This window comes from Aliarcobacter vitoriensis (assembly GCF_003316695.1).
GTDB classification, from domain to species: Bacteria; Campylobacterota; Campylobacteria; order Campylobacterales; family Arcobacteraceae; genus Aliarcobacter; species Aliarcobacter vitoriensis.
Map to the genome: position 1 here is coordinate 1 of NZ_PDKB01000013.1, position 85,993 is coordinate 85,993.

At 27.4% G+C, this 85,993-nt stretch carries 85 protein-coding genes and 4 pseudogenes; 64 read left to right on the forward strand and 25 right to left on the reverse strand.

Annotation, left to right across the window (positions count from 1 at the left end):
• A pseudogene (locus tag CRU91_RS07935) lies at positions 1-1,060 on the reverse strand (hypothetical protein); the annotation flags it as partial.
• A 92-nt stretch (positions 1,061-1,152) separates the two neighbouring features.
• Positions 1,153-2,334, reverse strand: coding sequence for a YbfB/YjiJ family MFS transporter (locus CRU91_RS07940; protein WP_113894693.1), 1,182 nt, complete (start codon positions 2,332-2,334; stop codon positions 1,153-1,155).
• A 94-nt stretch (positions 2,335-2,428) separates the two neighbouring features.
• On the opposite strand from CRU91_RS07940, the gene CRU91_RS07945 reads away from it, so the two are divergent.
• A complete protein-coding gene (locus tag CRU91_RS07945; RefSeq protein ID WP_113894694.1) occupies positions 2,429-3,256 on the forward strand; it encodes a LysR family transcriptional regulator in 828 nt (275 codons plus the stop codon).
• Here CRU91_RS07945 and CRU91_RS07950 read toward each other — a convergent pair.
• Positions 3,237-3,593: a winged helix-turn-helix transcriptional regulator gene (locus tag CRU91_RS07950; RefSeq protein WP_113894695.1), complete on the reverse strand. Its 357-nt coding sequence runs from the start codon at positions 3,591-3,593 to the stop codon at positions 3,237-3,239. The two genes, CRU91_RS07945 and CRU91_RS07950, sit on opposite strands and share 20 nt — an antisense overlap.
• 100 nt (positions 3,594-3,693) lie before the next feature.
• Between CRU91_RS07950 and CRU91_RS07955 the strand changes: the two genes are divergently transcribed.
• Positions 3,694-4,224 (forward strand): NAD(P)H-dependent oxidoreductase, encoded by a 531-nt coding sequence (locus tag CRU91_RS07955; protein ID WP_113894696.1) that lies wholly within the window; start codon positions 3,694-3,696, stop codon positions 4,222-4,224.
• Between the two features lie 170 nt (positions 4,225-4,394).
• Here the strand turns inward: CRU91_RS07955 and CRU91_RS07960 are convergent, their stop codons facing one another.
• Positions 4,395-5,645 (reverse strand): MgtC/SapB family protein, encoded by a 1,251-nt coding sequence (locus tag CRU91_RS07960; protein ID WP_113894697.1) that lies wholly within the window; start codon positions 5,643-5,645, stop codon positions 4,395-4,397.
• A gap of 128 nt (positions 5,646-5,773) precedes the next feature.
• Here CRU91_RS07960 and CRU91_RS07965 point away from each other — a divergent pair, with 128 nt between their 5' ends.
• The 12 genes from CRU91_RS07965 to CRU91_RS08020 are packed head-to-tail and all read left to right on the forward strand — an operon-like array spanning position 5,774 to position 16,357.
• Positions 5,774-6,556: a TOBE domain-containing protein gene (locus CRU91_RS07965; protein ID WP_113894698.1), complete on the forward strand. Its 783-nt coding sequence runs from the start codon at positions 5,774-5,776 to the stop codon at positions 6,554-6,556.
• A gap of 8 nt (positions 6,557-6,564) precedes the next feature.
• On the forward strand, positions 6,565-7,311 hold the full coding sequence (gene modA / locus CRU91_RS07970) for a molybdate ABC transporter substrate-binding protein (RefSeq protein WP_113894699.1): 747 nt from the start codon (positions 6,565-6,567) through the stop codon (positions 7,309-7,311).
• Positions 7,312-7,313: 2 nt separating this feature from the next.
• Positions 7,314-7,706 carry a TOBE domain-containing protein gene (locus tag CRU91_RS07975; protein WP_113894700.1) on the forward strand — a complete coding sequence of 131 codons (393 nt, stop codon included), beginning with the start codon at positions 7,314-7,316 and terminating at the stop codon, positions 7,704-7,706.
• Positions 7,699-8,391: a molybdate ABC transporter permease subunit gene (gene modB, locus CRU91_RS07980; protein ID WP_113894701.1), complete on the forward strand. Its 693-nt coding sequence runs from the start codon at positions 7,699-7,701 to the stop codon at positions 8,389-8,391. The genes CRU91_RS07975 and modB overlap by 8 nt, the downstream gene beginning before the upstream one ends.
• Positions 8,392-9,246 (forward strand): ABC transporter ATP-binding protein, encoded by an 855-nt coding sequence (locus tag CRU91_RS07985; protein WP_113894702.1) that lies wholly within the window; start codon positions 8,392-8,394, stop codon positions 9,244-9,246. It begins immediately after the preceding gene.
• Between the two features lie 48 nt (positions 9,247-9,294).
• Complete coding sequence (locus CRU91_RS07990; RefSeq protein WP_113894703.1) at positions 9,295-11,277, forward strand: TonB-dependent receptor plug domain-containing protein; 1,983 nt, start codon at positions 9,295-9,297, stop codon at positions 11,275-11,277.
• Positions 11,277-12,275, forward strand: a complete 999-nt coding sequence (locus CRU91_RS07995) for an LLM class flavin-dependent oxidoreductase (protein WP_113894704.1) — start codon at positions 11,277-11,279, stop codon at positions 12,273-12,275. The genes CRU91_RS07990 and CRU91_RS07995 overlap by 1 nt, the downstream gene beginning before the upstream one ends.
• Positions 12,268-13,281 carry an ABC transporter substrate-binding protein gene (locus CRU91_RS08000; RefSeq protein ID WP_113894705.1) on the forward strand — a complete coding sequence of 338 codons (1,014 nt, stop codon included), beginning with the start codon at positions 12,268-12,270 and terminating at the stop codon, positions 13,279-13,281. The genes CRU91_RS07995 and CRU91_RS08000 overlap by 8 nt, the downstream gene beginning before the upstream one ends.
• The gene (locus tag CRU91_RS08005) at positions 13,274-14,278 is read left to right on the forward strand and encodes a FecCD family ABC transporter permease (RefSeq protein ID WP_113894706.1); all 1,005 of its coding nucleotides are present in this window, start codon (positions 13,274-13,276) and stop codon (positions 14,276-14,278) included. Before CRU91_RS08000 ends, CRU91_RS08005 begins: the two co-directional genes overlap by 8 nt.
• Positions 14,278-15,042: an ABC transporter ATP-binding protein gene (locus tag CRU91_RS08010; RefSeq protein ID WP_113894707.1), complete on the forward strand. Its 765-nt coding sequence runs from the start codon at positions 14,278-14,280 to the stop codon at positions 15,040-15,042. Before CRU91_RS08005 ends, CRU91_RS08010 begins: the two co-directional genes overlap by 1 nt.
• A gap of 8 nt (positions 15,043-15,050) precedes the next feature.
• Entirely contained in the window at positions 15,051-15,857 is an 807-nt protein-coding gene (locus tag CRU91_RS08015) for a class I SAM-dependent methyltransferase (RefSeq protein ID WP_113894708.1), read from the forward strand.
• Entirely contained in the window at positions 15,854-16,357 is a 504-nt protein-coding gene (locus tag CRU91_RS08020) for a molybdopterin-dependent oxidoreductase (protein WP_113894709.1), read from the forward strand. The genes CRU91_RS08015 and CRU91_RS08020 overlap by 4 nt, the downstream gene beginning before the upstream one ends.
• Positions 16,358-16,464: 107 nt before the next feature.
• Here CRU91_RS08020 and CRU91_RS08025 read toward each other — a convergent pair whose 3' ends face one another.
• The 4 genes and pseudogenes from CRU91_RS08025 to CRU91_RS08035 all read right to left on the reverse strand — a co-directional run.
• A complete protein-coding gene (locus tag CRU91_RS08025; protein ID WP_113894710.1) occupies positions 16,465-18,480 on the reverse strand; it encodes a TonB-dependent siderophore receptor in 2,016 nt (671 codons plus the stop codon).
• A gap of 178 nt (positions 18,481-18,658) precedes the next feature.
• Positions 18,659-18,865, reverse strand: a complete 207-nt coding sequence (locus CRU91_RS08030; RefSeq protein WP_113894711.1) for a hypothetical protein — start codon at positions 18,863-18,865, stop codon at positions 18,659-18,661.
• Positions 18,866-19,031: 166 nt separating this feature from the next.
• A complete protein-coding gene (locus CRU91_RS12255; RefSeq protein WP_222718432.1) occupies positions 19,032-19,190 on the reverse strand; it encodes a hypothetical protein in 159 nt (52 codons plus the stop codon).
• Positions 19,191-19,349, reverse strand: a pseudogene (locus CRU91_RS08035) (addiction module protein); the annotation flags it as partial. It lies immediately after the preceding gene.
• Between the two features lie 178 nt (positions 19,350-19,527).
• Between CRU91_RS08035 and CRU91_RS08040 the strand changes: the two are divergent.
• Entirely contained in the window at positions 19,528-20,742 is a 1,215-nt protein-coding gene (locus CRU91_RS08040; RefSeq protein WP_113894713.1) for an ATP-binding protein, read from the forward strand.
• A gap of 13 nt (positions 20,743-20,755) precedes the next feature.
• Here CRU91_RS08040 and CRU91_RS08045 read toward each other — a convergent pair whose 3' ends face one another.
• The 3 genes from CRU91_RS08045 to queF form a co-directional block, all read right to left on the reverse strand.
• Complete coding sequence (locus CRU91_RS08045; protein ID WP_113894714.1) at positions 20,756-21,163, reverse strand: YqaA family protein; 408 nt, start codon at positions 21,161-21,163, stop codon at positions 20,756-20,758.
• A gap of 203 nt (positions 21,164-21,366) precedes the next feature.
• A complete protein-coding gene (locus tag CRU91_RS08050) occupies positions 21,367-21,954 on the reverse strand; it encodes a DNA-binding protein (protein ID WP_113894715.1) in 588 nt (195 codons plus the stop codon).
• A 10-nt stretch (positions 21,955-21,964) separates the two neighbouring features.
• Positions 21,965-22,342, reverse strand: a complete 378-nt coding sequence (gene queF / locus CRU91_RS08055; protein ID WP_222718434.1) for a preQ(1) synthase — start codon at positions 22,340-22,342, stop codon at positions 21,965-21,967.
• A gap of 117 nt (positions 22,343-22,459) precedes the next feature.
• Between queF and CRU91_RS08060 the strand changes: the two genes are divergently transcribed.
• The gene (locus tag CRU91_RS08060) at positions 22,460-23,419 is read left to right on the forward strand and encodes an NAD(P)-binding domain-containing protein (RefSeq protein WP_113894717.1); all 960 of its coding nucleotides are present in this window, start codon (positions 22,460-22,462) and stop codon (positions 23,417-23,419) included.
• Between the two features lie 26 nt (positions 23,420-23,445).
• Here CRU91_RS08060 and gyrB read toward each other — a convergent pair whose 3' ends face one another.
• The 3 genes from gyrB to dnaA form a co-directional block, all read right to left on the reverse strand.
• Entirely contained in the window at positions 23,446-25,761 is a 2,316-nt protein-coding gene (gene gyrB / locus CRU91_RS08065; RefSeq protein ID WP_113894718.1) for a DNA topoisomerase (ATP-hydrolyzing) subunit B, read from the reverse strand.
• 12 nt (positions 25,762-25,773) lie between these two features.
• Positions 25,774-26,844, reverse strand: a complete 1,071-nt coding sequence (dnaN, locus tag CRU91_RS08070) for a DNA polymerase III subunit beta (protein WP_113894719.1) — start codon at positions 26,842-26,844, stop codon at positions 25,774-25,776.
• Positions 26,845-26,995: 151 nt separating this feature from the next.
• Complete coding sequence (gene dnaA / locus CRU91_RS08075) at positions 26,996-28,309, reverse strand: chromosomal replication initiator protein DnaA (RefSeq protein WP_113894720.1); 1,314 nt, start codon at positions 28,307-28,309, stop codon at positions 26,996-26,998.
• Positions 28,310-28,533: 224 nt separating this feature from the next.
• On the opposite strand from dnaA, the gene ruvC reads away from it, so the two are divergent.
• Both ruvC and purN read left to right on the forward strand, forming a co-directional pair.
• Positions 28,534-29,004, forward strand: coding sequence for a crossover junction endodeoxyribonuclease RuvC (gene ruvC, locus CRU91_RS08080; RefSeq protein ID WP_113894721.1), 471 nt, complete (start codon positions 28,534-28,536; stop codon positions 29,002-29,004).
• 3 nt (positions 29,005-29,007) lie between these two features.
• A complete protein-coding gene (gene purN / locus CRU91_RS08085) occupies positions 29,008-29,586 on the forward strand; it encodes a phosphoribosylglycinamide formyltransferase (protein WP_113894722.1) in 579 nt (192 codons plus the stop codon).
• 12 nt (positions 29,587-29,598) lie between these two features.
• On the opposite strand, the gene CRU91_RS08090 is transcribed toward purN, so the two are convergent.
• The 7 genes from CRU91_RS08090 to CRU91_RS08120 all read right to left on the reverse strand — a co-directional run bounded on the left by CRU91_RS08090 (position 29,599) and on the right by CRU91_RS08120 (position 37,997).
• Positions 29,599-30,060, reverse strand: a complete 462-nt coding sequence (locus CRU91_RS08090) for a hypothetical protein (protein WP_113894723.1) — start codon at positions 30,058-30,060, stop codon at positions 29,599-29,601.
• 71 nt (positions 30,061-30,131) lie between these two features.
• On the reverse strand, positions 30,132-31,262 hold the full coding sequence (locus tag CRU91_RS08095; RefSeq protein WP_113894724.1) for a hypothetical protein: 1,131 nt from the start codon (positions 31,260-31,262) through the stop codon (positions 30,132-30,134).
• Between the two features lie 75 nt (positions 31,263-31,337).
• Positions 31,338-32,459 (reverse strand): hypothetical protein, encoded by a 1,122-nt coding sequence (locus tag CRU91_RS08100; protein ID WP_113894725.1) that lies wholly within the window; start codon positions 32,457-32,459, stop codon positions 31,338-31,340.
• A 5-nt stretch (positions 32,460-32,464) separates the two neighbouring features.
• Complete coding sequence (locus tag CRU91_RS08105) at positions 32,465-33,505, reverse strand: hypothetical protein (RefSeq protein WP_113894726.1); 1,041 nt, start codon at positions 33,503-33,505, stop codon at positions 32,465-32,467.
• 11 nt (positions 33,506-33,516) lie between these two features.
• Entirely contained in the window at positions 33,517-34,128 is a 612-nt protein-coding gene (locus CRU91_RS08110; protein WP_113894727.1) for a trimeric intracellular cation channel family protein, read from the reverse strand.
• Entirely contained in the window at positions 34,125-34,946 is an 822-nt protein-coding gene (locus tag CRU91_RS08115) for an FAD-dependent thymidylate synthase (RefSeq protein ID WP_113894728.1), read from the reverse strand. The genes CRU91_RS08110 and CRU91_RS08115 overlap by 4 nt, the downstream gene beginning before the upstream one ends.
• A gap of 42 nt (positions 34,947-34,988) precedes the next feature.
• Positions 34,989-37,997 carry a diguanylate cyclase gene (locus CRU91_RS08120; RefSeq protein ID WP_113894729.1) on the reverse strand — a complete coding sequence of 1,003 codons (3,009 nt, stop codon included), beginning with the start codon at positions 37,995-37,997 and terminating at the stop codon, positions 34,989-34,991.
• A 205-nt stretch (positions 37,998-38,202) separates the two neighbouring features.
• Between CRU91_RS08120 and CRU91_RS08125 the strand changes: the two genes are divergently transcribed.
• The 6 genes from CRU91_RS08125 to CRU91_RS08150 all read left to right on the forward strand — a co-directional run bounded on the left by CRU91_RS08125 (position 38,203) and on the right by CRU91_RS08150 (position 44,043).
• Positions 38,203-38,676: an RNA polymerase sigma factor gene (locus CRU91_RS08125; protein WP_113894730.1), complete on the forward strand. Its 474-nt coding sequence runs from the start codon at positions 38,203-38,205 to the stop codon at positions 38,674-38,676.
• Positions 38,676-39,623, forward strand: a complete 948-nt coding sequence (locus CRU91_RS08130) for a FecR family protein (protein WP_113894731.1) — start codon at positions 38,676-38,678, stop codon at positions 39,621-39,623. Before CRU91_RS08125 ends, CRU91_RS08130 begins: the two co-directional genes overlap by 1 nt.
• Before the next feature lie 279 nt (positions 39,624-39,902).
• The gene (locus CRU91_RS08135) at positions 39,903-42,287 is read left to right on the forward strand and encodes a TonB-dependent siderophore receptor (protein ID WP_113894732.1); all 2,385 of its coding nucleotides are present in this window, start codon (positions 39,903-39,905) and stop codon (positions 42,285-42,287) included.
• A 223-nt stretch (positions 42,288-42,510) separates the two neighbouring features.
• Positions 42,511-43,377, forward strand: a complete 867-nt coding sequence (gene rhuM / locus CRU91_RS08140) for a RhuM family protein (RefSeq protein ID WP_113894733.1) — start codon at positions 42,511-42,513, stop codon at positions 43,375-43,377.
• A 61-nt stretch (positions 43,378-43,438) separates the two neighbouring features.
• Positions 43,439-43,681 carry a hypothetical protein gene (locus CRU91_RS08145; RefSeq protein ID WP_113894734.1) on the forward strand — a complete coding sequence of 81 codons (243 nt, stop codon included), beginning with the start codon at positions 43,439-43,441 and terminating at the stop codon, positions 43,679-43,681.
• A complete protein-coding gene (locus CRU91_RS08150) occupies positions 43,678-44,043 on the forward strand; it encodes a type II toxin-antitoxin system PemK/MazF family toxin (RefSeq protein WP_113894735.1) in 366 nt (121 codons plus the stop codon). The genes CRU91_RS08145 and CRU91_RS08150 overlap by 4 nt, the downstream gene beginning before the upstream one ends.
• A gap of 136 nt (positions 44,044-44,179) precedes the next feature.
• Here CRU91_RS08150 and yedF read toward each other — a convergent pair whose 3' ends face one another.
• The 4 genes from yedF to CRU91_RS08170 all read right to left on the reverse strand — a co-directional run bounded on the left by yedF (position 44,180) and on the right by CRU91_RS08170 (position 47,973).
• Complete coding sequence (yedF, locus tag CRU91_RS08155; RefSeq protein ID WP_113894736.1) at positions 44,180-44,419, reverse strand: sulfurtransferase-like selenium metabolism protein YedF; 240 nt, start codon at positions 44,417-44,419, stop codon at positions 44,180-44,182.
• Positions 44,420-44,429: 10 nt separating this feature from the next.
• Positions 44,430-45,623: a selenium metabolism membrane protein YedE/FdhT gene (yedE, locus tag CRU91_RS08160; protein ID WP_113894737.1), complete on the reverse strand. Its 1,194-nt coding sequence runs from the start codon at positions 45,621-45,623 to the stop codon at positions 44,430-44,432.
• Positions 45,624-45,802: 179 nt separating this feature from the next.
• Positions 45,803-46,198 (reverse strand): heme utilization cystosolic carrier protein HutX, encoded by a 396-nt coding sequence (hutX, locus tag CRU91_RS08165; RefSeq protein WP_113894738.1) that lies wholly within the window; start codon positions 46,196-46,198, stop codon positions 45,803-45,805.
• A gap of 11 nt (positions 46,199-46,209) precedes the next feature.
• Positions 46,210-47,973 (reverse strand): ABC transporter ATP-binding protein, encoded by a 1,764-nt coding sequence (locus CRU91_RS08170; RefSeq protein WP_113894739.1) that lies wholly within the window; start codon positions 47,971-47,973, stop codon positions 46,210-46,212.
• A gap of 226 nt (positions 47,974-48,199) precedes the next feature.
• Between CRU91_RS08170 and CRU91_RS08175 the strand changes: the two genes are divergently transcribed.
• From CRU91_RS08175 to CRU91_RS12395, 40 genes and pseudogenes are all read left to right on the forward strand, one after another.
• Entirely contained in the window at positions 48,200-49,141 is a 942-nt protein-coding gene (locus CRU91_RS08175; RefSeq protein WP_113894740.1) for a helix-turn-helix domain-containing protein, read from the forward strand.
• A gap of 96 nt (positions 49,142-49,237) precedes the next feature.
• On the forward strand, positions 49,238-49,795 hold the full coding sequence (locus CRU91_RS08180) for a HugZ family pyridoxamine 5'-phosphate oxidase (protein WP_113894741.1): 558 nt from the start codon (positions 49,238-49,240) through the stop codon (positions 49,793-49,795).
• Positions 49,788-50,618, forward strand: coding sequence for a heme/hemin ABC transporter substrate-binding protein (locus CRU91_RS08185; RefSeq protein ID WP_113894742.1), 831 nt, complete (start codon positions 49,788-49,790; stop codon positions 50,616-50,618). Before CRU91_RS08180 ends, CRU91_RS08185 begins: the two co-directional genes overlap by 8 nt.
• Before the next feature lie 2 nt (positions 50,619-50,620).
• The gene (locus tag CRU91_RS08190; protein WP_113894743.1) at positions 50,621-51,649 is read left to right on the forward strand and encodes a FecCD family ABC transporter permease; all 1,029 of its coding nucleotides are present in this window, start codon (positions 50,621-50,623) and stop codon (positions 51,647-51,649) included.
• Positions 51,650-51,657: 8 nt separating this feature from the next.
• Complete coding sequence (locus CRU91_RS08195) at positions 51,658-52,434, forward strand: ABC transporter ATP-binding protein (RefSeq protein WP_113894744.1); 777 nt, start codon at positions 51,658-51,660, stop codon at positions 52,432-52,434.
• A 147-nt stretch (positions 52,435-52,581) separates the two neighbouring features.
• Entirely contained in the window at positions 52,582-54,525 is a 1,944-nt protein-coding gene (locus CRU91_RS08200) for a TonB-dependent receptor plug domain-containing protein (RefSeq protein ID WP_113894745.1), read from the forward strand.
• Between the two features lie 192 nt (positions 54,526-54,717).
• Entirely contained in the window at positions 54,718-56,637 is a 1,920-nt protein-coding gene (locus CRU91_RS08205; RefSeq protein WP_113894746.1) for a TonB-dependent receptor plug domain-containing protein, read from the forward strand.
• Between the two features lie 25 nt (positions 56,638-56,662).
• The gene (locus CRU91_RS08210) at positions 56,663-56,959 is read left to right on the forward strand and encodes a hypothetical protein (RefSeq protein ID WP_146951607.1); all 297 of its coding nucleotides are present in this window, start codon (positions 56,663-56,665) and stop codon (positions 56,957-56,959) included.
• A 9-nt stretch (positions 56,960-56,968) separates the two neighbouring features.
• On the forward strand, positions 56,969-57,889 hold the full coding sequence (locus tag CRU91_RS08215; RefSeq protein WP_113894748.1) for a ChaN family lipoprotein: 921 nt from the start codon (positions 56,969-56,971) through the stop codon (positions 57,887-57,889).
• Positions 57,890-58,028: 139 nt separating this feature from the next.
• On the forward strand, positions 58,029-59,843 hold the full coding sequence (gene typA / locus CRU91_RS08220) for a translational GTPase TypA (RefSeq protein WP_113894749.1): 1,815 nt from the start codon (positions 58,029-58,031) through the stop codon (positions 59,841-59,843).
• 105 nt (positions 59,844-59,948) lie between these two features.
• Positions 59,949-60,407, forward strand: a complete 459-nt coding sequence (locus CRU91_RS08225; RefSeq protein WP_113894750.1) for an RrF2 family transcriptional regulator — start codon at positions 59,949-59,951, stop codon at positions 60,405-60,407.
• Between the two features lie 126 nt (positions 60,408-60,533).
• Complete coding sequence (locus CRU91_RS08230; RefSeq protein ID WP_113894751.1) at positions 60,534-61,367, forward strand: cysteine ABC transporter substrate-binding protein; 834 nt, start codon at positions 60,534-60,536, stop codon at positions 61,365-61,367.
• Positions 61,368-61,372: 5 nt separating this feature from the next.
• Complete coding sequence (locus CRU91_RS08235; protein WP_113894752.1) at positions 61,373-62,032, forward strand: amino acid ABC transporter permease; 660 nt, start codon at positions 61,373-61,375, stop codon at positions 62,030-62,032.
• On the forward strand, positions 62,013-62,690 hold the full coding sequence (locus tag CRU91_RS08240) for an amino acid ABC transporter permease (RefSeq protein WP_113894753.1): 678 nt from the start codon (positions 62,013-62,015) through the stop codon (positions 62,688-62,690). Before CRU91_RS08235 ends, CRU91_RS08240 begins: the two co-directional genes overlap by 20 nt.
• A gap of 6 nt (positions 62,691-62,696) precedes the next feature.
• Positions 62,697-63,437 carry an amino acid ABC transporter ATP-binding protein gene (locus CRU91_RS08245; protein WP_113894754.1) on the forward strand — a complete coding sequence of 247 codons (741 nt, stop codon included), beginning with the start codon at positions 62,697-62,699 and terminating at the stop codon, positions 63,435-63,437.
• 320 nt (positions 63,438-63,757) lie between these two features.
• The gene (locus tag CRU91_RS08250) at positions 63,758-64,702 is read left to right on the forward strand and encodes a sulfonate ABC transporter substrate-binding protein (RefSeq protein ID WP_113894755.1); all 945 of its coding nucleotides are present in this window, start codon (positions 63,758-63,760) and stop codon (positions 64,700-64,702) included.
• A 12-nt stretch (positions 64,703-64,714) separates the two neighbouring features.
• Positions 64,715-65,868, forward strand: a pseudogene (gene ssuD, locus CRU91_RS08255) (FMNH2-dependent alkanesulfonate monooxygenase).
• A complete protein-coding gene (locus tag CRU91_RS08260) occupies positions 65,852-66,637 on the forward strand; it encodes an ABC transporter permease subunit (RefSeq protein ID WP_113894756.1) in 786 nt (261 codons plus the stop codon). The pseudogene ssuD (CRU91_RS08255) and the gene CRU91_RS08260 overlap by 17 nt, the downstream one beginning before the upstream one ends.
• A complete protein-coding gene (locus CRU91_RS08265) occupies positions 66,634-67,371 on the forward strand; it encodes an ATP-binding cassette domain-containing protein (protein ID WP_113894757.1) in 738 nt (245 codons plus the stop codon). Before CRU91_RS08260 ends, CRU91_RS08265 begins: the two co-directional genes overlap by 4 nt.
• 16 nt (positions 67,372-67,387) lie before the next feature.
• A complete protein-coding gene (locus tag CRU91_RS08270) occupies positions 67,388-68,245 on the forward strand; it encodes an amidohydrolase family protein (protein ID WP_235826979.1) in 858 nt (285 codons plus the stop codon).
• Positions 68,246-68,288: 43 nt separating this feature from the next.
• Complete coding sequence (locus CRU91_RS08275; RefSeq protein WP_113894759.1) at positions 68,289-69,239, forward strand: sulfonate ABC transporter substrate-binding protein; 951 nt, start codon at positions 68,289-68,291, stop codon at positions 69,237-69,239.
• A gap of 2 nt (positions 69,240-69,241) precedes the next feature.
• Positions 69,242-70,402, forward strand: coding sequence for an FMNH2-dependent alkanesulfonate monooxygenase (gene ssuD / locus CRU91_RS08280; RefSeq protein WP_113894760.1), 1,161 nt, complete (start codon positions 69,242-69,244; stop codon positions 70,400-70,402).
• A 24-nt stretch (positions 70,403-70,426) separates the two neighbouring features.
• On the forward strand, positions 70,427-71,401 hold the full coding sequence (locus CRU91_RS08285) for an ABC transporter substrate-binding protein (protein ID WP_113894761.1): 975 nt from the start codon (positions 70,427-70,429) through the stop codon (positions 71,399-71,401).
• A complete protein-coding gene (locus tag CRU91_RS08290) occupies positions 71,385-72,146 on the forward strand; it encodes an ABC transporter ATP-binding protein (RefSeq protein ID WP_113894762.1) in 762 nt (253 codons plus the stop codon). Before CRU91_RS08285 ends, CRU91_RS08290 begins: the two co-directional genes overlap by 17 nt.
• Positions 72,147-72,155: 9 nt before the next feature.
• A complete protein-coding gene (locus CRU91_RS08295; RefSeq protein WP_113894763.1) occupies positions 72,156-72,938 on the forward strand; it encodes an ABC transporter permease in 783 nt (260 codons plus the stop codon).
• A 12-nt stretch (positions 72,939-72,950) separates the two neighbouring features.
• Positions 72,951-74,168: a threonine synthase gene (locus tag CRU91_RS08300; protein WP_113894764.1), complete on the forward strand. Its 1,218-nt coding sequence runs from the start codon at positions 72,951-72,953 to the stop codon at positions 74,166-74,168.
• Positions 74,169-74,352: 184 nt separating this feature from the next.
• Positions 74,353-75,516 (forward strand): ABC transporter substrate-binding protein, encoded by a 1,164-nt coding sequence (locus CRU91_RS08305; protein WP_113894765.1) that lies wholly within the window; start codon positions 74,353-74,355, stop codon positions 75,514-75,516.
• A 1-nt stretch (position 75,517) separates the two neighbouring features.
• A complete protein-coding gene (locus CRU91_RS08310; protein ID WP_113894766.1) occupies positions 75,518-76,270 on the forward strand; it encodes an ABC transporter permease in 753 nt (250 codons plus the stop codon).
• 16 nt (positions 76,271-76,286) lie between these two features.
• On the forward strand, positions 76,287-76,958 hold the full coding sequence (locus CRU91_RS08315) for an ABC transporter ATP-binding protein (protein WP_113894767.1): 672 nt from the start codon (positions 76,287-76,289) through the stop codon (positions 76,956-76,958).
• A 21-nt stretch (positions 76,959-76,979) separates the two neighbouring features.
• On the forward strand, positions 76,980-77,489 hold the full coding sequence (locus tag CRU91_RS08320) for an OsmC family protein (protein WP_113894768.1): 510 nt from the start codon (positions 76,980-76,982) through the stop codon (positions 77,487-77,489).
• Complete coding sequence (locus tag CRU91_RS08325; RefSeq protein ID WP_113894769.1) at positions 77,476-78,540, forward strand: acyl-CoA dehydrogenase family protein; 1,065 nt, start codon at positions 77,476-77,478, stop codon at positions 78,538-78,540. The genes CRU91_RS08320 and CRU91_RS08325 overlap by 14 nt, the downstream gene beginning before the upstream one ends.
• A 322-nt stretch (positions 78,541-78,862) precedes the next feature.
• A complete protein-coding gene (locus tag CRU91_RS08330; protein ID WP_113894770.1) occupies positions 78,863-79,945 on the forward strand; it encodes a sulfate ABC transporter substrate-binding protein in 1,083 nt (360 codons plus the stop codon).
• Positions 79,946-79,960: 15 nt separating this feature from the next.
• Positions 79,961-80,872, forward strand: coding sequence for a PLP-dependent cysteine synthase family protein (locus CRU91_RS08335; RefSeq protein ID WP_113894771.1), 912 nt, complete (start codon positions 79,961-79,963; stop codon positions 80,870-80,872).
• Positions 80,869-81,291 (forward strand): Mov34/MPN/PAD-1 family protein, encoded by a 423-nt coding sequence (locus CRU91_RS08340; protein WP_222718433.1) that lies wholly within the window; start codon positions 80,869-80,871, stop codon positions 81,289-81,291. Before CRU91_RS08335 ends, CRU91_RS08340 begins: the two co-directional genes overlap by 4 nt.
• Before the next feature lie 2 nt (positions 81,292-81,293).
• Positions 81,294-81,569, forward strand: coding sequence for a MoaD/ThiS family protein (locus tag CRU91_RS08345; RefSeq protein WP_113894773.1), 276 nt, complete (start codon positions 81,294-81,296; stop codon positions 81,567-81,569).
• A 1-nt stretch (position 81,570) separates the two neighbouring features.
• Complete coding sequence (gene moeB, locus CRU91_RS08350) at positions 81,571-82,731, forward strand: molybdopterin-synthase adenylyltransferase MoeB (RefSeq protein WP_113894774.1); 1,161 nt, start codon at positions 81,571-81,573, stop codon at positions 82,729-82,731.
• Positions 82,732-82,746: 15 nt separating this feature from the next.
• Positions 82,747-83,691, forward strand: coding sequence for a family 2A encapsulin nanocompartment shell protein (locus tag CRU91_RS08355; protein ID WP_113894775.1), 945 nt, complete (start codon positions 82,747-82,749; stop codon positions 83,689-83,691).
• A complete protein-coding gene (locus CRU91_RS08360) occupies positions 83,675-85,111 on the forward strand; it encodes a family 2A encapsulin nanocompartment cargo protein cysteine desulfurase (protein WP_113894776.1) in 1,437 nt (478 codons plus the stop codon). Before CRU91_RS08355 ends, CRU91_RS08360 begins: the two co-directional genes overlap by 17 nt.
• 9 nt (positions 85,112-85,120) lie before the next feature.
• The gene (gene cysE / locus CRU91_RS08365; protein WP_113894777.1) at positions 85,121-85,864 is read left to right on the forward strand and encodes a serine O-acetyltransferase; all 744 of its coding nucleotides are present in this window, start codon (positions 85,121-85,123) and stop codon (positions 85,862-85,864) included.
• A 15-nt stretch (positions 85,865-85,879) separates the two neighbouring features.
• Positions 85,880-85,993, forward strand: a pseudogene (locus tag CRU91_RS12395) (cysteine synthase A); the annotation flags it as partial.

Sequence of the window (85,993 nt, forward strand, 5' to 3'; positions counted from 1 at the left end):
CTTTTGTTGGTACTACTACATTACCATCTTTATCTACTAATTTTACTACATACTCACCTGTCTGACTCTCCCACAACTCTTTTGTTCCATCGATTACAACATACACTGTATCTTCTGGTCCATATCCCCCATCTTCACCACCTGGATTTAAAGGGTTTGAGTTATCTAAAATCTCAGTATCAACATTTGTTTTTTGTCCGTTCACATCTCCAGTTCTCATATCAAAATGAGTTGAGTTATTTCCTGTGATTTCTAAATTGTAAATTTCACCATTATCTGCTAAATAGTCATCTATTGTTTTTATATTAAATGTAGTTTCGCTTGTTCCTGCTTTGATTACTACTTCTATAACATTGTTGTGATTATATTCTGTGTCGCCATCTTGAGTTGTTTTATTTGTATATCTTACATAGATTATTGTATCTTGAGTTGCTATTACTGGATTTCCTGCAGCATCTACTAGTTTTACTACATATTGAGCTTCATCACCTTCATTTACAACTTGTAAACCTTCAATTATAGTATAAACAGGAGGTAAGATAAAAATATTATCTGGTGCATCTTCGATTTGATTATCAGTTCCACCAGTCCATGAAGCTTGTCTTAAATCACTAATAACATCTGTTGCATCTCCATCTCTAGCATTAAATTTAGATCTTAATGCTCCACCATCTTGACTCTCTTCATTTCCAGCATTTGTAGCTTGTTCAGTTACATCACCAGCTGCTGTTTCCATATTGTCTATATTTTCTTGTGCTTGATTCCATGCACTTAAAGTTTCATCAACAGCTTTTTTATCAAAAGCTACCTCTTCATTTCCAAAAGATATAGTAGTTAAAGATGAATCAAATAATTGATTATTATCTTGATTTACAACTACTACATCATTTCCTGATAGTTCAATAGCGATATTTGCCAAAGATGAGTTTGTTTTATCTCCAAAAACTACATCATTTTTTGCTATTGTATCGCCGATTTTAAGTTCTCTTACAGCTCCTGAAGAATCTTTTACATAAAATTTACCTTCAGTGATTGATTTTACTGTTCCTAATACTTCCATTAGTATCTCCTTAAAAATAATATACTAGATTATATCAAATTATTTAAGGAGTATGTATCACCCGCTGGGGTGATATTTGGCATAAATTTAGCTTAAATTTTATCTTTTTCAAACTTTTTAGCTATAAAAAGTAAAAATACTCCACCTAAAACTATCAAAGCTGTTAAATATAGAGCATAATCATAGTTGCCATATTTTTCAATAAAATATATACTATAAAGAGGTGCAATAACTTGTCCTATACCATAAGAAGTTGTTAAAGCACCCATCAAAACAACTGGATTTCCATTTGAAAGTTGCCCACCCAAATTCATAAAAAGTGCAACAAGCCCTATAAAAGTTCCACCATACAAAACTCCACTTAATAAATTTAAATAAATATTTGTTGTAAAAGCAGGGATTAAAATCCCTATAGCTTGTAAAAGTAGGGCTATGATGATGATATTTACACTTCCGTATTTATGAGCCAATCTCATCCAAATAATACAAGATGGTATTCCAGCAATACCAACTAAAGTCCAAGTTAAACTTCCATATCCTTCAAGTCCAGCAAGATTGTTTATAATATCTGGTAAAAATGTAGCTTGAACAACAAATCCTACACCTTCAGCAAAATATGCCATAATCAAAAGGATAACAAATGGAGTAAAAATAGTAAAATCAAATTTCTGTTTTATTTGAGCTTGTTTTACTTCTTTATCAAAAGATAAAATATACATTGCATAAAAAGATAAAACAATAGCATATATACAAAGTACACTCCAAGCATCTTCCCAAGTATAACCCAAACTTAAAACATATCTTGCTATTAAATCCGTAGTCAAAATAGAAAATCCTATTCCACTAAAATGTATTCCCATCGCTTTTGTTTTACTCTCAATTTTGAGTTTTTGCATAACAATTGCAGATCCTACAACCAAACACATAGCTCCTGCAAATCCACCTAAAACTCTTCCTATCATCCAAAGTGTATCATCTTTGCTATAGGCTAAAATAAAAGTTGTAACAATAGCTAAAACTATTCCAAATCTATAAAAATATACTTTGATATTTATGTTTTTTATAAATACCGAAAATATAGAACCAGCTAAATATCCAGCAAAATTTAGTGAAGCTAAAATCCCTACAAATTTAATAGTTAAATAATCATCTATCATAGGAGGAATAAGCCCAGTAAAAGCAAATCGTGCAACGCCTATACCTATGATAATTGAAAATATACCAGCAATTAAAATCGCTAAATTATCATTTCTATCGAATAATCTTCTTAACATAAAACTCTCTTCCTTAGTTTTTTTGCTATCATATCACTAAAGATTATTCTGTGTCAAATAATCAATAATGATAGGTGATATAAGGAAAAATGATATGGATTTAAATTTATTAAAAGTTTTTGTAAGTGTTGCAAATAATAAAAGTATATCGATAGCTTCAAATGAGTTAAAATGTAGCCAATCAAATGTAACTTCAAGAATAAAACAGCTTGAAAAAATATTGAATTTAGAGCTTTTTCATAGAGTTCCAAAGGGTGTTATATTAACTTCAAGTGGAGAGAAGTTTTATCCACAAGCTTTAGAAATAATACATAAAATGGAAAGTTCTATTGCTAGTTTAACTGAAGATAAGAATATAAGTTCTCTAAAAATTGGTTCAACTGATTGCAATGCAGTTGTACGAATTTCACCATTTTTAATACAACTTCACAAAGATTTTCCAAAAATGCAACTAGAACTTTTTACAGGGACTACAAAAGATATTATACAATTAATCTTAGATTATAAAGTTGATATAGCTTTTATAAGTGGTGAGCCAAGAAATGATAGTTTAATGATATTAAAAAAATTTGAAGAAGAGATAGCGATTTTAGAACCTTATGAAGAAAATACTCCAAATGTAGCTTTGAGTTTTAAAGATGGTTGCGTTTATGATGAATTTTTAAAAGATTATTACAAACAAAAAAATATATATGTTGAAAAAACTTTACCTTTTGGAAACTTAGAAACTATTCTTTCGTGTATAAAAGTGGGTATGGGTAAATCTTTACTTCCAACAAGCATAGTTAAAAAAATGGGTTATGATAAAGATATCAAAATCACAGTTTTACCAAAAGATGAAGCTAATATTCCAACTTGCTTGATTTGTAGAAAAGATAATATTCCAAAAATTAGTGATTATCTTAAGAAGATGGAGTTATAAAACAATTTAATTCTGGTCTCTCTTTTGAACCCCAACTACACATAGCATCTAAAATCGGAATAAGAGATTTTCCCGTACTTGTTAAACTATATTCAACTTTTGGTGGAATCATTGCATACTCTTTTCTTGTAATTAGCTTGTCAGCTTCCAACTCTTTTAATTGAGAACTTAACATTTTATAAGTAATACTTCCTATTTTTCTTTGTAATTCATTGTATCTTATAACTTTATGTTCAGATAATAAGTACAAAATCATCATTTTCCATTTTCCAGAAATCAAAGATAAAGTATAACCAAATGGTGTTTCAGCTATATTTTTTAGTTCATCTTTCTTCATTTACACTTTCCTTTTTGATAGTATATTACATAAAAGTACATATTTACATTTTTTTATATTTACATATAATAACATCAAATTTTATAAAAAAGGTTTTAATATGAAAAAAATATTAATCAATTTGGTACATCCAAATTTCGAAAAATCGCTTGTAAACAAAAGACTAATTAATGCTATTAGTAGTTTTGAAAATGTAACTATAAATAATTTATATGATAAATATAAAGAGTTTAAAATAGATGCTAAAGAGGAGCAAAAACTACTATTAGACAACGATGTTATAGTTTTTCAATTTCCAATGTATTGGTTTAGTTCACCTTCTATTTTAAAAGAATGGTTTGATATTGTACTTGAAAACAATTTTGCTTATGGAGGTCAATATAAATTACAAAATAAACCTTTTGCTGTTGCTGTTAGTTGTGGAGGATATGAAGAAGCATTTTGTGAAACAGGAAAAGACAAAAAAACAGTTGAAGAGTTTCTTTCTCCATTGTATGGTACTGCAAATTATATAAAAATGGATTACAAAAAACCTTTTATAACTTACGGAACAGAATTTGAATTGAGTGAAGATACATTAAATAAATTTGAACAAGATTATATAAAATATATTAAAGAGTTATCTAAATAAAATAAATAAGCGATGAGTATAGTGTTTTAGTTAAACTTCTGCTGTAAGTTTTATACTCATCGGTTATCAATCTTTTTGTTTTTGGATTATATCAGAAATTTTTTTTATTTGTATATATTTTAAAATCTTATAATTAAAAATTTGCAAAAGTGTAACCATATGTAGGAAAATTATAAAATTAATCCTACAAATATTGTTAAAATACCTAAAACCATCAAACAAATTGAACTTGAAATTGCTTTTTTCTTTCCAAACCAAACTGTATATAAAGCTTTTAGTATATTATTACTTCCAGCTGCAATAATAATCGCTCCTGCAATTGATAAACTATCAATATTATAATTTCCAGCTAATAAAGATAAGATAAACGGGTCAATATCTGTAAATCCAATTATTACAGAAAGGATATTAAGCCCTGTTGTGCCAAAACTATTAACTACTAAATTTGTAATAAGCATAGTTACAACAAACAAAAAGGCAAACACGAATGCTGTTCCTAATTCTAATGGGTTTGAATCTTCTAATTCAACATTATTATTTACTATATGAGAACCTTTTTTATAATAAATACCAACTATTATCAAACAAATGACTGCAAATGCTAAAAATGGATAAACAATGATTTTAAAAACTTCCATATTAAAAATAGCTGCAATTACACTAAGTCTAAGATACATCATTAAAGTTGCACTTACAATAGAAGCTGTAAACATATCACTATTCTCTAAGCATTGGGATTTTTTTGATAAAACAACTGTTGTTGCTGTTGAAGAGTAAAGTCCTCCTAAAACTCCTGTTAAAAGTAAACCTTTTGAAGGAAAGATATATTTTTGAACTATATAACTTAAATAAGAAATAGTTGATATAACTACAACTGTAAGCCAAATTTTATATAAAGAAATTCCAAGATAAGGTATAGTTGTATCTTTTGGTAGAAGTGGCAAAACAACTGCTGAAAGAAGAATAATCTTTCCTAAAGTCTCTAATTCATAGATATTTATTTTTAGTTTGAAATTGAACAATTTATTTTTTGCATTTAGTAAAAATATTATTACAACAAAAATTAAAGAGGCCAACCAAAATGGAAAAATATCTATTAATGCACCAAAACTATACACAATCATAGCAACTAGAAAAAGTACTATACTATTTTTCTTATTTTCAAGAAGTTTATTAAAAAGCATAGTATAAAGAACTGTTATTGATATAAATCCTGCTATAAAGATAAAGAAATTATTTGGTTCTAATATATAAAATATAAATCCTACAATACCTATAAAAGTGTAAGTTCTGGTTGTTCCAAAAAATGTTTTTATATCATTTTCATGAAATTTTAATCCATAAGCTTTAACTTCTAACCCTATTAAGAAACTAAAAACTGTTGTTGCAATAAAATCTATTAAAAGTTCATTGATTTCCATTTGTGTATCCTTAGTAAAACTTTGTAATAATATCATATTAATATTGATTTAAATCAATATCTATTAAGATATATAACGATACTATTTGATTACGTTATATATCTAAAAATATAACAAAAGGATTATATATGCCAATATCATCTAATTTGACTTTAGAAATTTTGAATCAACCTTTTTTGCTTGAGAAAAGAATTGAACTACTTATGGCTATAAAAAAAACTGGTTCGATAAACAAAGCAGCAAAAGAAGTCCCAATGAGCTATAAAGGTGCATGGGAAGCTATTGAAGCTATGAATAATTTATCAACAACTCCAATAGTTTTAAGAGAAACTGGTGGAGCAGGTGGCGGTGGAACAACTCTTACAAAGTATGGAGAAAATCTTTTAGAAACATATTTTTTACTAAAAGAAGAGCAAAAAAAGTTTATTGAAAATCTAAATCGAATTACTGATTTGAATACTGGAACTTTAAAAACTATAAGGAGGTTATCTATGCAAATTAGTGCAAGAAATCAAATAATCGGTGTAGTTGATAATATCTCACTAGGAGCTGTAAACGCTGAAATAGAGATAAAACTAAAAAGTGGAAATTCAATAGTTTCTATTATAACTAATAGTTCTGTTGAGAATTTAGGGCTTAAAATTGGAGATGAAGTTGTTGCTGTTATAAAATCTAGCAATGTTTTATTATCAACTCAAAGTGATTTAAAACTTAGTGCAAGAAACTCTTTAAAAGGTACTATTGAAGATATAAGTTTAGGTGCAGTAAATGCAGAAGTTGTAATAAATATTGGAGATAAAGATAAAATCGTTGCAGTTGTAACTGCAAATTCTATTTCTAATATGAAATTAGAAGTTGGAACAAAAGTTGATGCTATTATAAAAGCATCTGATATTATGATAGGAAGATAGGAGATAGTATGAAAAAAATTATTTTAGGTTTAGCACTATTATGTTCATCTGTTTTTGCTGGAACAGTTAATATCGCAGTTGCTGCAAATGTTAGCTATGCAATAAATGACTTAATCGCAGAATTTAATAAAACAAATCCAAACACAAAAATAGAAGTAGTTCTTGGAGCTAGTGGAAAATTTACAGCACAAATTCAAAATGGTGCACCATTTGATATTTTTATGAGTGCGGATATGAAATTCCCTGAAACTTTATATAAAGAGAATTTAACTGCAACGCAACCTGTTGTTTATGCGCAAGGAAGTTTAGCAATATTAAGTGCAAAACCACTAGATTTCTCAAAAGGAATAGAAATAGTTTCAAATGACACTATCAAAAGAGTTGCGATTGCAAATCCGAAAACTGCTCCTTATGGAACTGCTGCTATTGAAGCACTAAAAAATGCAAATATTTTAGAGAAAAATGAAAGTAAATTTGTTTATGCTGAATCAATTTCTCAAGCTGTAACATATGCTTTAACTGCTGCTGATGTTGGATTTATCGCTAAATCTTTATTGTATGAAGATAAGATGGCTCAATATAAAGAAAATATAAATTGGATAAGTGTTGATCCAAAACTATATACTCCAATTGACCAAGGAATAGTAGTTTTAAATAAAGCAAAAGATAATGCTGAAGCTAAAGCTTTTTATGATTTTATCTTAAGTTCTAAAGCAAAAGAGATATTTAAAAACTTTGGTTATTTGGTAAAATAAATATGATTGCAAGAGTAAAAAATATTCAAAACAAAGACAATTTGAATATAGTAGAATTTGATTTTCATAATAACACTTTTAAAATGATGAGTTTGGATTTAAGTAGCAATTTACAAATAGGCTCAAAAGTTGAACTTCTTGTAAAACCTACAAATATTGTAATATCTAAAAATCATATAGAAGATATTAGTCTATCAAATCAAGCTCTTGCAAAAATTACTGATATACAAAATGGTGAACTTCTAAGTAGTATCAAACTAAAAATAGAAAATACTATTTTAGAAAGCATTATCACAAAAGAGTCTTCAATAAGACTAAACTTAAAAAAAGATGATGAGATAAATATCTTGATAAAAGCTAGTGATTTATCTATAAATAGGGTTTTAAATGATTGATTACTTACTAAATGTTGATTATGCACCTTTTATGCTATCTTTCAAATTAGCATTTATTACGACTTTGATTTTGTTTGTGTTATGTATGCCACTTGCTTGGTATTTATCTCAAACAAAGTCAAAATTTAAACCAATTTTGGAATCTCTTTGTACAATGCCATTGGTTGTTCCCCCAACTGTTTTAGGTTTTTATCTTCTTTGGGGGTTATCTCATAACTCTCCAATAGGACAATTTTTTGAGAACTATTTTGGGATAAAACTTGTTTTTAATTTTTATGGAATTATCATCGCAAGTTGTATTTATAGTCTTCCTTTTATGGTTCAACCTCTTCAAAGTGGATTTGAAAGTTTAAATAAAAATATGCTTGAAGCTAGTTATATAAGTGGAAAAAGCAAATTTACAACTGTTTTAAGAGTTGCATTACCAAATATCAAACCATCGCTTTTAACAGCACTTATTATAACTTTTGCACATACCGTTGGTGAGTTTGGAGTGGTTTTGATGATTGGTGGAAGTATTCCAAATGAAACAAGAGTTGCAGCTATTGCAATATATGAATTTGTTGAAGTATTGGACTACAAAGATGCTCATATTTATAGTTTGATTATGATTGTAATGAGTTTTTTAACTCTTCTTGCAGTTTATGTTTTCAATGGTAATCAAAAAAAAGATAGGTTTTTTTAGATGATAAAGCTAGATATAAAAAAAGAGCTTCATGGGAGTTCTGGAAAAATGCTTTTAGCAGTAGATTTAAATATAAATAGCGGTGAATTTATAGCTTTAAGTGGAGTAAGTGGAAGTGGGAAAACAACTATTTTAAGAACTTTAGCTGGACTTGAAGAAGCAAATGGAGAAATAATTGTAGATAATGAAATTTGGTTAAATGATAAAATCTCAAAACCTATTCAAAAAAGAGATATAGGATTTGTTTTTCAAGATTACGCACTTTTTCCAAATCTTTGTGTTATTGATAATTTACTTTATGTTACAAAAGATAAAGAGTTAGCAAAACATCTTTTAAATCTTACAGATATGTATGAACTAAAAAATAGATATCCAAATAGCTTAAGTGGTGGACAAAAACAAAGAGTGAGTTTATGTAGAGCTTTGATGAAAAGACCAAAATTGCTACTTTTAGATGAGCCGCTTTCAGCTTTAGACCCATCAATGAGAGTAAAACTTCAAAATGATATTTTAACTTTACATAAAGAGTTTAATACAACTTCTATTATGGTAAGCCATGACCCAAGTGAAATGTATAAATTAGCATCAAGAGTTTTGGTTATGAGTAATGGAAAAATAGTTGAAGATGGCTTACCAAAAGATATTTTATTAAAAACAAAAGGTAGTCAAAAATTTAGCTTTGAAGGTGAACTTTTGGATATAAAAAAAGTAGATGTTATAAATGTAGCAATCATAGCTATTGGACAACAAATTGTAGAAGTTGTAATAAGCGAAAATGAAGCACAAAATTTAGAAATTGGACAAATAGTAAATGTAAGCACAAAAGCATTTACTCCAAATTTACAAGGAGTATAATTTTTTTTAATAGTCGTTATATATAAAAATAAATAAAGGAAGAAGAAAATGACAAAAAAATTGAGTTTTGCAGTTGCAACTGCAGTTATGACATGTTCATTGGTTGCCAATGAAACAACTCACTTAGGTGAAGTAAATATAATAGCTGGAAATAATTCTGATAGCAAATTTAAAAGCAATCAAATTTCAAGTGAAGATATGAAACTACAAGAAAAAAATACGGTTGTAGAGGCATTAAATACAATTAGTGGTATTACAGTAAATAATCATGGAATAAGAGGAGAACAATCTGTTTCTATTAGAGGATTTAGTGCAAAACACGCTCCAGTTTTTATAGATGGTATTGCTGTAAATGTACCTTATGATGGTTACCTAGATTTTGCAAACTTTACAACTTTTGATTTAGAGAAGATTCAAATAAGTAAAGGTTTAACTTCTACTCTTTTGGGAGTAAATACTTTTGCAGGTGCAATTAACTTAGTTACAAAAAAACCAACAAAAGAGTTTGAAGGTACAATATCTGCTGGGGCATTTAGTGGAGAAGGAAGAAAAGCTTATTTAAATTTAGGAACAAATCAAGGTAAATACTATATCCAAGCTAGTGGTTCTTATTTAGATAGAGATTATGTTCCTATGTCGAGTAATTTTAACTCAACTTCTGTTCAAGATGATGGGCATAGAGTAAACTCATACAAAGAAGATAGAAAAGTAAATCTTAAAGTTGGTTATACTCCAAATGATACAGATGAATATGCTATCAACTATATAAATCAAAAAACAAAAAAAGGTATGCCTTATCCAGTTTATCAAAGTGAGTTAGGTCAAAATTCATACAGACAATGGCCTTATTCAGATAAAGAGAGTTTTTATTTTCTTTCAAATACAAACTTTGATTTAGGGTATTTAAAAAGTAGAATTTTCTATGATAAATTTGAAAACAATATGTACTTTTTTAAAGATAATACATTTAAAGAATTAAGAAGTAATCCAACACCTTATGATGCAAATACAAAAGGTATTTCACTTGAACTTGGGCAATACGACACACAAAGAAATAGTTTAAAATTAGCACTTCATGCAAAACAAGATACTCAAAAAGACCTTGATAAAGATGGTAATACTTCAAGTGTTATGAAAATTAACTATTTATCTATTGGTTTAGAAGATACTTTTAAAGTAACTGATGATTTTAGAGTTATTACAGGAATTAGCTGGGACAAAGATGATGTAAAAAAAGCTAATAATGGAAGTTTTAAAGCAAATGGAACTCGTCCTTATGAAAATGTAAAAGAGTTTGAACATACAAGTGAATCAGCTTTTAATCCTATGATTAAAGTTGAATATGATATAGATGAAACTTTTGGACTTTATGCTGGAATTGCTAAAAAAACAAGATTTGCTAGTCTAAAAGAAAGATACTCATTTAGATTAGGAAGCGCTATTCCAAATCCAGATTTAAAACCTGAAAAAGCTATAAACTATGAAATTGGAGCAAATAAAATATTTGATAATCAAGGTATCAAATCAGCATTTTTTTACTCTGACGTAAAAGATTATATTCAAACTGATAGAGTGACTAATCCTTTTGGTGGAGGAATGACTAATCAAAATAAAAATATTGGAAAAGTAAAACATATGGGTTATGAATTAGAATATTTCTATTCATTTGATGAAACTTTAGATTTTGATGCAAGTTATACAAGACTTTTAGCAGAAGATAAAGATAAAAAAGTTGATATAACAGATGCTCCAAAACATAAAATTGCTTTAGGTGTAACATATAGACCAATCAAGGCTTTAACAACAAATGTAAATATGCAATACTCTTCAAACAGACATACAACTTCAAATGATAGAAGTAAAGATACAAGCGGTGCAGCTATTTGGAATGCAAAAATTGCTTATGAACTTGTAAAAGGATTGACTATTGATGTAGGTGCTTCAAATATATTTGACAAAAACTACGAATATAACTATGGCTATCCAGAAGCTGGAAGAGTTATATACTCAAATTTAACATATAAATTCTAATGAAAACTGCACTTTTTGCACTTTTTGAGAATTGGGAAAATGATTACCAAAAAGCAATAACAGACCAAATTGATTTGGTTTGTTATGCTGAAAATCTGGGTTTTGATGAAGCTTGGATAACAGAACACCATTTTAACAACTTTAGTGTAATTCCATCTCCTTTAACTCTAGTAAACTATCTTTTAGGAAAAACAAAAAATATCAAAATAGGAACAGCTGGAATTTTACTTCCATATTATAATCCTATAAAACTAGCAGAAGAGATAGCCACTATAAAAGCTTTTGATGATAATAGGTTTTTATATGGTATTGCAAAAGGTGCATTTGCTATTTATGATAAAACTTTTCATACAAATGCTTTAACAAATAGAGAAGTTATGTTTGAAGCAAATGAACTTATACATAAGCTTTTACTTGAAGAACAAGTAAACTTTAAGGGTAAATTTTTTTCTTGTGAAGATATATCAATTCGCCCAAAAATAAAAGATAATTTTACAACTTTTTTAGCTTCAGAATCTCTTGAAGCAATAGAAAAATGTGCAAAAGATGATTTTGGACTTATTGGAAGTTTAGCTTTAAGCAAAGAAAAAATGAAAGAAATATTCACGAATTTCCAAAATTTTAGCCCAAATAAAAAGCTGTCATTTAGAGTAGCAAGAGGTATAAATATAGGCTTTGACAAAAAAGAAATAGAAGAAGAAACAAAAAAAAGTGCCGATATATTTATCAACTCAATGCGACTTTCAAAACAGACAAATCCAACTTTAGCAAAACTTCTAACATCTGAGTATATTGATATCAGAAATACCATATTTGATAAAAATAGAATTTTAGAAAACTCTATTTATGGAACTCAAAAAGAGTGTATTGAACAAATAAAAGCTTTAAAAAATGAGTTTGATATTGAAGCAATACTTCTAAAACCACTCACAACTTCTACAAAAAGAGCAAAAGAAGTTTTAAATTTATATATAAAAGAGGTAAAACCTTATGTTTAAAATAGTTTTTTTAATTTTATCTTTATGTTTTTATGCAAATGCAAACAGTTACAAAGATATGTTTGATGAAAATATAGAGATAAAAAAAGTAGATAAAATTTATGCCTCAACTCCTACAATTTTATACTCACTTTATGCTGTTGATAAAAGTAAAATTGCAGGATTGAATTTCCCTTTTAATGAAATAGAAGCAAAATATATAGATGAAAATATAAAAAATCTTCCTATTATTGGTGGTTGGTTTGGAAAAGGAAATACTCCAAATAGTGAGATGATTTTAAAAATAAATCCAGATGTGATACTACTAAGTGAAACTTCAAAAGAGCAAAGTGAAAAAAAAATAAAAGATAGTTTGGGAAATATAAATATTCCATTTTTCTATATAAAATCTTCAACTTTAGAAGATATTATAAACTCATTTTCATATTTAGGTAAATTAACTTCAAATGAAAAAAGAGCAAAAGAGTTAGAAGATTATGCAAACAAAGTTTTAAATGAAGCAAAAGAAGTATCAAAAAAAGTTACAAAAAAACCAAAAGTATATTATGCTCAAGGAAATAATGGACTTGAAACTGAATGTGATAGTTCTGTAAGATCTGAACTTATAACTTTTGCAGGTGGAGAGAATTTACACAAATGCCAAAATTCAAATACTTATGGAAAACAAGCTATAAATTTTGAAAAAGTTTTATCATACAATCCAGAAGTTATATTGGTTTATGAAAAAGAGTTTTATAAAAAAATTTACAATGACCCAAAATGGCAATTTATAGATGCAGTAAAAAACAAAAGAGTATATTTTTTACCTAAAGGACCTTTTTCTTGGTTTGATAGACCACCATCTTTTATGAAAATATTAGGGCTTAAGTGGTTACTTAATATCTTACACAATGATATTTATCAAATTGATATAAATAAAGATGCAAAAGAGTTTTATTCACTATTTTTAGGCTTAGAAATAAGCGATGAACAATTAAATCATATTATGGGAAAAGATATTGAATAAATATCTATTTTTGATTATTGCTTTAGTGGTTTTGATAAATAGTTCACTATTTATTGGAAATTATGATATTTCATTTGATAATTATATAAATTTTATAAAAGCATTATTTGGTTTTAAATCAAATCTAACACAAGAGCAATATGACTTATTAAAAAGTATCATCTTTGATATTAGATTACCGCGAATTATAGCTGCAGCAATGATTGGTGCTTCACTAGCAATTTCAGGAGCAGCTTTTCAAGCTATGTTTGTAAATCCACTTGTTTCTCCTGGAATTTTGGGAGTTTTAAGTGGTGCTTCTTTTGGAGCAGCTTTAGGAATGGTTTTAGGTTGGTCTTGGTTTTTTATAAATCTTAGTACATTTATCTTTGGTTTTTTAGCAGTAGTTTTTGCACTTTTTATCTCTTATATTTATTCAAATGCAAAAAATATGATTATCCTAGTTCTTGGTGGGATTATTAGTAGTTCACTTTTTGGAGCATTACTTTCTATTTTAAAATATAGTGCTGATCCTTATGATACTCTTCCAGCAATTACTTATTGGCTTATGGGAAGCTTGTCTTTTAGTACTTCAAGCATAGTTTGGAATTTAACTATTCCTATGCTTTTAGGCGTATTTATTTTGATTTTTTTATCAAAATACCTAAATGCCTTAAGTTTAGGAGATGAAGAAGCAAAAGCTTTAGGAGTTGATACAAAAAAGATTAAAATTGTTGTTATTTTAGTGGCTACTTTTATAAGTGCTTTAAGTGTTATTTTAGCTGGGATTATAGGTTGGATTGGGCTTATTATTCCACATATTGTAAGATTTTTATTTGGAGCAGATAACAAAATAGTTCTTCCAATAAGTGCTATTATAGGAGCTATTTTCTTGCTTATTGTTGATAATACCTCAAGAATGATATTTAGCTTTGAAATTCCAATAGGTATTGTTACATCAATTATTGGAATACCAATATTTATTTTAGTTTTAAAAAATGCGAAAAAAGGTTTTTAATGCTTTTAATTGATGCAAAAAATATCTCTTTTTCTTACCAAAAAAAAGAGGTTTTAAATGATATAAATTTTGAACTTCATCAAGGAGATATATTATCTTTGATTGGGAAAAATGGTTGTGGAAAAACCACTTTATTAAAAATACTTTTGGGAATTTATAAAAGCTCTGGAGATATAAAAATATTATCAAAGAATATCAATGATTATAAAAATAAAGAGTTAGCAAAACTTATATCTTATGTTCCTCAAACTCATCAAATACCTTTTGATTATACAGTTTTTGATGTAGTTTTGATGGGAAGATTGGCACATATAAATCTATTTTCAAACTATTCACAAAAAGATATTGAGATAACTATAAAAAACTTAGAAAAAGTTGGCATTTTACATTTAAAAGATAAAATATACTCACAAATTAGTGGAGGAGAACGACAACTAGCCTTTATTGCTCGTGCTTTAACACAAAATGCAAAAATCATATTTATGGACGAGCCTGTAACTGGACTAGATTATGGAAACCAATTAAAACTTTTGAAGTTTTTAAAAGAGTTAGCAAATGAGGGATATACTTTTGTAAAAACTACTCACTATCCAGATCATGCGTTATATGCTTCAAATAAAGTTATGATGTTAAAAGATGGAAAAGTTTTGGATTATGGGACAGTTGATGATAAACTAACAGTTGAAAATATAAACCAACTTTATGATGTAAATGTTGAGATAATATCAAAAGAAAATTATAAATTCTGCATACCAAAAATTTAGGAGAAAAAATGGCACTGGTAAAAACAAATTTAGATGAGTTAAATTTTTCAAAACTCTATAAAAAACAGATGAAAAACTCTACTTTTAAAAGTAAAAGTAGCAAAGATTGGGATAATAAAGCAAAATATTTTAGTCAAAATGTTGTAAATAGTCCTTACACAAAAGAGTTTATAAGCAAAGTGGATACAAGTGATTGTGAAACGCTACTTGATGTTGGAAGTGGACCAGCAACCATCTCTTTGGCTCTTGCAAAAAAACTAAAAAATGTTTATGCTCTTGATTACTCACAAGAGATGCTAAATTATGCAAATGAAAATGCAAAAGAGAAAAATATAGATAATCTTACAACAATTCATAAATCTTGGTATGACTCTTGGGAAGATGTACCAAATACTGATATGGTAGTTGCTAGTCGTTCTATGGAAGTAAAAGATATAAAAAAAGCTTTACAAAAACTAAATGAAAAAGCAAATAAAAGAGTTTATATCACTACAAAAGTTGGTGGAAGCTTTATTGATAAAGAGATACTAGAGCAAATCAAAAGAGATATTATTCCAAGACCTGATTATATATATTTAGTAAATTGTTTACATAGTATGGGAATATTTGCAAAAGTTGATTTTATCAAAACAAACTCTTCAAAATTTGATACACCAAATGAAGATGATTTTATACAAAGTTTAAAATGGAGTTTAGGTGATATGTCAAAAAAAGAGGAAAAAATCCTAAGAGAGTATTTTAATACAACATATAAAAATAAGAAATCAAAAGAGACTATAACTTGGGCATTTATTTCGTGGGAGAAAGAAGTATGAAAAAAATATTTTTAGTTTTAATATTTTCATTATCGCTATTTGCAAATGAAAATTACAAAGTATCAACAAAAGTTGAAGTTTATGGTTTAGTTTTAAATAAACTATCATTAAATGTAGAAGAGCTTGAAAAAATGAGTTATTTTAAAAGTGGTTCAACTCCTGTTATTTGTATGAGTGGAGAAACAAAAGATAATGTAGAAAGCTATGAAGGTGTCTTGCTAAAAGATATTTTAGATAAAGCTGTTGTTGATATAACTAGCAAAAAAGATTTTAATAAAATATATATTCAAGTTATTGCAAGTGATGGCTACGATGCAATTTTTTCATACAATGAGGTTTTTAATACCAAACTAGGAGATAATATAATAGTTTTTTATAAGAAAAATGGCGAATATCTTAAAGATTATCAAGGTAAAATCGCACTAATAAGTATAGATGATATAAGAAATGGACCAAGACATATAAAATGGCTTGAGAAAATTGTTGTGGGTAAAATATAAATTTTAATCTCAAAATTAAATAAATACTTAAAGTTATTGAGAACTGGGACTTTTCTCAACATTTGCTAAAGCAAAGTTTCGCTCTAAGTTGTCCCAGTTTCAAAAGTCTAAAACCTATATTTCAAAGTAGCCATCCAATTTCTCTCTTCTCCATAATTGTAATTATTAAAGCTAGTTTTGTACTCTTTATCTAAAGCATTTTTGATATTTACCAATAAACTTAAGTTTTTATTAAATTCATAATTTGCCATCAAATCAACTACAAAATAATCTTTTTGTGTAGCTTCGCTAACCATTTCAGGATAACCAGCTTGTATATAATAACCTTTTACTGTATTATCAAAAATTTCACTTTGCCATCTTACACCACCACCTAAAGTTAATTTAGATATAGGTTTATAAGTAGTAAATAGATTTGCTGTTCTAATAGGTATAGCATCACTTGTTAATCTTTTTCCATTTTTATCTTTAAGAATTGATGAAGAGAAACCAGCTTGCACTTGCCAATAAGGAGTAATTTCTCCTGCAATTTCAAACTCCCAACCTTTGTTTTTTGTATCATCTTCTGCTTTCATTGCACAACCATTAGTACCTGGAACTTTATAACAAAGCCCTGTGTCTGGATTTATATCAGTTACTGCAAGATCATCTTTACCTGATTGGAAAAGTGCAATACTAGAGTTTAATCTTCCATCAAACCATTCACCTTTTAAACCAACTTCATAGTTAAATCCAGTTTCTGGGTCAAGAAACTTATCACCTTTATCTTTATGATTTTGTGGATTAAATATCTCTGTATAACTTACATAAGTTGTAAGATTTTCTGTAAGATCATATGTTAAAGCTAAATATGGTAAAAAATTATCAAATTTTCTATCATCTACAATAGTAGTACCTTTCCAAATATGTTTAGTTTCCCATTTACTATATCTTCCACCTAAAATTGCAGAGAAATCATCTGTAAAGTTTAATTTTGTTGAAATAAATATTCCATATTGTTTTGTTGAATAATTACTTCTAGTAGAACTATATTTAGACCAATCAGGTTCAATATGCACTAACTTATTATTACTAATACTAAAACCTGTTCCATCCCAACTTTGCTTTCCTGTATGTTCAGCCTTTGTTTTTATTACATTTGCTCCAATAACTAAATCATGAGATTTCCCCCATAAATCAAAAGCTCCATTTAACTTTATATCTGCTGAATGATTTTCTTCCCAAACATCATATTTTCCAAGTCCAGCTTCACGTACAGTGTAATTATTTACCCAAGCATTTGCTCCACTATATTTGACTGCTCTATCTTGTTTAATATAGTTATATTTAGCGTCTATTTTCCAAGAATCATTAATATGATGATTTAAAGCTAAAGTGTAATTATCTATTGTTGATTCTTTTTTCGTCCAATCTGAAGTATACCAAGTATATTTATCAAAGTTTGTTAAGCCAACTCTCTTATATGGTCCTGTCGCATTAAATAAAAATCTTTCTCCACCAGCTTCCTGATAAGCATTATTTTCAGCTTTTGACATTTCCCAAGAACCAGATATTGTAGTTGAATCACCTAAATCAGCTTCTACAACACCATATAAAGTATTATTTTGTCTATCAAGTAAAGGGTTAAAATATCCACCTTGATTATGAACAGCTATAAATCTTCCTCTTATACTTCCATCTTCATTAAATCCACCACCAATATCTACAACACCCCTATATTTGTCCCATCTTCCAGTTTGTACTTCAAGTAAAGCTTGAAACTCTTTTGTTGGTTTTTTTCGTACTAGATTTATACTTCCACTTGGATCTCCAGCACCAGTTAAAAGTCCATTTGCTCCTCTTACTATAGAAACAGAGTCGTAAATGCCTGACTCGAAACCTCCATCTTGATTAAATTCAAATTGTGTAGTAAAGTTCGATGATCCATCTATTTGAAAATTTTTAATTTTATAACCACGAGACCAAAAAGTAGCACGCTGTGGATCATTTGTTGGAGTTGATTCTACATAAACTCCAGTTACATTTTTCATCACATCGTTTAAATTGTTTAATTGTTGATCTTCCATTCTTTTTGAAGTTATAACTGAAACTGATTGTGGTGTTTCTTTAAGTGATAAGTTCATACCAGTTGCTGAATTGTCTTGGCTACGAGTGTAGCTATTTTCTTTATTATCTTTTACAGAAATTTCATCTAAAACAGTAGTATTACCAAAGTTTTGATATTTTGGTTTTTCTATTATGTATATTATGCTATCTTCTTCGATAGCTTTGAGATTATGTTCTTCTAATATAATATTTAGATTACTTAATACCGTACCCCCCCCCGAAACTCACTTTTTCTGAGTCTATACTTTTATCTTTCAAGTTATTAGCTTTTGAAATATATGTTACATTATATCTCTTTACTATATTCTCTACTGCTTCTTGCAAACTTATCTCTTTTGCATTTAACATTGTTCCACTTAACATCATTGATGCTAAAACTGAAATGAAAACTCTATTTTTCATCTTAAATCCTTTGTATTAATTTTGAGAATTTGTTTCTCTATATAGTAAGACGATTTAAATGAAAAAAATGGACAATTTTACAGAAAGAATTTTCAAATTTGTTAACTGGAGTTACCTTTGGTAACAAAAGAGAATATTATATTTAAATAAGGTTTAGATATTCATCTCATACTTCTAAAGCTTTTTTATGATTTTGATTTAATAAAGCTTTTTGAAACTCTAAATTTTTTGATTTATTTTTTCTATTAAGTTGTTTTTCATACCAAAGATATGCTCCTTTAATATCCTCTGCAACATCAGAATGAAAAACAATTTGCTTAAACATTTAGCTTAATACTCTTGGTTTTATTTCATTCCAATTTTGAGTTTGAACTTGTCTAAATTGTATTTCTTCATATCTTTTTTTAGAAAGTTCTAGCCATTCATTTTCTGAATTTTCATCGTGTTTTTCATCCATTGAAGCAATCAAAAATTTTATAAGATTACTTTTCTCATCTTATGAAAGTTTTTGTATGTCATCTATAACTCTATTCATAACTTTAGTCATAGTAACTCCTTTTGTGATATTTTTTATTATATCAACTTATTTTAATCTTTATAGTAATAAGTATAAAATTATGTAAATTTATGTAATATACAACAAGATATTTAAGGATTATAAAATGTATATAAAAAGATTAATTATAAATGATATAAGAGAATATCAAAAGTTTTTCCCAGTTTTACTTATAAGTGGAGCTAGACAAGTTGGAAAATCTACTTTGGCATTACATTTAAATATTGACAATTATATAACTTTAGATGATATAAATATGTATGAAATGGCAAAAAACAATCCAAAAGGATTTATAGAGAGTTTATCTAAACCTGTTATCATAGATGAAATACAAAGATTACCACAATTATTAATTTCTATAAAAGAGTATGTAGATAAAGATAGAATTAATGGAGAGTTTATTTTAACTGGTTCTGCATCACTTCAAGGATTTAAAGAGATATCAGATTCACTAGCAGGAAGAATTGGAATAGCTGAACTTTATCCTTTTTCATTAAAAGAAAAAAATCAAAGTAGTGAAAATATCATTGATATTTTTTCAGATGATTTAAATAAATATCTTTTAAAAAAATATGAAGATATAAGTATCGAAAAAGATATTATAGATGGTGGTTATCCTGAAATTAGTAAAATTGATAGTACTAAGGGAAAATATCTATGGTTTAGTTCATATATAAGAACTTATATAGAATCAGATGCAAAAGAATTAGCAAATATTAGGAATATGGATAAATTTATCAATATGTATAAACTTTGTATGTTTAGAAGTGGAAGTATATTTAATAAAAATGATATTCAAACACAAGTAGGACTTGATGGAAGAACTTTTGATAGTTATTTTAGTGTTTTAGAACATACTTATCAAATACAAAAATTGCAACCATATTTCAATAATCAATTAAAAAGATTAGTAAAAACTCCAAAAATCTTTTCTATTGATACAGGAGTTCTTTGTCATTTACTTCAAATTAGTACAGAAAATGAATTTAATAAATCTCCATTAAAAGGAGAAATACTTGAAACTTTTATTTTTAGTGAATTATTAAAAGCAAATTCTTATGCTCAAAGTAGAACTAATTTGTATTATTATAGAACAATAGATAAAAAAGAGATAGATTTTATTTTGGAGTATTCAAACAAAATTATAGCTCTTGAGATAAAAGCTTCAAAAACAGTTAAAAAAGATGATTTTAAACATATATATAATCTTAAAAATGAGATAAACAAAGAGTTTGATAAAGGAATTGTTTTATACATGGGAGATACATTTTTACAAATTGATGAAGATATGTATGCTATTCCTATTGGATTTTTAAAGTAAATTATAGATTTTATTAGACTATCAAAGCTATAAAAAGGTACCTTCCTAACTTTGATATTATTACTAAAACTAAAAATAGTTTAAAATTATATTTCAAAACTCCAGCTACAAAAGTAATAGGATCACCTATGATTGGTAACCATGCAAAAAGAATGCAGATAGCTCCATATTTATCAAAATATTTTTTGCTAAGATTTATATATTTCTCATTTACAAAATTCTTATTTACTAAATATTCTTCTCCCTTTAAACCCAAATAGTAGTTTAAAACTGATCCCAAACTATTTCCTAAAGTAGCGAAAAACAGAAGTAAAAAAAGATTATAACCCTCTAAAATATTGTAAATAAGTATTGCTTCACTTCCAAGAGGAAGCAGGGTTGCAGACAAAAATGCTGAAAAGAATAGTATTAGATATGTCATTTTTCCCTTTTATTATATATTAAAGATATATTAGCTAGAATCACAATCTTTAAAAGTAGCATTGAGAACATAAAAGTGTTTTGAATGCTCCTTTTTAGACCCTTTCAAGCATTACTAAAGACAACGCCCCAGGATGGGAACATAGCAAGGCACCTTTTTTAGTGTTGTGTTTGGGTATCTGGAAAGGAGTACTTTTTGTACTTCTAAATCAAATCTTCAAAATCATCATTTAAAATCAAAAGTTTTTTATCAGTTTTGTTATAAATAAATCTTTTATCATCATTTTTTATAGCTTTAAATATGATATTTTTTATTTCAGCTTCTGTTTTATTTGCTCTTTTTAGTATCATAAAAAACTCTTTTATAGTTATAAATTCACTTTTTTTCTCTTCTTTTTCTACACTTTTTTCAATTTGAGGCTTATATATAGCTCTCATTTCATTAAAAGCACTTTGTAAAAGTTTTATTTCACTATTAAAAACTTCTATTATTCTTTTTTGATTTTTTTCCAATCTTTCTATTTCAGAAACATATTGGTTTCTCATCCACTTTATAGATTTTTTTAAGATGATTATTTGTTCATCTTTAGCTTCTATTAATTTATCAAAATTAGTAGTTTCTTGAACATTTTGTGTATTACTATGTTGTATTAAATTATCATTTATATATACAAAAGTTTTTCCATCTTGTTTTAGTGATTTTAGTTGATTTTTTTTTATACGGTAGTGGATACCTTGTAAAGATAAGCCTAAAATTTCTGCTGCTTCAGCAGTAGTAACTAATCTTTCCAAGACATTTCTCTTATACTTTTGAACTATCTATTTCAATAACTGTATGAACATTTCCTCTTGGTTTAAAATCTGCTATAACTTTAAGCCATCGTGGTTCTAGTTTAGAAGAAAGTGTATCAAATATCTCATTTGCTGAATTTTCATGAGAAATATATCTATTCATAAAAGAGTTTATATATATTTTTAATGCTTTTAATTCTATAACCTTTTTATTTGGGATATATTGTATTTTTATTGTTGCAAAATCAGGGTAACCACTTCTTGGACATTTTGCCATAAATTCTGGTAACTCAATATCTATTGTATAGTTTTTATTATGCTCATTTGGCCAGAAATTTTCAGGATTATTTATATCAAAATCTAAAATTTCTTTTTCACCATATTTTATTTCCATTAGTAACCTTTTTTCAAATAATTAAGAAATATTTTATCCAAATATCTCTTATAAAGCTACTTTATATAAATCAAGTATAAAATATAGATATATTTATCATAGGATTTAATTATGAACAAAGAAATTTTTGATATTTTGATAATTGGAGCTGGTGTATCTGGTATTAGTTGTGCGATTGAAGCAAAAATAAAAAATATTGATAATATTTTAGTTTTAGAAAAAAGTGATAATTTCTTTGACACTATAAGAAAATTTTACAAAGATGGAAAAAGAGTAGATAGAAACTGGAAAAATCATATTGTTGATATTATTGGAAATATAGATTTTTTCGATTCTACAAAAGATGACACTCTAAAATATTTTGAAAATCTTTTAGCAAAACATAATATAAATCCTTTGTACAATAGTGAAGTAGAGAAAGTGATAAAAAATAGCGAAAATATATTTGAAGTTTACTCAAAAACTCAAAAATTTTTAGCAAAAAATGTCATCATCACTATTGGAAAAATGGGAAAACCAAATAAACCTGATTATAAAATACCTTTAGAAATTCAAAAAATAGTAAATTTCAATCTTGATTCCTGTACAAAAAATGAAAATATTTTAGTTATTGGAGGTGGAAATAGTGCAGCTGAATATGCTTATAGCCTTATTGATGATAAAAATAGTGTAACTTTAGCTTATAGACAAAAAAGTTTCTCAAGAATCAATGAAACAAATGAAAATATATTAAAAGAATATGAAAGAACAAAAGGTTTAAATATAAAATTAGGATGTGATATTCTAAGTTTAGAAGCTTGCGAAACAAAAGTAAATGTACATTTTAGCAACAAAGAGAGTAGTATTTTTGATAGACTAATTTATGCTATCGGAGGTACAACTCCAACTGATTTTTTAAAAAATTGTGGAATACAAATCGATGAATATCATAAAGCTATTTTTGATGAAAATTTTGAAACAAATGTAAAAGGACTATTTTTAGCTGGTGATTTAGCCGCACACAATGAAGGTTCTATTGCTATTGCTTTAAATCATGGTTTCAAAATAATAGATTATATTTCAAAAAGATAATTTGTAAGGTTTTTATACCTTACAAATTATACATCAAGATGCTCAACATCTTTTGCGTGAGATTCTATATAGTTTCTTCTAGGTTCTACTTCATCACCCATAAATAGAGTAAATGTATCACTAGCAGCTTCTGCATCTTCGATTTTTACTCTTAAAAGTCTTCTATTTTCAGGTGTCATAGTTGTTTCCCAAAGTTGCTCTGGATTCATCTCACCAAGACCTTTATATCTTTGAATATATGCACCTTTTTTAGCAAGACTTTCTATCTCTTCAAGAAGTTCTATCAAATCTTTTCCATCAAATAGTGTTAAATCTCTATCTTTTAGTTTATTATAAATAAATGTAGATTCACTAAAATATGATGATGCAAAAAGTTCATCATTTATTATAAGTTCCTCTAGTCCTTCATTTGTTTGTACAAAAAGTTGAATTCTATCATCTAAAACCGTTTTAGAAAGTATGTTATAACCTCTTACTTCTAAAAACTCTTTTACTTTTTCATACAATACACTATATTCTAAATTTACTAAATCACTATTTTCAATTAAGTGTTTTAAAACTTCAAGTAAAGAGTATCTTTTTGCTAACTGCTCAAGCATAGCTCTATATCGTGCTACTTGTTTAAATAAATCTAGTAAATCATTATATCCCATACCTTCAAACTCAAAATTTTCAAGTCCATTTTCGATTAAATATGAAGATAGTGCTCCATTATCTTTTAAATATATCTCATTTTTACCTTTTTTGTATCTATAAAGAGGTGGTTGAGCAATATATAAATAACCTTTTTCAATCACTGGTCTTAAAAATCTAAAGAAGAATGTTAAAAGTAGAGTTTGAATATGGCTACCATCAACATCGGCATCCGTCATAATGATGATTTTATGATATCTGATTTTATCTTCATCAAAATCCTCACCAATACCACAACCAAGTGCAGTGATAATATTTCTAATCTCATCTGATTTTAAAATCTTATCAAGTCTTGATTTTTCAACATTAAGAATTTTTCCTTTTAGTGGTAAAATAGCCTGATAAACTCTATCTCTTCCTTGTTTTGCAGAACCTCCTGCACTATCTCCCTCAACTAAATAAAGTTCTTTTATAGCTGGGTCTTTACTTTGGCAATCTGCAAGTTTTCCAGGAAGTGTTCCAACACTCATAGAGTCTTTTTTTCTAGTCAATTCTCTTGCTTTTTTAGCAGCTTCTCTTCCTCGTGCTGCCATCAAAGCTTTTTCCATTATTGCTTTTGCATGAGTTGGATTTTCTTCAAAATATTTATCTAAATTATCACCAGTTAATTTTTGTGCAATTGGTCTTACATAAGAACTTCCTAGTTTTCCTTTTGTTTGACCTTCAAATTGTGGTTCTGGAACTTTTACAGAAACAACTGCTATAAGTCCTTCTCTTACATCATCACCAGTTATTTTTGTATCTTTTTCTCTTGCACTTGCATTTTCACTTAAATATTTAGAAATACTTCTTGTAAGTCCAGCTTTAAATCCTGCTTCGTGTGTTCCACCATCTATTGTTCGTATATTATTTACAAATGATAGAGTTTTTTCTATATAAGTGTCGTTATACATTAAAGCAATATCTACTTCAACACCATCAACTTTATCACTAAAAGATACAACTTCACAAAGTGCTGTTTCTTTATTCATATCTTCAACAAATTGTTTTATACCACCTTCAAAATGGTAAACCTCTTTTAATTTTGCAGCTTCATCTTCTAAAGTTATAGATATAATTGGATTTAAATAAGCAACTTCTTTAAATCTCTTTTTTAATATATTAAATTCATATTTTGTAACTTCAAAAATAGTATCATCAACTAAAAATTCAATAACTGTTCCAGTTTTTCTAGGACTATCCCCAATAACTTCTAAAGTTCCTTGAGGAATTCCTTCTTTGAACTCTTGATAATGAACTTTCCCTTCTCTGTAAATTGTCATTTTTAGATGTTTTGATAGAGCATTTACAACTGAAACCCCAACTCCATGAAGTCCACCTGAAACTTTATATGTATCTTTATCAAATTTTCCACCAGCATGAAGTACAGTTAAAGCAACAGTTGCAGCACTTATACCTTCTGTTGGGTGAATTGCAGTTGGAATACCTCTTCCATCATCTTCTATTCTTGCCCAACCATCTTTTGTAAGAGTTATTTTTATATTTCTACAAAATCCTGCCATAGCTTCATCAATAGAGTTATCAACTACTTCATAAATTAAGTGATGAAGTCCATTTATATTTGTATCTCCAATATACATACCAGGTCTTTTTCTAACAGCTTCAAGACCCTTTAAAACTTTAATATTACTAGCACCATATTCTGACATTATATTTCCTTTTTATTTTTCTAAAACTATTGGCATTACTACTGTAATGAATTTATTATCTTCTAAGTAAAATGGTAAATTTGATTCATTAAATCCAATTTTTATTTTTTCACTATTTGTCATACTTAAGAAATCAAGTAAATATTTTGCATTTACAGCTAAATAAAAATCATTTGGAATATTTAGTTCCATATCAACTTGAGTATTTGCAACACTATCTTCATCTAAAGACTCGAAGATAATAGAATTTTGTTTAAATGTGATTTTAATATTTGAAAACAATGAAGTTACAAGTTTAATAGACTCTACAAATATATTTTTTGGAATATATAAAGTATTTTTTAAAGTTTGTGGAATAATTCTTTCATAATCAGGGAATTTTCCATTTATTAACTTTGTAAAGAATTTTGTATTTTCATTTGCAATTACTAAATTTGTATTATCATAAGATATTTTTGCATTATCTAAAAACAATTTTTGAATTTCAATAATTGCTTTTTTAGGAATAATTAATTGAGCTTCTTCATTTGCCATATTTTCTAAATGTGATAAAGCAAGTCTTCTAGTATCTGTTGATACAAAATTTATTTTTTGGCTTTTTATGTCTAATAATGCTCCATTTAGTTCAAATTTAGGATTGTTATTGTCTATTGCTGGAGATATTTTTTTAATAGCATTTATAAAATTTATAGTAGTAATAGATAAATCTTTTAGATTTTCATATTTATTTATATTTGGAAATTCATTTGCATCATAAGTTGGAAGTTTAAAAGTTGATCTGCCTTGTTTTATAACTAAATTATTTGAAGTAGATTCTAAAATAATATCTTCATTTTTTAATCTTTTAATTATTCCTAATAGGTTTGAACCATTTACAGTTGTTTTTCCATCTATTGTTTCATTTATATTATCCAATATAGTTTCTAAACCAATTTCATAGTCAGTAGCTTTTATAATTAGATTGTTGTTTATAGTTTCTAAATATATGTGAGATGTTATTGCACTTGAATCTTTTTTCTCTAAAAATGGTTGCATTGAACTTACAACATTTTCAAAAGTAGATTTGTTTATTACCAACTTCATTTTTTCTCCTATTTTTTTATTTAATTTAGTAAAAGTAGTAGTGTATGTGAAAAGATGAAAATATCCATTTAAACACTATAAAATCGATATTTTAAATAGTGATTAAATATTAAAATATATTCACATCTTTTCACACTTTACTTTAAAACTTTTACTCCTTATTGATTAATTTATTCTTTAAATTCTTAATTGTTAAATTAAAATTTTCATCTTTTTTCATTAGTTCATTTGTTTTTTTAATATTATGAGAAATAGAACTATGATCTTTCATTTCCAAAAATTTTGCAATATCAGGCATAGAGTTATGAGTTAGTTCTCTTGCTAGATATATTACAACTCTTCTTGCATTTGCAACTGATGTTGTTCTTTTTTTTGATTTAATATCGCTTGGTTTTATATTTAATTCATTTGCAACTGTATTTATAATATCTGGAAGTTTGATGTTTTCTTTGTTTTCTTTTATTTGGTCTTTTAAAAGATTTTGTACCATTGCAAGATTTATTTCTTGATTAAGTAGTGAAGCACTTGCATTTATTCGTATTAAAACACCTTCAATTTCTCGTATAGAACTATCCAAAGTTGTAGCTATAAATGTTATTATTTCACGGCTTAAATTGATTCCATTTAGTTCAGATTTTTTTTCAATAATAGCAATTTTTGTTTCTAATCTTGGAATTTGAATATCAGTTGTTAATCCCCATTCGAATCTTGATTTTAATCTATCTACAAGACCTGCAATTTGTGATGGAAGTCTATCACTTGTCATTACTATTTGTTTTTTTGCATTGTGTAGTTCATTGAAAGTATGAAAAAACTCCTCTTGAGTTTGTTCTTTTCCACTTAAAAATTGAATATCATCTATAAGTAAAACATCACAATTTCTATATTTTGCTCTAAAATGTTCCATATTTTTATTTTTTATAGAGAATGTAAAATCATTCATAAATTGCTCTATTGTTACATAGATTACTGTTTTATCATTTTCTAAAGCATGATTTCCAATAGCTTGTAAAATATGTGTTTTTCCCAAACCTGTTCCACCATAAATAAAAAGTGGATTGTACTGAATACCTGGTTTTGTAGAAACGGCTAATGAAGCATTATAAGCCATTTGATTTGATGGACCAACTACAAAAGAATCGAATGTATAAGATGGATTTAGTATAGTACTTTCGGGAGTTTGATTTTGAATTTGTATATTTTGAATATCTTTTTTTGTCTTTTTTTCGCCAATTATTTTTATATCAATTTCTGGTTTTGAACCATCAAACATTTCAAAACACTGTTGAATAAGATTTGTATATTTGCTTTTTATCCAAGAAGCTATATATTTATTTGCTACTTCAAATGTAGCTAGATTTTCTTCAATTGATACTTTTTTTAGTATCAACTGTTTTAAATATCTATCAAAATCAGTTTTACTTGCTTCTTTTTGAATAATTGTTAAAAACTCTTTGTTTGTCATATAAACCTAAAAATTAATTGTAATAAGTGTTTATTATATCGAAAATTTTTATAAAATAGCTTCAAGAAAGGAAAAAGAGATTAAAATTAGAAAATATTTTATTTTTACACATAGTGAATAAGTTGTGAATAAATTTTTTCTTTTGTATAAAAATATATGTTAAAATTACGATATAATGGCATTTTGTAATAAGTGAATAATTATTTGATGAAAAGAGTGAAATATTGAAAATATTAGGGATTGACCCAGGGACTAGAAATTGTGGATATGCAGTTATCGAAAAAAATGGAAGAGATATAAAACTTATAGAAGCAGGGCTTATCAAGATAAAAACTACTATTTTACAAGAACAAATTGTTGAGATGACAGAAGGTATTGATTTGATATTTAAAACTCATAAAATAGATGAGGTTTCTATTGAAGATATGTTTTATGCTTTTAACCCAAAAACAGTTATAAAGCTTGCACAATTTCGTGGAGCTATTTCATTAAAAATACTTCAAAATTTTGGAAATTTTAGTGAATATACACCCCTTCAAGTAAAACAAGCAGTAACAGGAAATGGAAAAGCTACAAAAGAACAAGTAGCATTTATGGTAAAAAGATTGCTTGGAATAAAAAAAGAGATAAAACCACTAGATATTACAGATGCTATAGCAATAGCATTAACTCACTCTCAAAGAATAAAAGGATAAAGATTGAAAAAAATAGGAATTTTAGCTTCGTATAATGGAAGTGGATTTGAAACAATCCAAAAAGCGATAGAAGATGGTATTTTAGATGCAAAAGTTGAAGTAATCATCACAAATAATAGTGATGCTGGAGTTTTAGAAAAAGCTAAAAAATATGGTATAAAAAGTTTTGTTATAAACTCAAAACTGTTTCCAAATGAAAACTTGGATTTAAAAATAGTTCAAACATTAAAAGAGTTTGCTTGTGATTATATATTTTTATCTGGATATATGAAAAAAATAGAGGACAATTTACTTAAAACTTTTCCAAATAAAATTATAAATACTCATCCAGCAATTTTACCATCAATTTATGGTGGAAAAGGTATGTATGGACATTTTGTTCATGAAGCAGTTGTAAAAAATGGTGAGAAAAAATCAGGTGTTACGATACACTATGTAAATGAGAATTACGATGAAGGTGAAAAAATACTAATAAAAGAGTTAGAATTAAGTGAAAATGAAACAGCTGAAACTTTAGAGACTAAAATAAAAGATTTAGAAAAGATTGCAATAGTTGAGGCATTTAAAAAAGTTTTAGCATAGAGCTAAAACTTCTTATTTTATAATTTCTGATAACTCTTCAGTAGTAGAAATTTTTCTTATTTCAGTAACTTTTCCATCTTCTAAATTATAAACGATTATTTTTCCATCTTCTTTAGTAAAATTATCTTTATTTGTATCATCTAAAAGTAAAACTGAAAAAGGGTATTTTTTCATTTTAGGAAGAGCTATAAATTTTGAAATTAGACTTGGCATTCCTGAAATATCAGCAACATAAACAGCAGAATTTTTTTCTAAAATATTCTCTTTTTCACTTAATGGTAAAAGATAATCTCTTAATAAATCACTTGTTCCTTTATCACTTGCAAAAAGTATAGTTTTTACATTTGCATCAATAGTTTTTTCAACTTCATGTTGGTCTTTGATTTTTAAATCAGTAATTGTACTCTCAACTGCCAATGGAGCAGCATTTAATCCAAGAGCTAAAAATGTAGCTAAAAGTAGTTTTTTTATCATATTTTTTCCTTAAAAAATTTTGTTGGATTGTATCTTTTAAAGGTAAATGAAAAGTTAAAAATGAGTTTTGTCTATTGTAAACTCATCTTTAATTTATTTAGATAAATAGAGATATTTTTTTGAATAGTTTGAAGATTTATCAATTTTTGCTCTACTTGATAGTTCTCTTTTTCATTACTATTTTTTAGATAATTTTCTATTTCATTTATTTGATTATCGACTTTTGATTTATAATCACTCATAAGCTTTATAACATCAGTTAAAGGCTTATTAAATTGTGTTTTGATATAAAAAGCTAGATATTCAAAATCTATAAAATCTTTATAAATTGACTGTTCAATAATCTTTGTTAGTAAATTCTTTTGAGTTAAAACAGTATTTATATTTTCATAAAATTTATTCATATTTTTATCTATTTTTTTTGATAGGTTTGATATTTCCCCATCTTTAAAAGTAGATATTTGATTATTTAATAAATGATATATCTCATCTAATTTCTTTATTTTATTATCAATAATTGTCATATTATCTTTTATTTTTAATTCTACTGATTTATTTATTTTAAAATATAAACTGATAAAAAAGAAGAATATAAAAAAGAAGAAAAAACCTAAAATGATTCCTAAATAGTAGAATATAAATATTAAACCATACGAAAAATAATCTTTTTTGCCTTCTGAATCTTTTGTAATATTATCTGAAATATTTTTTTTGAAAATATTAATATTTTCAGAGAGTTTTGATGGTTTCGATAAGTATTCATCAAATAGTTTTTCATAATCCAAAAGCAAATTTTTTAGTTTACTATCTTCTTCATAATGAAAGATTTTATTATCAATTATCAAACCTTTTTTTGTATAAAGAATATTTGTAATTTTTGAAAATTTATAAGTTCTAAATAAAAGTTTATATATCAAATATACATAAATTAAACTATAAATAAAAACAGCATATACGAGTATAGATATTAATATGGTGAAAGGATTTTTTATTTGAAGCATAACTACAAAAGATAAAGGGAACATAATTGTCATCATAAGTAATAAATATATAATTGTAAAATATTGATGATTAACAATTGATAAGAAGTCTTTATTTACAGTAAAAAGTAGCTCTTTTAAAGAGATATAGTTATAGATACTAAATCCCTTTTTTTCTATCTCTTCTTTTATTTCTTGGTTTAGATAATATTTTGTGTGCATAGAATTATTTATTCCAAATATGCTTTAATACAAAACTTTGTTTTTTTATCATATTTTCCCCTTAAAATATTTTTGTTACTGTAAACTTAACTCTAATTTATCCAAATATAGATTGATATTCTTTTGTATAGCTTGAAGATTTACTAATTTTTGTTCAACTTGATATTTTTCTGAAGAGTTATTTGTTTTAATAAAAGTTTCTATTTCAGATATTTGTGAATTTACTTTGAACAAATAATTTTCCATAAGATTTATAACATCTTTTAGTGGTTTATTAAATTGTGTTTTAATATAAAAAGCTAAATATTCAAAATCTATAAAATCTTTATATATTGATTGTTCTATAATATTTTTTAGTGTATCTTGTTGAGTTAAAATATTGTTGATATTTTCATAAAAAATATTCATATCTTTATCTATTTTATTGCTTAAATTAGAGATTTCTCCATCTTGAAAAGTTCCTATTTCTTTATTTAATAAAAGATAAATTTCATCTAATTTTTTTAGTTTATCATCAATAATTGTCATATTATCTTTGATTCTTAACTCTACTGATTTATTGATTTTAAAATATAAATTTATAAAGAATGAGAAAACAAAGAATAGAAAAAAGCCTAAAATAAAACCTAAATAATATAAAATAAAAGTTGTTACAGCATAAAAAATAACCAAAACAACAATTATTCCAGCATTTTTACCTCTTATTTGAGATACTTTAGAGAATTTTTCTGAGAAATTTTCTACTAAACCTTTTTGTAAGAATTTAATACTTTCACCCAATTTCGACGGTTTTGATAAATATTCATCAAATAATTTTTCATAATCTAAAAGTAAAACTCTTAACTCTTCATCTTTTTTATAGTGAAAAATTCTATTACCAATTACTAAACCTTTACGAGTATATATAATATTTGTAATTTGTGAAAATTTGTAAGTTCTAAATAAAAGTTTAGCTATTAAATATATAAAAATAAATCCATAAATAATAAAAACCATAGAAACTAAAAGAAGTTGATTAATAAGTCCAACAACTATAAAAAGAACAAATAAAGGAGTATTTAAAGCAGTAATAACTGATAAATAATCCTTATTTACTGTAAGAAGTAACTCTTTTAAAGAGATATAGTTATATATACTAAATCCCTTTTTTTCTATCTCTTCTCTTATTTCTTTATTTAAATAATCTTTTTGGTACATTAATATTATTTACTTAAAATATGTTCTAATTCATCACTTTGTTGTTTATTAAGTAGTTTTATACTTGCCAAACTTTTTCTTGCATTATCAAAGTTTTCTTGCTCTTTTTTAGCTTCGATAGCAACTTGAGCTCTATAATCTTCAATCTCTTCAAAATGAGTTTTTAATTTACTTACATTTTCTACAAAAACATTTAAAGATAATACAGGTTTTGAAGATAACTCTTCAGCCTTTTTATTGCTTTTTATAGCTTCATCAGTTAAAGTTGAAGACATTTTATCTATTGTTTTACTCATAGCTTCAATAGTTGCCATTGAAGCATCTATTGCTTTTTGTCCTGAAATTTCAATAATTGCTGTTGATAAAAGTGTTTTAAATATTGGTTTTGAAGCATTCATTGATAAAGATAATTTTCTAGCCGAATCAAGTCTTACAAGAAGTCTTTTTTTTGCCATCTCTAAATTACCTATTAAAACTACTAGATTTGTTTGAAAAAACTCAATACTTTTTACAAAAAGTTTAGTTTTATCATCATCTTGATTTGTTTGTAAATTTTGTTTAAACTCTTCAAGTTTTAGATCTAAATACTCTTTATAGTCGATAACTTTTCCTAAATTTTGTTCAATTCCTTCTAAAAAATTGTTTTGCATATCAATAGAAATATTTAAAGAAGTGTAAGCTTGGTCAAAACCACTAAATATTGTCGAAATTTTTCCATTAATTGATTGGATATTAAAACTTTGCTCATCCCATTTATCATCAAGATATTTTGCAACATTTCCAATAACTGGAATTGCTTTAAAAAACTTCATCACCCCACTATCGTTATCTATAATCTCATCATAAACAACATTCATCTCTTTATTCATAGATTCTAAAACTTTTGATACATCCATTATTGGGTCATTTTCTATGATTTTTGCTGTTTCATCTATGATTGAATCTATTGGAGCAGTTATTTGTTCACCTAATTGTCTAAAATCTTTTACTTCTTTAAATGATTTTTCAACTAATTCTTTTTCTACCACTGTTAAACTATTTGCCATAATAACTCCTTTTATTTTGATAAAGTTGGTAAATTCCACTTTTTATAATATGCAAAAACTCTTAAAAGTACACCAAATACAAAAACTATGATGAGTGTCATAAGGTTTCTCATTTCAAATATTTCTAAAATATATACCATAGAACCAATAATCAAAGCAACTGTTGCATAAAACTCCGAAACCAATATAAAAGGCATACGATTTATCAATACATCTCTTATTGTTCCTCCACCAACAGCAGTTATAAATGCCAGCATTATTACACTTAAAAAGTTAAAACCACTCTCTATTGCTATAATTGCACCAGTTATTGCAAAAGATGATAGTCCAATGGCATCTGATATTACAAATGCCCATTTCCCTTCTAAATTTGTGATTTTGTGTAGTTTAAAAAGCATTGCTATTAAAACAGTTGCAATTACAAGACTAAGTGGAAGATTTGAAGTAAAAACATAAGGAGTTCTATCTACTAAAACATCTCTTGTCATCCCTCCACCAAAAGCAGTTAAAAATGCAGAGATAAAAACTCCTAAAATATCAAGTTTGCAGTGGACTCCTATCAAAAAGCCGCTTAATGCAAAAGATATTATTCCTATAATATCAGCAATTTCTAATGCACTCATCCTAAAAGCTCTTGCATAGCAAGTGCAGTTTGTCTTATCTCCCATTGTGCGTGATTATCAAGTCTTAATTTGAAATAATTATCCAATTGTTTTGGTTGAAATGCTCCCCAAATTTGAGTATATCCCATTTGAGGAATTACTCTTCTTGCTTCTTGTGGTTTTACACCATTTTCCAATAATTCAAAATATAACTCTTCACTCTCTTTTATAAAGTTTTGCACTTTTTCGTTATCTTTTAATTTTTCACTTACATAAAACTCAAAAGGTACTTTTTTACCACTTACATAACGTCTTGAAAGTTCTTGCCAACAAACTCTATGTCTTACCATCTGACTTCTTGTTGGAAAATCTACTTTAAATAAAAATACTTTGAAATGCTCTTTTATAATTTCACACTCTTCTTTTGTATTAAAAATAGTTCGTATATCAAAGCTAAATTTATCTTTGTCATTTTCAAAATCATAAACTAAAGCTCTATAATTTGTAAGTAAATATTTATCATCTAAAATTTCACCAAATTTTTTAGAGTTTGAATATTCTAACTCTAAAATCTCTTTATGTTTAGGATTTTCATAATCTAGTAATACTGGTACAAATTCAAAACTAGAACTTGGTAATCCCATACTTTCAGCCATAAGTCTATTATAAAGGCTTTCGCTTCCTAATGCTTTTGGATTTTGATAACAAATCGAAGCTACTTGAGTTATTGCTCTTATTCGATTTTCTTCATTCAAATTTGCATGTGAAAAATCCCAATTTTCTACAAAAGCAATATCATCTCCAAAAACATTATCTTTTTTATTTATCAAATTTATCATCTTATTCCTTTTGTAAAAAATTAAGTGTGATTATACAAAAAACTATATAATTATTACTTTATTTCTTCCAGCAGCTTTTGCTTCATATACAGCTTCATCTGCTCTTTTAATGGTTTTAAGGATATCTTCATCATTTTGATATATTGTTCCTCCAAATGAACAAGTTTTTTGACCAACTTTTGGGAAATTATATTGTTCAATTGTTTTTCTCAAATTTTCAAGTATTTTTGGAAGATCATTTGGAGATTTTAATTGTAAAATTAAAATAAATTCTTCTCCACCCCAACGAATTAAAATATCATTTTGCCTAGAAGATTTATTTATAATTTCTACAAATCTTATTAAAACATCATCTCCAATATCATGTCCATAAGTATCATTTACTGCTTTAAAATGGTCAATATCAAGCATAGCAATTGCAAGATTAGAATCATTTGTGTGATACTTATTAATTAAATTTTTATAGTTTTTATCAAAAAATTCTCTGTTATAGGCATTTGTAAGTTTATCATGCATAATTTTTTTCTCAAGATATATATTTTTTGAAATAGTTTGAGAAATATCAGTAAAGCTTACTATCATTGTTTCATCATCAAAATTGTTCATTTTTACAGAAAAAGCATGTTCTTGAAAATCTTTTCCTGCTATTGCAACAATTCTTTTTGATTCTTCAAGTATTTTAATCTCTTTTAACCAAGTATCATTTTTAATAGAAAAGAAATTATCTTTTTCTATAAATAATTCACAAATACATTTATGCTTTTTATTAAAATCGTTAAGATTTCTAAATCCTAAAAAATCAAATAATTTTTGATTTGCAAATTTTATTTGTTCACCATCAGTTAGTATTACAATATTATCTTGTGATTCAATCAATCTTTCAAGATTTTTGTAAGATTCTTGAAGTTTCTTTTGTATAAGTTTTTCATTTGTTATATCTCTTGCTGAAGAGTATATAAAATCTTCTCCATCTAGTGTTATTTTTACAAGACTAATCGCAGCATCATAATACGAACCATTTCTTCGTTTATGTACTCTTTCTATAAAAGTTGTATCATATCCGATCATAGAAACAATATTATTTCTATATTCTTCAATATTTTTTATATCTTTATCCCAGTCTAAGATCGTAAGATTTTTCATTTCTTCATCACTATAACCTAAATATTTTTTGGTTTGTCTACTATATTCTAAAAGTTTTCCTGTATTTATGTCTAATATTGCAATTGCATCTGAAGATAGATTTATAAATGTTTGAAATTTTATTTTTTCTTTTAAAATCTCATTTTTAAGTTCTTGCTCTTTTGTAATATCTTTTATAATTGAAAATAATATAACACCACTATTTGTTTCTATTGGAGAAGAGTGAACTTCAACAGTTCTAATATCTCCATTTTTTAATTTATGAAAAAATATAAATAGATTTTTTATTGAACCTTTCGCTTCTTGTTGTTTTTCTTCTATACTTTTTGCTTCTAATAGATTTATTTTAGAAATATCCATTCCCTTTAATTCATCGATAGTATAACCATAAAAATCAATAGCACTTTGATTTGCATCGATTATTTTTCTATTATTAGGATCAGTCAAAAGCATTATTGATGAATGTGTTTTAAACATATTCTCAAATCTATTTTTTACAAGTTCCATTTCCTGGATTAATATTTTTTCTTTAGTTACATCAATATGTGTTCCCATCATTATGATAGGCTTATCTTTTTCATTCCAAGATATTACTTTTCCTCTTGCTTTTATCCAGATCCATGAACCATTTTTATGCTTCATTCTCATTTCTGATTCATAATAATCTAGTTCCTTGTTAAAATGCTTTCTTAATAGCTGTTTACTTTTTTCTAAATCATCTGGTTGTACAAATTTCATCCATGTATTTATATCTGTTGGTTCAATTTCGTCCAATGTATAACCTATCATATTTGCCCATTTTTCATTAAATATAACTTCATTTGTTTGTACATTCCATTCCCAAGTACCTGCATTTGTTCCAGTTATGATATTTGCTAAACGGTTCTTTTCAGTAATTAAAAAATCTCTAGTTTTCATTAGTTCAATAATAGCTGTTTGTTCTTTTTTATAACTTTTTTTAATGGCTATAAATACTAAAAAAGCTATCAAAATAAATAAAATTATTAAAATAGCAACTATCAATAAATTTCGTTTCCAGTGTTCTAAATACTCTTGTTCTGATATTGCAACTTGTACATAAAATGGATATTTATCCATTACTATAAAACTACCAACTCTTTTATGCTTATCTGTTGAAGCTATATATTCAAGACCTCCTGCTTTTTCACCATTTTTTATTTTTATAAATATTGGGTTACTTGGTGGTAATGGTTTATAAACTTCAAGATTATCGGTCATTGGGTATCTTGATATTAATTCAGAATTATCTGAACTTCTTATTAGTGATACGCCACCTTCCCCTATATTTATTGAGCTTAAAGTATTATTTATAGTATGCATATTTATAAATGCTATTAGAACACCTAATAAGTTACCATTTTCATCTTTTATTGCATGAAGTCTAGCAAGGAACTGTTCTTTATTTTGAGAAACTATGATATTAGAAAAAGTTTTTGTCAAACTTGTATTAGTTTTTAGGTCTTGAAAATATGGTTTATTGGCTAAATCCATATTAAAATTTAACTGGCTAGAAGAATAAATAATCTCTCCATTTGGATTTGCATAGCTTATATTATCAATATCTTCAAAATTATTTATCAAATAATTAAATTTTTCAGAAACTATTTTTGTTTTTTGTTCAAAAGAGTTTTCTAAAAAGAGTTTATTCTCTTTTGGTAGAGTTAATATTATATCTTCTGCAAATTTTAATATATTATCAATCTCTTCAAAATCATTTTCTAATTTTTTTGTAAGTAGTATTGTAAGATTATTTGTTTTGATTGTTGCATTTCCAACAGCATTTTTATATTCAAAATAACCTTGAATTAAAGCAATAGTTATAACTATACAAATAGAGAATATAAACCAGCTATAAGTAAAGGTTTTTCGATTAATATCTTTTTTCAAATTATAAATTCCTATTTTTGAATCTCAAATATAAATATTTTAGTGAAAATATATAAGTAGAGTAATAGTTAATTATATCTTCTAAAGATTTAGCTTTATATAAAGTAAATTTTTTTGAATAATTTAATAAGAGTATAGTTCAAATTTAGCTACAATTTGCATCTTACAATTATAATAATTGTTATTTTAAGGGATAAAGTAAACAATGACAGCACACTATGATGAAATTTTTCAATATGTTAGGAAAAATGTTATAGATAAAGATATAGCAGAAGATATAACTCAAGAAACTTTTACAAGAGCATATAAAAGTGCTAAAAAAGTAGATGTTGAAAATGAGAGAGCTTGGTTATTTAGGATTGCCAAAAATGTTATGTATGATGTATACAAAGAAAAATATAAAATGGATAAAATAAGTTTTGAAGAAGATTATCACATAGAAGAAAGTGATGATATACAAACAATAATGATACAAAATGAAGAAACAGCACTTTTATTGCAAGAAATAGAAAAGCTACCTAAAAAAAGAAGACAAGCTTTTACTTTGCATTTTATTGATTGTTACTCAAGAGAAGAAGTTGCTACAATGATGAATATAACTGTAAATGCAGTAGATAAACATATAAGTATGGCAAGTAACCAAATAAAAGAGAATTTGGAAAATGGAAGTATAAAGTAATGGAAAATAAAAATATAATTTTAGAAAAAGCTAGATATTACTTGAGTTGTGAACAAGAAAAAAAAGATATATACTCTGATGAAGAATTCTTAAAGTGGATAAGTATAGAAGAAAATAAAGCAGTATTTGAAAAAGAGAAAGCATTTAGACAGATGTTTTCAAAAATACCAAAACAAGATAAACAAAGATTATCGCAGCAAGTACAAAAAGAGTTAAGACAAGAAAGATTTTTAAGTAAAATAAAAAAAATATCAACTCTTGCAGCCTGTATTTTGGTAGTTGGTTTTGTATATATCTCTTATTTCAAGGACAACTACTCGCAAAAAATATATTCACAAAATATCATAATGAAAGATATTTTAATGCCAGATGATTCAAAAATAACTCTTGATGTAAAAACAAATATTGAAGTTGAATATTCAAAAGATAAAAGAGAGGTTTTTTTAAAATCTGGAAAAGCTATCTTTGAAGTAAGTCCAAATAAAGAACGACCATTTTATGTACAAAGCAATGGTATTTTAGTAAAAGTTGTTGGTACAAAATTTGAAGTAAATCAAAAAAGGAATAGTGTAAATATAGCTGTTTTAGATGGAATTGTAGATATAAATCATAATGATTTAAAAGTTTCAGAGCTAAAAAAAGGTGATATTTTGGAAATATCAAATGATGGAGAAATTGCAAAGCTAGAACAAGTAGTAATTGAAAAAATGGCTTCTTGGGAAAATGGAAAATTTATTTTTAATCAAACTCCATTGATTGATGTATTAAATGAATTTCAAAGATATTTTGATAAAAAAATTGAATTTATAGTAACAAAAAATGATAAATTTCCAATAACTGGAGAGTTTGATATATATGATTTTGATAAATTCACAAAGCTTTTACCTATGATTTATCCTATAAAAGTTCAATATGTAGATGATAAAAAGATTGTTCTTAGAAACTAATTTGTATTTACATTTGTAGTAATTCTTTTTGATTTAATGCGATCATAATATATCCTTTAATGATAAGTTATGATTGTTATATCAAATATATTTTATATTTATAAACAATATATTCTAAAAGATATTTTTTATTAAAGCCCTATAAAATTGCTGTCTTCCAATAAATTTTAACAAATTTAAAAATTTGTTCCGAAATTCTTTCAGGTTTTTTCAATTTTTTAGACTACACTTATAGAGATTAATTCTCATATTGATAATTTTAAAATAAAGGGAGAAAATATGAAATTTTCAAAAAAGCTTGTATTATCTACAAGTTTGTCTATCGTTTTGAGTAGTCAGCTATTGTCTCAAAGTTTTTCTGTTGGTGGTGGTTCACTAGAGGAAGCAATAAAAGATATAAGTAAACAATCAAATATGACATATATGGTTGATACTAGAATCTTAGATGGTAAAAAAGCACCAAATATCAAAGATATTGAAGGTGTACAAAATGCTTTAAATGAGCTATTAAAAGATACAGACCTTGAAGCAATTATAAATGACAATACTATTGTTATAAGAAAAGTATCTTCTGTAAAAGTGATAAATGGAACATATATTTTAGATGATGTTTCTGTAAATACTGGTAGAAGTGGAAGTGCTGAAAATGGATATGTAGTAAAAGAACTCAAACAAGTTGGACCTTGGGGAGAAAAATCACTACAAGATACACCTTACTCAATGACAGTTATGCCTCAAGAACTTATTGAAAATTCTATTGCAGGCGATATGGATCAAATCTATAAAATGAATCCAATTATTCAAAATTCGACTCCCACTTCAGTTTATGGAACTCCTTATGCTGCATTTAGAGGTTTCCATAGTCAAGTTGGAATTATGGATGGATTAAGGCTTTCTTCTATTTCAACTGGTATTGCCATGGAAGAACTTGAAAGAGTTGAAATTATAAATGGACTTACTGGATTTATGTATGGAGTTTCAGGAGGTGAAGGAATAGGTGGAACAACAAACTATGTACTTAAAAGACCGACATATAAAAGACTTACAAATTTAACTTTAGGAAATTATGGAAAAGAACAATGGTTTGGACATCTTGATTTAGGCAATAAAATAGATGAAAAAGGTAAATTTGCATATAGATTAAATGTTGCTCATCAAGATGGAGAAACAGCTAAAAAGAATCAAAATGTGGAAAGAACTTTAGTTAGTGGAGCATTAGATTGGAATGTAACAGATGATTTCCAACTTCAATTAGAAGCTGCACATACTTATTATAAAATTGAGGGTTTAGATTCTTTATTTTATACTAATGGAGGAACTGGAGAATGGATAAAACCATTAAAAAATGACAAAACTTATACTCCTGATTGGACATATCGTGAAACTAAAACAGATAGAGTTGGTTTAAATGCAACTTGGAATATAAATGATATTTTCACTTTTAGAAGTGCCTATATGTATAAAAAAGATAAACAAGAAGCATTAGGTTCATATCCAACATATTATTTTGATGACTCAACTTTTGCAACTGGATCAATTTCAAAAGAGGCTCCTTCTTGGAATATTGCACAAGGTGCATATGCTTATTTAGATAGTGAATTTAATACAGGAAGTGTTAAACATAAACTTACTTTTGGAGCATCTGGAGATATTTTAGATGTAAAAAGATATGAAAATAACTCTATGTGGGTAAATGGTTCACCTAGATTTACAAATCCAAATGATTTGATGTCTTGGAGTAAACCATCAACACTAAATGCTGGTTGGGATTATGGTAAAAAATATAAATCAAGTAAATCTACAAATTCAAATATAATTATTGGAGATGATATAACTTTTAATGAACACTTTAGTGCTTTAGTTGGTTTAAATTATACAACAGTTGAAACTGAAAATTTTAATTTATCAGGTAATGTAACTTCAAAATATGATAAATCAGAACTTACTCCAACAGTTTCACTAATTTTTAAACCATTTGAAGATTTAACAACTTATGTAACTTATATGGAAGGTTTAACAAGAGGAAGTACAGTTCCTGATGATCCAGTTCAGTATAATGACCCAGGAAAAATTCTTGACCCATTCGTAAGTAAACAATATGAAGTTGGTGCAAAATATGCTGTTAATGAAAATTTATTATTAAGTTCAGCATTGTTTAGAATAGAAAAGGCAAATACTTATAATGAAAAAGGAAGTAATGATAAAATAACAATAAGTCAAGATGGATTACAAATACATCAAGGTTTAGAAGTTTTAGCAACTGGAAGAATAACAGATGATTTAACAGTTATGGCAGGTGGAACAGTTATGGATGTGGAAGTTGATAAAGCAACAGATAAAGCACGAGAGGGTAAAAAACCAACAGGAGTTTCAAGTGTATTAGCAAAACTTTATGCAGAATATAATATCCCAATGGTTCAAGGTTTAACTTTAACTGGAGGTGCATATCACTCTGGAAGTAAATATAAAGATGCTTTAAATGAAAATAAAATTGATGGTTATACTATTTATGATGCAGGTTTAAGATATAAAACAAAAATCGATAAATTTCCTACAACTTTTAATCTAAATGTTGCAAACTTAACTGGAAAAGATTACTGGGCTACAACATGGTCTTCAGGTATTCCTAGAACTGTTGCTTTTTCTATGAAAATGGAGTTTTAAATATTTAATATAAAGAGAGTTTTGCTCTCTTTGTACTTTTAGGTGTGGGTTTCAAAGTATTTATTTAATTTTGAGATTAAAATTTCGATATAAAAATATACTTTCCCTTTTACTTTGGAACTCATACTTAAGGGTATAAATAAAATCTTACAAAATGTAATATTATTTATCCAATCTTTCTTTTTATGATAGAATCTTATAATTGTTATCATAAGGATAAAAAATGGAAGATTTATCAAATTTAGTAGTTTATAATGATGGAGAACTAGAAATTAAAGTTTCTGTTGATAGTGAAACTATTTGGCTTACACAAAAGCAAATTGCAGAAGTTTTTAATGTAACAGTTCCAAATATAAATATGCATATAAAAGCTATTTACAAAGATGCAGAACTTATGAAAAATCGAACTATTCAGAATTTCTTAATAGTTCAAAAAGAGGGAAATCGTAAGGTTGAGCGAAATGTTGAACACTATAATCTTGATATAATCATATCTGTTGGTTATAGAGTTAATTCTATTAAAGCCACAAAATTTCGTCAATGGGCAACATCTATTTTGAAAAGTTATATCCAAAATGGATATGTGATAAATGGTGAGAAAATTACAAATGAAAGATTTTTAAGTTTAGAAAATGATGTAGTTTTTTTAAAAAATAAAATATTAAAACTTGAAAATAAATTTGAAGATAAAAATTTGAAACCATCAGAAGGTATATTTTATGATGGGCAAATATATGACTCATACAAATTTATAAATGATTTATTAAAACTATCACAAAAAGAAGTTATTTTAATAGATAATTATATCGATGATACAGTTTTTACTCTATTTTCAAAATATCCAAATATAAACTTTACTATTTATACAAATACTGTTTCAAAACAATTAAATTTAGATTTTGAGAAATATCAAAAACAATATAAAAATATAGAGTTAATAACTTTTAAAAATTCACACGATAGATTTTTAATACTTGATAAAAAAGAGATATATCATTTGGGTGCTAGTTTAAAGGATTTGGGTAAAAAATGGTTTGCTTTTTCTAAAATGAGTTTAGATATAGATGATATTTTGAGTAAGTTAAAATAATCAGATTCAGATTTATATAAAGTAATGGTATAATATGCCATTAAAATATAAGGAGATTTAGATGGTACTTTATAGTGAAAAAATAACAGTTAATAATCTTCCAAAAGAGTTTAAAGATATGGCATTGGAAGTTAAAGATGAATTAAAAACTTCATTAAACAATGTTTATATTGAGATATTTAAAGAATATTACCAAAAAAGAGAAGCTGAAAAGCTAAAAAAATCTGCTGAAATTATGGCTGATATTTATGAAGAAGATGAAGAACTAAAATCTTGGACAAATTTTGAGGAGGATATATTATGAATATACTTCAAGGTGAAATTTGGGAAGTTGATCTTAATCCCACTATTGGAGATGAGATGAGTAAAAAAAGAGTTTGTTTGGTTGTTAATAGTAATAGTGTTGGAATTCTAAAACTTAGAACTATTGTTCCAATTACTGGATGGCAAGACAAATTTAAACAAGTTCTATGGATGACCAAAATTGAACCAAACAAAGATAATGGTTTGATAAAAACTTCTTCTGCTGATGCTTTTCAAGTAAGAAGTTTATCTACAAATAGATTTTATAAAAAACTAGGGTGTATTGAAGATAATCTTTTGTTTCAAGTTCATGAAGCAATTGCAAAAACTTTGAATCCTATATATAAAATTATAAATAATTGAGTAAATTAAAATAGCTATCTTGTTACATATTGAAACACAAAAAAAGAATTTCAAAATTCTTTTCTTATTTGTGTCCGTTTTTTGCTATCTCAAACGTTTAATATATAGAAGAAACATTTTTATATCTAAATCAAAATTATTTTTGAATAATATATCTTATAGTTGGTCCATCGCTATCAACTAAAAGTAGTTTATATCCATGATTTTTAGCATCAGCAGGGATATTGTTTATACTTTGTGGACAATCGCTAATAACTTCTAATATTTCTCCATCTTTTAACTCTTTCATTGCTTCAAGAGTATTTATCGCTGGATATGGGCAAGGTTCACCTTGCATATCTATTCTATAATCTGGAACTATTTGTTTATTTTCCATAATTTTTCCTTTATCTATTTCTTGATTTTCTTAAATATCTTTTTTCTAAAACTAAAATTAAAATAAAAAACAATAACAACAATCCATAATTTGCTATTAATCCACCATAATTTCCAAAACTTTCAAGTAGATTTATCTTTGGCCAAGAAGTTGCTAATGTTGGACTTATATCATCCCAAACAAATGCTAAAAGTGTAGCTCCTATGATATTACCAATTCCAACTATCCAAAAATGAACTTGACCTTCAACAGCTCTATACATCCAACCACATTCACAACCACCAGCAAGAACAATACCAAATCCAAAAAGTAATCCACCTATAACAACATTTGGACCAGTCCAGAATATTTTTGCAGGTTGTCCCATCATAATAAATGCAAATACACCTAAAGTTGCTACCGCCATACCTATAATGATAGCTTTTGCTAATTCACTTCTTCCAGTTGTAAAAATATCTCTAAATGCAGATGTAAAACAAATTTGTGCTTTTGCAATAATAAGCCCAAAAGATGCACCAAATAACATAGCCATACCAAGTTTTGCACTATTTACAACAAATATTAAGTATAAAGCCCAAATAATAATAGCTATAAATGCAAAAGTACCAAATGTAAAGAATTTTTTAACTTTTTCTTCATTGTGTTCAAGTGGTTTAGCACAAGATACTTTTTGCATTTTGATTTTTGATTGAAAAAATGGATGAAGTGCGACTTTTACTCCAAAATATACTCCTACAATCATAAATGCTGTAAATACCCAAGCATGGAATGAAAATTGTGGAATACCAGTAAAGAAACTTGCCAAGTTACAACCCATACCAAGTCTTGCCCCAAATCCAGCTATGATACCACCTATTAGACCTTGCCATATTCTTATGCTATTTAAAGGTAATCTAAACTTTACATTATTCCCCCAAAAAGCTGCTGCAATACAACCTGCAAACATACCAATAATCATAACACCATCAATTCTTGTGAATATATTTCCATCTATTTTCATAAGTTGATAATAACCCCAAGTTGAAACATCAATACCAAATAGTTGTAGAAAATGTCCACCCCATCTAGTAAATTCACCTGTAACCGCCCAATAAGTTCCAGTTATTCCAAAATAATATGTACTTAAAACTCCAAGTGCAATAACAGCAGGAATTGGCGACCAAAATCTTGAAAGGGAAGCCTTTAAACTTTGCAAAAATTCCATTTTTGCTCCTTAACAATAAAAAATAAGATTGATAAAAGATATTGCTTGAAAGTAAATTGAAGTATAAATCAAGATATCAGTTTGCACCGCAAACCTAAACAAAATATGATTTTAGTAAATGGAAGATTAATAAAAGCTAAAAAGGTAAAATATTTTTACCTTTTATACTTTATGTTAGATTAAATCCTATCTCTTAAATTCTCAAATTTTTGAACTTGCTCTTTTAATAATTCACCATTTCCATCTCTAGTTACAAATATCTTAAAAATATCTTCATCTTGTGAACTAAAAACTACACTATGAGAGAGTTTTCCTCTAAGTATTTTTGATACAAAAGATATAGTTTGTATATCACTTACTTTTAAATGTCCTGAAATAGAGCTATTTTTTGAATCAAAATTATAGTAACCATGACCATAAGTTCCTGTTGGCATATTATCTTTTATCTCTATTACAAAAGATGGTGTAATTTTTATCATTAAAATCTTACCCCAAGTTGAGATATCTTCTATTATTTCATCAAACTTACTTGCTTCGACTTCTTTTATTATCTCATTTTCTACTATTTTTTCCATTTGTACTCCTTTTAAATTAATTGATTTTTGACAAATTCAAGATAGTGTCCTTCTTGTTGTTCTAATTCATTATGGTTGCCGCTTTGAACAATTTTACCATCATCTAAAACATAGATTTTATTTGCATTCTTAACTGTACTTAATCTATGAGCTATGGTGATAACAGTTTTATATTTCAAGATATCTTCTAAATCACAAAATAATTTTGACTCTGTTTGAACATCTAAAGCTGAAGTTGATTCATCAAAAATTACAACACTTGGATTTGCTATAATCATCCTCGCAATAGACAATCTTTGTCGTTGTCCTCCACTAAGTCTTACTCCATTTTTTCCAACAAGAGTATCAAGACCATTTTCTAAACTATAAACAACATCTGTTAATTGTGCTATTTTTAAAGCTTTATAAATATCTTCATCGTTTATATTTTCATCACCCATAGTTATATTAAATCGTAAGGTATTATTAAATAACATTGGCATTTGTAATACCAAAAAGATCTCATTTCTTAGACATTGTTTGTCTAACTCTTCTATTTTTATATTGTTATATTTTATTGTTCCATTTGTTTTTGTATAAAATCCAGCAATTATTTGAGCTAAAGTAGTTTTTCCACTTCCACTTGCACCTATTAGAGCTACTTTTTCTCCATATTTGATATTTATATTTATATCTTTTAAAACTTCTTTAGTTTTATTGTATGAAAAACTAACATTTTTTAAATCAATATTTAAACCTTTTTTTTCAAAACATTTATTTCCATTTGGTTCTTTTTGAAGTGCTAAAATCTTGTTTATTCTTCCAATAGCTGCCATTGCTGTCATATATGAATATTGCATTGAGAGTATTTCTTGAACAGGAGTCATAATAAACCAGATATATCCAAACATAGCAAACATCATACCAATAGATAAATCACTATAAGCTACCATTACAAGCCCAGCAGCTCTTAAAACTTCAAAAACTATTAAAAATAGCGTAAAAGAAAATCTTTCATAAGCTACACTTTTGTAATTAAATTTATTTGAAGTTATTTGAATATTTTTTGCCTTGCTTATTGCATTATTAAAAAAATATTCCTCTTTATTACTAGCTTTTATTTGAGAAAATAGGTCTAAAGATTCTCCAACATCATTTTGAAAATCTGATATAGCTTCATTTTCTTCTTTTTTTAGTGTTCCAGTTTTTTTTGCAATATTTCTTGAAAGAAACATAATAAATGGTTGAACAACTATGATTAAAATCCCTAAAATTGGATGAATAGCAATGATTACAACACCAACAGCTATTAAAGTTAAGATTGAAGTTACAAGTTTACTAGCAACTGACATTATAAAACTATCTAAAGTATTTACATCTGTTATCAAATTTGCTGTGACTGCTCCACTTCCTAAACTTTCATATTCATTCATAGATACAGACTTAAGATGTTTTAAAAGTTTTTCTCTTATTTTAAATGTTACAAATTTTGCAATATTTGTAAATATTTTTGTGATAAGTACAGAAAATATATAGTGAAAAGCTCTTAAAAAAACTACTGCTAAAGTAACTATAAGAATATATTTAAAAGCATTTTGATTTCCAAAAAAGGCATTTATATTTTCTACAAAAAAACTAGGCTTATCTAAAAGCACTTCATCAACAAGTGCTGGAAGCATCAAAGGTATAGGAACACTTATTAATATTGCAATAATTGTTATAATTTGCCCGATTATTAAAAGTTTTTTTTTCTCTAAAAGTAAATTCCAAATATATTTTAAATCAATTCTATTCATAAAAATCCTGTAAATTTTTTGAAATTTTAGTATAAAGATAGTTTATTCAAAATGAAAATAATAGGTTAGATTTTATAAAAATATACATTTTAAACTATTTTTAAGCTTGTTCTGAAACAAAATATAAGAAAAATGAATTTTTTTGTATGTAAATAATCAAGTTTTAAAAATATATAAACTAAAATCCAAATACAATTTGTTTTAATAATTGTTATTAAGGAAAATAATGACTAATCTATCAAGATCAAAACTCTATGAAGTAGGTAGAGTTATATTAAAAGAAGAAAGAAGTAAATATTTTGTAAAGCAAGTAGCAAGAGTAAATAATCAATATATAAATTTAAATATTGTAAATGCAATGATTGAAGATAATATATACTTGAATATTGTGGATAACGAGATAAAACAGTCTCATATTCAAAAGCTTAGAAGTAAAAAAGAGTCTTTTCAAATAAGAATAATTCTTCAAGGTAATTTAGAAAAATTAGATCAATCTACAAATGAAAAAAGAGTTTATAGTGAAAATGAAATAAGTGTTGAGTATAAAAAAGATATTGAAGAATCTTTACTAAATAAACAAGGTGAACATATAAAATATATTTGTATAACTTTAGATGAAAATTATTTAAAAGAGAATGGCTATATTACGGATATGTTTAAAGAAGATTTTTATAAAAAATTTTATGAACCAGATTTAAAAAATAAATTTTTAGAAGTTTTTAGTAGAGAATATACTAGTGGTATGGATAAAATTTATTTAAAAAATAAAACTATGGAAGTGATACTTTATGTTTTTGAAGAACTTAAAAAAGATGTAATTAAAATAGATAAATTAAATGATGAAGATATAAAGAGAGTAAAAAAAGCAAAAACATATATTGAAGAGTGTTTTTATGAAAATATTACTATTCCATTATTGTCAAAAAAAGTAGCATTAAATCAAACAAAATTAAAAAAAGGATTTAAAGAGCTTTTTACAAAGACAATTCATGAATATTTAAAAGATTTAAGGTTAGAGAAAGCTGTAAAATATTTAAAAGAAAATAGATATTCTGTTAAAGAGGTTTCCTTAATGGTTGGATATACAAATCAAGGAAGTTTTTCGTATGCCTTTTCTAGCAAATATAATACAAAACCAAAAGATGTTCAAAAAAAATCTGATTTGTGAAAAAAATGTTCGAATTTCGATAAGACAATATTGATATTTATTCCTAACTTTAATATAATTCTTTTGAAATTTTAATTTATTTGAAAAGGATTATTTATGGAAAATATGCCACAAACAGCAAGTTTAGAAAAAGCTCAAGAGAAATTAGATATTTTTTTAGACAATATAAAAACAGTTATATTATCAACTGTTAGTTCAGATGGAGAACCATTTGCTAGTCATTCACCATTTGTTCAAGATGAAGATGGAAATTTTTATGTATTTATAAGCACATCAGTTCAACACTCTCATAATATGTACAATACTGGAAAAGCACATATTCTTTTTTTAGAAGATGAAAGTCTTACAAAACATATTTATGCGAGAAGAAGATTGTATTTTAGAGCTCATGCAGAGAAATTTGATGAAAATGATGAAAGAACTGAGAAAATAGCACAACTTTTTGAAGAAAGATTTGGAAAACAAGCATCGTTAGTTAGAAGTATGCCATCTTCAAGATTTTATAAATTATCTCCTTATGATGGAAATTTTGTTATTGGATTTGGAGCAGCTTACAAGCTTGATGATACAAATAAAAAAGTTAAAGAACTTAATACTATGAATGGAAATGCTCATGGAGATACTCATGAATTAGGGTTAAAAAAAGATGCATAATATAATAAAAATATCTTTGGTCTTTGCTCTTGCTACAACTTATTCTTATGCTTCAAAAATAGTAAGTGTTGGTGGAAGTATCACAGAAACTATTGTTGAGTTAGGACATGCTGATAAATTAATTGGAGTTGATTTATCAAGTGCTTATCCAAAAGAGATTACTTCAAAATTGCCAAATGTTGGATATTGGTTAAATCTTCCACAAGAAGGAATTTTATCTTTAAAACCAGAAGTTGTTATTACAAGTAGTCAAGCAGGACCAAAAAAACTTATAGATAGCCTTCCAAACTATGGAATAAAAACTTATGTTGTAGAAGATAATCCTACAATAGAATCTGCAAAAAATAAGATAAGACAAATTGGTGAGATTTTGGGTGAAAAGGAAAAAGCTTCAAATATTATAGAAAGAATTGAAAGTAATGTTTCAAAAATGCAAGAAGAGATAAAAGATAAAAAAAAACCAAAAGTTCTATTTTTATTCTCAAGAGGTGAGGGCACTATAATGGCTGCTGGAACTGAAACAAAAGCAGGATATATGATAAATATTGCGGGTGGAGAAAATGTAATTGATTTTAAACAATATACACAAATATCACCAGAATCTATTTTAAAGATGAATCCAGATGTTATTATAACTTCAAATCATACTGGTGAAACAGGTTTAGATAAAAATATTGTTGCTTCAACAAATGCTGGAAAAAACAACCAACTTTATACTATGGATATGCTTTTAATATCAGGGTTTACTGTAAGAGTTGATAGTGCTTTGCAAGAACTATCTTGTATGTTTAACAATAATAAACTCTCATATTGTAGTAGATAAAAATGTTTTTACATAAAAAAACTATTATTTGGGTTTTTGTAGTTTTAACTTTTTTATCTATGGTTATAAATACGACTTTAGGAGCATTTAGTATCTCATTTAAAGAGATACTAAATACTATATTAAATCCATCAGAAAATACTATTTTTTATCAAGTTTTAGTTGATATTAGGTTGCCAAGAATTTTTTTAGCTATTTTAATAGGAATTGCTTTTGGAATATCTGGTGCTATGATGCAAACTTTATTTAAAAATCCACTTGCTGATCCATCGCTGATTGGAGTATCTGCAGGTGCTAGTGCAGGAGTTGTAATATTTATGTTAATTGGTAGTTATTTACCATTTGTACTTACAACTGGATTTTTATCTTATCTTTCGCTTCCACTAAGTGCTTTTTTAGGTGCAGTTATTACTATTTTAGCTATATATAAACTAGCAACTATTTACAATAAAGTAGCTATTACAGTTATGCTTTTAGCTGGAATTGCTATAAATGCTATGCTTGGAGCATTGGTTGGACTTTTTACTTATGTAAGTTCTGAAGAAGAACTAAAAAGTTTTACTTTTTGGACTATGGGAAGTTTAGCAAATGGTGATATGAAAGTTATCTTAACACTTCTTCCTGTTGTTATAATCACATTTTTATTTGCTATAAGTAAGAAAACAGAATTAAATCTTATGCTTTTAGGTGAAGATGAGGCTAAAAATTCTGGAGTAAACTCTGAATTACTAAAAAAATTAATTATCCTTTTTGTATCTTTAGCTATTGGTGTAAGTGTAGCGTTTTGTGGAATTATTGGATTTATAGGGCTTGTTGTACCACATATCGCAAGAATCTTGGTTGGGTCTAATCATAAATATTATTTACCTCTTAGTGCGATTTTGGGAGCATTTATCCTTTTATGGGCAGATTGTTTAGCAAGGATGATAATTTCTCCAGCAGAACTCCCAATAGGAATAATAACTGCACTTTTAGGAGCACCATTTTTCTTATGGCTCTTAATCAAAAATAGACAAAGTACTATGAACTAAGGATAAAAATGTATAAAATAAAAAATCTTAACTTTTCAATCCAGAAAAGAGATATATTAAATGATATAAATCTTGAAATAAAAACAGATACTTTTTTATCTATTGTTGGTCCAAATGGTTGTGGAAAATCTACTTTGATTAAAAGTATAAATAGAAATTTAGATATTCAAAGTGGAACTATCACTTTAAATGATAAGAATATTGAAGATTTTAGTGATAAAGAGTTGGCTTTAAAGCGTTCAGTTTTAAATCAAGCTTTCTTTTTCCCATATAATTTTAAAGCTATTGAGATTGTAGAAATGGGGCTTTATGCTTATGAATTAAATACAAAAGAGAAAAAAGAGATTTTAGAATATATAGTTTCTAAACTAAATTTAGAACCTTTAAAGGATAAGAATTACTCAAATCTATCAGGTGGAGAGAAACAAAAAATCCAATTTGCAAGAGTTATAGTACAACTTTATGCTAGTCGTGAAAAAGAGAAATATCTATTTTTAGACGAACCAACACTAAATTTGGATATCTTTTACCAATATAAAATATTGGATTTGACAAAAGAACTTCAAAAAGATTTAAAAATAGGAGTTTGTGCAGTTTTACATGATATAAATCAAGCTTATTTGTACTCTGATGAAATTGTGATGATGAAAGATGGAGAGATAAAATATTTTGGAAAAACAGATGATATTTTAACTTACGAAAATATTTATGATGTTTTTAAAGTAGAAAGTGAATTTGTATACTCAAAAAAGCTTCAAAGAAATATACTTATTACAACTATTTAGTAATTTAGCACTATTTTACAGTGCTAAATCTTTTTAAAAACAATAAAAACCCAATTTGTGAAAAAAGAGTTCCAAATTACAAAAATCAATTATTAATATTTACTATTATTATGGTTATAATTCAAGAAAATTTTAAAAAGGAATACTATGTACAAAAATAGCTTATTTGCAAGTTTGGCTTTGGCAATTGTATCATCAACTGCTTTTGCACAAAGCGATACAACACTTGAATCAAGTAATGAAACAAAAAGGTTAGATGAAATCTTTGTTAGTACAAAAACAGATAAAACACAAGAAGATATATCAGCTTCTGTTACAGTAATAACAGCACAAGATATAGAAAAATTAAATGCTACTGATATTAAAGATGTTTTACTGAAATCAGCTGGTATGGTAGAAATTGGTGGAGCAATGGGAAATGGAGGGACTTTTGTATCAATAAGAGGTACAAGAGAAACAGATACTCTTTTTTTAATTGATGGAAAAAGAGCTAATAATACAGCTGGTTATATAGAATCAAGTAATTTCCAATACAATATGGTTCCACTAGATGCCATTGAAAGAATAGAGATTATAAAAGGTGCAAAAAGTTCTATTTATGGTTCTGATGCAATGGGTGGAGTTGTAAATATTATTACTAAAAAAGACAAAAGAGCATTATATGGTTCTATTGATGTTAAAGCTGGAAATTCTTCAGCAGAAAATGGTGTAGATAAACAAAGTTATAGTGCAAATATAGGTGGAAATATATCTGAAAAATTATATATGTTTTTAGATGTAAATAAAACAAATAGAGATGCAACGGGAAATAGTAATGGTACATTTCTTGAAGGTTTAGACTCGACAAGTGGAATTACAAAATTAAGATATGATATTGATGATACACAAAATATTTATGCTTCATATATAAAAGGTGTTGATAAAAGAGAAGATTATAATGGTCCACAAACTTATAAAGTAGAAAGAGATATTTATACTTTTGGATATGAAAAAGTTTTTGATAAATTTGGTGTTGGTTTAGATTATACAAAAGCAAAAACTGATACAAAAGTTAGTTCTAGTGTATTTAATGGTACTCACGATCTTGAAACTGATACTTTGAAAGCTGAAGCAAAAATATCAGCAATAGATTATAACTATATAGTTTTAGGAGCAGAAGCGACAAAAGAAGAGTATTCGAGAAATGGTATGAATCTTAGTCAAAATTTTGATAGAAAAATATATAACTATTATATTCAAGATGAGATAGATTTAGGAGATTTTATATTTACTCTTGGAGCAAATCTTGATGATAATGATAAATATGGTACACAATGGTCACCAAATGCAGGTACCGTATATAAAATAGATGATAAACAAAGATTAAAACTAAATTATAGTGAAGGTTTTAAAGCTCCAACATTAAAACAAGGTGATGGTGGCTATGTATTTAATGAAAGACCTATTCCTATAATGAATGTAATTATTTTAGGAAATGATGATTTAAAACCCGAAACTTCAAAATCTTATGAACTAGCTTATGAATTTTATGGGGAAGATACTACATTTAAAGCAGCACTTTTCAGAACAGATTTAAAAGATATGATAGAAACAAGAAATATAAGTACTCAAAGAACAGTTATTCCAGGATTTCCTCCTAAAATATCTATTGTAAGTACAAACCAATATTCAAATATAGAAAAAGCTAATATAAAAGGGTTTGAAACGGATTTAAAATATGATTTCAATGAAAATCATACTTTAAATGCAAACTATACTTTTCTTAAAACAGAAGATGAAAGTACAAATGAAGAGTTAGAGTATAGACCAAAACATACATTTAATTTAGGATTGAGTTCAGATTTCGCTTGGGGTATATCTTCTTATTTAAGTGCCAATTATATAGGAACACAATATTATACTGATTCAAATAATACAACAAATAAATCTTCAGGATATGCAATCTTCAATGCACAAATTTCTAAAAAAATCACAAATGATTTAACTGTAAGAATAGGTGTTAATAATATAGGTGATAAAAAATTTGACGATGGCGAGCCTTATTATCTTGAAAGACGATTGGCTTATGTAGGATTGAATTACAAATTTTAATTTTAAATAACTCTTGTAGTTTTAATTTTTATGACTATAAGAGTTTATTTTTCTTCTAAAACTTACTGATAAATTTTAAAAAAGATTAAAAATTCCAATTTATGAAAAAAGAGTTCCAAATCATAAAATATAGCATTGATATTTACTATTAATACATATATAATCCAATAAAAAATTTATAAAGGAAATATTATGTACAAAAAAAGTTTATTTGCAAGTTTAGCTCTTGCTATGGTTTCATCAAATGCTTTAGCACAAGCTAATGTTGAAACAAAAAAGCTTGATGATTTGGTTATAACTACATCAAAATCAAATAAATCTATAAAAGATACAAGTGGCGCAATTACTGTTATAAGTGCTGAAGATATAGCAAAAATAAATGCAACAAATCTTAAAGATATTTTAGTAAAAACTGCTGGGATAGTTGAAGTTGGTGGTTCAAATGGAATCAAAAGAGTTTCAATAAGAGGAACAAGACCAGTTGATGCACTTATTTTAGTTGATGGTAAAAAAACTAATCGTACTGGTACTTATGCAACTGCTGCTGATTTTGAATATTCACAAGTTCCTATTAGTATGATTGAAAGAATAGAGATTATAAAAGGACCAAAGAGTTCTATTTATGGTTCTGATGCAATGGGGGGAGTTGTAAATATTATTACAAAAAAAGACTATTCTAAAACAATCTGGGGTGATATAGATTTACAAGCAGGAGTATCTTCGGCTAAGAATGGTGGAGATGAACAAAACTTGAGTGCTAATATAGGTGGTAATATTTCAGATAAATTTTCATTTATGTTGGGTGTAAATAAATTTAATAGAGACGAAACTTATGGAGAAGGATATAGATGGGTTGGATTTTCTAAACCTAAAGTAGATGATGCTACATATATAGATGGTAGAGAAAGTACAAATGGGAATCTAAAACTAAAATATAATATCGATGATACTCAAAATATTTATGCTTCTTATTTAAAAGGAAAAGAAGATATCAAACAAAAAGCTAATGAAGATTATTATAGTGCAGATAGGGATGTTTGGAGTGTTGGCTATGAGAAGAATTTTGAAAAAGTATCTTTGAATTTGGATTATACAAATGCAAAAACAGATGCAAAAATTAAAGATGGATTATTCGCAAATCAAACTCATGAACTTAAAAATGATTATTTAAAAGGTGAAGCAAAAATATCTGCATTAAAAAATAATTATATTGTAATAGGTGCAGAAACAGCAAAAGAGAAATATTCAAGATATAGACCAACAACAAATATAACTGATCAACGATTTGAAATAAGAGCAAATTCTTACTATATTCAAGATGAGATAGAATTGGGAGATTTTATTTTTACTTTAGGAACAGTTCTTGATGATAATGAAAAATATGGTACTGAATTATCTCCAAATATTGGAGTTGTATATAAAATAGATGATAATCAAAGATTAAAAGCTAGTTATGGTGAAGGGTTTAAAGCCCCTGATGTTAAAATAGGAAGTAGCTCATATTTTGCAAATACAACTTGGGGAAATGATAATTTAAAGCCTGAAACTTCAAAATCTTATGAATTAGCTTATGAGTTTTATGGTGAGAATACTCTATTTAAAACAGCTTTATTTCAAAATAAAATAAATAATATGTTTGTTATTGAACAAAGAGTTATGCCAGGAAATCAACATCAATGGAGAAATGTTGATAAAGCTGATATTAAAGGTTTGGAAGCAGAAGTTGAATACTACATTACTGATAATCATATGTTAAATGCAAACTATACTTTACTTAAAACAGAAAATAAATCTGGTACAAATCAAGGTAAAGATATACAATATAGACCAAAAAACACAATTAATGTTGGTTTAAGTTCAGACTTTGATTATGGGATATCTTCATATTTAAGTGCGAATTATATAGGAACACAATATAAAAATGCAGATAATAGTGAAAAAATAAAGGCATATACAATAGCAAATGCACAAATCTCTAAGAAATTAACAAATGATTTAAGTGTAAGAGTAGGTGTAGATAATATTTTTGATAAGCATTTTGATGAAACAATAGATAATGCAGATTATCTAAAAAGAAGATTTGCTTATGTTGGTTTAAATTATAAATTTTAGTTATTAAATAAATAAAATGTTAATTTTGCATTTAATACTAGGATTTCTTGAACTTTATATTATAGTTAATATAAATAGAGTTAGGACGTATCATACTTTTTTTGTTTTAGCAGGATTATTTACACATGTATATTTTATGCGTAGTGATAATACATACAATGAATTTTCTTCTAATGAAATGATTTTTGTTATATTATATTTTATATATCTAATGTATTTAACAAAAAAAGTTATAGATACAAAAGAAAATGTATCAATAAAAATACCATTATTGATAGTTGCACTTATTATTTTAATAAATGCAATTTATTATATTTTATAAGGAAAAAAAATGTTAAGAATTTCAATAGCTTTTATAGCTACAATTTTTTTATTTACTGGTTGTGCAGAAAAAGTTGCTAAACCATTGACACATAATTTAGAAAAAAAAGAGGATATTTATTCTATAAAACAAGCAAAAAGTATCTCTATGCAAGAGCTTGTAGATGAGGTAGAACATTATCCAGTTATTTTTGTAGGTGACCATCATAATACACAAAAGACACATAAGTTTTTTGCAGATTTTATAAATGAATTGGGTAAAAAAGGTTACAACATAAGTCTAGCAAATGAGTGGTTTACTCCTACACAAGATGAGTTATTAAAAGAATATACAGATAATAAATTTGATACTGCTACATTTAAAGATAAAGTAGAGTGGGATAAATTTTCAAAGTACAAATGGGAATATGTATCGTCTTTGTATGAAGCAGTTAAGAACAATCAAGGAAGACTTTATGGTATGAATATCTCAAAAGATGATAGAGCAAAAATATCTTTAAAGCAGTTTGATAAAATGAATCAAGAAGAGAAAGATTTTTATAATAATTTAGATTTAGGAGTGACTGCTCATCAACAACTTGTTTACCCATATCTGCAACATTGTGATAAAATGCCATCTACAAGTCCAGAACCTTGTTTAGAAAGAACATATAGAGTTCAAGTTACTTGGGATACTTATATGGCACAAAATGTAGCAAAAATTGCAAAAGATGTTATAAAATCGCCAAAAGATAAACTTTTAGTTTTTGCAGGAGCTATGCATATAGAGCAAAATTTAGGAATCCCTTTGAGATTCTCAAGATTGAGTAATCTTCCATTTATCTCTATTTCAAATGAAAAAATAGATAAAGAACAAGATTTAAAGATAAATACAAATAAATCAGATATTGTTTATATTTATGAAACAGAAGAAGAAAATAAGAAAAAATAATGCTATTTTTTACTATAAGATTAAATTAAATAAATAAAACTAAGATAAAATGATTTTGTTTAACCATATTTTAAGCTATTATATATTTCTAAGTTTTTTTTAGATAGAATCCGCGAAAATTTTAAGAAAAAGAAGAAATATGAGAGATATTAGAAACATAGCAGTTATTGCTCACGTTGACCACGGAAAAACAACACTAGTGGACCAACTTTTAAAACAAAGTGGTACATTTTCAGCTCACCAAAATGTAGATGAAAGAGTTATGGATAGTAATGCTATTGAAAAAGAAAGAGGAATTACAATTCTTTCAAAAAATACAGCTATTGATTATGAAGGTGTAAGAATTAACATCATTGACACTCCAGGACACGCCGATTTTGGTGGAGAAGTTGAGAGGGTTTTAAAAATGGTTGATTCTGTTTTACTTCTTGTTGATGCACAAGAAGGAGTTATGCCACAAACAAAATTTGTTGTTAAAAAGGCACTATCTTTAGGACATAGACCAATCGTTGTTGTAAATAAAATAGATAAACCAGCAGCAGAGCCAGATAGAGTTGTTGATGAGGTATTTGACCTATTTGCTCAAATGGATGCAACAGAAGAACAATTAGAATTCCCAGTTATCTATGCAGCTGCAAGAGATGGTTATGCAAGATATGATGCAACTGATGGTAATATGGATTTTAAACCACTTTATGACACTATTTTAAAAGAAGTTCCAAAACCTAATGGCGCTGATGAAAATGGATTACAACTTCAAGTATTTACTCTTGATTATGATAATTTTATTGGAAAAATAGGAATTGCTAGAATTTTTAACGGTACAATTAGTCATGGTGAAACAGTACTTTTATGTAAAGCAGATGGAGAAAAAGTAAAAGGAAGAGTATCTAAACTTATTGGATTTAAAGGTCTTGATAGAATAGATATCAAAACAGCTGGTTCTGGTGATATTGTTGCAGTTGCTGGATTTGAAACTATCGATGTTGGAGATAGTTTATGTGACCCTACAAACCCAATGCCACTTGATCCTATGCATATTGAAGAACCAACTTTAAGTGTAACTTTTTCTGTAAATGATTCACCACTAGCTGGAACTGAAGGTAAATATGTAACTTCAAATAAAATTGATGAGAGATTAAAAGCTGAAATGAACACTAATATTGCTATGAATTATGAGCAAATTGGAGAAGGTAAATTTAAAGTAAATGGAAGAGGTGAACTTCAAATTACTATTTTAGCTGAAAATATGAGAAGAGAAGGTTTCGAGTTTTGTATTGGAAGACCTGAAGTTATTATTAGAGAAGAAAATGGTGTTAAAATGGAACCATTTGAACATCTTGTAATTGATACTCCAGATGAGCATAGTGGAGCTATTATTGAAAAATTAGGTAAAAGAAAAGCTGTTATGACAAATATGGTACCTATGGGAGAAGGATTTACAAGATTAGAGTTTGAAATTCCTGCTCGAGGACTTATTGGTATTAGAACAGAGTTTTTAACAGATACAAGAGGAGAAGGAGTTATGAATCACTCTTTCTTAGAATTTAGACCATATTCTGGAACTGTTGAAAGTAGAAAATATGGAGCTTTAGTTTCTATGGAAAATGGAGAAGCTCTTGCATACTCTATTTTTAACTTACAAGATAGAGGTGTTATGTTTGTAAAACCTCAAGATAAAGTTTATATTGGAATGGTAGTTGGACAACATGCAAAAGATAATGATTTAGATGTAAATCCTATAAAAGGGAAACAACAATCAAATGTAAGATCTAGTGGTGCTGATGAAGCTATTAAGCTTATCCCACCAAGAGTAATGTCTTTAGAAAATGCTTTAGAGTGGATTGAAGAAGATGAGTCTGTTGAAGTTACACCTATTTCTATTAGAGTTAGAAAAAGAGAACTAGATCCAACTGTTAGAAAAAGAACAGCGAAGAAAGAAAAAAATGCTTAATTTTATATATAACTATTAAAAAGGAAGAAACTTTTGTTTCTTCCTTTTTTTATCTTGACACAAAAATAAAAATCAATTATAATTTATCAATTAGGTAGGTGATAGATGAAAGTTTCAAAAAAAACAGATTATGCATTGAGAGCTTTATTTGCAATAGCAGAAGCAGACAATCTTATTTCAATTAGAGAATTGTCAGAATTAGTTGATGTTCCAAGAAGATTTTTAGAAAATATTATGCTTGAAATGAATAGAGCAGGTTGGGTAAAAAGTATTCCAGGACGTTATGGTGGATATGTTTTGGCAAAGGGTGCAGATGAGATAACGATGGGAGAAGTAATTCGATATTTTGAAGGTATGATTGCTATGATATCTTGTGTTTCAGTTTCTAATTATGAACCATGTAGTCAAGAGGGCAAATGCCATTTTAGAAGAGTATTTTTAAATATAAGAAATTTAACAGCACATATTTTGGACAAAACAACAATAGCGTCTTGTTTGGCTCAAGCACCTGTTACAAAAGAAGATATTTTAAAAGAAGAGTTTGTTGGTGGATTGGGAATTTGATTTATAATAAATATAATATTTTAATATATATGTTAAATTCTCTTGACAAAAAATGTTTTTATTAGTATTATTTCACCAATCTAGTAGATGATAGATTTTTATTAAAAAACAAAAAAAGGAAGAACAATGAAACAAATTTTTAAAAAATTACTTATTGCTCTAGCAATAGTTCCAGCTTTAGCATTAACTGTAAGTGCAAAAGAAAAAAATTCTATTGATATTATCAAAGAAAAAGGTAAAGTAAGAATTGGAGTATTTAGTGATAAAGCACCATTTGGTTATCTTGATAGCAATGGAAAACACCAAGGATTTGATATTGTTATTGCAAAAAGATTGACAAAAGAACTTTTAGGTGATGAAAATAAAGTTGAATTTATCAATCTTGAAGCAGCAAATAGAGTTGAGTATTTAGTTACAAATAAAGTAGATATTGTATTAGCAAACTTTACTGTAACACCTGAAAGAGCAAAAAAAGTTGATTTTGCAAATCCATATATGAAAGTTGCTATTGGTGTTGCATCGCCAGAAAAAAGCCCAATAAATAAAGTTGAAGATTTAAAAGGTAAGAAGCTTATAGTTACTAAAGGTACAACGGCTGATGTTTACTTTACAAAAAATCACTCTGATATTGCAACATTGAGTTTTGATCATAATTCTGAATCATTTGCTGCTTTAAAAGATGGAAGAGCAGATGCATTTACGCATGATAATACACTTCTTTTTGCATGGACAAAACAAAATCCAGGATTTGTTGTAGGAATTGATGCTTTAGGACCACAAGATACTATCGCACCAGCAGTTAAAAAAGGAAATACAGTTTTATTAAACTGGCTTAATGAAACTTTAGCAAAACTTGGTGAAGAGAAATTTATAGAAAATGCTTATAATGAAACTTTAAAACCTATATATGGTGATTCTGTAAATATTGAATCAGTTATTATAGAGGGTGGAAAAATATAATTTAGATGGATTTAGATTTTATTATAGAGGTTAGCCCTTTATTCCAACAAGCTTTATTGGTAACAATAAAGCTCTCTTTTATTGGTATATTTTTCTCATTAATTATAGGCTTAGTTTGTAATTTAATATTGGCTAGAGAGAATGTTTTTTTAAACTCCTTAGTCAATGCTTATATTGAAATATCAAGAAATACTCCTTTACTTATTCAGCTATTCTTTTTATATTATGGTTTACCAAAATTTGGTATAAAAATTGATGAGCAAGTTTGTGCAATTATTGGGCTTAGCTTTTTGGGTGGAAGTTATATGAGTGAAGCTTTAAGAGCAGGAATAGAAGCTGTACATAAAAACCAAATAGAAGCAGGATTAAGTCTTGGTATGAATAAGGCTCAACTTTTTAGATTTGTGATTTTACCACAAGCTTTGAGTATATCTATCCCATTACTGACTGCAAATGCAATATTTTTAGTAAAAGAGACTTCTGTTGTCGGAATAATAGCTGTTAAAGAGCTAGTAAGTTTGAGTAAAACACTAATTGGTGTTTATTATAATACCTATGAAACAATGTTTATGCTAGTTCTGTTTTATTTGATTATTCTTTTACCACTTTCATTTATTTTATCTTATATAGAAAGGAGAGTGCGATATGCAGAACATGGGAATTGAACTAATATTTCAAGGAAATAATCTTTTGCGAATATTAGAAGGTACTTTAAATACTATGTATATTGCATTTATTTCTATATTTTTAAGTTTAATATTTGGAGTTATTTTTGGGATAATTTATACTTCAAAAAATAAAATTATAAGATTTTTTTGTAGATTTTATTTAGAAGTTTTTAGAATTATTCCTATTCTTGTACTGCTTTTTTTGTTTTACTTTGTAGTTCCAAGTCTTTTTGATATTGATATAAGTGGTGAATTTGTAGCTATTTATGTTTTTGTTTTATGGGGAATTGCTGAAATTGGAGATATAACAAGAGGAGCTATGGAATCAATACCAAAACATAATAGTGATGTAGCTTTAGCTTTGGGATTTAATAAAGTACAGTTATATATTTTTGTTTTAATTCCTTTATCATTTAAAAGAGTTCTTCCTGGAGTTATAAATTTAACAACAAGAATGATAAAAACTACATCATTAGTTATAATGATAGGTGTTGTTGATGTAGTAAAAGTTGGACAACAAATAATAGAAAGTAATATTTTAAAAGTGCCTGATGCTGCTTTTTGGATATATGGATTTATATTTGTAATATATTTTATTATCTGTTATCCTTTATCAAAAGTTGCAAAAGTTTTAGAAAATAGATGGAATAAGTAGGAAATTATGGATAAATTGATAGAAATAAAAAACCTTGTAAAAAAATATGCAGATAAAACAGTTATAAATGGAATAGATTTATCTATACAAAAAGGTGAAGTCGTTGTTTTACTTGGACCTTCTGGATGTGGGAAAAGTACACTTTTAAGAACTATAAATGGCCTTGAAAATATACAAGGTGGAGAGATACTTTTCCATGGTAAAAATATCCATGATAAAAACTCTAATTGGATAGAAATAAGACAAAAAATAGGAATGGTTTTTCAAAATTATGAACTGTTTCCTCATTTAAATGTAATAGATAATATTTTATTGGCACCTTTAAAAGTTCAAAAAAGAGCTAAAGAGGAAGTTATGCTTCAAGCAGAAGAACTTTTAAAAAAAGTTGGTCTTGAAGATAGAAAATTTGCATATCCAAGAGAGTTATCAGGTGGTCAGAAACAAAGAATTGCAATAGTAAGAGCTTTGTGTATGAATCCTGAAGTTATGCTTTTTGATGAAGTTACAGCTTCGCTTGATCCTGAAATGGTAAGAGAAGTTTTAGATGTAATTTTAAATTTGGCAAAATCAGGAATGACTATGTTTATAGTAACTCATGAGATGGGATTTGCAAAATCTGTTGCAAATAGAATAGTATTTTTGGATAGTGGAAAAATTTGCGAGGAATCTGAACCAAAAGAGTTTTTTTCAAACCCAAAAACACAAAGAGCAAGAGAGTTTTTAAATATCTTTCAATTTGAAGATTAATTACATATTTTTAACTTTTCTTTTATAAGAGAAGTTTAAAAATATTTTAAAATAGTAGATATAAATAAGTATAGATTATTTAAATTATAAATAAAATATATTATTCTCTTGACAAAATATATTTTTATTAGTATTATTTCACCAATTTAGTAGATGATAATATAACTTAATAAATCATCTAAATCAGAAAGGATAAAAATGATGTGCGATATGTGTAGATATTCTAAAAATGTAGAATTAATTTAATGAAAGATTTGGTGAGATTTTTTTAAATCTTTAACTATCACACATTTAGTGTATATTATATTTAGGAAAAGTTTATGACAAAAATAGTTAAAAAGATATTTGCAGTATTAGCAATTATTCCAGTATTAGGTTTTGGAGCTTCAAAAGCTGAACAATTAAGAATAGGGTATCAAAAGTCAGATCCTGGGTTTGTATTGATAAAAGATTCTGGTGCTTTAGAAAAGAGATTAGAGTCAATTGGAGTAAAAGTATCTTGGATAGAATTTCCAGCAGGGCCTCAACTACTTGAAGGTTTAAATGTTGGAAGTATTGATTTAGGGACAGTTGGAGAAACACCACCAATATTTGCACAAGCAGCAAATGCAAAAATTAAATATATAGCTTACAAAACAGGTTTTCCAAAATCTGAAGCAATTTTAGTTCAAAAAGATTCACCTATTAAAACAGTTGCAGATTTAAAAGGTAAAAAAGTCGCTTTGAATAAAGGCTCAAATGTTCACTATTTATTAGTAAAAGCTTTAGAAGAAGCTGGTTTAAAATATAGTGATATTCAACCAATATTCTTACCACCAGCAGATGCAAGAGCAGCTTTTGAAAAAGGAAGTGTTGATGCTTGGGTAATTTGGGATCCATTTTTTGCAGCAGCAGAGTTAAAAATTGGTGCTAAAAATTTAAAAGATGGTGTAAATTTGGTAAATAATTACCAATTTTATTTAGTTGAAGAGAGTTATATTAAGAATAAAGAAGTTTTAGATATTGTTCTTGAAGAGATAAAAAAAGTTGATGAATATCTTACAAAAGAGCCTTTGAAAACGGCTGAAACTCTTTCTAAAGTAAATGGTTTAGAAGTTGATGCACTTGAACTTTCACACAAAAGAGCAGTATTTCAAACACAATATTTAACACCTAAAGTTGTAAAAGACCAACAAGAAATCGCTAATACATTTTATGATTTAAAACTTATTCCAAAAAAACTAGATATAAAAAGTGTTGTTTGGATACCTGAGAATAGTAAATAAGAAGGGTAACAAATGGCTTTAAATATATTTTGGTTTATACCTACATTTGGAGATAGTCAATACATAGGTGAAAAAACTGGTTCAAGAATAATTGACTTTAATTATTCAAAACAAATAGCTGTTGCTGCTGATAATTTAGGATTTGATGGAGTTTTAATTCCAACAGGAAGACTGTGTGAAGACCCTTGGGTTGTTGCTTCAAGTTTGATAAGTGTTACACAAAATTTAAAGTTTTTAGTAGCACTTAGACCAGGGCTTTTGCAACCATCATTAGCTGCTAGAATGACAGCAACTCTTGATAGATTTTCAAATGGAAGAGTAGCAATTAATTTAGTTGCTGGTGGAGATAAAACAGAACTTGAAGGTGATGGTTTGTATCAAAAACCAGAAGAAAGATATGAAGCAGCAGGAGAGTTTGTAGATGTTTGGAGAGATATTTTAAAAGCAAGTTATGAAAAAGAACTTGTAAATTTTGATGGAAAATATTATAAAACAACAAATGCAAAACTTTTATATCCTCCAGTTCAACGACCAAATCCACCATTGTTTTTTGGTGGTTCATCTGATGAAGCAAGAGAGTTAGCTGCTCAAAAAGTTGATTTATATATAACTTGGGGGGAGCGACCACAAGATGTTAAAGAGAAAATTGAAGACCTTAAAAAAGAGCTTCAAAATATGGAAGGACTTTAAGATTTGGAGTTAGACTTCATGTAATTGTAAGAGAAACGGAAGATGAAGCTTGGAGTGTAGCTGAAAAATTGATAAGTAAACTTGATGATGAAACAATAGAACAACATCACAAAGTTTTGGAAAAAAGAGAGTCAATTGGTCAAAAACGAATGACAGCTTTAACAAATGGTGGAAAATCAAGAACTAGAGAAGAACTTGAAATTAGCCCAAATTTATGGGCAGGAATAGGACTTGCTAGAGAAGGTTGTGCAACTGCACTCGTTGGAAGTCCTGAGATTATAGTTGAGAGAATAACTGAATATGCAAATATGGGAGTTGATACTTTTGTATTTTCTGGTTATCCACATCTTGAAGAAGCATATAAATTTGCAGAGTTAGTATTTCCTTTTTTGCCAGATAGAATAAAAAATAGTTTATCAAATATTGCAAAAGGTGAAACTTTTGGTGGAGTTTTAAACGATGAAACTCATAAATAAAATAAAGATAAGTTTAATTGACCATTTTATTGTTTGGTTAATTCCTGTTTTAGTTTTAGTTGTTTGGCAAATTGTAGTTCAAAGTGGTTGGTTATCTTCAAGAGTTATGCCAGCACCTCTTGATGTGATAAGTGCAGGGGTTACTCTTACAGCAAATGGAGAGTTAATTCATCACTTTTTGGTTAGTTTGCAAAGAGCATTGTTAGGATTAGTTATAGGTGGAAGTATTGGTTTTATTTTAGGATTTATTACTGGTTTATCAAAATTAGCAGAAAATTTACTTGATTCAACTATACAAATGATTAGAACAATTCCATTATTAGCTTTAGTTCCTTTGGTTATTTTGTGGTTTGGTATTGGGGAATTTAGTAAAATATTTTTACTAGCTTTAGCAGTATTCTTTCCTATTTACTTAAATACTTTTCATGGTTTAAGAAGTGTTGATAAGGATTTAATAGAGATGGGAAAAGTTTATGGATTGAGTCCTTATGGACTGTTTAAAAATATTATTTTACCAGGAGCAATGCCATCAATTTTAGTTGGGCTTAGAATGTCTTTGGGATTTATGTGGCTTTATTTGATTGTAGCTGAAACAATAGCTTCAAGTGAAGGAATAGGCTATATGACGATGAATGCAAGAGAATTTTTACAAACAGACATCATGGTTTTAGGAATTTTATTATATGCAGTTTTGGGAAAGATTTCGGATATTTTAGCTTCAATTTTAGAAAAAAAATATCTAAAATGGCATAAAGGTTATCAAAAATGAGTAATTTAAGTGGAATAGAAATAAAAACTAATAACTTAACGAAAAGTTTTGGTGATAGAGTTGTATTAAGTGATTTTAATTTAAAAGTTGATTCAGGCGAATTTGTATCAATTGTAGGAAGAAGTGGTTGTGGGAAAAGTACATTTTTAAGATTAGTTGGTGGACTTGAAAGGTTAAGTTCTGGAAAACTTCTTTTAGATGATAATGAAGCCTTAGGCGTAAATCCAAATACGAGAATAATGTTTCAAGATTCAAGATTACTTCCTTGGAAAACTGTAATAGAAAATGTAGCTTTGGGATTACCAAAAGAGTCTTATGATTTAGCAATAGATGCTTTAAAAGAAGTAGGGCTTGATACAAGAGCAAATGAGTGGCCATCAAATTTATCTGGTGGTCAAAAACAAAGAGTTGCATTAGCAAGAGCATTGGTTCATAAACCAAAGTTACTACTTCTTGATGAACCATTAGGTGCACTTGACGCACTAACTAGAATTGAGATGCAAATGTTGATTGAAAAAATTTGGCAAGAGCATAAATTTACAGTTTTACTTGTAACTCATGATGTTAGCGAAGCTGTTATTTTAGGTGATAGGGTTATTTTAATCGAAGATGGAAAAATCACTCTTGATTTAAAAATAGATTTACCAAGACAACGAGAGCGTGGAACTCAAGAATTTGCTAAATTAGAAGCAAATATATTATCAAGAGTTCTTGGTAATATGTACTATATCTAAAAATAAGGAGGAAAAGTTGAGTCAGTATAATGGAAAAATTATAGACTTTAGAAGTAGGCCTGCATTGTTGGGTGAATTTTATGGTTCAACACCAGGAACAAAAGGTTATGAAACTGCAAAATGGTTAAATAGAAGAGTTGGTTCAAAAGATGATGAACACTTTACTAAATCTTTTACTTTAGATGGTTATATAAAAGAGGTTAGAGATAGTGGTATAACAAATGCTGTTGTAATTGGTAGAGATACACCAGATTTATCAATTCCAAATGATGTAATCAAAGATATAACAGCTCCATATAAGGAACTTATAGGAATTGCATCAGTTGATCCTCAAACAAAAGGGATAGCCCAGACATTTGAAGAGATATATAGAGCAACTGAAACTTTAGGTTTAAAAGGGATAAATGTAGAACCAACTTTTGGAAAACCAGCAGTTTATTTTGATGATAAGGATTTTTTACCTGTATATGATTTATGTCAGAGTTTAAAAATTCCATTATTTATTATGAGTGGACCAACGACGCCAAATTTGGAACATACAAATCCTGCAGCAATTGGAAGAATTGCAAGAGAGTTTCCAAATTTAAAAATAGTAGTTTGTCACGGATGTTATCCTTATGTAAATGAGATGATAGGTGTTGCATTTAGATATGAAAATGTTTTTGTAGTACCTGATATGTATATATTTCAAGCAGGAAGTAAGCTTTTTGTAGAAGCAGCAAATGGTTTTTTTAAAGATCAACTTTTATTTGGGACATCGTATCCTTTTAGACCGATGAAACAAACAATAGAAGATTTTATAAAATTAGGTTTTAAAGATGAGATTTTGGACAATTTATTTTATAAAAATGCCCAACGAGTTTTAAGTCTTTAATATTCATACAGTTAGTGTATATTGTATTTTTCAAGGAGAAAAAATGAAAAATTTAGTTAGAAAAATTTTAGTTTTATTAGCAATTATTCCAATATTTGGATTTTCTGCAAATAAAGAAGATGTTTTAAGAATTGGTTTTCAAAAGTATGGAACTTTGATTTTATTAAAAGCAAGTGGTAATTTAGAAAAAAGATTAGAACCACTTGGTGTAAAAGTAACTTGGAATGAGTTTGCAGCAGGTCCTCAATTACTTGAAGGATTGAATGTTGGAAGTATTGATTTTGGAACAGTTGGTGAAACACCACCTATTTTTGCACAAGCAGCAAATGCAAAAATCAAATATATAGGATATGAACCTCCAGCTCCAAAAGGTGAAGCTATTATTGTTCCAAAAAATTCGCCTATTAATACAGTTGCAGATTTAAAAGGTAAAAAAGTTGTTTTAAATAAGGGCTCAAATGTACATTATTTATTAGTTAGAGCTTTAGAAAATGCAGGATTAAAATATAGTGATATAGAAACAGTATTTCTTGCCCCTGCAGATGCAAGAGCAGCTTTTGAAAAAGGAAGTGTTGATGCTTGGGTAATCTGGGATCCGTTTTATGCAGCAGCTCAAACAACTTTAGATGCAAAACTTGTACAAGATGGAACAAATACAGTAAATAATCATCAATTTTATCTAGCAGAAGAGAGTTATGCAGCAAGAAGACCAGATGTTGTTGCAATTATTTTTGATGAGCTAAAAAAAGTAAATGATTGGGCAATTTCAAAACCAAGTGAAGTAGCAGCTGCTTTATCTCCACTTACAGGATTAGATTTACTTACTTTAGAAAAAGCATTAGCAAGAGGTGGTTATGGAATAAATTACTTAAATGATGCAGTTATCAAAGAGCAACAAAAAATTGCAGATACATTTTATGATTTAAAATTAATTCCAAAAAAACTAGATATAAAAAGTGTTGTTTGGATTCCTGAAACTAAAAAAGGAAAATAAAAATGGCACTAAATATATTTTGGTTTATACCAACATTTGGAGATAACAGATACTTAGGTTCAAAAGACCAATCAAGAGTATCTGACTTTGATTATGTAAAACAAGTTGCAGTTGCAGCTGATACTTTGGGATATGATGGAGTTTTGATTCCTACAGGAAGGTCTTGTGAAGACCCTTTTGTAGTAGCTTCAAGTCTAATAGGTGTAACTTCAAAATTAAAATTTTTAGTTGCACTTAGACCAGGACTTTTACAACCAGCTTTAGCTGCAAGAATAGCTTCAACATTGGATAGATTTTCAAATGGAAGAGTTGCTTTCAATCTTGTTGCTGGTGGTGATAAAGATGAACTTGAAGGTGATGGATTATTTCAAGATTCAGATGAAAGATATGAAACAGCAGCTGAATTTGTAGATTTGTGGAAAGCTATTTTGAAAGCAAGTTATGAAAAAGAGCTTGTGAATTTTGATGGAAAACATTATAAAACAAAAAATGCAAAACTTTTATATCCTCCAGTTCAAAGACCACATCCTCCATTATTTTTTGGTGGAAGTTCACAAAAAGCTCATGAGTTAGCTGCTCAAAAAGTTGATTTATATATAACTTGGGGTGAAACTCCAAAAGCAGTTAAAGCAAAAATTGAAGATGTAAAAGAGAAAGCTTTAAAGTATGGAAGAAGTATAAAATTTGGAATTAGACTGCATGTAATAGTAAGAGATTCAGAAGAAGAAGCTTGGAGTGCTGCTGAAAAACTAATAAGTAAACTTGATGATGAAAAAATCAATGCTTCTCAAACTGCTTTACAAAAACTAGATTCTGAAGGTCAAAGATTAATGACAGCTTTAACTAATGGTGGAAAAGCTAGAACAAGAGAAGAACTTGAAATTAGTCCAAATTTATGGGCTGGAATTGGTTTAGTTCGTGGTGGTTGTGCAACTGCACTTGTAGGAAGTGCTGAAATTGTGGCTCAAAGAATACAAGAATATGTAGATTTAGGAATAGATACTTTTGTATTTTCTGGTTATCCACATCTTGAAGAATCTTTTAGATTTGCTGAACTAGTATTTCCACTCTTACCAAATAAAACAAAAGAAAAATTATCTGGACTTGTTCAATCTGGACCATTTGGTGGTGTAACAACTGAAGATACACCAAAAATAAAATAAAAAAATTAAAAAGGAAAAAAATAAATGAAAAGAATTAGCAAATTGACATCAATTTTATTACTGTTGGCTTCAAGCGCATTCGCAGAAGTTAAAGAGCTTGTTATAAGTAAACAATATGGAATATCATATTTACCTTTAATAATTTTAGAAGAACAAAAATTGATTGAAAAACATGCAAAAAAGCAAGGTTTAGGTGATGTAAAAGTTAATTGGGCTACTTTTGGAGGAGGATCAGTTGCAAATGATGCTTTATTATCAGGAAATGCTCACTTAGTTGCTGGAGGAAATGGTCCATTTTTAAGACTTTGGGATAAAACAAATGGTAAAGTTAAAGCTCTTTCAGCAATAAATGAATCACCAATAGTATTTGTATCAAATAATCCTGATGTAAAAACTGTAAAAGATTTAACATCAAAAGATAAAATAGCAGTTCCTTCTGTTAAAGTATCTGTACAATCTTTACTATTACAAATGGCAGTTGCAAAAGAGTTTGGTATAAAAGAATATGATAAATTTGATAATTTAACAGTTTCATTAAAACATCCAGATGCTTATTTAGCTGTAACTACTGGAAGTACAGAAGTAAATGGACATATTGGATTAGAGCCTTTTAGTACATTAGAGTTAGAAAATCCAAATGTACACCAAGTTTTTAATTCATTTGATGTTTTAGGTGGAGCTCATACTACAAATTTAATTTGGACAAGTGAAGATTTCTATAAAAATAATCCAAAATTATCAAAAATAATAGTTGAAGCATTAAATGAAGCAAATAAATTTATAAAAGAGAATCAAGATGAAGTTGTAAAATTATATTTATCATCAACTAAGTCAAAAGAATCACCAGAAATAATTGCTAAAGTATTAAAAAATACAACAGTTTATGATACTAAACCAAAAGCAAATATTACTCAATTCTCAGATTTTCTTTATGATATAGGTGCAATTAAACAAAAACCAAAAGATTGGAAGGAGTTATTTTTTGACGCAGTTAAATAAAGAAGACACCTTTTTATCGCTAGAAGACGTATCAATCTCTTATGAGATTGATGAGAAAAAGAGTTATAAGGCTATTGAGAATGTTGATTTTCAGATAAAACAGTTTGAAAGGTTGGTTCTTCTAGGTCCATCTGGTTGTGGAAAGTCTTCTTTACTAAAAGCAATTGGCGGGTTTATAAAACCAAGTCATGGAAGTATAAAGTTAAGGCAAAAAATTATTTCAAAACCAGGATTAGATAGAGCTTTTGTATTTCAAGAGTTTGATCAGCTTTTGGCTTGGAAAACAGTATTAGAAAATGTTTTATTCGCTTTAAGTGCTACAAAAAAGATAGATAAAAAAGATGCAACTATAAAAGCAAAAGAGTTTTTAAAAAAAGTAAATTTAAGTTCATTTAAAAATAACTATCCTCATCAACTTTCTGGTGGAATGAAGATGAGAGTAGCAATTGCAAGATGTTTAGCAATAGGAGCAGAAGTTATTTTGATGGATGAGCCTTTTGCATCTTTAGATGCAATTACTAGAAAAAAAATGCAAGATGATCTACTTGAACTTTGGAAAGATACGAAGTTTACAATGCTTTTTGTAACACATTCTATTGATGAGGCTATAAAACTTGGCTCTAAAATTATCATCTTTGGTACAAATCCTAGTCAAATATTAAAACAAATAGATGTAAATGAGTTTACATCAAAAGATGAAATCTCTAGCATAATGCATAAAAATCAAACAGAGTATTTTATTTAAGGAAAGAAGATGAAAATAAGTAAAAAAAGTAAATCAATAATTATTAAAAGTTTTCTTTTCGCAAGTTTAATACTACTTTGGGAAGTTTATGCAATAAAGCTAAATAATCCTTTGATGTTTCCTACATTTAGTGAAACAATAAAAGGTTTTTTTGAGGTTATTCAAAGTGGAGAGTTAATAAGTAGAATTTTAGCTTCATTAAAAGTTCAATTTATGGGATATGTAATAGGAATTGCTTTAGCAGGAGTTTTAACAATATTTGCAATTTCAACTAGATTTGGAGCATATTTATTAGAGTTATTAACTGCAGTTTTTAATCCATTACCTCCAATTGCATTATTACCTTTAGCATTATTATGGTTTGGACTTGGTTATGGAAGTATAGTTTTTGTGATTGTTCATGCTGTTCTTTGGCCAATTTCAATAAATATATATAGTGGATTTCAAGGTGTTAGTAATACTTTGAAAATGGTATCAAAAAACTATGAATTATCAACTTTTGAATATATCTTTAAAATTGCAATTCCAGCAGCTTTTCCAAGTATATTAACTGGACTTAGAGTTGGATGGGCATTTTCTTGGCGTACATTGATTGCTGCAGAGTTAGTTTTTGGAGTAAGTTCAGGAAATGGAGGAATAGGTTGGTTTATTTATGAGAAAAAAAATCAACTGGATATAAATTTAGTTTTTGCAGGTTTATTGACAATTATTTTCATAGGAATTATTACAGATATACTTTTTGGATACATAGAGAGAAAAACTGTAGTTAAATGGGGAATGAAAACAAAATGAAAAGGATAAAGTATGTATGTTAGTCACTTAGAGTGTCCAAAATGTAATACAAAATTTAATCATAAAGAGTTAAATCAGCTTTGTACTTCATGCCAAGCACCGCTTTTAGTAAGATATGATTTAAAAGCTGTAAAAGAGAATTTTAAAAAAGAGAGTTTATCTTCAAGAAGTTTTAATTTATGGAGATATAAAGAACTTTTACCAATAGAAGATGAAAAAAATATTGTCTCTTTAGGTGAAGTTATAACGCCTTTGATAAAGTTAGAAAAATTAGAAAAAAAATTGGGTTTAAAAAATTTATATTTAAAAGATGAAGGTTTCAATCCTGGTGGAAGTTTCAAATCAAGAGGTGCAGCTGTTGGAATTTCAAAAGCAAAAGAGTTAAATGTTGAAGCTTTTGCTATGCCTACAAATGGAAATGCAGGAGCTGCTTGGTCAATATATGCAGCACGTGCAGATATAAAAGCTTATATTGTTATGCCAGAAGATGCACCAACTATTACTAGAAATGAATGTGTTGTTTCTGGAGCAGAATTATTTTTGGTTGATGGTTTGATTAGTGATGCAGGAAAAATTGTAGCAAAAGCAATAAATAAATATAAATTTATGGATGCTTCAACACTAAAAGAGCCTTATAGAATTGAAGGTAAAAAGACTCTTGCGTTTGAAATAGCTGAACAATTTTCTTGGGAATTACCAGATGTTATTTTATATCCAACTGGTGGTGGAGTTGGATTAATAGGGATATATAAAGCACTTTTAGAGTTAAAAGAGATAGGTTTTATAAAAGGAAAATTACCAAGATTAGTTGCTGTTCAAGCTTCAAATTGTGCTCCAATCGTAAAAGCTTTTGAAGAAAAAAAGAGTGAATCAAAATTTTGGGAAAATGCAAATACGATAGCATTTGGAATAACTGTTCCAAAAGCAATAGGTGATTTTTTAGTACTTGAAGCTATTTATGAAACAAATGGTTGTGCAATTGCAATTAGTGATGAAGATATTTTAAAATATCAAGAGTTAATAGCAAAAGAAGAGGGATTGTTTATCTGTCCTGAAGGTGCAGCAACTTTAGCTGCAACTGAAGAGTTATATAAAAATGGTTGGATAAAAAAAGATGAAAAAGTAGTTTTATTAAATACTGGAAGTGGATTGAAATATCCAAATACAGTTAAATCAAATCCAATTATTTTAAAAGTTGATGAGGAGATAAATCTTGAAAAAGATTTATAAAAGAATAATCTTTTTTAAGATTAAAATATTTGGAAGAAGAAAAAAAATAGAAGGAAAAGAAAATTATTTCTCTTTACCAATTGGAAAAAAATATGGATTTATATATCTTTAAATATAAAAGGTGAGATTTGAAAAAATCTTTAACTATCATACATTTAATGTATCTAATATAAAAGGAAAAATAATGGATAGAAGAAGTTTTATGAAGCAAGCTTCATTATTTTCACTAACAGCAGCTTTACACTCTGGTTTGAATCTAAGAGCAGATACTGGTAAATATTTTGATGAAACTGTTAAAATAGGTTATTTACCTATTACAGATGCAAATTCACTATTGATAGCTCATGAAATAGGTTTATTTAAAGAAGAAGGTTTAAAATCTGAAAAACCTACTTTGCTAAGAGGATGGTCTCCTTTAGTTGAATCTTTTACTGCAAAGAAATTCAATGTGGTTCATTTACTTAAACCAATACCTATTTGGATGAGATTTGCTAACAATATACCAGTTAAAATTCCTGCTTGGGCTCATACAAATGGTTCAGCTTTTGTAGTGGGTAATCACAAAAATATAACTAGTGTAAAAGATTTAGGTGGAACTAATCTTGCTGTGCCATATTGGTATTCAATGCATAATATTATTTTGCAGAAATTATTAAAAGAACATGGTTTAACTCCTGTTATTCAAAATAAGGATATTCCTCTTAAACCAAATGAAGTAAATCTACAAATCTTACCCCCGCCTGAAATGCCTTTAGCTTTAGTTGCTAAAAAAATTGATGGTTATATTGTTGCAGAACCTTTTAATGCTTTTGGAGAATTAAAAGCAAATGCTACAATTCTTAGATTTACAGGAGATGTTTGGAAAAATCATCCTTGTTGTGCTGTAACTATGCATGAAGATATACTAAATGAACAACAAGAATGGAGTCAAAAAGTTATAAATGCAATTGTAAAAGCAGAAATCTTTATTTCAGAAAATAGAGTAGAGACAGCTAAAATATTATCTAATGATAAATCAGGTTTATTACCATTTGAATTTAAAGTTATTGATAGAGCAATGAATTTTTATGATAATCCAGTATATGCACAAATTGGAGCTAATAGAAATAAAGATATATGGAATAATCACAGAATAGATTTTGACCCTTATCCATATCCTAGTGCAACAGAGTACATAATAAATGCTATGAAAGATACACTAGTAGAAGGTAATTTGAAATTTTTGGACAATGTAGATCCAAAACAAGCGGTTAATGAAATTATTGATTATAGATATGTGACGAATGCAATAAATAAATTTTATAAAACACCACCACCATTCTCAAGAGAAGAGAAGCTAGATTTTTAATATGATAACTAATGTAAAATATAGCTTATTTGGGATTGTACTTCTAATACTTTTTTGGCAACTATTAGTAATGATAGGAACTGCAATAAATGACAATTATGTATATACTCAAATTACACCAGTAAATTCTATAGAGGCACTATGGAATTTACTCTTTGAAGTAAAATTTTATGAACATGTGTTTGCAAGTTTATATAGAATTATTTATGCATTATTGTTAGCTTTGCTAATAGGAATACCTATAGGATTGATTTACTCTAGTAATGAAAAGTTAAGAAAGATATTTTATTTACCATTTCAAATATTAAGAATGATATCTCCTTTATCATGGATGCCTATTGCAGTTTTAGTATATGATAGTTGGGATGGAGCAATTATTTTCTTGATAGTTATGGCTGCTGTATGGCCGATTATTTTTAATTTATCACAAGGTATGGCTAAAATTGATATAGGATGGATATATGTTGCAAAAAGTTTTAAAGCTAATTTATTTAACCAATTAAGATATGCTATTTTTCCATCGATTGCACAGGATTTAATAACAGGGCTAAGATTGGCATTAGGAGTATCTTGGGTTATTATTGTTCCAGCTGAATATTTAGGAGTAACTTCTGGCTTAGGTTATGCAATTAATGATGCAAGAGATACATTAAATTACTCTAAATTAGCAGCATTGATACTTGCTATTGGATTAATAGGATTTGCTATTGATTCTTTTTTACAAAAGTTAAGTAATAGATATAAATGGAATTAATAAAAGGAGTAAATAAATGGCAGAAAAACAAGTTATTTTAGGTTCAAAAAAACTTTATTATCAATATAATAATTCTAAAGAGCCTATTATTAATAATCTTAATTTTGAATTATATGCAGGTAGTAAGAGTGCAATAATTGGTCAAAGTGGTTGTGGAAAATCTACATTGCTTAAATTATTAGCTCCACTTATTCAACCAAAATCAGGTGAAATCTTTAATAATTCAAAGACAATGGGTTATATGTTTCAAGATGCTTACCTTTACCCTTGGTTAAGTGTTTATCAAAATGTTATTATTGGTCTTAAAATATTAAAAAAACCTATTATAAAAGAAGAAATTATTAAATTACTTGATTGGCTTGGTTTAAAAGAACATATAAATAAAAAAATGATTGAATTATCTGGTGGACAAAGACAAAGAGTATCATTAGCTAGAACATTGGCAATTTCTCCTGAAGTATTACTCTTGGATGAGCCATTTTCTAGCTTAGATCCTGATACTACAAGGATACTTTGTCAAGATATAAACGAATATTGTGCAAAAAATAAAGCAACTTTATTAATAGTAACTCACAATTATGAAGAGGCAAAAATTTTAGCTAATGATATTTATAGATTTAAAAGTACTTCTTGGGGAGTAACATATTTAGAATCTGTAAATAAAGAGTCTTTAACTTACATAATATAAATTAAATAAAAGGAATAAAAAATGTCATATAAAAAAATAGATTTAGAGGGATTAAAAGAATTACAAGTTAAAAGTAAAAATACTACTAATCCAATAAAAACGCTTAAATGTAGAACAGTTGCTGTAGAAAAATATAGACATGAAAACTATATAAGAGATTTAGATGCTCATATTATTGATGAACCACCTGTATTATTGGGTGATGATACAGCTCCAAATCCAAGTGAGGCTGTACTTGCTGCTTTAGGTAGTTGTATTGCAGTAGGAATTCAAGCTAACTTAGTAAATAGAGGAATTAACTTTACTAAAATTGAAGTAAAACTAGAAGGTGATATCGATATTAGTGCTGTATGGGGAACTGGTGAATTATCAGATAAAACTATTGGTTTTACTCATATTAGAGTACTTGTTGATTTAGAATCAGATTTAGATGAAAAACAAAGAGATGAGTTAATAGAACATGTATTAAATTACTCTCCTGTTACTGGTAGTTTGAGAAATCCAGTAGAGGTTAAGTATGTCGCAAAATAATTTAAACATTGATAATTTATTGGCAAAATTAGAGAAACAAGCTTCTGATATTGATATAAAAGGTATTTATCCAGAAGAGATAGTTAGAGAATTTGCAAAAATTGATGCTTATAAATTAGTTGATGACAATGGAGTATTTAATTTTGAATATGTAATAAATTTACATTCTCGTACAGCAGCAGTATGCTTAAATACTGCTTTTTGTATGTGGTGTCAAAGTGCTTGTGTTTGGTATTTACTAAATACTGAAAATACTTATTTAAAAGAAACATTTTTAAAAGATATTGTAGAAGGTAAAATTCTTGCTGGAACTGGACTTTCTAACTCTTTAAAAGCCTTTGCTAATTTTGAAGAAGTAAAATTAAAAGCTATTAAAACTGATGGTGGATATGTAGTTAATGGTTCATTACCATTTGTTTCAAATGTTCAAAAAGGTCATTATTTTGGAGCATTAATCCAAACTGATGATGGTTATATTGTTGGGCTTATTGATACAAATAATGAAGCCATATCAATACAAGATATTGATAATTTTTTTGCACTTAATGGGTCTGCAACTGTTAAAACAACTTTCAAAGATTATTTTTTAGAAGAAAAATTTTTAATAAGTGATAATGGGCAACAATTTATAGAAAAAATTAGACCAGGGTTCATACTTTTACAATTAGGAATGGCATTAGGAAATATTGATGGTTGTATTGAGGTAATTAAAAAAGAGTTAAAAAGAAAAGAATATCTGAATAATCCTATTTTTGAGGATAAATTAAGTTTATTTGAAAATAAAAGAAAAAAACTTTGTTTTGGTTTAGATGAATATTTTACTACACCTTATATAAATCAAGTAGAAGAATTAAAAAAGATTCTTAAAGTTAGATTGGATGGAGCTTTGTTATCTCAAGAAGTTAGTAATGAAGCATTATTATGTAGTGGTGGTAGTCGTGGATACTTTGAAAAATCAAATGCATTTCGTAAACTTAGAGAAAGTTACTTTATCGCTGTTGTGACACCTTCTATTAAACATTTACAAATATTACTCTCTTCTTTAAAGTAAGATTTTATTGAAAAAAGGAGATGAAATCATTTTCCTCCTTTTTTATATATTGTAAAGAAGTACGGTTTTACCGATAGTTTAATATAAAATCTTAAAATTTATTAAAAAACTCTTGACAAAAAATATTTTTATTGATATTATTTCACCAGTTTAGTAGGTGATAGATAAAATATTTTAAATAAATCACCTTAATATAAAGGATAAAAAATGATGTGCGACATGTGTAAAGTATATAAATCAAAAAATAGAAAATAGGTGAGATTTTTTTAAAATCTTTAATTATCATACATTTAGTGTATATTAAATTTAAAAAAGAGATAAAATGATAAAAAATATAAAAAACATAGCGTTAGCATCATTGCTAATATCAACATTAAGCTTTGCAGATAATTCAAATTATGATTATAAAGCAGAAGCAAATAAAAAGAGTATTGAGTTATTGAATGTGTCTTATGATCCAACAAGAGAGTTTTATGAAGAGTACAATAAAAACTTTGCAAAATATTGGCAAGAAAAATCTGGGCAAAAATTAACAATAAAACAGTCACATGGTGGTAGTGGAAAACAAGCAAGAGGAGTAATTGATGGTTTAAAAGCTGATGTTGTAACTTTAGCACTAGCTTATGATATTGATGCTATTAGCCAAAAAGCAAAACTATTTTCAGATGATTGGCAAAAAAAGTTAGAGTATAACTCTTCTCCATATACTTCAACTATAGTATTTTTAGTTAGAAAAGGGAATCCAAAAGGTATCAAAGATTGGAATGATTTAATAAAAGATGGTGTTGAAGTTATTACTCCAAATCCAAAAACATCTGGAGGTGCTAGATGGAATTATCTTGCAGCTTATGCCTATGGATTAAAACAAGAGTTAGGAACTTTAAATAATATTGATGTTAATTCACCAAAATATAAAGTAGCTGATGAAAAAGCAAAAGAGTATGTTTCAAAACTTTTAAAGCATGTTCCAGTTCTTGATTCAGGTGCAAGAGGAGCAACAAATACTTTTGTTCAAAGAAAAATTGGAGATGTTTTACTTGCTTGGGAAAATGAAGCATTTTTAGCAATAAATGAATTAGGAAAAGATGAGTTTGAAATAGTTGTTCCATCTGTTTCAATATTGGCTGAACCACCTGTAACTGTTGTAGAAAAAAATGCTTTACATAAAGGGACTTTAAATGTTTCAACAGAGTATTTAAAATATTTATATTCAAAAGATGGTCAAGAGTTAGCAGCAAAACACTATTATAGACCAAGTATTCCAGAACTTGTTAAGAAAGAAAATTTAGAAATATTTCCAAAGTTAGAGCTGTTTAAAATTGATGATGTTTTTGGAAGCTGGGCAAATGCACAAAAAACTCACTTTGATGATGGTGGAACATTCGATTTAATTTATAGTAAATAGATTAAAGGAATAACAGTGGCAAATAACACGATTTTAGATCTAGTTGGAAATACGCCACTAATAAAACTAAATCAAATAACAAAAGATTTAGAGGGTGTAAGTATTTATGCTAAAGCTGAATATTTAAACCCTAGTGGCTCTGTAAAAGATAGAGCTGCAAAGGGTATTATTTTGGAAGCAATAAAATCAAAGAAACTCACTCATGATAAGATTTTACTAGATAGTACAAGTGGAAATACAGGGATTGCTTATGCAATGTTTGGTGCAAATTTAGGTTATAAAGTTAGTGTAACTTTACCTAAAAATGCAAATTTTGAAAGAAAGAAAATTTTAAAAGCATTTGGTGCAACTATAATAGAAACAGATCCTCTTTTGAGTTCAGATGGAGCGTTAATAAAAGCAAAAGAGTTGGCACAAGAGAATCCAGAACTTTATTATTATACAAATCAGTATAACAATGAAGAAAATTGGAAAGCTCACTATAACACAACAGCTTTAGAAATTTGGGAACAAAGTGAAAACAAAATTACACATTTTGTTTCAGGTATGGGAACTTCTGGAACTTTTGTAGGTACATCAAGAAGATTAAAAGAGTTAAACCAAAATGTTAAAACTATTGCAATGCAACCATCTTCACCATTTCATGGGCTTGAAGGTATGAAGCATATGGCAACAACAATAGTTCCTGAAATTTATGATAGTTCATTGATTGATGAGACAATTTTAGTAGATACAGAAGATGCAAGAAAAATGGCATTGGAGCTGATAAGAAAAGAGGGGCTTTTTGTAGGTATTTCTTCAGGTGCTAATGTATATGCTAGTTTAGAATTAGCAAAAACATTACCAAAAGGAAGCATTGTAGTTACTATTTTATGTGATAGTGGATTTAAATATTTAAGCGATAGCTTATGGGAAGAAGATTTATGATAACAATAAGTAAAAATCTTATGGAACAAATCAATAAACATGCACAAAAAGACTATCCATACGAATGTTGTGGGATTCTTTTAGGTAAGTTTAATGATGGAAATAAAAGTGTTAGTGAAGTGATTGAAATAACAAATGAAAGAGAAGATGAGAATAAGCATAATAGGTATTTAATACCTTCAAAAAAGGTTTTAGAAACAGAACTTTATGCTATCAAAAATGGATTGGATATAGTCGGTTTTTACCATTCACATCCAAATCATAGTGCAACACCATCTCAATTTGATATAGATCATGCACTTCCTGTTTATACATATTTGATAGTTTCTGTATATGATGCAAAAGCAGTTGATTATACAGTTTCAACTCTATCAAATGATAGATTAAAATTTGAAAAAGAAGAAGTGATAAAGGAGTAAAAATGGCAAAAGTATATATACCAACAGCTTTAAGACTATTTACAAATGGACAATTTGAAATAGCTTTAACTGGTGAAAATATAAAAGATATTGTAGGAAATTTGGTAGATGAATATCAAGATTTAAAAAATCATCTATTTACAAGTGAAGGTAAATTAAGAAGTTTTGTAAATATATATTTAAATGAAGAGGATATTAGAACTTTAGATAATTTAGAAACAAAAGTTTATGAAGATGACAAAATAATTTTAGTTCCATCAATTGCTGGTGGATTATAAAATGGCACAAGATGATAAGAGTGATAGATTATCGCAAGAAGAGATAAGTCGATATAGCAGACATTTAATTTTACCAGAAGTTGGACTTGAAGGTCAGCTAAAACTCAAAAATTCAAAAGTTTTAGTTGTGGGGACAGGAGGTCTTGGTGCTCCTGTTATCCTGTACCTTGCAGCTGCTGGTGTTGGAACTATTGGAGTGATTGATTTTGATATTGTTGATGAATCAAATTTGCAAAGACAGATTATTCATACAACAAAAGATATAGGTCGTCCAAAGATTTCTTCAGCAAATGACAGAATAAAAGGGATAAATCCAAATGTTAAAGTTGTTTCATACAATGCAAAATTGACAAGTCAAAACTCTTTAGCAATTATAAAAGATTTTGATGTAGTTGTAGATGGAACTGATAATTTTCAAACAAGATATTTGATAAATGACTCTTGTGTGATTTTAGGAAAACCATTTGTTTATGGTTCTATTTTTAGATTTGAAGGGCAAATAAGTGTATTTAATGCTTATGGTGGACCTTGTTATAGATGTCTATATCCTGAACCACCACCAGTTGGGCTTGTTCCTTCTTGTGCTGAAGGTGGAGTTATTGGAGTTTTACCAGGGATTATTGGGACAATTCAGGCAAATGAGACAATAAAGTTAATTTTAGGAATAGGTGAAGTTTTAAAAGGAAGACTTTTAACTTTTGATGCGTTAGATATGCGATTTAGAGAGTTAAAACTGGCAAAAGACAAAAGTTGTCCAGTTTGTAGTGAGCATCCAGTGATTACAGAACTGATAGATTATGAAGAGTTTTGTGGATTAAAAGCACCAGATGAGAAAATAGCAATTGAAGAGATAAGTGCAATAGATTTGAAAAATCTGATAAATGAAAAAAGAGCTGTTCAATTGATAGATATTAGACAACCACACGAACTACAAATAGGAAAAATAGAGGGTTCAAAAGGAATACCTTTTGGTTCATTAGTACGAAGAAAAGAAGAGCTTGATAGTAGTAAAAAAGTTGTAGTAATATGTAAAATAGGGCTTTTAAGTGCTGAGGTTATAAGACAGTTAAAAGAAGCTGGATATGAAGGTGAAATCTATAGTCTGAAAGGTGGGATAACTTCTTGGGCAAACGATATAGACTATACAATGGCAAGATATTAAAAAAAGGGAAATAAAATGGCAGAAGAAAATAAAGTAGTAAGTTTAAGTGCAAAAGCAGCTTATAATTTGGTAGATGTTGTAAAGACAACACCAGTTTTTGATTCATTAACTCCAAGATGGGTTACAAGATTGCTTGATTGGAAATCTTTAGATAGCGGTATTTTTAGATTAAATAAAGTAAAAGAGGGAGATACTCCTCTTGATACTTTATGTTCACAAAAAATTCATAATAAAATTCCAGAAGGATTTGTAGATTATGAAGAAAATCCTAGAGAATATCAATTAAACTCAATTCAAACAATTATAAATGTAAATACAAAAGTATCTGATTTATATAGCTCTCCAACACAACAAATTCAAGAGCAACTAAGACTTGCAATTGAGAGTTTAAAGGAAAGACAAGAGAGTGAATTGTTTAATAATGATGATTATGGATTGTTAAATAATATTGATGATTCACAAAGAGTTCAAAGCCGAACTGGAAGTCCAACACCTGATGATTTAGATGAGTTATTAACAAAAGTTTGGAAAGAACCATCATTTTTCTTAGCACATCCAAGAGCAATAGCTGCATTTGGAAGAGAAGCTACAAGAAGAGGAGTTCCACCAGCAACTGTAACTTTATTTGGAACATCATTTTTAACTTGGAGAGGAGTTCCTATTATTCCTACAAATAAACTATTTGTTGATGGATTAAAAGAGCCAAAATCAAAAGCTGGAAAAACTAATATTTTATTAGTTAGAACAGGTTATGAAAAACAAGGTGTTGTTGGACTATTCCAAAATAATTTACCAAATGAACAATCACGAGGATTATCTGTAAAATTCAGAGGAATAGATAATAATGGAGTTGGTTCATACCTTTTATCACTATATTGTTCAGCAGTGATTTTATCAAAAGATGCAATAGCAGTTTTAGAAGATGTAGATGTAGGAAACTACTATGATTACGCACAATAATTTACCAAATTTTGATGAAGAGTTCTTTAAAAATCAAATAGAAGTTTTAGCAAATCAGGCATTTCCTGAATTTAATAAAAATGGATTTGGTGAAGATTTTGACTATGAAAAAGTTATTCAAACAAATTTTTATGAGAATAAAGATATATCAAATTTTGAAACTTTTTCAAATATTCAAATAGTTCCACAAAATAACTCTTATGAGATATTTAATGTCGAAGCTATAAGAAAAGATTTTCCAGTTTTAAATGAAAAAGTAAGTGGTAATTATCCACTTATTTGGTTAGATAATGCAGCAACAACGCAAAAACCAAAAAGTGTAATAGATAGAATTAGTTACTTTTATGAACATGAAAATTCAAATATTCATCGAGGTGCTCACACATTAGCAGCAAGGGCAACTGATGCTTATGAAGAGGCTAGACAAAAAGTAGCAAGTTTTGTAAATGCACCTAGTCAAAATAATATTATTTTTGTAAGAGGTGCAACAGAAGCTATAAATTTGATTGCACATAGTTTTGGTAAATTTAACTTGCAAAAAGATGATGAGATAATAGTTTCAAATTTAGAACATCATGCAAATATTGTTCCTTGGCAAATATTAAGTCAAGAAGTAGGTGCAAAAATAAAAGTAATTCCTGTTGATAATGATGGACAAATTTTACTAAATGAGTTTGAAAGATTAATAACTCCTAAAACAAAAATAGTATCAATTGCTCATGTATCAAATGCTTTAGGAACAATTGTTCCAATAAAAAAAGTAGTAGAAATTGCTCATAGATATGGAGTAAAAGTTTTAATTGATGGTGCTCAAGCAATATCACATATAAAAGTTGATGTTCAAGATATTGATTGTGATTTTTATGTTTTTTCAGGACATAAGGTATTTGCTCCAACAGGAATTGGTGCGATTTATGCAAAAAAAGAGCTTTTAGATATTATGCAACCATATCAAGGTGGTGGAAATATGATAGCTGATGTTACTTTTGAAAAAACAGTTTATCAAGCTGCACCAAATAAATTTGAATCAGGTACAGGAAATATTGCTGATGCAGTAGGATTTGGAGCAGCAATTGATTATATTACTAAAATTGGAATTGAAAATATTTATAGATATGAACATGAACTTTTAGAGTATGCAATATCTAAAATGAGTGAAATTTCAGGTCTTAGGTTTATAGGAACAGCAAAAGAAAAAACAAGTGTTCTATCATTTGTTCTTGATGGATATGATACAACAAAAGTTGGAGAATATCTTACAAGTAAAGGAATAGCTTTAAGATTTGGACACCATTGTGCACAACCAATTTTAAGAAGATTTGGAGTTGAAACAACAGTTCGTCCATCTATTGCTTTTTACAATACAAAAGAAGAGATAGATTTTTTAGTTAAAACTATCAAAGAGTTTAAAAATAGTTAAGGATTTTTAATGCAAAAGAGTAGAAGTGCAAAATTAAATCTTTTTGATCAAATAAGAGAAGATTTTAATCTTCCAAAAAATAATGATCCTGCATTACATTCAAGATTAGAAATATTTTTTAATTATCCTGGTGTTTGGGCTATTATTAATTATAGAGTAGCGAATAGATTGTATTTAAAAGGATTTAAGAGATTAGCAAGAGTTTATAGTGGAATTAGCCAATTTTTAACAAATACTGATATTCACCCAGCTGCAACTATTGGGAGAAGGGTGTTTATTGACCATGGAATAGGTGTTGTTATTGGTGAAACTACTATTGTTGAAGATGATGTTTTAATCTATCAAGGTGTTACTTTAGGTGGAGTTAGTTTAAGTAAAGGGAAAAGACATCCAACGGTTAAAGCAAATAGTGTTATTGGAAGTGGAGCAAAAGTTTTAGGAGATATTACTATTGGTACAAGTAGTAAAATTGGAGCAAATTCAGTTGTAATAAATGATGTTCCAAGTTATTCAACGGCTGTTGGAATACCTGCAAATATTGTAAAAAGATATGATAAAGAAGGTAAATTTACTCATAGTGATTTACCTGATATTGATAAAGAAGCTTTTAGGTATTTAAACAAAAGAATTGAATTATTAGAAAAACTACTTGAAGAAAAAAATATAATAAATAGTGATACTATCGATAAATTACATAAAAGTCCGAAATCTGATTTATTAGATGGATATTTAATTGATGGTGCAGGAATTTAGAAAAAAGGATAAAAGATGAGATACGCGAAAAATGTAACAGAGTTAATAGGGAATACTCCTTTAGTAAAACTACAAAAAGCAAGTGAAGAAAGTGGAGCGACAGTATTAGGTAAATGTGAATTTATGAAC

Excerpts from the sequence above, each read along its gene's own strand:
- CRU91_RS07940 (WP_113894693.1), bottom strand. The coding sequence starts at position 2,334 with ATGTTAAGAAGATTATTCGATAGAAATGATAATTTAGCGATTTTAATT.
- CRU91_RS07945 (WP_113894694.1), top strand. The coding sequence starts at position 2,429 with ATGGATTTAAATTTATTAAAAGTTTTTGTAAGTGTTGCAAATAATAAA.
- CRU91_RS07950 (WP_113894695.1), bottom strand. The coding sequence starts at position 3,593 with ATGAAGAAAGATGAACTAAAAAATATAGCTGAAACACCATTTGGTTAT.
- CRU91_RS07955 (WP_113894696.1), top strand. The coding sequence starts at position 3,694 with ATGAAAAAAATATTAATCAATTTGGTACATCCAAATTTCGAAAAATCG.
- CRU91_RS07960 (WP_113894697.1), bottom strand. The coding sequence starts at position 5,645 with ATGGAAATCAATGAACTTTTAATAGATTTTATTGCAACAACAGTTTTT.
- CRU91_RS07965 (WP_113894698.1), top strand. The coding sequence starts at position 5,774 with ATGCCAATATCATCTAATTTGACTTTAGAAATTTTGAATCAACCTTTT.
- modA (WP_113894699.1), top strand. The coding sequence starts at position 6,565 with ATGAAAAAAATTATTTTAGGTTTAGCACTATTATGTTCATCTGTTTTT.
- CRU91_RS07975 (WP_113894700.1), top strand. The coding sequence starts at position 7,314 with ATGATTGCAAGAGTAAAAAATATTCAAAACAAAGACAATTTGAATATA.
- modB (WP_113894701.1), top strand. The coding sequence starts at position 7,699 with ATGATTGATTACTTACTAAATGTTGATTATGCACCTTTTATGCTATCT.
- CRU91_RS07985 (WP_113894702.1), top strand. The coding sequence starts at position 8,392 with ATGATAAAGCTAGATATAAAAAAAGAGCTTCATGGGAGTTCTGGAAAA.
- CRU91_RS07990 (WP_113894703.1), top strand. The coding sequence starts at position 9,295 with ATGACAAAAAAATTGAGTTTTGCAGTTGCAACTGCAGTTATGACATGT.
- CRU91_RS07995 (WP_113894704.1), top strand. The coding sequence starts at position 11,277 with ATGAAAACTGCACTTTTTGCACTTTTTGAGAATTGGGAAAATGATTAC.
- CRU91_RS08000 (WP_113894705.1), top strand. The coding sequence starts at position 12,268 with ATGTTTAAAATAGTTTTTTTAATTTTATCTTTATGTTTTTATGCAAAT.
- CRU91_RS08010 (WP_113894707.1), top strand. The coding sequence starts at position 14,278 with ATGCTTTTAATTGATGCAAAAAATATCTCTTTTTCTTACCAAAAAAAA.
- CRU91_RS08015 (WP_113894708.1), top strand. The coding sequence starts at position 15,051 with ATGGCACTGGTAAAAACAAATTTAGATGAGTTAAATTTTTCAAAACTC.
- CRU91_RS08020 (WP_113894709.1), top strand. The coding sequence starts at position 15,854 with ATGAAAAAAATATTTTTAGTTTTAATATTTTCATTATCGCTATTTGCA.
- CRU91_RS08025 (WP_113894710.1), bottom strand. The coding sequence starts at position 18,480 with ATGAACTTATCACTTAAAGAAACACCACAATCAGTTTCAGTTATAACT.
- CRU91_RS08030 (WP_113894711.1), bottom strand. The coding sequence starts at position 18,865 with ATGAAAAATAGAGTTTTCATTTCAGTTTTAGCATCAATGATGTTAAGT.
- CRU91_RS12255 (WP_222718432.1), bottom strand. The coding sequence starts at position 19,190 with ATGTTTAAGCAAATTGTTTTTCATTCTGATGTTGCAGAGGATATTAAA.
- CRU91_RS08040 (WP_113894713.1), top strand. The coding sequence starts at position 19,528 with ATGTATATAAAAAGATTAATTATAAATGATATAAGAGAATATCAAAAG.
- CRU91_RS08045 (WP_113894714.1), bottom strand. The coding sequence starts at position 21,163 with ATGACATATCTAATACTATTCTTTTCAGCATTTTTGTCTGCAACCCTG.
- CRU91_RS08060 (WP_113894717.1), top strand. The coding sequence starts at position 22,460 with ATGAACAAAGAAATTTTTGATATTTTGATAATTGGAGCTGGTGTATCT.
- gyrB (WP_113894718.1), bottom strand. The coding sequence starts at position 25,761 with ATGTCAGAATATGGTGCTAGTAATATTAAAGTTTTAAAGGGTCTTGAA.
- dnaN (WP_113894719.1), bottom strand. The coding sequence starts at position 26,844 with ATGAAGTTGGTAATAAACAAATCTACTTTTGAAAATGTTGTAAGTTCA.
- dnaA (WP_113894720.1), bottom strand. The coding sequence starts at position 28,309 with ATGACAAACAAAGAGTTTTTAACAATTATTCAAAAAGAAGCAAGTAAA.
- CRU91_RS08090 (WP_113894723.1), bottom strand. The coding sequence starts at position 30,060 with ATGATAAAAAAACTACTTTTAGCTACATTTTTAGCTCTTGGATTAAAT.
- CRU91_RS08095 (WP_113894724.1), bottom strand. The coding sequence starts at position 31,262 with ATGCACACAAAATATTATCTAAACCAAGAAATAAAAGAAGAGATAGAA.
- CRU91_RS08100 (WP_113894725.1), bottom strand. The coding sequence starts at position 32,459 with ATGTACCAAAAAGATTATTTAAATAAAGAAATAAGAGAAGAGATAGAA.
- CRU91_RS08105 (WP_113894726.1), bottom strand. The coding sequence starts at position 33,505 with ATGGCAAATAGTTTAACAGTGGTAGAAAAAGAATTAGTTGAAAAATCA.
- CRU91_RS08110 (WP_113894727.1), bottom strand. The coding sequence starts at position 34,128 with ATGAGTGCATTAGAAATTGCTGATATTATAGGAATAATATCTTTTGCA.
- CRU91_RS08115 (WP_113894728.1), bottom strand. The coding sequence starts at position 34,946 with ATGATAAATTTGATAAATAAAAAAGATAATGTTTTTGGAGATGATATT.
- CRU91_RS08125 (WP_113894730.1), top strand. The coding sequence starts at position 38,203 with ATGACAGCACACTATGATGAAATTTTTCAATATGTTAGGAAAAATGTT.
- CRU91_RS08130 (WP_113894731.1), top strand. The coding sequence starts at position 38,676 with ATGGAAAATAAAAATATAATTTTAGAAAAAGCTAGATATTACTTGAGT.
- CRU91_RS08135 (WP_113894732.1), top strand. The coding sequence starts at position 39,903 with ATGAAATTTTCAAAAAAGCTTGTATTATCTACAAGTTTGTCTATCGTT.
- rhuM (WP_113894733.1), top strand. The coding sequence starts at position 42,511 with ATGGAAGATTTATCAAATTTAGTAGTTTATAATGATGGAGAACTAGAA.
- CRU91_RS08145 (WP_113894734.1), top strand. The coding sequence starts at position 43,439 with ATGGTACTTTATAGTGAAAAAATAACAGTTAATAATCTTCCAAAAGAG.
- CRU91_RS08150 (WP_113894735.1), top strand. The coding sequence starts at position 43,678 with ATGAATATACTTCAAGGTGAAATTTGGGAAGTTGATCTTAATCCCACT.
- yedF (WP_113894736.1), bottom strand. The coding sequence starts at position 44,419 with ATGGAAAATAAACAAATAGTTCCAGATTATAGAATAGATATGCAAGGT.
- yedE (WP_113894737.1), bottom strand. The coding sequence starts at position 45,623 with ATGGAATTTTTGCAAAGTTTAAAGGCTTCCCTTTCAAGATTTTGGTCG.
- hutX (WP_113894738.1), bottom strand. The coding sequence starts at position 46,198 with ATGGAAAAAATAGTAGAAAATGAGATAATAAAAGAAGTCGAAGCAAGT.
- CRU91_RS08170 (WP_113894739.1), bottom strand. The coding sequence starts at position 47,973 with ATGAATAGAATTGATTTAAAATATATTTGGAATTTACTTTTAGAGAAA.
- CRU91_RS08175 (WP_113894740.1), top strand. The coding sequence starts at position 48,200 with ATGACTAATCTATCAAGATCAAAACTCTATGAAGTAGGTAGAGTTATA.
- CRU91_RS08180 (WP_113894741.1), top strand. The coding sequence starts at position 49,238 with ATGGAAAATATGCCACAAACAGCAAGTTTAGAAAAAGCTCAAGAGAAA.
- CRU91_RS08185 (WP_113894742.1), top strand. The coding sequence starts at position 49,788 with ATGCATAATATAATAAAAATATCTTTGGTCTTTGCTCTTGCTACAACT.
- CRU91_RS08190 (WP_113894743.1), top strand. The coding sequence starts at position 50,621 with ATGTTTTTACATAAAAAAACTATTATTTGGGTTTTTGTAGTTTTAACT.
- CRU91_RS08195 (WP_113894744.1), top strand. The coding sequence starts at position 51,658 with ATGTATAAAATAAAAAATCTTAACTTTTCAATCCAGAAAAGAGATATA.
- CRU91_RS08200 (WP_113894745.1), top strand. The coding sequence starts at position 52,582 with ATGTACAAAAATAGCTTATTTGCAAGTTTGGCTTTGGCAATTGTATCA.
- CRU91_RS08205 (WP_113894746.1), top strand. The coding sequence starts at position 54,718 with ATGTACAAAAAAAGTTTATTTGCAAGTTTAGCTCTTGCTATGGTTTCA.
- CRU91_RS08215 (WP_113894748.1), top strand. The coding sequence starts at position 56,969 with ATGTTAAGAATTTCAATAGCTTTTATAGCTACAATTTTTTTATTTACT.
- typA (WP_113894749.1), top strand. The coding sequence starts at position 58,029 with ATGAGAGATATTAGAAACATAGCAGTTATTGCTCACGTTGACCACGGA.
- CRU91_RS08225 (WP_113894750.1), top strand. The coding sequence starts at position 59,949 with ATGAAAGTTTCAAAAAAAACAGATTATGCATTGAGAGCTTTATTTGCA.
- CRU91_RS08230 (WP_113894751.1), top strand. The coding sequence starts at position 60,534 with ATGAAACAAATTTTTAAAAAATTACTTATTGCTCTAGCAATAGTTCCA.
- CRU91_RS08235 (WP_113894752.1), top strand. The coding sequence starts at position 61,373 with ATGGATTTAGATTTTATTATAGAGGTTAGCCCTTTATTCCAACAAGCT.
- CRU91_RS08240 (WP_113894753.1), top strand. The coding sequence starts at position 62,013 with ATGCAGAACATGGGAATTGAACTAATATTTCAAGGAAATAATCTTTTG.
- CRU91_RS08245 (WP_113894754.1), top strand. The coding sequence starts at position 62,697 with ATGGATAAATTGATAGAAATAAAAAACCTTGTAAAAAAATATGCAGAT.
- CRU91_RS08250 (WP_113894755.1), top strand. The coding sequence starts at position 63,758 with ATGACAAAAATAGTTAAAAAGATATTTGCAGTATTAGCAATTATTCCA.
- CRU91_RS08260 (WP_113894756.1), top strand. The coding sequence starts at position 65,852 with ATGAAACTCATAAATAAAATAAAGATAAGTTTAATTGACCATTTTATT.
- CRU91_RS08265 (WP_113894757.1), top strand. The coding sequence starts at position 66,634 with ATGAGTAATTTAAGTGGAATAGAAATAAAAACTAATAACTTAACGAAA.
- CRU91_RS08275 (WP_113894759.1), top strand. The coding sequence starts at position 68,289 with ATGAAAAATTTAGTTAGAAAAATTTTAGTTTTATTAGCAATTATTCCA.
- ssuD (WP_113894760.1), top strand. The coding sequence starts at position 69,242 with ATGGCACTAAATATATTTTGGTTTATACCAACATTTGGAGATAACAGA.
- CRU91_RS08285 (WP_113894761.1), top strand. The coding sequence starts at position 70,427 with ATGAAAAGAATTAGCAAATTGACATCAATTTTATTACTGTTGGCTTCA.
- CRU91_RS08295 (WP_113894763.1), top strand. The coding sequence starts at position 72,156 with ATGAAAATAAGTAAAAAAAGTAAATCAATAATTATTAAAAGTTTTCTT.
- CRU91_RS08300 (WP_113894764.1), top strand. The coding sequence starts at position 72,951 with ATGTATGTTAGTCACTTAGAGTGTCCAAAATGTAATACAAAATTTAAT.
- CRU91_RS08305 (WP_113894765.1), top strand. The coding sequence starts at position 74,353 with ATGGATAGAAGAAGTTTTATGAAGCAAGCTTCATTATTTTCACTAACA.
- CRU91_RS08310 (WP_113894766.1), top strand. The coding sequence starts at position 75,518 with ATGATAACTAATGTAAAATATAGCTTATTTGGGATTGTACTTCTAATA.
- CRU91_RS08315 (WP_113894767.1), top strand. The coding sequence starts at position 76,287 with ATGGCAGAAAAACAAGTTATTTTAGGTTCAAAAAAACTTTATTATCAA.
- CRU91_RS08320 (WP_113894768.1), top strand. The coding sequence starts at position 76,980 with ATGTCATATAAAAAAATAGATTTAGAGGGATTAAAAGAATTACAAGTT.
- CRU91_RS08325 (WP_113894769.1), top strand. The coding sequence starts at position 77,476 with ATGTCGCAAAATAATTTAAACATTGATAATTTATTGGCAAAATTAGAG.
- CRU91_RS08330 (WP_113894770.1), top strand. The coding sequence starts at position 78,863 with ATGATAAAAAATATAAAAAACATAGCGTTAGCATCATTGCTAATATCA.
- CRU91_RS08340 (WP_222718433.1), top strand. The coding sequence starts at position 80,869 with ATGATAACAATAAGTAAAAATCTTATGGAACAAATCAATAAACATGCA.
- CRU91_RS08345 (WP_113894773.1), top strand. The coding sequence starts at position 81,294 with ATGGCAAAAGTATATATACCAACAGCTTTAAGACTATTTACAAATGGA.
- moeB (WP_113894774.1), top strand. The coding sequence starts at position 81,571 with ATGGCACAAGATGATAAGAGTGATAGATTATCGCAAGAAGAGATAAGT.
- CRU91_RS08355 (WP_113894775.1), top strand. The coding sequence starts at position 82,747 with ATGGCAGAAGAAAATAAAGTAGTAAGTTTAAGTGCAAAAGCAGCTTAT.
- CRU91_RS08360 (WP_113894776.1), top strand. The coding sequence starts at position 83,675 with ATGATTACGCACAATAATTTACCAAATTTTGATGAAGAGTTCTTTAAA.
- cysE (WP_113894777.1), top strand. The coding sequence starts at position 85,121 with ATGCAAAAGAGTAGAAGTGCAAAATTAAATCTTTTTGATCAAATAAGA.